The sequence below is a fragment of the Cryobacterium sp. N22 genome, from assembly GCF_002929555.1.
Lineage (GTDB): Bacteria > Actinomycetota > Actinomycetes > Actinomycetales > Microbacteriaceae > Cryobacterium.
The window spans coordinates 1-115,343 of record NZ_PJJP01000037.1 but is presented as its reverse complement, the minus strand read 5'-3'; the positions used below and the strand labels follow the sequence as shown (position 1 = coordinate 115,343).

Below are 115,343 nucleotides of genomic sequence, written 5' to 3'. Positions count from 1 at the left end.
CCGACCGAGTTGATCGGAAAATAGAGCGAGTACGGTTCGTCGACGATCTCGTGGACGGGGCGAAAACGGATGGTGGAGGGCTGACCGACGGTGCGGTATCCGCGAAGCCATTCCGTCCACTGGCGCTCGTTGTCTGGCGTGAGAAGCGAGGCGGCCGACGATGGATCACCGTTCAAGCTCACCTCCCGGTCCACGAGCCCGGCGAGCACTATCGGTCCCTCGACGAACGCGACAGTGGTCGGCTCGTCGGGAATCGGCACAGCGCGCAGGGCAAAGGGGAACGCGATGTCCACGGTCGTCCGAACGCCGGGGTGGGTGATGACAAGGGCGCCGGGTGCGCGCTCCACGCGCTCATCCCCCGCGAGCGCGGGATCGCCGGTGACCCAGTCGGGCACTCTGACACGAACCCTCAGCGCGACTCCCTCGGCCGAGGTGACCTCGACGCGCACCCGAGTTGCGGAAGGCCGGTGGGCGTCACCGGCCTCGCCCGCATTAGAGTCCGGACCGACGTAGCCGGCGTTGTCGAGAACCGTGACCCGGACCGCCACATCGCCCGCAGCCGTGGCGACCCTCGCCCGAGCCGCGATGTGCTGTGCGATCGTGAGCTCGCCATCCTCCCCCAGGTAGAACACCAGCCCTGAGTGCCGGGTGTGAGCCTGCACGAGCGTGCCGTGGCAACACCAGAAGTCCTCTGTCGGGGTTCCCCAGTTCTTGCGGGCCCCGCCCTCGAGCGGCAGGAAGTAGGCGACCATTCCGGTGCGCGGGTTCTGCTGGGCGAGGATTCCGTTGTAAAGGTTTTGCTCGATGTAGTCGGCGTAAGAGAGATCGCCCGTCCACCGAATCAGGGTGTCGGCGAGCCTGATCATGTTGTAGACGCCGCAATGCTCCTGCGTCTTTTCGCCTCGACGAGAGGCGAACTCGAACGGAGGCGTCCAAATCTCACCCGAGGTCTGACCGCCCGTACAGAAGGTGCCGCGGCGGGTGACGGCCTGGTCCCAGTACGCCTCGACGATGCGGCGCCAGCGCTCATCGCCAGTCACTTCGTAGGCACGCGCGGCACCGAGCACCTCGGGAATAGTGGTGTTCGCGTGCATGTTGGTCAGCACGTCCTGACCCGCGAGCAGTCCCTCGAACAGGGAACGGTGGTAATAGCGCTCGAGCAGTTCCCGGTAGATGTCCTCGCCGGTTGCAGCCAGGAGATCAGCCCACACTTCGATCATTCCCCCGGTCTCGACCTCGAGAATCGTTTGGAACGCGTCTTCGCCGATCTCCCGCACCCACTCGAGAATCGGGATGGTCGCGTTCCGGGCCAACTGCAAGGCCCGCTCGTCACCGAGATCACGGTGCACATCGACGAGACCCATGAGTGTCTTGTGCATCGCGTACTGCGGTGCCCACACCGGGCGGCCCTCCGCGAGGCGACGGAGGAAAGCAGGCGGGATTGCCCAGATCCACCCGCCGCCGTTCTCCTGCTGGCAGCGCTCAAGCCCGTCGAGAACCGAGTCGATCCGCGCTCGGAGCAATCGATCTCCGGTGACGGCGACCTCGCGCGCTGCGGCCGAGAGCCAATGTCCGAGAAAGTGGCCGCGCAAGAGCGCGCCAGGGGTCTCCCAGCCCCAATGGCGTTCGAGACCGCGTGCCGCGGCCGAGTCCTGGGACGGCTGGAGGTGCCAGGTCTGGTCGCCGATACCGGCTTCGAGGAAGAAATTCTGCAGGAGCGCATCGTCGTCCAGCGAGAGGAGGTAGGCGCGATTGAGCCGGCGGCGATTGTCGAATACGCCGCCCTCGAGCCGGGTGTCGTTGGGCGCGAGCTGGGACATCGTCATTGGAACTCCTCTTCATTGAGATCGATCTCTTACTTTACTCACATGAGTATTGACGGTATGAATATCCATATGGAAACCCCCCGGGTGATTCACCTTTTCAATGACGATGTGTCCGTTTTGCTCACCCAGAGGGCAAGGACAATGCCGGTGATTGCGCACTGGGGCCCGCGGATCCACGCTAGCGACCATGACCTGTCCGCGTACGCAGGAACCAGCGCGCGAACGGGGATTGGCGGGCTATCTGATGTGCCCTACGAGCCTGGAATACTGCCAGAGCACTCGTACGGATGGGGCGGACTACCCGGAATTCGGGCCCACCGCGCTGGTGCTGCTTGGTCGCCTCGGCTGAATGTGATCTCGGTCACTGTGGACGGTCAAGCGCTCGCTGAGGGTGACGCCGTGCAGCGGCAGAGTGGCTTTGTCAGCATCACCGCGAGCGATGAATGGGCGGCAATTGGGGTCAATCTAGAGATCGATCTCTCCCGCTCGGGGCTGCTTCGGACTCGCGTCAGCATTCGCAATGATGGCGAGGGGCTCGATCACTTCGATGTCATCGGCGTGGACCCGGCCCTGCGTGTGCCGACCGACGCGCGCGAAATACTGGATTTCTCCGGCCGCTGGGGCACAGAGAAGATCCCGCAGCGTCACCCAATCGTCACAGGGACCCATGCGCGCGAGTCGCGCCGCGGGCGCACGGGCCTGGACGCAACGACGGTCGTCGCGATCGGGTCCACTGGATTCGACGCCAGCTCCGGCCGTGTGTGGCTCTGCCATGTCGGCATCGGCGGCAACCATGAACACGCCGTCGAGCGCAGCGACGGGTATCTGGCCTTCCGCGGTGGCGAACTTCTGCTGCCCGGTGAAGTGCGCCTTGCCAATGGCGAAAGCTACCAATCCCCCTGGGTCTACGGCAGCTTCGGGATCGGCCTCGATGCAGCCGCGGCTCGGTACCACGACTTCTTGAGGCAGCGCTCACGTTCAACCCGCCGTCCGCGCCCCGTCACGCTCAACGTGTGGGAGGCCGTGTACTTCGACCAGGACTTCAACACTCTGGCAGAGCTGGCCGCGCGCGCCGCCGACCTCGGAGTCGAGCGCTACGTGCTCGATGACGGCTGGTTCCGAGGGCGCACCGACGACACCGCCGGTTTGGGCGACTGGATCCCCGACCAGGTGTCCTGGCCACACGGTCTCGCCCCCCTCGCCGAGCACGTCCGCGGCCTCGGGATGGAGTTCGGCCTCTGGGTCGAGCCGGAGATGATCAATGAGGACTCCGACCTCGCCCGCGCGCACCCCGACTGGATCCTCCGAGCGCGTGCGGGACTGCCGCCGCGTTTCCGCAATCAGCAGGTGCTCGATCTGACCAACCCCGAGGCCTTTGCGCACATTCTCGCCGTTCTCGACGGCCTGGTCACCGACCTCGACGTGACCTATCTCAAGTGGGACCATAACCGCGACCTGATCGACGCTGGCCATCCTGCGACGGGAGCGCCGGCCGTGCACGAGCAAACCCTCGCTGTCTATGACCTCATCGATCAGCTGCGCCTCCGACACCCCGAGCTCGAGATCGAAAGCTGCGCGTCGGGAGGCGGACGTGTCGACCTCGGGATCCTCGAGCGAACCGACCGGGTGCACACCTCCGACAATCAAGACCCCCTCGACCGCTCCCGGATGCTCCGCTGGACCGGACTCCTCGTGCCGCCCGAGATGCTCGGCTCGCACGTCGCCTCGCCCGTGTCCTCTGTCACCGGGCGCACGAGCGATCTGCACACCCGTTGCGCGATCGCTTTCCTTGGCCATTTCGGCATCGAATGGGACATCCGGGAGCTGACCGAAGAGGACGCGGTCGTCCTGTCCCGCTGGATCTCCGCGTACCAGCAGCATCGGGAGCTCATCAGCACCGGCCGGGTCGTCGCCGACGGCGACTTCGACCAGGATGCGCCAGCCCTGCGCGGTGTCGTCGCCCCCGACGGTTCGGAGGCCATCTACACGATCGTGACGCCGGCGTTGTCCGCGGATTCGCGGCGCAGGGTTCGCCTGCCCGGGCTTCTGGCCGAGGCCAGGTACCGCGTCGAGTCCGCCCGGCCCGGCTCGCTCGGCCCCTGGTGGTTGAGCCCGTCCTGGTTGGACGCGACCGCCCCACTCGACTCCCCCGCCGAGGCGCCGTCCTACTCGGGGAGCCTTCTTGCGGAAGCGGGGCTCGACCTGCTCACCTTCCACCCCGACCGGGCACTCGTACTGCGACTGGTTCGCATCGACGCCTGACCATATGCGGTCCGCCGCACACGCACGCCACCCACCACCACTCTGGAGCCCTCGTGAACACCATCGTCACCGTCGACCTTGACCGGCCCGGCGCCACCATCAACAAGCACCTGTACGGCCACTTCGCCGAGCACCTCGGGCGGTGCATCTACGACGGCTTCTGGGTCGGCGAGGACTCGCCGGTGCCCAACATCGGCGGCATCCGCCTCGACGTCGTCGAGGCCCTGCGTGCCCTGAACATCCCGAACCTGCGGTGGCCCGGCGGCTGTTTCGCCGATCGCTACCACTGGACCAATGGCATTGGACCGCGCGCCGAGCGCCCTGGCCTCATCAACACGCAATGGGGAGGGGTGGCCGAGGACAATTCCTTCGGCACGCCGGAGTTCATGGCCCTGTGTGAGTTGCTCGGGGCCGACGCTTACATCTCAGGCAATATCGGGTCAGGCACGGTGCAGGAGATGGCCGACTGGGTCGAGTACCTCACGGGTGCCGGCAAGTCCCCGATGGCCGACCTGCGCCGCTCCCACGGGCGGGAACAGCCGTGGACCGTGGCGTTCTGGGGCCTCGGCAACGAAACGTGGGGTTGCGGCGGCAACATGCGCGCCGGCGCCTACGCCGACCTCGCCCGCCAATTCGGCACCTTCTGCCAAAGCGGCAGCGACACCCCGCTCCACCGCGTCGCCGCCGGCGCGGACGGTGCAGACACCGCCTGGACGAAGACCCTGATGGAGGTCATCCCCGAGATCGGGGCGCACCCCTTTTCCTCCGTGCCGTGGGAATCGGTCTCGGTGCACTATTACACCATTGGCGGCAGCTGGCACGCGAAGGGCAGCGCGACCGAATTCGACGAGGCGTCCTACTGGAGCACCATCGTCGCAGCGCAAGGTATCGAGGGGCTGCTTCGCTCGCACGCGGACGTCATGGACGTCTACGACCCCGAGAAGAAGTACGGCATGGTCCTGGACGAATGGGGCACCTGGTGGGAAGTCGAGCCGGGAACCCACCCCGGCTTCCTCTTCCAACAGAACACGATCCGCGACGCGATGGTCGCCGCCTGGCATTTCGACGTTTTCCACGGCTTCGCCGACAGGCTGACGATGGCGAACATTGCGCAGACGGTGAATGTGCTTCAGGCGATGTTGCTGACCGACCCCGACGGGGGCGCGATGGTGCGGACGCCCACCTATCACGTGTTCGAGATGAACAAAGGCCACCAGGACGCGACGGTGCTCCCGACAACCATTGCCGGACCAACTCACAGCGTCGACGGCCGGGAGATCCCCGTCGCCTCCGCGTCCGCGAGCACGAAAGACGGCCAAGTCTTGGTTTCGCTCACGAACGTAGACCTCGACACCCCCCTTCGAATCGACCTCGCATTCCGTGGCGGCACGGTCGCAGACGCAACCGGGCGTCTCCTGACCGCTGACCGCCCAGACGCTCACAACCGCCCGGGAGCAGCCGACGTTGTCAGCCCCGTCGTGTTCGACGACTTCGAGGTCACCCCCACAGGGCTGAGCGTCACGCTACCCCCGCACTCATTCGCGACCCTGACATTCCGCACCGATACCGCATGAGTTCGGGGAACCACCGCATGATGCCGGAACGAGTTCAGAGCGCGCTGACGCCGCCGATGGGCTGGAACAGCTGGGACTGCTTCGGCGCCTCCGTCACCGAGGCGGAGGTGCTCGCGAACGCGGAGTACCTGGCGGAGCACCTGCTTCCCTACGGGTGGGATACGGTCGTCGTCGACATCCAGTGGTACGAACCGGACCCCGGCACAAGCGACTACCGCACCGTGTCGGCGCCCGTCCTCGACCACTGGGGTCGACCCCAGCCTGCACTCACGCGATTCCCCTCGGCAGAACACGACGGCTTCACGGAGTTGGCAAAGCGCGTGCATGCCCTCGGCCTCCGCTTCGGCGTGCACCTCATGCGCGGGGTTCCGCGCCGCGCCGCAGACCAGGGCCTGCCGATCCTCGGATCGACCGCCACCTGCGCGGACATCGCCGACCGAACGAACACTTGTCCTTGGAACCCGGACAATTTCGGCGTCGACATGTCCGCGGTGGGCGCACAGGCCTACTACGACTCGGTTCTGGCGCAGCTGGCATCGTGGGGCGTCGACTTCATCAAGCTCGACGATGTGCTGTACCCGCCGATCCAAGCGGACGAGATCGCCGCCATTTCGCGCGCGATTGACACGACGGGTCGACCGATGACCCTGAGCCTCTCTCCCGGCAAACAGCTCTCACTGAAGAATCTTGACCTCCTGCGCGACACCGCGCAGCTGTGGCGGATCTCCGACGATTTCTGGGACGATTGGGCGCACCTCCTCGAGCAGTTCCAGCGGGCCGCGCGTTGGGCTCCGCACCAGCGTCCTGGAGCCTGGGCCGACGCCGACATGCTTCCGCTGGGGCGCATCGGTATCCGTGCGCATGTCGGGGATGACCGCCAGAGCCGGTTCACGGCGGCGGAGCAGCGCACGCTGATGACGCTGTGGTGCCTCCTGCGTTCTCCGCTGATGTTCGGCGGGCACCTTCCCGACACGACCCCGGAAACGTTGGCGTTGCTCTCGAACAACGAGGTGCTTGCCCTCCTCCGGAGCGACTCGAGCCGGGAGATCGTGCGTGACGGCAATTTGGTCATCTGGGAGGCGGAGCGCGACGGGACCCAATGGCGCGCGGTTTTCTGGCTCGGGGCGGAGCCCACCACGTACAGTGCATCCCTGGCCGACCTGGGTTGCCGTGAGTGGGGCGAGGGATGTGACGTGTGGGGCGGTGAGCTGCTGAGCGTCGTCGACGGATCCCTCACGCTCGGGGTGGAGGCCCACGGAGTTCGGCTACTGCGGTTCGATGCCTGACCGCGCACAGTCGGCATGACCGGCACGGTGCTGAACGTCCAGTTCCGCCTGGCACCCAATGGCGCGCGGTGTTCTGGCGCGCACTCCGTTCTCGTCACGGGCGCCCGCCGATGCCGCGCGTAGCATCGTCATCATGAACGCGGCCAAGGACGACGCGACCACCCTCGACATCGACGGACGGGAGGTGCGCGTGAGTCATCCCGGCAAGCTCGTCTTCCCCGAGCCCGGGCTCACGAAGCTCGACCTGCTGAACTACTACCTCGCGGTGGCCGGCGGAGCGCTGGCACGGTCAGAAAGTCATCGAGGGAATGCGATCTCATCCGGGTTACTTCGTGTCAGGCGCAGGGGATGTTTTCGCTCGATGCGCACTGTGGTCTTCGACGTCTGGTTTCGCCCGCAGGACGTCCGCGATCTCTTCCTCCGGACGCGGCGCGATGGTCTGGTCGACCTCGAGTTCGGGGACCGACGACTCATCCGCTCTGGGGATGTGGTTCTGAGGGGGATGCTCGAAGTGGAGAGACACGGCGAATCCTTCGATCGGTGACATCCCCAGCGTATGCGGTTTTACGGCAGAGGAGCCAAGCCAATCGAAGGTCGAACTGGCGGCCTCGATTCTCGAAAGCGGCACTGTGCGCCAGCGATAGCAGCATCCTCTTGGCTGCATTGCGAGAATGTCTCTATGAGCAAAATGCGCAAGCCGCGCCGTCCCGATGTCACGACCGTCGAGCTGGTCGGTGGAGCCGAGGCGCTCGAACTCGGGCTCCACAGCTATGACGAACGCTGGGCCAGCAGTTATCTGGAACACCGGCGGCGGATCAGTGACGCTCCCACGGCAGGGAACGTCGGGATCCAGCACATCGGTTCCACGTCCGTGCCCGGACTGGCAGCAAAGCCGATCATCGACATCCTGGTCACGGTGGACGACATCACCGCCGAAGAGGACTACCTGGATGCGCTATTGGACGCCGGATACGAACTGCGAGTCCGCGAACCGAGACATCGCCTCGTGCGCACGCCAGCGCGCGACGTGCATGTGCACCTGTTCGAACACGACGATCCTGCCGTGGACGACTACCTCCTCCTGCGTGATCATCTCCGCTCCGATGCGGAAGACCGCTCCCTCTACGAGAACACCAAGAGGAACCTGCTCAGCAAGCGGTGGGACGACATGAACGATTACGCCGACGCCAAGACTGACGTCATCACGGCTATCAAAGCGCGAGCTAGGGCAGCGCGCTCTGCCTTCATCCCCGACGACCTCGTGACTTAGCGGCAAACGCTCAGATTCAACGCTTCTTGCCCCCGACACCCGGCACGGACGCAACCTGTTTCATCCACGCCGAGATCCGGAGTTCGTCGATGTCGTCCACCGACTCGAGCTCAACACCCCGGGTCGACTTGCCCATCCCCACCGGCGTCACCGGCGGTACCGGCGCGAGTGCCGCGCCATTGATGAACATCAGCTTCACATGCCCGGCGAAGCCTCCGCAGCTGAAGCACCACCCGTCGCCGACGCCGTAGTACGCCATGCCCCACTTCACGGACCGTTGAAGGTCAGGCAGAGTCTTGGCCGCCAGGGCATCGACTGCTTCTGCAATGCTCCGCTGTGGCTGCGGCAGGCTGGCAATGTAGGCGAAGACCGGCTTATCGCCGACCGCCGCTTTCGCGGGGCTTGCCCGGCCCGTCATGGCTTCCGGGAGCGTCCAGGCGGCGTCGCCTTGTGCCGCGCTGCCCGTGCCCGTCTGTTGGCCTTCGCCCCTACCGATCTCGCTGCTTTCCATGGCGAGATCGTATTCCGCACCCGGCCCGTGCGGGAGTGGGTGCCTCGAAGGGAGGAAGATTGACGTCGTGAAGATTCTCTCGATTCAGTCGGCCGTCGCTCATGGCCATGTTGGCAACTCGGCCGCGGTGTTCCCCCTCCAGCGCATCGGGGTCGAAGTGCTGCCGGTCAACACAGTGAATTTCTCTAACCACACGGGGTATGGCGCGTGGCGCGGATCCCTCATCGCACCCGAGGATGTGCACGATGTGATCCTCGGTATCGAGGAACGTGGTGTGCTCCCCCAGATCGACGTCGTGCTGTCGGGATACCAGGGCGGCACCGGGATCGGCGACGTCATCGTGGATGCAGTGCGGCGGGTGAAGGCGGCGAACCCCTCGGCCATCTACGCGTGTGACCCCGTGATGGGCAACGCGAAGTCCGGGTGCTTTGTGGCGCCCGAGATTCCCGACCTGCTTCGGGATCGAGTGGTCCCCGTGGCCGACATCATCACTCCGAACCAGTTCGAGTTGGGTTTCCTCACCGGAACCGAGCCGACGACGCTGGACTCGACACTCGACTCGGTCGAGCTCGCCCGATCCATGGGCCCGGCCACGGTGCTCGTGACGAGTGTGGAGCGCCCCGACCGCGAGCCCGGCACCATCCAGATGCTGGCAGTGGATGCTGCGGGCGCGTGGATCGTGCAGACTCCCCATCTGCCTTTCAAGGCGAACGGCTCGGGCGACGTCACCGCTGCGCTCTTCTCGGCGCACTACCGCGCGACAGGTGACGCCGCTGTGGCACTGGAACGCACCGCGTCCAGCGTGTTCGACCTCATCGAACTGACGTATCAATCCGGCGAGCGAGAACTGCAGCTCGTGCAGGCTCAAGACTTCTACGCTCATCCGCGCATGCAGTTCTCCGCCCAGCGCGTGCGCTGAGAAATCAGACCTAGCTTGGGTCGCGTCTTAGGACTCTGAGGGCACCAAGGGCAGTTCGGCTCCGTAGTTCCAAGACAAGATGGCCGGCTGCTCACGGTAAAAACTGAGTACGGAGACTGATCCCGCATCCAGGGTGATTTGAGCACCGAATCGAGGGGCAAGTTTCAGGTACACGGCGGTCAGGATGCGCAGAAAATGGCCGTGCGCGATCAGAGCGACATCTCCCTCCGCCAGCGCAGGCAGCACCCGCGTGAGCACCCGCGATGCGCGGGCCGCGACCTCCTCGACCGTCTCACCAGGCGTTTCACCACGAATCACGCCGTGGGTGAATGCGCTCCAGTTGTAGCCGAGCTCGCGGCGGATATCGCGCGTCGTGCGCCCCTCGTACCCGCCGTAGTCCCATTCAACGAGAAACGGGTCGACCTCGGCATGAAGGCCGGCGAGCTCAGCAGTCTGGCGCGCCCGCTGCAGCGGTGAGGTCAGCACAAGCGAGAAATCGTAGTCCGCGACCAACCTGCCCGCGCCGCGGGCAAGTTCCTCTCCACGGGCCGTGAGCGGAATATCCGTAAGCCCAGTGTGTTTGCCCTCCTTCGACCACTGCGTCTCCCCATGGCGCAAGAGAATCAGCTTCCCTGACGGGTTATCCGGAGCGGGATGGTCGGGCAGCGCATCGTTCGTGAACATACGGCAACAGTAGACCCCGGTTTCGATGGAGGTTCTTGATCAACGGACAGGCCAGCGTTCTCCCCTGCGGGCACGTGCAACGATGGTGCGATGACGAATGCTGGACCGTGGAGACGGAATCAAGGCGCGGACCCGGCGGTGGTGATCGACGGCGGCACGAACGCACGACTTTCAGCCGCCAGCATGTGGGCCCGCGCCACGGCCCTCCGCGATGGACTCCCCCAGGCCGCTCCCGCTGGAGACAAGCTGCCGGGCATCGAGGCCGCTCTAGCGTACGAAGGCGCGCAGCTTTTCCTCGCGCAAACAGCGTCGAAGTCAGTGGGCTTCGCGGTCGTGGTGCCGAGGGAAATCACGACAGAGGTCCTGTATCTCGCCGTCGACCCCGAGATGTGGGGGCAGGGTGTCGGGAAGTCTCTTCTCGAGTTCATTCGACGTCAGGCACAGCAGTCGAGTAAGGACCTCGAACTGTGGGTCATAGAGGACAACGATCGCGCGGTGCAGACGTACGAGCGAGCCGGCTGGACCAGGACCCAGGATGTCAAGGTCCGCAATGACTCAGGCCGTGTCGAACGGCGTTACACGCTGTCTCACTAGCCGATCGGCATCGCCATAACCTCCTACCGTCGGGGTCGATGCTTTGCACCCGAAATCGCCAATGAAAATGAGGACGAGCCCGGCCAAAGCTCCATGAGCGCAGTCGATGCCCTTGGAAAGATGCCCTACGACTTCTCCCCGGCTCGCCTTCGTTGCATGGAACTGGCCGAAGAAATCGCCGCCCACTAGTCACCCGCTTGAGCCGACGGTGCGCCACGCGATTCGCATCGGCCGGGCGCCCTCGGACGCGTCTACCAGCGGGCGGCTGCGACTGTCGCGTGAATTGCGGCAACAACTCTTTCGGCCGTCATGCCGCGGGCGCGCTGTGCGTCTTCGGCAGGAGCCGAAAGGCCGAATTCGTCGATCCCTACGATCTCGCCTGTTGCCCCGGCCAGGTCTGCCCAACCAAAGCTGGTTCCTGCTTCAACGATCACCCGGGCCGTGAGAGAAGCAGGGATAACGAATTCGCGGTATTCGGCACTCTGCTGCGCGAACCACTCGCGCGACGGCATGGAGACAACGCGCACGGATAGTTCACTATCGACCAGAAGATCGGCAGCCGACAATGCCAGGGTGACTTCGCTACCGGTTGCGATGACGACCACGTCAGGCAGTTCGGGGTCGCGCACGATATAGGCACCCCGGGGAACACCGGCGTTAACGACGTCCACGGGCGTATTGGCTACGCGCAGCGGCTGGCGGCCGAGCACGAGGCCGACCGGACCGCTCTGGTTGAGGATGCCCAGCCAGGCGGCTGTGGTTTCCGCTGCGTCCGCGGGGCGCACGACTGTGAACCCCGGGATGGCGCGGAGGCTGGCTAGGTGTTCGATTGGCTGGTGAGTGGGTCCGTCGCTGCCGAGGGCCACGGAGTCGTGGGACCACACGTACACGACGGGCAGCTGCATCAAGGAGGCCAACCGGATGGCGGGGCGCTGGTAGTCGCTGAAGACGAGGAATGTGCCCGCGAAGAATCGTGAGCCGTCAACGAGGGAGATACCGTTCATGGCTGCGGCCATGGTGTGTTCCCGCACTCCCCAGTGAACGTTGCGTCCGGCGCGGCCGGAGCTTGCGGTTTCTTCGGGAAGGAAGGAACCCGCATTGGCGATGGCGGTGCGGTTCGGCTCGGCCAGGTCGGCCGAACCTCCCCAGAACTCGGGAAGCAGGGCTGCGACCGCCTGGATAACCTTGCCGGAGGCGTCCCGTGTGGCCAGGTTGTCGCCGGAGGCGAAGACCGGTAGCGCGTCAGCGAACCCGTCGGGAAGCTCGCCGGCCTGCGCCCGGGCCAGGTCCATCGCGGCGTTCGGGTTCGACCGAGCCCACGCGCTGTGCGCGGATTCCCAGTCGCGACGCAGCGAGTCGCCGCGCGACTGCGCCAGGCGGGTGAAGTCGAGGACATCGTCGTTGATCTCGAATGGTTCGGTTGTGACGCCGAGCACCGCGCGAGTCGCCGCGATCTCGGCGGCCCCGAATGGTGAACCGTGTGAGGCGGCAGTGTTCGTGGCATTCGGTGCGGGCCAGGCGATCTGGGATTTCAGCACGACCAAGGACGGCCGGTCCGCACTCTGCACAGCGGAGGCCAGAATGGCGTCGAGCTTGTCCACGTCGACGTCTCCGTCGCCCGCGAGCCCGACCTGTTCCACCCGCCAGCCCTGCGCGGTGAACCGTGCCACCACGTCTTCGGCACCGGCGAGGCTGGTGTCGCCTTCGATCTGGATGTCGTTGTCGTCATAGATGACCACGAGGTTGTCGAGCTTGTGCCGGCCTGCGACAGCGCCGGCTTCGTATGAGATGCCTTCCTGCAGGTCGCCGTCGGAGCAGAGCACCCACACGGTGCGGTCGAAGATGGAAGCTCCTGGTGCGGCGTCCGCGTCGTAGACCGCCCGCTCGTGCTTCATCGCCATAGCCATGCCCACCGCGGTGGCCAGACCCTGTCCGAGGGGTCCCGTTGTGGTTTCGACACCGGGCGTGTGGCCGAACTCGGGGTGTCCAGGGGTGAGGGAGTCGAGGGCACGGAAGGCCTTGAGGTCTTCGAGGGACACACCATAGCCGGTGAGGAAAAGCTGGGTGTAAAGCAGGATGCTGGCGTGCCCGCAGGACAGCACGAACCTGTCGCGGCCAGCCCAGGTCGGCGCCTGGGGGTCGTGTCTGAGGTGCTTCTGGAACAGAAGGTGGGCCACCGGCGCCAGGGCGACGGCCGTGCCCGGGTGCCCGGAGCCGGCCCGGTCGACCGAATCCATGGCCAAAAGCTTGGCGGTGATGATTGCTTGACGGTCATTGTCATTGAGCACTGTGGTCACTCCTTCTGGTGGCGTTCCGTCACGCCGGGTTCGAATGGCCAATGTACATCATTGATCATGTCGTCATAATGAATTATGACGATTGGGTCGCCGCAATCCATCGTTTGCAAAACGCGCGGCGATAACCTACGATCGTCAAAAGTCATCATGACGACCTGACGACTCTCTCACTAAGATCTAGCAACGACGCGGAAGGCCATGAATGACCACCACCAGTGGTTTGAGCAAGTACGTCGCCGTGAGGGAGCATCTCCTCACCCGCATTCAGGACTTGGCGCCGGGAACGAGACTTCCGGCCGAGCCCGTTCTCTGTGACGAATACGGCGTGAGCCGAATCACCCTCAGGCACGCGGTCGACGGGCTGATCGCCGACGGCCACCTCGTGCGCGAACACGGCCGAGGCACTTTTGTTGTCGAACCGCAGTACCGCATGCGATATCGCGAGCGGTTCGCCGATGAAGTCACCGGCTTCTTCACCCAGCAGACCAACGAGGGCTTCACTGTCACCACCCGGGTCCTGTCCCAGAGCGTCGCGCTTGCCGGAGAACCCGCCGCTAGCCAGTTGGGAATCAGTGCGGCCGACAAAGTCGTGCGCCTTGTCCGGCTGCGTTTTGTCAACGGCACACTGCACCACGTCACGTCCACCTACTTGCCGTTCGCACTCTTCCCCGACACCGCCGAGGTGGATTTCACCAATGGGTCGCTCTACAAATACCTCGCCCGACAACATGGCATTTCCCTGGCGCGCAACGATGTGCTGGTCTCACTCGACACCGCCTCGGAGGCCGTCGCCGAGCCGCTCGGTGTGCCCATCGGCGAAAAGCTGCTGAAGCTCGCCTCCACGGTGTACGACGCGGATGATCGTGCGATCGCGTATGGCACGTCTCACTTCACCCCTCAAAACAGTGAGATCGCATTCGGCCTACACGCCTGACCCAGGTCGTCAGTCCACCGCCCCATCAAATTCGGCAGTCCAGGCCGCTATTTTTCGAACCCACAGTCAACCATTGGAACCCCGTGCTCAATGACTACCTCACCTCTGACACCATCAAATTCGCCGAGAACGTCGACGGCTGGCGCGACGCCATCACTCAGGTCACCGCGCCGCTGCTATCTTCCGGGTCGATCACTCCCGCCTACGTCGATGCGGTGACCGCATCGATCGCGGCCGGCGGCGTGTACATCGACCTCGGTTTCGGAATCGCCCTGGCTCATTCCCGGCCCGAACATGGCGTGCTCCAAACCGGTCTCTCCAGCCTCCGGGTCACTCCCGCCGTCCTCCTCAACGACGATCCGGCGCACCCGATCGACCTCTTCTTCTGCCTGGCCGCGACCGACCAGCAGAGCCACCTCAAGACCATGATGGAGCTCGCCAAGCTCCTCTCAGATGACGAGCTCCGCACCCGCCTGCTCGCCGCCACCACACCCGCCGAAACCTCGACGGTCATTGAAGAGAACGGAACCCAGGAATGAAATTCCTCGCAGTGTGCAGCACCGGACTAGGAAGCAGCTTCATGGTGCACATGAACATCGACAAGGTGCTCAAAGAGCTGGGGGTGAGCGGGATCGATGTCGACCACGCTGACCTGGGCTCCGTTGCCCGGGGCGACGCGGATGCCGTCTTCGTCGGCCGCGACATCGCCGAAGCCGCCGAGAACCTTGGCGATCTCGTGGTGCTCAACAGCATCATCGATATCAACGAACTTCGCACCAAGGTGCGCGCGACCCTTGAGCGCAAGGGCGTGACCGTGCCGGAAGTGGGTGTGGGCGCATGACCGGATTCCTCGATGTTCTGCTCGATGTCTTCCGCCAACCGGCAATCATCGTCGCGCTCATCTCCTTGATCGGCCTCTCCGTTCAGAAGAAGAGCTTCAGCGACGTGCTCAAGGGCACAGTGCGCACCCTCGTCGGCTTCCTGGTGCTCGCCGCCGGCGCCGGCGTGGTGGTTGGCGCGCTCAATCCGTTCGGCCAGATGTTCGAGCAGGCGTTCAACGTGCAGGGCGTTGTTCCCAACAACGAGGCCATCGTCGGCCAGGTGCTCCTGGAATACGGCTCCGCTGCCGCACTGATCTTCTTCTTCGGCATGGTCGTCAACATCTTCCTGGCAGCGACCACACGGTTCAAGTACATCTACCTCTCCGGTCACGTGGCCTTCTACATGGCCGCGATGATCGCGGTCATCATGGGCGTCGCCGGCTTCGACACCTGGGCCGTCATCCTGTGGGGCTCGATCGCTCAGGGCCTCGTCATGACCCTCTCCCCCGCGATTGTGCAGCCGTTCATGCGCAAGGTCACCGGAACGGACGATGTAGCGCTCGGCCACACCGGCGGTGCCGGCATCGCACTGAGCGGTCTCGTCGCCACCCTCGTGCGCGGCAAGAACCCGAAGTCCACCGAAGACCTCGTCTTCCCCAAGGGGCTCGGCTTCCTACGCGACACCACCGTGATCGTGGCCCTGTCGATGGCCGTCATCTACGTCATCGTCACGCTGTTCGCCGGTCCTACCTACATCGAAGCCGAACTCAGTCAGGGTCAGAACTACATCCTGTATGCGCTGATGCAGGCGGCGACCTTCTCGGCTGGCGTGTTCATCATCCTCGCCGGTGTGCGCGTTGTGCTCGCCGAGATCGTCCCCGCGTTCAAGGGCATTTCCGAGCGCCTGGTCAAGGGCGCCAAGCCGGCCCTCGACGTGCCGATCGTGTTCACCTTCGCGCCGAACGCCGTGCTGATCGGATTCCTCTCCAGCTTCGTCGGCGGCATCGTAGGCATGGTAGCCATGGTCTTCATGGGCACAGCGATCATCGTTCCCGGTGTCGTGGCGCACTTCATGACCGGTGCCGCGTCCGGTGTCATCGGCAACGCCGCGGGCGGGCGCCGTGGCGCCGTGGTCGGCGCGTTCGCGAACGGCATCGCGATCACATTCCTGCCACTGCTACTGCTGCCGGTGTTGGGCGAGATCGGGTTCTCCAACTCGACCTTCTCCGACTCGGACTACGGCATTGTCGGCCTCTTCCTGGGCTGGCTAAGTGTCGGTGGCGGACAGATCGCCGTGATCGCCGGCATCGTCGTGTCCCTCGTGATGATGTACGTCGCCAGCTTCATCTTCCGTAATCGCGCGGCGAAGAAGGACGCTCTTCCTGCCGAGGCCGGATCTGCTGCCGAGACTCCTGTCACCACGCGGTAGCGGTACTCCGATCCCAACGGAGGGCCTGCGCACGTAACGTGCCCAGGCCCTTCCCTGTTGCTGTTCGACAGCCCACCGAATAATGGGCGACAATTTCTATCAGACCGACACCCGTTCGTTCCTCGGATGAGTCGTACGACAATGCCCATGCCAGCGAGCCCTGGGCATCCAGCAACGGACTCAGCCGCAGATTGCCCAAAGTCGGCAACGTCACCAGGACGATGATGTCAACGCCGAGTCGTTAAAAGCGAGATGAGCATCAGGCATTCCCTGGGTCTCGCTGAGCGTGCTCACCGTATCCGGTGAATTCATCGCCCGTTTGGATGTTCGGGTACTCGGCGATGCTCTGGTGGTAGTCGCCCACGAACTTGAGGGCGACACCCATCATCCAGCCCATGTCCAACTTCGTGGCCATGATGTTGTACAACTCCCCCGGGTCACTGGCGAGGTCGAACAGCATCGGCCACTGTGGCGTCACGATCGGCTGATCAATTCCCTCGCAATAGCGCAAGACCGCCTTCATATTGCGCCACTTGACAGACATCAACGACCCATCCGGACCGAAGAACAGGTAACTCTCCCGACCGGTGGTCGCTCTCTCTCCGAGCAGGAAGTCCGAGGCGTCGATACCGTCGATCGGCCGATCGGCCGGCACGCTGTCCGATGCTCCCGCCAGCGCTGCCAAAGTTGTGTACCAGTCGTGGGCCGAGAGCATCTCCTCGGTAACGACACCGGTCGGTACCTTCCCCGGCCAGCGGACAATCGCCGGGACCCGCATTGACCCTTCCCAGGGCGGTGTCATGAATGACCCACGGAAGGGTCCGTTCGATCCGCCCTGGACCGCCGGGATATCACCGGCGGCGTTGTCGCTGGAGAACACAATCAGCGTATTCTCCGTGATTCCCGCCTGGTCGATGCAGTCGACGATCTGGCCGACACGGAAGTCCATCTCGGCGAGGAGGTCTGCATACTGTCCCAGTCGCTCCGGGGATGTCTGGTCGAAATCCGGATGCACCGCCTCCGGCGGGTGCACGTGAGACAGCCCGACGTAGGTGTAAAACGGCGTATCTGCGGCCGCCTGTCGGGTGATGAATTCAACCGCCTTCTCGACGATCAACTCGTCCAGGAACGGGCGGACCTCCAGGTTCAGCTCGCGCACCGCCGTCTGAGCGCCGCCCTTTTTGCCTTCCCAGAGTTGCGGCGGCTGAATCCCTTTGGCCGCGGCGATGGCGTCGAAGGTCGCGTACGACGTCCAGCCAGCTTCATCGACACTGTTGCGGTAGCCCCACCATTCATCGAAACCCTGGTCGGTCGGCAATCGACCTTCAGTGTCGCCGCAGTGCCATTTGCCGTACAGCGACGTCGCGTAGCCGGCATCCGACAGCAGATCAGCGATCGTGTACTCCCATGGTGCCAACCCCGCCTTGCCTTCGCCTGCGAACGGCACTCTGAACGTTCCCGATCTCACGGACTGTCGGCCCGTCATGAGCGCGGACCTCGTCGGAGTGCACTGCGCCTCGACCGTGTAATTGTTGAACCGGATGCCCTCACCGGCAAGCCTGTCGATGCGCGGCGTCGCCGTGGCCCCTCCGTACACGCCAAAATCACCCCAGCCAACGTTGTCGCAGAGAATGAACACCACGTTAGGTTGAGTCGCCATCACGCCACCTCCGTCTTTATGGGCGCGGCCGACCGCAGCCCTCGAGACGCACAGTGAACAGGACAGAGTCGCACATCCGAATCATGCCTTGTGGGTGATTCTCAAAACCGACGTTCGACACACCCGCGTGGATCTTGCACGGCTCGTCTACGCCGACAGCAGAGTGTTCCTGATGACGTCCAGCCGGACCTCCGCTAACGGGACCGCCGTTAGCGTTCGTACGCTGTGGAGCGGAGCGTGCGTGGCCCGGCAAGGTTCATGGCCCGAACCCGGCCGCGAACCAGGCCCTGGGACTGACGTCCTTCAGCTGCTCTCGCCGGCGTGGACGACGACTCCTTCGACACGGAATACCCGGCCGAGATGCACGTTCTCGGCATTCTTCCTGTCGGTGGCGAAGGCGGAGTACAGCGTTCCGATGCTTGTCATGCGGGTTCCGTTTCGCCGTCTCGGACAGAGGGCAGGGAAGAAGCCAGCGTCTCAAGCATCAACCGGAATTTTTCGCTCTGTTGAGTTCCGAGCAGACCGACGACTTGTTGTTCGATGCGTTCCATGACTGTGTCAGCGTGCTGGAGGGCGTCGCGGCCGGCGCTGGTCAGGTGCAGTTCCTGCACGTGCGGGTGTCGCGGGTGGTGCCGGCGCTCGATGAGTCCGCGCTCGACAAGTCGAGCGACCAGGGAGGCGACCGCCTGGGGCGTCACGTTCAGCCGGCGCGCCAGCGTTGCACCAGCCAAGCCCGGCTCAGAATCGACCGACATGAGGAGGGCGTAATGCGAGGCGGCCATCCCGACCGGTCGGAGTTGGGCGTCCTTCAGGTTCTGAACGGCTAGTTCGGCGCGACGCAAGGCCCAGATGACGCGGTCGCGGGGATCGCTCTGGGCAGTGGGCAGTAAAGGCTCTTTCACATGGTGAGTTTACATGCTTTATGCTTATCAAGCACTTGATATGCATCAATCGTTTGGAGACGCCTTTATGAACCGACCCATCGCCCTCATCACTGGAGCAAGCTCCGGCATCGGCGCCGCCCTTGCCGCCGTATTGGCGAAAGAAGGCTATGACCTCGTTCTCGTCGCCCGGCGGAAGGACCGTCTCGCGACTCTGGCTATCGAAATGGAAGCGTTCGGAGCGAAATCCGAAACCCTGGCGGCCGATCTCTCGGAACGCACCGGGCTTCAGCGTGCAGTTGACCGGGCCGGCGCCGGAGACATCGACCTCCTGGTCTCGAATGCCGGCGTCAGCGCCTACGGCCCATTCGCCGAAATCGATCAGGCCGAACTCGAGCAGGCCTGGACCCTGAACGCCGACGCCACACCCGTACTTACCCGTGCCGTTCTGCCTGCGATGTTGGACCGTGGTCGCGGCGGTGTCATCACGGTTGCGTCGAACCTGGCCTTCAGCGCAGGCGTCTCGGCGACTCCTGCTGTCGCTGGCCGAGCGCTGCCGAAGCGGGCTTTGTACGTCGGCGCTAAGGCCGGGACGATCGCATTCACCCGAGTGCTGGCTACGGAGCTGGCGGACACCGGAGTCGGTGCAACCGTGGTCTGCCCGGGGCTGGTTTCATCCGAGTGGAACGGCGGCGCCTCCCAGGTCCCGAATGCGATGACCCCGCAGAATGTCGCTCGCGCCGCGTGGGCGAGCTTTTCCCGCGGTGAAGTCATGTGCTTCCCGGGGTTGGAAGCGGTCGCACTTCTCGACCAGCTCGCAGAGACGGAACGTCTCATCATGGGCGGCAACCTCGGCTCAGACCTCGCTGCCCGCTACCGGGACTAGACCGTCGACGCCACCGATCGGGCAGGCTGTCGGGCTCGTGGACCCCGGTCGGGCTGGAACGCCAGTGCAGGCCCGACCGGGGTTAACCACATTTGAAGGGCGCACGCTCGGCGGCTTTGGCGGTGGTACCGCTGCTCTGCACTTGGCGCGCGTGGCCGGTCCCAGTCCGGTATGCCGTGGGACCTTTGCCCTACATCTCGAAATTTTCGTGAGCTACGCTAAAAACAGCTTGATGTTAGCGCTCACTTTGGGTCTGAGAGCCCACCTGTGTTGCATCCAAGTCCCATAGCCGGGAAGGGTATGCGTCAGAGTGGACAGCTGCGATAGAGAATAACTCAGCACATCAGAGTGTGCCGCGCTCCATGTCATCGCCGAGGACGCGCTCATGGCACGACGGCATAGGCCCGAGACGACAGTCCCGGCCAGCCATCCTTCCTAGTGATCAACAGGGGCTAAATCTGGTCCCTCACTCGGAGTGAAAAATGCAAAAAGAAAAAAAGATCGACAGCAAATTCATTTACTTCTTCGGATCATTCGGAGGTATCCTTTTCGGCTACGACATCGGAGTCATGACTGGAGCTCTGCCGTTCCTGCAAAGCGACTGGGGCCTTGACGATGCCGCCATCATCGGTTGGGTAACCTCTGGCGTAATGTTCGGCGCCATCTTTGGTGGCGCTCTGGCCGGACAGCTTTCCGATCGATTCGGACGGCGCAAGATGATTCTCGCCGCAGCGGTCGTCTTTGTACTCGGATCAATTCTCTGCGGCCTAGCACCGCAGGATGGTGTCATCTATCTGGTCATCGCCCGGATTTTCTTGGGCCTGGCCGTCGGCGCGGCCTCCGCATCGGTTCCCGCGTACATGTCCGAACTTGCACCCGCGCGGCTGCGTGGACGCTTGTCCGGCCTGAATCAGACAATGATCGTCTCCGGCATGCTGATCTCGTACATCTTGGATTTCTTGCTGAAGGATCTGCCGGAAGCGTGGGCGTGGCGAGTGATGCTCGCGACGGCCGCTGTGCCGGCTGTGATTCTGTATTTGGGCGTGTTGCGGTTGCCTGAATCGCCCCGCTTTCTGGTTAAGGTCGGCAAGGAAAACGAGGCCCTCAAGGTTCTTCACTACATTCGCCGCCCGGACGAGATCGATGCCGAGCTCAGATCGATCAAGGAAACGGCGCAAATCGAGAAGCGGGCGGCTGGCAATACCTCACTTGCAACGTTATTCGACGGCAAGTACCGGTACCTCGTCATCGCAGGTGTCGGTGTCGCCGCGTTCCAGCAGCTCCAAGGTGCCAACGCGATCTTCTATTACATCCCTTTGATCGTGGAAAAGGCCACCGGCAATGCAGCAAGTTCGGCACTGATGTGGCCGATCATCCAGGGCGTGATCCTGGTGCTCGGCTCATTGCTGTTCCTGGTGATCGCGGACAAGTTCAACCGACGCCTGTTGCTGACCGTGGGTGGCACGATCATGGGTGTGTCCTTCCTTCTGCCCGCGATACTCAATACCGTGATCGAGGACGCGAACCCGATGATGATCGTGGTGTTCTTGAGCATCTACGTGGCAGCGTATTCGTTCACGTGGGCCCCACTCACTTGGGTGCTCGTTGGAGAGATCTTCCCGATGGCGATTCGCGGCAGGGCCTCTGGTATCGCATCGTCCTTTAACTGGATCGGATCTTTCGCTGTCGGCCTACTGTTCCCGATCATGACCGCATTGATGAGCCAGGACGCGGTTTTCGCGATCTTCGGTGCCATCTGCATTCTTGGTGTCGTTTTCGTCCGGACTCGTGTCCCCGAGACTCGTGGCCGCACGTTGGAGGACATCGAAACCAAAAGCATTCCGACCCAGGAGGCTTTCGCTTCCCACGAGAGGAACACGGTTCTCACGAGAGGAAGACGGCGAATCAAGTGACACAGGACTAGCGGCACTGCTGCTCGGACTTGCTGGACTGGTCGCCCCGCGTCGGCAAGAAGGTCGGGAAGGCTTCCCCAGCGGCAATACACCGTAGATTTGCCGACACCGGCACGAGCGGCAACCGCTTCCATGCTGATCGCTTTCGTGTCTTGCTCGCTGATCAGATCGAGGGCTGTTTCGAGGATCTTCGTGTCACGCCCGCGATCTCGCGTGCGCCCCACGGTGCCTGCGGGACGCGGCGTAATGATGAGCGACGCGATGGCGAGCGGGGCCGGCCCAAGCGGCGTGATGCCGCGCGCGTGCCCCTCGACGGTGGCAACGAGGCCGGCCCCTCGGACCTTGACTTAGAACACCAGCACGGGCCGGCCGCGCAGCCCGCCCACCTCGACGAGCCGATGCGCTTCGGCGACCTGTTCAAGCGGGTAGGTACCCGCGACGCGGAGCGCGAGGACACCGAACTCAGCCTGGTCGCGCAGTCGCGTCAGAGATGCGGTGTCCCGGATGCGGTCATAGACGAAGACGGGGAACCAGCTCACACCCCGGTCGGTGTCGCCGGCGAACCCCTTAAAGGTTGCGATCGCTCCACCGTCGCGGACCGCGGCGGCAACTCGTGCAGCAGGTAACCGTTGGCGGCGTGCAGTTCGACACCGTCGAATCCGGCATCGACAGCGTTCTGCGAGCCCCGCACGAAGTCTTCGACGATTCCGGGCAGCTCATCGGTCTCGAGCGCATGCGGAACGGGGTAGGCCACCTTTCTGCCTGCAGCGCGAGTTTCGCCGTCAGCCGCGATTGCGCTCGGGGCTTCGACTGGGAAACCCGAGATGTCCGGATGGCCGGCTCGCCCACCGTGCATGACCTGGGCGACGATCAGCCCTCCCCCGGCGTGCACCGCGTCGGTGACCTTCCGCCAGCCCGCGAGCTGTGCGTCGGTGACGAGGCCGGGCTGGCCGTCGAAAGCCTTCCCGGCGAGGCTCGGGAAGGTGCCCGCGCTGATGATGAGACCGACGCTCGAACGCTGCGCATAGTGGTCGACCATGACCTCGGTGGGAACACCGTCAGCACCCGCGCGAGAGCGGGTCAGAGGGGCCATGACAATGCGGTTGGCCAGCGAGAGGTCGCCGGCCACGAGGGGGGAGAAAAGGCGTCAAGGCCCCGCCCCGCCCCGCCCCTGGTGAAGCATTCGCGTACGTCCTGAAGCCACACCCATAAAGCCGGTAACCCCTCATCCGGGGTCACCGGCTCTGCGCACATCCGTGCGCCCCCGTATCAGAGGAAGAAGCGGCCGACCAAGAAGAAAATGAAGTCGAAGATGCCAAGGCACATGCCCGCGATCGCCAGGCCCTTGCCACGCTCACCGGTGCGACGTATGGCCTTCAGAGCTTGGCCAGAGAACGCCGCAGCCAGCGCTCCGAGGAATCCGAAGACAAACAGCGCGACGCAGGCGATGACGAACCCCCAGATGGCCATCTTGTTAAACGCTGGACGTGTCCCCTGGACGCCGTACGCCGCCGGCGCAGTCGCCGGTGTGGCTGCAGATGCAGATGCAGGAGCGACGTAGTCGTCTCGCGGCACGGGTGGCGGGAAATCTGTCATAACGAACCCTTTCTTCGAACGAATCGAGGGCAATCGGTGTCCCCCCAACAACGAACGTACTGCCAGTCCCGCAGTTCACCGGGCATTTCGGGCATTCGGGGGTCAGGCGACCGTCTGCGTGACCCTGAGGCCTCCTCCAACACCTGGATGAAGCGCACGTGGCAGCACAGGCTCGCCGCCGGCACGTCGTCATCTAAACTGGACTGTTGCCCACGGAAGGAACCTCAATGAGCATGGAAGGCGCGGCCTGGAGCTCGCTGTACAAGATCTCGAGCGCCAGGGAGGGGAAGCACGGCATCTCGCGTGAGTCCGTTCGGCGGATCATGACGTTCGCGGTGCCCTACCGGTCCAAGCTGCTGATCTTCATCACCCTCTCCATCGTGGGAGCTTTCCTCGCGGTCGCGACGCCGGTACTCGCCGGCCAGGTGGTCGACGTCATCGTCGCCCAGGGCGAGGTCACCACGATCGTTTGGATCGCCGTCGTCATCGCCCTCGTGGCGTTGGCCGACGCCGGCGTGTCACTCGTGACGCGCTGGTACTCGGCGCGGATCGGCGAAGGCGTGATCCTGGACCTCCGCACCGCCGTCTTCAACCACGTGCAGAAGATGCCGATCGCGTTCTTCACCCGCACACGAACGGGCGCCCTCGTGAGCCGCCTCAACAACGATGTGATCGGCGCTCAGCAGGCCTTCAGCGGCACGCTGTCCGGCGTGGTCACGAACCTCGTGGCGCTGATCCTCACCCTGTTCGTCATGCTCAGCACGTCCTGGCTCGTGACGGTGCTCGCCGTGATCATGCTCCCCATCTTCCTGGTACCCGCGCGCCGCATGGGCGGCCGCCTTGCCGCGCTGCGCCGCGAGGCCGCCGATCACAATTCCGCCATGAGCACGCAGATGACCGAGCGCTTCTCGGCGCCCGGCGCCACCCTCGTCAAGCTGTTCGGCCGACCCGACGAGGAGGCTGAGGAGTTCCGCGTCCGCGCCGCCCGTGTCCGCGACATCGGGGTCCGCACCGCGATGCTGCAGTTCGTCTTCTTCACCGCACTGATGCTCGTCTCCGCTCTCGCCCTCGCGCTCGTGTACGGGCTCGGCGGCTCCCTCGCACTCGCCGGCCAGCTGAATACCGGTGACGTGGTCACCCTGGCGCTCCTCCTCACCCGCCTCTACGCGCCGCTCACCGGCCTCGCAAACGCACGGGTGGAGATCATGAGCGCGGTGGTCAGTTTCGAGCGCGTCTTCGAGGTGCTGGACCTCGACCCGCTCATCAAGGAGAAGCCCGACGCCATCGCCGTCCCCGAAGGCCCGGTGTCCGTCGAGTTCGACAACGTCCGATTCGCCTACCCGTCCGCGGACAAAGTGTCCCTCGCCTCTCTCGAGGAGGTTGCAACGCTGGACACCCGCGGCGGCGAGGAGGTGCTGCACGGCGTGTCCTTCAGGATCGAGCCGGGGCAGACCGTTGCCCTCGTTGGTACGTCCGGTGCCGGCAAGTCCACGATTGCGCAGCTCCTCTCGCGCCTGTATGACGTCGACAGCGGCGCCGTGCGCCTCGCGGGGACGGATGTCCGCGATGTTACTTTCGCCTCCATGCGGCACACCCTGGGCATGGTGACGCAGGACGGCCACCTGTTCCACGAGACCATCCTCTCCAATCTCCGCCTCGCGAGGCCGGAGGCGTCCGACGACGAGGTGTGGGACGCCGTCCGCCGTGCGCGGCTCGAGCCACTCATCCGGTCGCTGCCGGACCAGCTGGACACCATGGTGGGAGAGCGTGGCTACCGACTGTCCGGGGGTGAGCGCCAGCGGATGACCATCGCGAGGCTCCTGCTCGCCCAGCCGCGCGTCGTCATCCTCGACGAGGCGACGGCGGCGCTGGACTCGACGTCTGAGGCCGCCGTGCAGGCGGCGCTCAGCGAGGCGCTCGAGGGACGGACGGCGATGGTGATCGCACACCGCCTCTCCACCATCCGCAGCGCGGACCTCATCCTCGTGGTTGAGGACGGCTCGATCGTGGAGCGCGGTACGCACGAGGATCTGCTGGCGATGGGTGGGCGGTACGAGGAATTGCACCGGACCCAGTTCGCCGTGCAGAAGAATGTTGCGGCGGATGAGGAAGCACTGAGCCGGACCTAGTCGCCACAACGGTGCTCGCAGCGATCGTTTCTGGTTGGCCCCGTTCGCTGACCGCTCTGCCACAATATGCGAGTGCTTACCTCCCCTTGGCCTGCCTCTAGTGGAGCGCTGCTCCTCCGCGACGTTCGATCAAACGACCTCGCGCAGATACTTGCGCTGCGAAACAACCCGGTCGTGAATCATTTCATGCTGCGCACCCGCGTCGAGCCTGAAACGCTTCGACAAGAGTGGCTCACCATTCCGACCAGTGACACAGATTTTTCGTGCGTCGCCCAGTTTGATGGCGAGATCGTCGGAATGGGTTTCCTCGACCTCGTTGACGGCATGGGGCAGCCAGGCATGCCTCAACGCACACAAGGTGTCATGGGCTACATGCTTGAGCCCGACTTCGCGGGAAGGGGATTCGGCACCGACTTGGCCCGTGGCCTTCTGTCCGCAGCATTCGACAGGCTCCATCTTCGGCGGGTCATGGCTAGCTGCAACGCTGACAATATGGCCTCGGTGCGAGTGCTGGAAAAGGCGGGAATGCGCCGAGAGCAACATGGAATCCAAGACTCCTGGCACGCCGAACTTGGGTGGGTCGACGGGTATGAATACGCGCTCCTAGACCACGAGTGGCGCAACAATCATCCCTGAATCGATCAGTTTCGGGCAAGGTCGCGATGTCAGAGGTATTCAACAGTCCTGTACCGAGCAAGACGAGCAGCCTGCCGCCGGCAAACGACGAGCGATAGCGACCGGCTTTCGGGCACGTGGAAGCGGTATCGCTAGCATGGGCCGATGATCGTATGGCTGAATGGCACTCATGGCGTCGGGAAGACGACGACCGCTGCTCTCGTGCAGCAGCTGATCCCCGGTTCCCGTGTGTTTGACGCCGAGAAGGTCGGCGAAACTCTCATGGACGTCCACCCAGGGCTACCTGAGACAGACAATTTCCAGAACTGGCCTCCGTGGCGGCCGCTCGTAGTCGAGACGGCTCGCCGCATCCTCGACTACACCGGTGGCACCCTGGTGATGCCGATGACTGTGCTGGTCGAGTCCTATTGGCGGGAAATCAGCCAGGGCTTGGCCTCCTACGACATTCCAGTGCATCATTTCGTGCTCCACGCCGATCAAGGCACCCTCCGGGGACGAATTCAGGACGACTCCGTGATGGGTCCCTCCTCGTTTCGTTTCAGCTACCTCTCCCCCTACGCCGAGGCCTTCCAGTCCTGGTTGGGCAAAGAAGCGCATGTCATCGATACCGCGGAGCTAACGCCTGCTCAGGCCGCGTCGGAAGTCGCCGAGACCGTCAACATCTCGTCATTCCTGGACGACCCGAAAACGCTGTCAGAACCTCGCAACGACACGAACAGTTTTCGGCACGTTTGATTCCGGGCGTGTGACTTTCAGGCTTGGAGCCCCAAAGCATCGAAGGCGCCTTTTAGTCGATCGTCGACCGGACAGCGCGCGAAAGGCTGAGGAGGAGAAGCTCAGCAGCTGCATGCAGCGCGGAGGGTGACACCCCATCAAGCAGTTGTGTAGAGATCCCCAGCACGAAGGAGTGCACCAGGATCGCTGATGTTGCCGGATCCAGGCCGTCCCGGAGAGCGCCAGCATCGATGCCCCGACGGATGCACGCCTCAATGCCCGCCCGGTCCGCCACCCGTCGTACGGTGACAACTCTGCGCGCTGCGAGGCCATCGTCTCCGCCTGCGCCAACGGTCGCCGACAGCGTGACGAGACATCCGCCCGGGTGTGCCGAGTCGGACTGCATGTTGATCGTCCCGTGAATCATCTGGTCGAGCGCGTCGAGCGGGTCGAGCGTCAGGTCGTTGACGAGTTCGCTTACCCGGCCCGGCCCGGCGATGTAGTGCTCGACCGTGCGCTCGAACAGGCCCTCCTTCGACCCGAAGGCGCCATAGAGGCTCGCCGATGATAGCCCGGTCGCCGCACGCAGCAGCGCGATCGACGACGCCTCGTACCCGTGACGCCAGAAAACCTGCATCGCGGCATCGAGCACTTCGCGCTCAGCGAAGATCCGCGGTCGTCCTTGCTGTGCCATCTCCACCTTTCGGATCGTTCGTTCCAGTTTGACACATGGAGAACCGTTCGTCACTATAGGAACGTTCATTCCATAAATCGAGAAGAGTCGTCAGTGCGCGTTTTATCCCCCGAACCCACCGTTTCGAAACAGCCAGAGAGCGGCAGTCGTCTGCCTGTCCTCGCGCTCACGCTGATGGCCCTCAGCGGGTTCATCATCATCATGACCGAGACGCTTCCGGCCGGGCTCCTTCCCCAGCTCGCCGCCGACTTCCAGGTCAGCAACGGCACTGCGGGCCAGCTCATCACCGTCTATGCACTGGGCACCGTCGTCGCCGCCATCCCGACGATCGCCCTCACACGGGGTGCATCCCGCAAGCCGTTGCTCGTCATCGGGCTACTTGGCTTCTTGGTTGCAAACACGCTGACGGCAATTGCGCCAACGCTGGCGATTGCCCTTGTCGTGCGCTTTGTTGCCGGAGCATTTTCTGGACTGATCTGGGGCATGCTCGCAGGCTACGCTCGTCGCATTGCTGCCCCCGAGCACGCAGGCCGTGCCCTCGCGATCGCGATGGCTGGGACACCGCTCGCGCTCTCGATCGGCACCCCTCTCGGCGCGTGGCTCGGCTCGGCGGTCGGCTGGAGATGGTCCTTCGGCGGCGTCTCCGCACTCGCCATGGTTGTCGTGGTGTTGGTTCTTGCGTGCGTGCCGAACGCACCAGGACAACGATCAGACACCCGGCTTTCCCTCGGGCGTGTGCTGGTCATCCCGGGCGTGGCCGTTGTCCTGGGCGTAGTGTTCGCATGGATGCTCGCCCACAATCTCCTTTACTCGTATATCGCCCCATATCTGCAGAGGGCGGGGGTCGGTCTCCGCCCCGACCTAGCCCTGTTTACTTTCGGCGTAGCCGCACTCGTCGGCATCGGGATCACGGGTACCCTCATTGACCGAGCACTTCGGCGCCTCGCCCTCGCGAGCACGGCGGCGTTCATTGTCGCCGGTGCACTTTTACTCGCTTTCTCTGATTCGCTGCCGGCAACTATCGTCGCTGTCGTTTTGTGGGGCGTCGCATTCGGCGGCTCAGCAACACAGCTGCAGACAGCGATCGGCAATGCAGCCGGTGAGAGCGTCGACGTCGCAAACGCGATGCTGACGACGGCCTTCAACCTCGCAATCTTCGGCGGAGGAGCGATTGGCGCGCTCCTCGTCGACGGCAGCGGCCCAGCTACGCTCCCCATCGCGATGATTTCACTGTCCGCGGTGGCCTTCCTGGCCGTCGCCTTCGGCCGAAAGCAGGCCTTCCCGGCGACAGTAGGCCGCAAGGCGGTGGTGCCCAGTGGCGACTACTTGTCGTAGCAAGCGATTGACCGCGGCCCACGGGTGTTTGAGCGCTCGCCTACCTGTTGTCTTGTATCCCTACGCATCCGAGGCGTCTCATCCCGCGGACGTCAGTGGAGTCACTGCCCCGAGAACTCGCGGGCTGGTTCGTCTCGCAACCCCGTCTCGTGTCCGGACGGCCCGGTTTGCGCACTCATCGCTAGTTCCGAGACACGAGCAACAGCTGCGCTCCCTGCTCAACATGTCCTAAAACGATCGTTGCGGCGGGCTGTGACCAAAGCGGGATTCGAGCGCTGACGCTGCCCTTAAACGGCGGGGCCGATTACGCTCGGCCATGAGCAGTTCAAGCTAAGACGCGGCCTGGCTGACCGTCGATCCAATGCGAACGCGCTGTGCGCATCAAGGGAGGGCAACGAGATGAGACCACTCCGATACTCGATCAACGTCACGCTCGACGGCTGCTGCCATCACGAGGCAGGACTCCCCCCTGACGAGGAGTCGATGCGCTACTGGACCGCTCAGTTGGAGCGAGCCGATGCCCTGCTATTCGGCCGGGTGACCTACGAGATGATGGCGTCAGCGTGGCAGAGGCCGGCCACGGGCACGTGGCCGGACTGGATGGCTGACTGGCAGAAACCGTTCGCCGAGACCATCGACGGGGCGAAGAAGTACGTCGTGTCGAGCACGCTGAACGAGGTCGATTGGAATGCCGAGCTGGTGCGAGGCGAGTTGGCTCGAGCGGTTCAGCAGCTCAAGCAGGAGTCAAGCGATGGCCTCTGGGTCGGTGGCGTGACGCTCCCCCTGGCGTTGGCAAATCTGGGGCTGATCGACGAGTACGAGTTCCTCGTGCAGCCGGTCCTTGCCGGACACGGGCCGACATTGCTTGCCGGTCTGCGTGAACACATCCAGCTCGAACTCGTGGACCGCCATGAGTTCCGGTCGGGGGCAGTCTCAATGCGATATCGGCCCACGCGAGTTCCGGATTGACGAAATCCAGAGAAGTTGTCTCCCCACGGCCTTCCAACTGTGCCCGGAAAACGGATCGTCCCGGAGCAAGTTTTCGAGACGGACGGCCTTTCTAGCCGCCGTGTGCGCTTCCCGAATCAGATCGTTCTCGAATCCGAGCTGGAATGCCTCAGCGTTCGTTCTCGCTGGAGCTGCCGAGAACACCACCGAACAAGTGGCTACCATGGCCCTCGCGGCTTGCGCGCTCGACTTCCATCGGGTCCGGGTCTGGGCCACCGTCGGGTAGCGGAGCCAGTGCTTCCGGCTGTTCGACCACCGTGCGGGATTCTCTGGCTTCTTTCTTCAGCCGTCGCTTCGCTGCCTTTTCGACGAGGACGGGAACGAAGTCACGGACCCGACCCTCATCCAATTGTCCGTGCTCAACTTGGACGACGTCCGCGATATGTTCGCGCTCCAAGCTCGGGAACCGTTGCGACAGCCGGTCAATCACCTGGTCGATGGCTTGAGTTTCGTCTAGCTCGCTCATGAGGACATTCTTCAACACGAGTGCTTCCGCGGCAACGGCATGAATGTGAATTCTGGCCGTGCATAGTGATCGCCCGGATCGGCCCGCACCTAGTTGGACAGGATTTGAACCTGCGACCCCCTGAAGGTTCTGGCCTTAATTTAGTCGTTACCGAATGTCTCCGAAAACCCTCGGATTCCCTTGTGTTTACAGGGAACCAGGCGATTCGCTGCCTCCGATTGTAGCCCATCATTTTGGGTCAAATAGAGATGAATTAGATGGGTAAATGATGGACTTGGGACCCGCTTTGAGCGACACAACGAGCCCGCCAAAACCATCCTCCGCATGCCCGCCGCATGTGATCGAGCACGGCTGGGATGGCGATCGGTCGTCTGCGGATCTGGGACTGATTGACGAGTACGGGTTCCTTGGTGCCACCGTAGCGGTCCCCCACCATCCAGTTCTATGCTGCGACCGTGCCCGAGACAACTCGTGTCGCAGCCCTCAATCAGGTGAACCTCGATCAGCTGCTGCTGGAAACGAAATTGGCGAGTCCGCCACCTCGGGGCGGTTTCGTCAGCCGCAGCGCGCTCATTGCCAAAGGGCGCGGAAGTGGACGCCGTATCGTCGCCATCAGCGCACCGTCCGGCTACGGCAAGTCCATCCTGCTGTCCCAGTGGGCGGCAGCCGAGGACCGACCCGTCGCTTGGGTTTCCTTGGATCGATTCGACGATGACCCTGCAACACTGCTGCTTCTTTTGTCGTCGGCATTCGTGCGGGCAACCGGGGCGGACAGCTCACTGATCGACGACATGGGCGGGCACGGCATCTCGGCGCTCGGCCGTGCGGCGCCGCGACTCGCCACGGCCCTACACGCCAGCCCCGAGCCGTTCGTGTTCATGCTCGACGACCTCCACGCGCTCAGCTCACCGGGGTGCCACGACGTGCTGGAGGTTGTCATCTCCGGCGTTCAGAGCGGCTCACAGTTTGTGGCGGCGAGCCGGATAGCCCAGCCGCACGTCCCGAGACTGCGCGCCGCGGGCGAGACAATCGAGTTCGGCGCCAACGACCTTGCCTTGGATGCCGACGGCGCGCGGAGCATCTTTGCCGAAGCCGACCTCGACCTGGCAAGCGATGACGCCGAGACGCTCGCCCGCACCACCGAAGGGTGGCCGGTGGGCATGTCGCTCGCGGCCGTCATCACCCGCGAAAGCAACGTCCCCGCGGTCACCGTCGCCGGCAATGACCGGTACGTGGCCGATTACCTCTACCGGGAGTCCTTAGCTCCTTTGTCGGAAGAGACGCGGAGCTTCCTTCGCCGCACCGCAGTGCTCGAGCAGTTCTGCGCAGGCCTGTGCGATGCAGTTCTCGACTCTTCAGGGTCACAGGCCATGCTGCGTGAGCTTGAGGCATCCAATGTCTTCCTGATTCCCCTCGACCGTCACCGCGGCTGGTATCGATATCACTCGTTGTTCGGCGAGTTCCTCCAGTCCGAGCTGCGCCAGAACGAACCGGGTGCCATCGCAGAACTGCACCTGCGCGCGGCGGACTGGTACGAAGCGAACGAGTCGCCGGGCATGGCGATTGAACATCTGCTCGACATCCGGGATCGCGACCGCTGCCTGCGCCTGGTCACCGAGAATGCGCTCCCGGCCTACCAGGCCGGCCAGCTGGAAACAGTGCAGCGCTGGATCACCGCGCTCGGCAGCGACACCGTTGCCGACTACCCGCCGCTGGCCGTGCTAGCCGGATGGTTGGCTGTCATGTCCGGACAGTCCGCGGCAGCCGAGCAGTGGATGCATCGGATAGACAAGGCGGTTTTCGACCTGCCACCCGCCGATGGTACTGCGTCGTTTGATTCGGCTCGGGCGATGCTGCGATCAATCATGTGCGCGGGCGGACCGAAGCAGGCTATGGCCGACGCCGCATTGAGCTTGGCGCAGGAACCACCGTGGAGCGTCTGGCGCGACCAAGCCCTGTGCCTGACCGGTGAGGCGCACCTGTTGACCGGCGATGTGGAGCGCGCGGACGCCCTGTTCGGCCAGGCCTCCGAGCTGTCGGCTACCACGGGCAATCACGACGTGCTAGTCCTCTCTGAGGCCGAACGCGCGGTGATCGCAATGGACAGAGGGCGCTGGGTCGAGGCGGCGCGACTTTCGAACGAAGCGCTTGCGGCGATCCAGGAACATCGCTTGATGGACTACGCCATCTCGGTGATCGCATTCGCCGGTGCGGCCAGGCTGGCCTTGCAACGCGGCGATCTGGCCGGGGCGACAAATGAAATCACGAAGGCCATGCGCGCCCGCCAATTCTGTGGATACGCCACTCCGGCGTTGGCGGTTCGCGCGCGCTTGAGTCTCGCCAAGACACATTTTGGGATGAGCGACCATGCGACGGCTCGACACTTGCTGCGCGAAATCGGCGATATCTTGATGCAGCGACCGGCCCTCGGGCGTCTCGTCGATGACGTGACCGAGTTTCAGGCCATCATCGACTCCGGCGGGACATTGGGTACAGGAGCAGCACCCCTGACTCCTGCAGAGCTTCGACTGCTGCCCTATCTGCAAACGCACCTTTCCGTTCCCGAGATCGGGTCGCGTCTGTACGTCTCACGCAACACAGTGAGCACGGAGGTGGGTTCCATTTACCGCAAACTGGGTGTGTCCTCCAGGACCGGCGCTGTAGACCGCGCGCTGGCAATCGGCCTGCTTGGGGCCTGAGGCGAAGGCCGCCTAAGCCGCCCCGGTGTTTGTGTTGGAACAAATGGGTCCCGCCACGGCCTTGGATGTGTCGCTTGCAGCCGCGATCTCGACTGTGGCATCACCGGCCATCATGACGACCACGATCGGGTTGGCGCCCACGCGCTTCACTTCGCCAGGTGCCGTTGCTCGGGGGTCGTGGAGTGCGTCGATGGCGACGAGTTCGTTGCGGAAGAGGAAGGGCGCTTTTGTCCAGACGAGAACGTCACGCACCCACCGTCCGTATCCTCGCGTCCACTTCGAACGAAGTCCTTCAACGGCTCCCCCGGTGACTCGGATGGCACCGTGGAAGCTCCCTTCCTGCTGGGTGACCCACCGCTTGCGGCTCAGGACGAACACCAGCACGGCCACGAGGACAATGAGGTCCACCCCGAGAACGGCGAGTAAGGCTATGACCATGAGATGCTCCATCCTCCGCGCCCACCGACACCGGGGCATGCGCTCGCTCACATAGAGCGGGTTATGCGGTGGCTAACGCCTTCGCCTTGAGCGCGTCGTATTCAGTTGGGGTAACCGCGCCGGAGTCGAGTAGCCTCTTTGCCGATTCAATCTGCGCCGAAGGCGAGTCAGTAGCCGCGACCGAGCGAATGTAGTCGTCGGTTTGGGCCGTCACGGCGCGCGAGGCGGCGGCACTTCGCTCAGCCATGCTGCGCCCGCGTGCGATCAGGTAAATGAAGACGGCAAGGAAGGGGAGAAAAACGAGGAACAGTGTCCACAACGCCTTCGCCCACCCGTTCAGCGTCGGGTCCCGGAACACGTCGATGATGACCGTGATGAAAATCCACAGGCACGAAACTGCGATGTAGAACCAGAAGAACCACACGAAGAAATCCCAGATGCTCATGACGGCCCATTTCGCTCGCGAGCGTGCCAATCACGCTCCAGTGCTCAGACGCTACGGGGGCTGCGATACCGGCACATCACGCGAACTGCATGATTCAGCGTGCAATCACAGGCGCGTCAACCCGTTGCCCATGATGATCACATCGGCGTGCAGACGCGGACTGGACGTGCAGCTGTTCGTCTCCGAGATCGGCGACCAGGGCGAGGTCTGGCACGCCCAACGGTCCTACTACGGTGCACTGCTGCGGGCCGGCGTGGAGATCTGGCTCTACCCGGCCCCGTACATTCTGCATGCCAAGCACCTCTCGATCGACGAGGACGTCGCCGTGATCGGGTCGAGCAACATGGACATCCGCTCCTTTGCCTTGAATGCCGAAAACTCCCTGCTTGTGCGCGGCGCATCCTTCGTCAGCCAGATGCGCGGAGTGGAACAGGCTTACCGCGATGCCGGCCGACGCCTGACGCTCGAGGAGTGGAAGCGGGAACCGGCATCCGCCACGTTCCTCGACGGGGTGGCGCGCCTCACGTCGGCGCTCCAATGATCAGCCCGGGATCATTCCGTTCCATCAAGGTCGTAGCCCAGCGCTAACGCGACCTTCGGCGCTGCTGCGACGATCCGAGGCGCACCGACCACCGCCTTCACGCCGATGAGAACGTCGACGATTTCGTCCGGTGTCGCTCCTGCCCCCACGGCGGCATCCGCCAGGTCGCCGAAGGAAGGCTCGGAAGCCCCGATCGCCACGAGCGCGGCCAGCCGCGTGAGGGCCAGCGTCTTCGGTGACAGGGTCGTCGATTCCCAGCCCGTTTCGGCGATCTTGTCCATGGCTCGTGAGTCGCTGATGGCCAACCGACGCAACCGTCCCACATAGTCCAGTGCCACGATGACCTCCACATCCATTCGCGTGCCTACTGTGTAGCAAAGCAGAGTCCCGGCGGGAGGTCATCACTCACATCACGTGAACCGCGATCGCGCCCCATAGTCGGAGGAGCCTCACCCGCTGAGGGCAGCGATGGCGGCACGATTGGTGTCGAACACTCGCTCCGAGGTCAGGAGCCCGAGGCGCTCGAGGCGAGCGCGAGCAGTCGGCCGGACCCGGCTGAAGCTCAACTCGATATCGTTGGCCCGGAGCCATGCCTTGAGCGCCGCGAAACTCTCCGCTCTGCGAAGGGCGATCCCGCCGCCGCCAGAGAACTGACGCCGACACCGCATATTCAGCGCCCGATGCGCCCCCACCGGATATCCTCCTCCAACCCGGCCGGTTGGATGCCCGACGGCCGATGAGAGACGAGTCTCACCTTGCCTGGATGAACGCGCTGGTTGATAGCACGCCCGTCATGGCCAGCGTCTGCACAGGCGTTGCCCTGCGTCCGATTGTCATTCCTGTTCGGTCGCCGCCCGGCGCGATCGCCGAGTCGACTTTGCCGGATGAACGGATTGCGCTCCGCTCGACGCAAGCTAACTCACCGACTCGACCTCGCCCAGCCTCCACGTCTTGTCGAAAAAGGGTTGCAGAGGGCTGTAAAGGCGCAGAATCACGAACCAGCCTTTGTCCGGGTCGGTCTGGATCCAGTTGGCCCGGGAGACGCCGTCAGGCTGGGTCGGGGAGATGTACACCACGGTGGAACCGTCGGCCTCGGCCTCTGCCGCGGGTGACGGATACTCCTGGCTGCCCGCACGCGGATAGAGCTGGTCGGTCTGGAGCAGGGAGCGGGTCTGGTTGTCGTACAGGTTTAGCGACCAGAACCGGGCCGCCGGGATGTCCTTGGGCAAGCTCACCCGGTACGTCTTCGCACCGTCGAAAGGTTCGCCGGCGGTGTCGACGTTGGCGATCAAATACTGCGACCCGACGCCAGGCAGCCGCATGCACATGGCAGGGGTAATGGCGGTGGCGGTGTAGAACATCGAGGTGCGTGAGTGCAGCCGACGGGCACCCTTGTTCGGATAGGGCTTGGCGCCCTCCTCGGTGATCTCTGGCGGCGGGTTTGTGAACTCGAATCCGCCGACGAACAGCATGTTCCACCACGCGGATTCGCCGTCGTAGTAGCGGAAGCCCTCACCGGGGTAGGCACCCATCCCTACGGTCCGCGAAGCCGCATTGCCGACGGCCACCGCGTCGTCGAGGATCTTCCGCAACCGGGCGTCGGGCGCAAACTTCTCGTCCTTGACGATCCCTATGGCGGCGAACTGTCCGGCCAACTCGGTGTCGAGCGCTTCCGCCGGTTCCAGTTGGACCAGGGCGTCGAGCATCTCGTAATGGCCAAAGTCGTTGGGCGGGACGGTGTTCATCGCCAGACCGGTCCCCTCAACAAATCGGGGACTCTTGGGGACTGCAGGCTGGCCGAGCGGGGCCTTCCCGGACAGGTAGGCGCCAACGCTGCTGCCCACGCCACCTGCGGCATAGGGGTAGACCTTGAGTTCGTCCTTGATACGGGCAACCGTCGGGCCGGGATCGTCGCCGGGGTTCTCGTTGATGAACGCCCGGCCGATCAAGGTCACGTGGTTGGTGCGCGAATGACGCACGTAGTAGCCGCCTTCGGGCAGCGGGCCGTCGTAACCGGGGCCGACAAGCAGGTAGGTTCCTCTACGGCCACGGTCCGCACCGGGCAGGCCGAAGTCGCTGATCCAGCGAAACCAGATGTCGTCGAAGATGCCCAGCGTGTCGGACGGTGTCTCGAACACCAGGGGCCCCTGCGACAGGTCGTGGAAAGACCAGAAGTAGACCGTGTCGGCGTTCGGCGTCAAGAACAGCGACCGGGAATCCATCAGCCCAGAGAAGATCAGCACGTCGCCTTCCTCGACGCCGGCGTCTTGGAACCCTTTTCGAATGGCGAACACAGACACCCCCTGGATGGTGTTCATGAACGCATCGACACAGTGCAGGTACTCCAGCTCGTCACGCAATTTCGCTGCGGTCTGGCCCTTTGGGTAGCCGTCGGTGAATTCCAACGTGCCAATATTTGTCTCGACCTTTGACGGCGTGGTGATCGCTGGTGGCGTGGGCGTCCGGGTGATGTTCTGGTTGGGCATCGCAGTCTCCTCTGGCTCGCTTCTGGCTTTTCCGCAACGTAGTCCAGACCCGAGACTCAGGTCATCATCCAAATCACATGAAGCTCGACTGTACGGAACATGCCGGCGGGCAACCATGCAGTCTCTCCATGATGTGAGTCACCCGCCGCCGGGATGCCACGAGTTCTTCAGCGACGGTGGGCCCCGCCGAATTCGCCCGAGAAAGTTGAGATCGCGCATAGACCAAGGGGCCGGTCCGTCGTGGAGGTCTGGCAGCCACCTTCATTGCAATCGGGTGATGAAGGCCGCCATACGCGGTGGTTCGATCGACGAACAATCCCAATTGGAAGGATCCGAAATGGCTCAATCAGACGGCGTGTTCCTGTTTATTGGCACGTATCCGAGCGAAGAAGCAGCGCGAGCCGACTACGACGTGGTCAAGGAATTGCGCTCAGCGGGAGCGGTCGGGGCGTACGACGCAGCTGTCATCACAAAGGACGACAAGGGCAAGATTCACGTCAACAAGGATGAGACGGCGACCCGCAAAGGTGGATGGGTTGGTGCCGGGATCGGCGCTGCAGTCGGGCTCATCTTCGCCCCCGCCGTGATCGCCACCGCAATCGTTGGCGCGGGCGTCGGCGCCGTCGGCGGACATCTCGCGAAGGGGTTGTCACGCTCCGACCTCAAGGAGCTAGGCGACCTCATCGATGAGGGCGAGGCCGCATTGCTCGTCGTCGGTGAGAGTACGGTTGAGGACGCGATTGACAAGACCGAGTTGAAGGCCGAGAAGCGCGTCGCCAAGCAGCTGGACGTGAGCACCGAGGACGTCGACGAGGCCTTCAAGGATGCCGCCGGCGAGGTCAGCTGACGGATCGCCTCTGTATTGAGTAGGGCGCTGGTAGTGACGGGTTGAGTAGGGCGCTGGTAGTGACGGCGACCAACCCTTTCTCCACGCCGCCCGCTGGACCACCGTCCCGCGCCGCAGCGTTGGCTTGCTTGATCGCCCACCAGTCGCTCCTGGACCGGTACATCTTTCAAATTTCGGCCTTCGCTCGGAACCGATTGGTATCGCTTCGGGTGGGCGGATCCCGAGCGGATACTAATCGCCCGTGTGGATCCTCAGGAGCGATCATCTTGTGCCAAGCCTGAGGAAGTTCACCCGCTGAGGGCAGCGATGGCGGCCCGATTGGTGTCGAACACCCGCTCAGAGGTCAGGAGCCCGAGGCGCTCGAGGCGAGCGCGAGCAGTCGGCCGGACCCGGCTGAAGCTCAACTCAATATCGTTGGCCCGCAGCCATGCCTTGAGCGCCGCGAAGCTCTCCGCCCCGGTCACATCGACGTCATTGATCGCCACCAGATCCACGACAAGGTGCTTGACGGCGCCAGTACCGCCGGGAACAGCCTGAACCGCCCGCTTGACCGCATCATCGAAGACGGCTCCGTTGGCGAAGAACAACGGTGCAGCCATCCGCACCACGATCGTCCCAGGCGCGCTGAAGGTTCCCGCCGGCGCTTCGGACAGAAGGGATTCGAGCGGGTCGTCGTCGGCCGCGAGAATGTCGATGGCGGGCCGGGAGGCTCGACGGACGATATTGACCAGCGCCAGCACGAACGAGACCACGATGCCGGGAATTGCGCCCACGAACAGCGTGACGAGGAAGCACACGGCGCCGATCGCGAACTCGAACCGATCGAGTTTCCAGAGCCGCGCAAAGTCCGTGATGCCGAGCAACGGCACAACCGCTACCGCGACGATCGCGCCGATCGCCGGGGACGGGATCTCCTCGAGCAGAGCAGTGCCGAAAACGAGCAGCAACAGCGTTCCGACGGCGGTGATGATCGACGGGAGTTGGGTGCGGGAACCCAGCTGATCCATCGCCGCGGTGCGTGATGTCGATGAGCCGATCGCGAACCCACCTGTTGCACCGGACGCAATGTTGCCGAGGCCGAATGCCAACAGGTCCCGGTTCGGCTTGGTCGAATAGCCGTGCTGCTCCCCATACGCCCGGGAGACGAGGAGCCCCTCGGCTGTGGTGACCATCGTGAGGGCGATCGCTGACGGGACCAGCAGCAGCCAGGTCGCCCAGTCGATGACCGGCCACGTGAGCGTCGGAGGTCCCGCCTCCACCTTGCCCAGTACGTCGACACCGGCCCCATCCAGGTCGGCGGTCACCACGAGGATGGTTGCGAGGATGAGCACGATCAGTGCCCACGGGACCGCGCGGGCCAGGCGCCGGCCCATCAGCAAGACCACGAGTGCGGCGAGCGAGATCGCGATCGACCACGCGTTCATTGTCCCCAACCCGGCGAACAAGTCTCGGACCTTGTCGATGAACTCCCCACCCGAGTCGATCTTCACGCCAAGCATCTTCGCGAGCTGGCTCACCAGGATGTCCAGCGCCAGACCGCCGACGAATCCGACGAGGATCGGCTTCGAGAGGAACGTGGCGAGGAATCCGAGCTTGAAGAAGGCCATCAGCGCGAACAGCACTCCGCTGATGATGGCCTGCGCGAATGCGAGAGTGAGGTAATCGGCGCTGCCTGCCGCGGCGAGACCACCAACGGACGAGGCGACCAGCGCGGCGGCGGCGGCATCAGGCGATGCAACAACCTGTCGCGATGAGACCACGAGCGCGTAGATGATGGCAGGTACAACGAGCGCGTACAGGCCCGCTGTCGGGGGCAGCCCGGCGATCTGCGCATAACCGATATTGAGGGGAACAGCGATCGCAAGCAGGGTGACGCCGGCAACCGACTCACTCAGAACGTTCCTCGCGGTCAACCCGGTGACGGGCCGCACCCCGGACGAAGGAGTATCCACGGCGGATCCTTTCAGAGCGGCTGGAGCGTCGCGCTGCGAAGCACGTCGCTCCAGCCGCGTCAGGTCCAAGGTCAGACGGGTTCGAACTCGCTTGGTCGCCAGGACTTGTCGAAGAACGGCTGCAGCGGGCTGTACAGCCGGAGAATGACGAAGTAGCCCTTCGACGGGTCCGTCTGCAGCCAGTTGGTGGATTTCCCTTCCGGTGAAGATGGGCCGAAGTAGATATCCGTCGAGCCATCCTGGTTGGCCTCCACCGTCCCGGACTGACTTCCGAGATCAGGTTTGGCCTGGTCGGTTTGCAGCATCGAGCGGGTCTGCCGGTCGTACACCATCACGGACCAGAACCGGCTCTGCGGGATGTTCGGCGGCAACGACAGGCGATAGTCCCGGCCGCCGTCGAGGTACGCGCCCTCCGCATCACGCATGGTGAAGATGTACTGGGACCCGACGCCCGTAAGCCGCATGCACATCGCCGGGGTGATTCCCGTGTACGCGTAGAAGAACGCGGTGCGTGCGTTGAGTTTGCGTGTGCCCTCGTGCGGGCTTTGAACCACACCATCAGGCGTTATCTGAGGAGGCGGGTCGAGGAACTCATATCCACCCGCCCAGAGCGGGTTGAACCACTGGGAACCGGGGTAGAACGCCCAGCCTTCCTCCTCTCGTGGAGACACGGCCACGGTACGGGCGGTGGCGTTGCCGACCACGACGGATTCTTCGAGCGCCTTGCGCATCCGACCGTCAGGATCAAACGGCTGACCCTTCACGATCCCCACCCGAGCCAGGAGGCCCAGCGTTTCCGGTTCCCCTGCATCGGCCGGCTCGGCCTGGACGAGCTCGTTGACAACGTCCCAGTAGCCGGAGTCACTGGGCGGGATGGTGTTGAACGCCAGTCCCGACCCTTCGACGAAAACAATCTCCGCCAGGGTCGAAGCTTGGCCGAGCGGTGCCTTGCCGGCGAGGAAGGTGGCGATCGCAGTGCCGGGACCGCCAGCAACGTAGGGATAGACCCGCAGGCCGTCGCGAAGGACCTGCGACGGAACAGTCGGGTCGTTGTCGATCATGAACGCGCGCAGGAAATAGAGAACCCCATTCGTGCGCGAGTGCGAGACATGGAAGCCACTGTCAGGAAGGGTGCCTTCGTAGTCAGGCCCGGCGAAAAGATACTTGCCTCCGCTGGCACGATCGGGGCCGGGCAGACCAATGTCCGTGATCCAGCGGAACCACATGTCATCCACCGCGCCGAGGATCCCGGAGGGCGCCTCGAGCGCCGGGACCTCGATCACCATCGGTCCATCGCTCAGGTCAAGGAATCCGATTGCGTAGACCGTGTCGCAGTTCGCGGTCAAAAACAGCGAGGACGAGTCCATCAGTTCGGAGAAGATGACCACACCCTTGTTGTCCTCCACCCCGATCGATCGCAGGCCACGGTGCATCGCGGTCGTTGACGCGCCCGGGTAGGAATTAATGAACGCTTCGACGCCGTGGAGAAAATCGAGATGCTCGTAAAGCAGTTCGGCCGTGGCCTCCGACGGGGCGCCGTCGTTGAACTCCAGCGTGCCAAGTCGACTTTCGATGCGGTCCGGCGTCGACAGCGATGCCGTCGTCTCACTGGAAACCCGTGCTTGTGGACTCATCGCTTTCTCCTTTGTCGCATGAGCGGTTCCGATAGTGGGCCGGTAGCCCGTCGATGGGCTCGGGCGAAACACACCATAGATCCAAGATCACCGATTCCTCATCACGCAATGTGGGTGACTCACTCGCTTCATTCACATTGCGTGATGCCGTGACCGGGGCGCGGAGTTAACGTCTCTCGCGTATAACGATCCTCCAGGTTCGGAGAGGACCAGCTGATGACGCAAACCGCGTTCGCCGTTCTGATGCTCGTGATAATTGGCTGGGCCGTGCTCTCGGATCGCCTCGCCCGGTGGAACATCACCGGTCCGTTCGTCTTCACGCTCGCCGGATTCCTCCTGGCCAACCAGGACTGGGGAGCCCTGCCCATCAATGTCGACGCGCCGTCGATCCACCTCCTCGCCGAGCTGACGCTCGCCATGCTCCTGTTCTCGGACGCGGCGCGGGTGAACCTTTCCGTGCTTCGACGAGACATCCGCGTTCCCGCGCGTCTCCTGGGCATCGGTCTTCCACTCACGGTGATCCTCGGAACGCTCTTGGCGGCGTGGCTGTTCAACGACTTCACCTGGGCGCTCGCAGGGTTCGTCGGAGCCGCGCTGGCTCCCACCGACGCGGCGCTCAGCGCCCAGGTAATCAACGATGAGCGCATTCCGATGCGTGTGCGCCGAGCCCTCAACGTGGAAAGCGGCCTGAACGACGGAATTGTAACTCCCATCGTCGTCTTCACCCTCGCGATCGCGGCGGGCGAGCTCGGGGTCGACGGCGGAGAGGAGGCGTCGGCCATCAGGCCACTGCTGGAACTGGCGGTGGGGATTGTCGTCGGTCTCGCGATCGGCTTCGGCAGCGCGAAACTCATCGCGTTCGCGTCGCGCCGGAAATGGATTCTTTCCGGTGGTCGGCGCCTGGCCACGCTGGCCGCCGCCCTCGCCAGCTTCTCGCTGGCCGTGGCGTTCAGCGGCAACGGCTTCATCGCGGCGTTCGTTGCCGGGATCGCGTTCGGAGCGGCGCTGCCTCGTGACGTCGCGCAGCTGGAAGAGGTGGGCGAGCTGCCGGAATTGCTGGGCGAGGTGCTCTCGCTCGGGGTGTGGTTCCTCTTCGGTGCCGCTCTCGTGCCGGTCGCGTTCGAGTATTTTTCGGCATCCACGATCATCTACGCGGTGCTGAGCCTGACCGTGATCCGGATGCTGCCCGTTGCGCTGTCGCTGCCGAAGACCGGGCTGGACAGGGCGACGCTGTTGTTCATGGGGTGGTTCGGGCCTCGCGGGCTGGCCTCCGTCGTCTTCGCGCTCCTGGCGATAGAAGAGCTCGGCGAGTCGGAGGTGGTCGGTCACGCTGTCTCAGCCGTCACCTTCACCGTGTTGCTCAGCGTAATTGTGCATGGCGTCTCGGCGGGCCCGATCGGCCGCCGCTACGCCGCCGGCCACAGTGACAGCGCGCCGGTCGACGACGACTCCGGCCCACGATCCCGGCGCCAGAGCCACCAGGCAGTACCCCCGCCACCGCGCGGGATTTAGGCCGGGTTCGCCCGGGATCGGAGTGGCTAGTGTGGTGGAAAAAGAAGTCGGTTCAGGCCAGCACAGTGGCAGAGCAGGTCCAGGTGAACGCCGATCAGGCCCGGGTGAACGCTGACCAGGCACGGGTGAACGCTGATCAGGCCCGCGTGAAGTCGGTGCTGGGAAACCATCGCAACGCGTTCATCCTGATCGGCCTCGGAGGAGCTGTCCTCGTGGGGATCGGCATCGCCGGACTCGCCCCGATCATCGCCCCAGTATTCCTCGCCGTAATCCTGACAATTTGCATGCATCCGCTCAGGATCTGGCTGGAACGGCACCGTATCCCGAGAGGAATGGCCACCGGGGCGTCGATACTGGCGGTCATCCTGCTGCTGCTCGGCTTCGGCTACGTAGTGCTCGTCGCGTTCGGCCAGTTCACCGCCCTACTTCCGCAATTCGCCGACCAGATCACAGCGTTTGGCCAGGACGTCGTCGCGTGGCTGAACTCAATCGGCATCTCGTCCAGGGAGCTCAGCGCTGTCGCCAACGACTTCGACCCTGCGCAGCTGGCCGACTTCGTGGGCGGCCTGATCGGCGGGCTGGCCGGGATCACCTCTGCCCTGATCATCCTCCTGACAATCGCGCTGCTGATGGGCATGGATGCCGGTTACATACCAGTGGTGCTGGCCCAGACCAGCACGACCCATCCGCTGCTGGTCACCGGACTTACCGCCTACGCCGCCAACGTGCGGCGCTACATGGTCTGGACGACCCTGCTCGGTCTCCTACAGGGTGTCATCGATTTCGTCGCCCTGATCCTGATTGGTGTTCCCGGAGCGTTCATTTGGGGATTGCTTGCGTTTCTGTGCAGCTTCATTCCGAACGTGGGTTACTTCCTCGCGCTCGTCCCGCCGATCGTCTTCGGGGCGCTCGTCGGCGGGCTGCCCACGGTGATCACGGTCATCGTCGTCTACGGGGTTATCAACGCGATCGTGCAATCGGTCATCCAACCGCGGGTGATCGGCAACGCCGTTTCACTCAGCCAAACCATCACTTTCTTCTCCGTCCTCTTCTGGGCCGCCATCCTCGGCCCGATCGGCGCCATCCTGGCGATTCCGCTCACGCTGCTCGTGCGCCTGATGCTCGTTGACACCTACCCTCCCGCAGGTTGGGTGCGCCCTCTGCTCGGCGACCTTACCGGGACCAAGAGCCTCATTGCCGAGGAAGACGCCGAGATCAAGGCCGCCCGGCCGGATCACCCCGTTGAATCGACACCACCGGCCCCACCACCCGCGACGGTGCAACCGTGACCGGACCCCGAGTCCGCCCGCTCTCGCCCGCCCAACGGCGCCGCCTCATCACCCGGGGTCTGCTACGGGCACTGGCATCAACGACGGTACTGGTCGCGCTGTACTTCCTGGTGCCCTTCACCGTGATCAACGCGGTACCCCTCGTGACATGGTTGGGAGTCGCGCTTCTGGTTCTGGTCGGTGTCTCCGTTTGGCAGTTGCGAGCGATCGCGCGGTCGGAGCATCCGAGAGTGCGCGCGATCGTGGCGCTTGCGGTTACCGCACCGCTGTACCTGCTTCTCTTCGCGACCACCTATTTCCTGATGTCGAGTGGAGATCCCGCGGCCTTCACGTCGGGTGCGCTGACCCGGCTAGACGGCCTGTACCTCACCGTCACCGTCTTCGCCACGGTCGGTTTCGGCGACATCTCGCCCGCGACACAGAATGCGCGACTCATCGTGATGATCCAGATGATTCTGAACCTCCTCGTGCTGGGCGCCGGAATCAAGGTGTTCGTCGGCGCCGTCCAACGCCGCCGCAAGGACCAGGAAGAAGATGCGAACACAGCTGCGGATGGTGACGCCTAACCAGGGATCACAGCCGTGGCCCACCGTGCGTCGTACCGTCATATTCATGATGCGGAATTGGCAGGGCAGACGCATTCATGGCCCAGTCGGGACCGTACGCTTCGAAACCGGAGATCACCGGCGGTGGAAAAGTCTGATCCGTGAAGCTGCCGACGGCGGCCCCGAAGAAGTCCGGAGCGATGGCGAGTTCCCAGTACACGGTCGAACCACATCGCGGGCAGAAATGGTAGGTGGCCCCTTCGCTGTCACACGAGCGGAACGTGGCCGGCGTCGCGCCGCCCATGGGGAACGTCCACGTCGAAGACTCACCCGTTATCGTCACGTTCTCCCGTGGCAGGCGCGTCTGCACGCTGAAAACGCTGCCGGTGCGCCGTTGGCACTCGCAGCACTGGCACAGGGAGATGCGCGCCGGGTCCGGTCCGTCATAGGTCAAAGTCAGCTGTCCGCAGTTGCACGCGGCCTGTCGAATGGGCATTGGTACTCCCCTTTAGTGTGTCTTGACGATGTTTCCCACAGGAACCTAAGCCAGCCAGGTACATAGCGCTTCATGCGATCTGCATGAGGGGCAGGGGACTGGGGGCAACCAAGGTGATTCACCTCAATTACGTGACGCGTCCTTGACGGCGCTGTTGTCCAATGCTGATGACGACGATGCGGAGGATGACATGGCCTGCAACCACACCACCCGGTTGGCGTCTCCTCGCCGAGGTGTCGTCGAATCGCTAATGGGTTGGGTTTGAATGATGCCAACTCAGATGCCGGTGGACCGACTGATTCGGGTCAGCGTGAAGTCGCCAGCCGGACGGTTCCTGATGAGATCTCTGCGTGAAATTCGCAATCTTGAACTGTTCGATCGGGCGATGACCCTGGCAGCGCAGGCGTTCACGTCCATACTGCCGATCCTCATAGTGAGCGGCTCCATGCGGCGCAGCATGAATCCCGAAGCGAAGGCCGTGTTCGCTGACAACCTCACCCTCGACGATCACACCGCAGAACTCCTGCAGCAATCGATGCCCGAGCAAATTCAGAGTGTCACGCTCACGCAGATCATTGGTGTGCTGCTACTCATCATCGCCGCCACTGCGTTCGCCCGCGCGCTCGAGCGCTGCTTCCGCCGGATCTGGAATACGCCCAAGGCAAGCATCCGTTTCGCCTGGCGCTGGGTCGCCGCGATCGTCGCGATCGTCGTCGGGTTCGTCCTCGTCGTCACGACCCGCTTCGTCGTGCGCGGATCTGGTGCCATCCCCTTTCTCGAGTTCATTCTCGAGGCGGTGATCTGGTGCGGTCTGTGGTGGATCGCGTCGTGGGTGGTGATCAATCGAAGCGTCAGTCTTCGGGCTCTCCTGCCGGGTTCACTGCTCGCCGGGCTCGGTTTTGCCGCGGCCACAGCGCTGGGTCGAGTGTATCTTCCGGGAGTTCTCGCGTCCTCCGCCGATCAGTTCGGTGTCCTGGGGTTGGCCTTCTCCTACGTCGGGTGGCTGTTCGTACTGATGTCAGTTCTCCTTGCAGCAGTGACCATCGGCCGCGTCATCCACCTGACAATAGTCGGGCACGAGTGGAGGTATTCCGGAAAGACCGCCGCAACGAATACAGCGAGTAAAAGCTCCCCCTGACCCGAATTGTCGATCGTCGTTTTCGGCCGCAACGACCACTCGTAACTGGCAGTCCACCCATGACCGGGAGAAAAATTGCCACAGATTGTTCGAGAATCCGGCTCTGCGCTTGTGATGGCCAGGGGGTCCACGTGAGGGCCTGAGCCCAGAAGCCACCGGTCCCGGCAGGACGTGTCGCGGCAGGCAGTAGTCGGTTGTCGACGCCCTCCGCTTTTTCTTGTCGGAACGGAGCTGTGCCGATGAAGTCGAACTCGACCCTAGTTGGGCGACTGCAACCACGTCATCTGACGCCCAGGTTGGGGTGTGACCGAGCAGGGCGCCTTGCTCCCCCGGGACAACCCATTGGTCGGGCCCGACAAGATTTGATCCGGCGACCGGCTGAAGGTTCTGGCCTTAATTTTATCGTTGCCGAATGTCTCCGAAAACCCTCGGATTCCCTTATGTTTACAGGGAACCAGGCGATTCGCTGCCTCCGATTGTAGCCCATCGCTTTGGGTCAAATAGAGATGAATTAGATGGGTAAATGATGACCTTGGGAACCGTCTTGAGCGTCATCACGAGCCCTCTCGAGCTCTCCCCCATGTGCCGCCGCATGCGACCGAGCATGTCCGCTGATGGCGACCCGGTCGCGCGATCTGTGCGGCCCTGGTTCGCATTGAGACGGCGTTATAGGCTGAGCGCAATTTGTGGCAACGATGAGAAACGGCACCGGCACTCATCTGATGAACGGTCCGATGACCGCGGGCGTCATCGAAGGAGGGCAACGAGATGAAACCACTCCGATACTCGATCAACGTCACCCTCGACGGCTGCTGCCATCACGAGGCAGGACTCCCCCCGGACGAGGAGTCGATGCGCTACTGGACCGCTCAAATGGAGCAGGCCGATGCCCTTCTCTTCGGCCGGGTGACCTACGAAATGATGGCGTCAGCATGGCAGAAGCCAACCACGGGCGCATGGCCCGACCGGATGGAGGAATGGCAGAAACCGTTCGCCGACACCATCGACCAGGCGAAGAAGTATGTCGTGTCGAACACACTGAGCGGGGTCGATTGGAATGCCGAGCTTGTGCGAGGCGACTTGGCGCACGCGGTTCAGCAGCTCAAGCAGGAGCCCGGCGAGGGTCTGTGGGTCGGAGGCGTAACACTCCCACTGGCGCTGGCAGATCTGGGGCTGATCGACGAGTACGAGTTCCTTGTGCACCCGGTCATCGCTGGACACGGGCCCACGTTGCTTGCCGGTCTGCGTGAGCGCATCCAGCTCGAACTCGTGGACCGCCACGAGTTCGGGTCGGGGGTAGTCTCCGTGCGATACCTGCCCAGAGAAGTCGCGGCTTGACGTGTTTTGTTCTGGTACTTGGCCGGACGTCGGGAAGGGCTTCGGCTTGGCAGCGCGCATCGAAGCGGACACAACACTATAAATCAAAATTCCCGCGGAGCTGGCGACTGTGCCCACATATCGGATCGTCCCGTAGCCACCTTTCGAGATGACCGCGTTTTTGGCTGTCGAGATCGGGGCGCCGCACGAACATCACGTCTGTTACGAGATGCTTCTTAGGCACTGGCACGTAGGGAAGGCCCGCATTCGCGGACGATTCGTTCCCTTGCGGCGTACTGGACGTCGGCGGCGCCCAACCGATCGGTACCAGCTCTATCAGGCATCCAGAAGGTCGTCGGTACCTATGCCCTCATCGAGCATCATTTTGCCCCCGACAAAAACCACGCCCAAGGCAAGTGCTGCAACGCCCACCATGCCTACTGTTTTCAGCAGCCCATCCAGGAAATGTTTACTTTCGCTGTCTTTCCTGAAAGCAAGCTTCCCTGTCTCTTGGATCTGCTCAATAAGAAATTTCCGCTCATCCCAGCTCAAGTCATTTCTGTCGAGTTCGCCCTTTAGGATTTCCCTGATTTCTTGGAGCGCCTGGTACACACGATCCTGGCTCTTGTCGTTGGCCGAAAGCGTAGTCGCGTGTGCCTTCTCCATTGACTTCACAGCCTCTAACGCAAACGCCGTAAAGGCTGGAAACTGCTCAATTATCTTGAGCGCCACCTCAGTATCAATATCGGGCATCATAGCGGCGAACCGGAGCATCTTGTCCCTCGAGAGGTTTCTCCAGGTCTCAATTCCGAGCCTTCGCTTGACTTCGTCCTCGTTGTAGCCCATGTCTCACTCCATCCGGTCCAGTCGAGTATGCCCAAAGACTATCGAGTCCACGGAACGGCCGCCCCAACGCGTCAGGCTGGGTGGGCTGAGCCTCAACTGCCTGACAGGGGGTATGTGGCGAGCATCCGGCCCGCCGAGACAGTGGCGACAACGACCATCAGCAAGAGAAATTTGTCGCACTTCTCACATAGTCGCGAGTCAGCATAACCGCAGTCCGGGGATTCAGCCGCTCAAACGGACCGGCCATCGGCCAACGCCCTCAGATTGACGCCAAGTGTCTCTTCAACGAAAGCGATGGTCATGGGCTGGGCATCAAGTGACGCCCGTACGAGCTGCGATGTGAAAAGGCCGCTTCGCGGCAACCATTTGGCGCCCTGTCGGTCGACTGTTGCTGCCCAATCCACTGCAACTAAATACTCACAAATCGAGAGGTCGCTGGCGTTGTGTGCAATATTCGGCTCAGCGAGTTCATATTCAGCAAGCTCGAGCCCTTTGCTCCGATAATCGGCGTACGGAACTGCCGGTGACCGCACGACGCCCACACCCACGTAACCCGCACCTTTGAGGTAGGCGATGACCACATCACCAACTTCGAGCCCTCGAATTGGGTCACTCCACTTTGGATCGCCACCGGCGGCAAGAAACCCGAACTGCCGGCAGTCATCCCAGTTGCGGGTCTCACCCTCTCCAACGTTGATGTAGTAGATACCGTTCTCAAAGTCGAAACGCGCCAGTCTCTTGTGGAACGTATCCCGCGGTCGAAACCGGCCGACGTATCGACCCGACGCAACATTGGTGAGTGTCCGGCCCAACTTCCAAATAAGCGTGGTCTCAACCATCAGCGCTTCCTCCGAAGTGAGCCCTTTGGCGATAATCCGAATAATGGGCTCCAGGCCTTCTTTCTGGATCGCCTTTATACGGGCAACCTTCACAGAGTCACCGACATCTTGAAGGTGCGCGTGGCTCCGAGACCCCGTTCCTTTGCCGTAATAGAACTCTTCGAAGTTGCGCGGGTCGATGTACACGTACACGTAATAGCGATCGGTCACGTTCACAGTATTCACTGTGCCAGCCGCACCGGCCAACGCAAGCGACTCCCGGCGGACCCAACGACATCCTCGACAAGTTGGCGAAGGCGCACCGTAATCAATCCCTGTACGGGCCGCCCGCCCCCTTGAGTTGGAGAGACGTCCGCGATCCGGTTAGCCGAAACCGCGGGGAGATGCCGCCCCCACCGACGGTTCCTCACCACGTACCAGCTGTGGATTCGATGCCCATCACGCGGTCAGGATGGCGAACATGACTTCGCGTTCGATTCGGACATATGTTCTAATTGGGTTGTGGGACCGAACAGGACACCTCCCAGTGACCCCGGCCGGCAATACAGGACGGCACGCGCCGACACCCTCGGGCAGGTTGAGCCCGATCGCGGCGGCGAATTCGTGGTGCGCCCGTCCAGCCTCACGCCCGCGGAGCTGGGCGGCCTGGCGGCGGCAATGGCTGGCGAACCGATGCACGTTCTGGCCTGGGTGAGATACCCCGCCATGGCCAACCGCGTGCGCGGCCTGGCTCTGGCCTGGACGCCTCGCGCCGTCTACGTCGAATGGGAAGATCGCGGCACTCACCGAGCGTGGGTGTGGGCCTCGGCTGTCGAGCGCGCTCCCGGCGACCAGGAGGCCGCCGCCGCCCCGGAGCGGCCTCAGTCGGCCGTGATAACGGGTAGGGGCACGGAACCCCTCGTGCACCTGGTCAACGCTCAATTGGCTCTCATCGGCGCTGAGTTTCGTACCGCCATGGCCAAGCCCACCGGGCCGTTTAGCGCGGTCGTGTTCGGCTCCATCGACGGCCACCACGTGCGGTTGGACTTCTCTACCGACCCCGCGACCGGCATGTGCGTGGTGGTCCTGGTGGGCCCTGAGGAAGCGCTACCCAACCAGAGCGCAGCACCGACATTCGAGAAAGCTATCGCGGCGCACCCCTGGACCGCGGCGATCGGCACACTCGCCCTCGAGGCGTCGAGCGAATGAAAGGAGGAGCCGACCCTTTACGCAGCCGGCCCCTCTCTATTTATAGCGACTGTCCCTCCCCGGACAAAGAGCCTCAGTTCAAAGACTCGGGTTGATGTGGAAAAAACACCCAGAATGTACGGCGCCTACACCCGGAGGTGCTTTACAGCTACCCAAAGAGGGTGGTCTCCGTGGGGTCGAGGGTCGACAAACGCGTCAGGGATATAGCCGAGAAAGCACCAAAATGCCCCGCTCGTCCTCGGACTGGCTGGGCATTTAATACCGGCTGGTTAGCGAACGTCCAGAGCTAGTGACGTGACATGCAGAGCCGAAGACATTCGGGCCGAAGCCGGTCTGCTAACTAGCGCCTGAGCGTGACGACGGACCAAAATCCTACAATCGTGGGCAAGATAATGGCCCACGGTGAGGTTCCAACAGTTGCCACTCCTACGAGCACGAGGACTATGGCCACCACGCAGACAAATAAGACTCCTAGGCTGACGAAGTCGAGCGGGCCTTCACGCCGCTTCGGAGGATGACTCTTCGGATGCGTTGTCGCTATAGCCATCGTCATCTCCCCGTCGCTTAAAAGTCACCTGGGTGATCGACCATTCCTTGGTCGTTCGACCATTCTTTGTGGTTCTGGTCTCGTTAATCAACACAGTGAAGATATCGTTCTTGTGGAGAGCCATCCCGCGATCAAGCCGAAGAAGAAAGTCCTCATCTTCTATTGTAGCCAGTCTGTTCCCCAGAGGCGTCTGAACGCGCCACTTTTCTCCCGGACGGAAGTCGATGCTCCTCAGCTGCGCCTCGGCCTCAAGGACTTCCGTTTCAATCGATTCGTCGTCTACCTCGGCCGCGGCTGTGTAGTAGTCGGAGCGACTCATCACAACCTCAGGTTCCGACTGCAAGACCTCATCCGACGATTCGTCTAGGGCGCCGTCGCGCACCTCTAGGTGGGCAACGTCGTCGCTGAGGGGCGCCATTATCTTGCGTAGAGCCTTACGTGTGGAAGACTTCATGGCGTTGAGTTGCTTCCACGCTGGTTCCGGCACTTCGCTAACGGTGCCATCGCGCCAGTTGAGCTTTACGTTGCCGTTATTGAGGTAGTCGATATCAGTAACGACGTCCCCTCGTAGTCGCTTCACTGCGACGTTGATGCTCTGACCGATGCCACCGGTCACCCCCATTATGGTGCCAACAGTAGCCACGGGGTCGATGCCGTACGACGTGACGATCGCATCTACGATGAACGAACCCTCGACTGGTGGACGGACTCGGACGACCGGAGCCATTCCATCTCCGAAACTGCCAGCCTTCGCTAATTGACTGGTGAACTCGACCAGTCCCTGAAGAACCTCCGCGAACTCAGCGGCGTTAATATCGTTGACCGTATTATCTTCATTCGAGAACCGCAGCTGGACTACGCCGTCCGCTATGCCCTCGAAGTCTTGCGATGATTGCTTGCTCATGGTGCCCCCTTGCTGTCACACAGCTCAAGACTCACCGTAGTAGAGAGAATCGGAGTCCCCCTCTGCGCCTGCAGTTCTGAGCGAAGTGGGGCCACCCCAATTCGGGGCGCGCGGAATCAGACCGCCCTAAGCGCTACAGCTGGACCATCCCGCACTCTGGGCACCGCCACACCATCGTTTCCCGCGTTCTTTGACGGAGCATTCATGACCGAGGCGCAGCATGCCCCACTTCGGGCACTAGACCCAGCAGGTCGCGGTGTAGCTTCGAGCCATGCCTGAAGTAGTCGCTTGGTTCCTGTCCGTCAATTGGTGGGAGGTCACTATGAGTGTCGCCATTCCAGTTGCGGCCATCCTTATCCCCACCGTGATAGCCGTGCGGCTCGCCAGAAACGAGCGTTCGGTGTCCGTACGCAGCCACTACCTTGAGCGTCGGCATGGGGCGGCACGGGGCGTGATAGTCGCCCTGTCCGACATGATCTCGATGGACCCCACGGCTGAAATGGTGGAACCGCTGCTTCGTGGTTTGCGCGGGAGCATTGCTGTCTACCGGGCTTCGTTGACTGCCGACGATGCAGTGTCCGGGCACTGGCTTGTTACAAGACAACTTCAAGGCGCTGAGCTATGGACCGCTGCTCATGGTCGACTTGCATTCGAACTTGCCCGCCGCACTCTAAGCACAGGCGATACGGCTCAAATCCTGCAGCCCGCGCACATGTGGGCGCACGACACGATGGAGACCTTCTCGGAATGGCTGTCCGGTCAGGTCCAAGATGCTGACCTGCAGGCTGATAGCGCGAGGCTTATTGCGGAGCGCGGCTCCAGGGTCTAGTCACTCAGAGCCTCACCATCCCGCACTCAGGACATCGCCAGACGACCGCACCGAATCGGTGGGTCGGATGCATCACATTAAGGCATGTGGGGAAGATTTGGGGCATCCAGATCATCCATTCGCGCCACCATATAGCGATATGCCCAGGACCCTTCCGCGCCGGCATCGTTGCGGGGTCGTTCGGCGGGTTCAAATCCTACCGGTGACGCCATGACGCCCTTCAGTTCCTGTTATGAACGCTGAGTGCTACATGCGGACGCGCACAGGTGTTGGGCGTGCCGTGCGACCCTGACGCCATGTCGCAAAAGCGTCCTCTTGCTCCACGATCCGCTTGGCGGACTCTACTGCGCTACGAGCTTGAGCGGCATCGCGACGTTGAGTCTCTGTCTCCGGTGTGGCACCAAGGGGGCTCGTGCCGACTACTGCGTAGCGGTCTCGGTATGCCGCCACCATACGCGCCTGCAGCCTCCAGGCTGGTGCCTCGCGCCTTCGTGGCGAGACCCCGAGTGCCTGAACCCACCCAGCGCCTCCGCGCAATGCTTCGTCGAGGACGGCGTTCGCTCGTGATTCGATCAGATCGCGGCGCTCATCGAGGGCCTGGCGCATCTCCGCAGCCATCGGTCCGATCGCCTCCGGAATAAGCCCCACGATAAGCCGCGGTGTCCTGCGCGCTTTACCTGCGCGGGCGTCACGCGCGACCGCCGACGTTACCCGGGAGCACAGAACGGCCGCCACGTCCTCGGCATCCTCGAACCCGCGTGCTCCGGCTGCTCGATCAAGCAGCCTCCCGACGTCGATGTGGTGGGCTTCGGCTCGCCGAAGGCCCGCACTCAGGGCCCCGAATGCAGGTGACTTGATGACCTCGGCGGCCCGCCCGGGCAAGAGCCCACTACCGAACACCAATGCCGCCCATCTATCGTGCTGCGCGGCCGCAGCGATGGTCTCATACTCAGCCGCAAGTTGCGCCACAGAACCCCAGACATCCTGCTGCTCCACGAGCGTCTCGTGCGCGGACGGTTCGGCGCCGACGTGCTTCAGAACGCCGCAAAGGACACTGTGAGCCGTCGCATCGTTGTCGTCACCCGATCGCGGCCCCACATGAGCCACATCGGGTCGGTCGACGGCGACGAACGCAGTGTTGGCATCACGGCCTCGCGTCATTGCCACGTAGAGGTTCTCGCGCGTCATGCCAGCGGTCACAACAACGTGTGCGGTGTCGGTCGTGATGCCCTGCGCGCGGTGCGAGGTGACGGCGTAGCCGAGTTCGAGGTGGTGCTTGACATAGTCTGCGGGAAGCCGCACCGCGCTCCCCCACCGGCGGCCGTGCCGGCGGAGATCGACCGAGCCGTTCTGGCGCACCCCGGTCACGGTCCACCGGTCGCCATTGCGCACCCAGCTTCGGGAGGTGCGCATCTGCCGGTCGTTTCGGCGGGTGATCACCGTGTCACCGACGGCTGCACGGTTTCCGTCGTGGAGGGAGACTTCTTGGACCGCGTCGATGCGACGCGCGAGGATGAGTTCTGTGCGGGCACGTGCGTTCATCGCGGCGACCGCCTCGTTCGAGTCGCTGATCAGGACGGCCGCCCTGCCGGCTCGGGTGTCCGCGCGCCAGGCTGCGTAGGCGGCCTCCGTCATCGACTCGGTGTCACCGCCGATCACTCTTGCGTGCGCGATGTAGTGGTCGAGCGAGGCGGGGTCGCCCTGACGCAGTCCGAGGGAGGCTGTCTTCTCCCACTCGTGTGTGAAGCGGTGCACGTCGACGAGCTCTGGGGCATCCGCCCGGCTGTGAACCAGCATTGAGAATGCGCCGCCGGCGTCCACGGAGTGGAGCTGCGCGTAATCGCCAACCAGCAGGACCTTCGCCCCGGCACTCGCGGCAAGCGCGGTGATCCGATCCAGTGACAGGGTACCTGCCAGGGAAGCTTCGTCGACGATGACGAGTTGGCCGGCGTGGAAGGTCTCTCCGTGGTCGAGATGGTTCTGCCACCACTTCGCCAGGTTCTCGGTTGGGATGCCGAGATCTTCTGCCAATACTTGAGCGGCAGCGGCCGACGGAGCGAGCCCCACCACCGAGCCCGTGTGGTGCGCTGCCTCCCACGCGTGCCGAAGCGCGCTCATCGCGGTCGTCTTGCCTGCACCGGCCGGACCCACCAGGACATCGACGGCGCGCCCTGAGCCGGCGATCGCGCTGAGCGCGGCGAGCTGGTCTTCAGCGAGCACGACGCCATTCGGTAGCAGTGCGAGTGACGTTGCACGAAGCATGGCCGGGTCGACTCGGGGGCCGGTCGTGTCCGCTGCGCGCTTCAGTAGCCGAGATTCCGCGTCGAGCAGTTCCGTAGAGGTGAAGAGGGTGGCGTGTTTCGGTCTGAAGACGGACGTGCCGTCCGCTCGCACAAACGACGCAGGCCCCGGCGCGAGTTCGGGTGGAGTGATCCGCAATGAGGCCCGCTCGGCGGCATCCACGACGAGGCCAATGACCGCTTCGCGATCAGATGCCGAGGCGAATCGTTGCTGCGCCAGCTGGCGTGCTGCCTCGGCGGCGAGATTCCAATGCCGCCAGGTCGCACGTTTCTCGCTCACCGCCGTCATAACGCTCGATCCGATCTCGTCGATCGCCTCCCGCGGCACGTCCTCGGCACGCAGCGTAGGTGCCGGAGTGGTCGCGGCTGCTGTGGACGCCCACTTCGTCGCGTCCTCGCCGAGCACTCGCTCCGCTCTGGTGCGCCAGGCCGAGGTGAGGTCGGCAAGCGAGTGCACTTCCTTCGCGGGCCTCGTGGAGAGCGTCGCCTGCGCGCGGAGTTTCGTAATGGTCACTGGGCCGGGTCGGCGTCCGTGCCTGGCATGGTAGGCGTCGATGAGTGCGTCGGTCGCGATATCGATGTGATGCGACCGCGACGAGAACTCTGTCACGAGTGCCTCAGGCACTGAACTGATCGATAGGGCGGGGTGGCGATCTCTCCCCCGCTGTCGCATCTCCCACCGCACGCCAAGTGATCGCGTCAAGGCGTCCGCGAACAAGGACTCGTGTAGTTCGGAGAGTGCGACGACGGCGGCGTGCATCGGTCGTCCGTCGAGTGAGCGCCATTTGCCGTCGAGCACGGTTTGCACCTTGTTGCTGATCACCACGTGCGTGTGCAGGTGCGGGTCGCCGGCTCTGCTGTCGAAGTGGTCGAAAGCCGTGGCGATGACGCCCGTGACATCGACTTGTGAGACGGCTCCGTCGTATGCGGTGGTTCCTGTCCGCGTCGCCGCGACCTCGCGCTCCATGTACGCCACGACGTCGGAGACCGCTGCATGATGCGCCTGCATGATTCGCGATTGTGTTGCTGCGTCTGACACGCCCCAGAGGACGCTCGCCGACTTTGGAATCGAGAACGTGAAGTCATACCCGGCGACCGCACGCCGCCGGGCAACTGTCTCCTGAGCGTTGCCGGGCGCCGGATCAGCTGCCGTCTGATATTCGGGATAGGCGCGACCGAGGGGTGCCCCGTCGACCGGGTCTCGACCCAGTCCGATCAGTTTCTGCAGCTGGGCCTCCGTAACCTCGGCGCCTTCAAGGATGCGGCCCGAGCTGAGGCCCGGAAGCCCGCTTCCTATCCATCGACCCGCCGGTGTTCCCTTGGCACTGTAGTAGCGGGTCAAGGGTGTGGAGAGTGACCGCTGCCCGTCGCCGGCAGCGACGGTGCGCAGCAGGTACTTGTAGCCGTCGCCGGCGCTCATCACCCGCATCGACACCGTCACCGCGGCCTCCTCCGTTGTCACCTAGGAGGTGTGCCGCCTCGATCTGCAAGAGGCGTGGCATTTCGAATGTGGGTTGAGAGGCAGTGGATAGGGACGCCGTTTCTTTGGCGGATCCTGTGGCAGGGTCAGGCTGTCGGCACGTCGAGACCGCGGTCGGTCAACGCTCGATTGATGCTGAGCTCGTCCGGCTCTGGACGAGCTGGCCGGACGGAAACAAAATCTCGGGAAGGCCACGTCCCAATCCGGGCTACTTCGCCCCGACGCTGGCGGCGAAGTAGCTGAGCCTTCGACAGCGAGATGAACCTCGACTCAGGTGCGCGCCAGCTGAGCTTGGACTAGCAACATCCCCGTGTATACAAAACCGGCAGCTGCGAGGGTGGATAGCCGGTCGTGCCTCCCTTAGTTCGCCACGTCCAATTCCTCGCGAATGGCACGGTACAACCCCCGAGCGAAGATCCGCGAGAACGCGTTCTTTGTGTCCGTGCTCTTGAAAATGCCCCCAATGAACTGCTCGTTGTCACTGTGCTTATCAATGGCGAGCGAGGGCCCTCGATCGCCATACGCCAGTTCGAAGTTCTCCCTTGTGTTGTTCAGCGCAAGCTCGCGGACATTGTCGACTTGCATTTCCTGCTCAACGAGCGCGCGGATCAAATCGTTCGCGGTCCACTCAGTGCCGAAGTGCTCATTGAACTCGGCGATGACCACATCCCACACGTCGTGGGGCGGTTCCTGGTCCGGCCCGGTTCCATCGCCAGCGTTTGACGAAACAAGACCTGACCCAGTCTCATCCCCGAGGGAAAGGTCATGGTCTCCGGAGTGCGCAATCCGAAGGTGCGTCATCGACACGTCGCCAATGTCAATCGGCGACGGCAGCTGGCCGGCCTTGAGCGCTGCGATGACGCGCAGCAGGAACTTGGCGAACAGGTACAGGCGTTCGAGGTCAAGATCCACGTACGCCATCACCTGCGCTAGGAACGCGTACTGGCGTCCATACTGTCCCAGCACCTTCACGAATGCATCAGCCTGAGCGGTATCCGCCGCTAGCAGCGACGCAAACCGACCTCGTGCTGGCGATAGCAGCGGATACAGCAAGGCCTGTTCGGCGCCTGGCTTGCTCTCTGACTTCACGGCCAGAAGCTTGACAGCAAACGCGTCCATCTCTGCTTCGACCAGAATCTGATAGCTGCTGAGCTGGGTCTGGAGCGCGTACAGGTGGTTAGGGTCAGCGGGTTCGCCAAGCGTCACTGCGAAGTACGGTTTGAAAGCATCTTGGATGTCCTCCGCATCATTGGCGAAGTCGAGCACGAAGAGGTCGTCTTGTGATTTCTGCGAGTGAGTTCGGTTCAGCCTCGAGAGGGTCTGAACCGCGGCCACGCCGGCGAGCTTCTTGTCAACGTACATGGCAGTGAGCAACGGCTGATCGAAACCGGTCTGATATTTGTCGGCAACGACCAGCAACGAGTACTCGGCCTGATTCGGCGGGAACGCAACGTCATCTGCGGTTGTGTACTTGAATGCGTCGGGCAAACGACTCTCGGCGAAGCCGTTGATCATGGACTCGGAGTAGGTGATTGCGCCTTCCTGCAACGTGCCGCTGAAAGCGACCAGAGTTCTTAGTGGGTGCCCGCTCGATTTGATGTACAGCTCGATCGCCTGATGCATGCGCAGGGCGTGGAGACGCGAGCGCATTACCACCATCGCTTTGGCCCGGCCCCCGATGCGGTGCTGAATGTGCGCGGCGAAATGCTCAACGATAATCTCTGCCCGCTGTGCCATGTTGGTTGGATGAAGCGACGCGTACTTGGCGAGTTCAGTGGCCGCCTTGCGCTTTTCGACGTCGTCGGTCTTAGACGCGTCCTTGTTGAGCCGATAAAAGGTGGAATACGTCACATAGTTAGCGAGCACGTCGAGAATGAACTCTTCTTCGATCGCCTGCCGCATTGAATAGACGTGGAACGGTGAATTGACCGTCTCGTCATCGTCTCCGACTCCGGGTGTACCGAAAAGGTCCAGCGTCTTCGCCTTAGGGGTCGCGGTGAACGCGAAGAACGAAATGTTGCCATGACGACCGCGCGCGGCGGCCGACAGCATGAGGTCTCCAACGGTATCCGCTTTTGCTTCGCCCTCCTGATCGATCTGCTCGGCGGCTGCCATTGCATCCTCTGCCGATCCGCCGATCGACAAGACTTGCTTCAGCTTGGTTTGCCCCTCACCGGAGGCCGACGAGTGCGCCTCGTCGATGATCACGGCATAGCGTCGCCCGTCGAGCGGCCCGATCTTCTCTACGACAAACGGGAACTTCTGCAAGGTCGTAATAATTACCTGCGCGGTCGACCCAGTGATCGCGTTGGCGAGTTGCTGCGAATCCTTGTCTATCTTCTGCACTACGCCAGGTATGTGCTCAAACTGAAAGATCGTGTCCTGCAGCTGCTTGTCCAGCACCACTCTGTCAGTGATTACGATTACCTTGTCGAAAATTTTCTTACTTGCGCCTAAGTCTTTTGCGTCTCCGAATAGTTCGTCAGCATTCGCCAGCGTGTGCTGCTTGGACAAACGATGGGCCAACCAGGCGATAGTGTTCGATTTTCCGGAACCGGCCGAGTGCTGCACCAGGTAGTTGATGCCTGCACCGTGTGATGCGACGTCGGCGGCGATGGCGCGCGCTGCGTGCCATTGGTGAAAGCGCGGGAAGATCGTGGTCTGCTTGCCCCTCGGGCCCTCAACGTGGATGAACCGCTGCAGCAAGTCCAGCCAAGAGTCTTTGGCCCACATGTGCTTCCAGAGGTAGTCCGTGTCATAGCCGTTCGGGTTATCGGGGTTGCCCTTTCCGCCGTCGACGCCAGGCCCGTGTGTGCCAAGATTCAGCGGCAAGAACCGCGTCTTCGGGCCGACCAGTCGCGTGGTGATGAACACCAGGTACGGATCGACGGCGAAGTGAACGAGCGCCCGCTTGGCGAACAATAGCTCTTTGGGTTCACGATCCATCCGGTACTGCTTCTTCGCGTGCTCAACATTCTGCCCACTGAGCGGGTTCTTTAGCTCTACTGTCGCAGTGGCCAACCCGTTCACAAACAGGACTAGGTCGAGCTCTTTACCACCATGGAGCTCGTACGCGACCTGCCGTGTGACGCTGAGCACGTTCGCATTGAATCGAGCAACTAGGGTTTGATTGATGTTGTTCGCTGGTTCAAAAAAGGCGAGGCGGATACTCACGCCGCGATCTTTCACACCATTTCTCAGAACATCAAGGGTTCCGCGTGCGTCAATCTCTTTCGCAATTCGAGCAACGACCTTTTGGGGCGCCGTCGCCCCGTAGGTCTTGCTGAGAAGCTGCCATTCATTCGGCTGCGTCGTCTGGAGGAATTCGAGCAGCCGCACGGTGTCGAGGCCGAGCGCTCGGTCATAGTCGGCTGGGCTCCCCTTCACCCATCCCGCAGCCAGCATTTCCATCTCGATTGCCGATTCAAAAGCAACCTCCTGGTGTATCGCCATTACGCCCCCTCTTGCAGCCAGATCTGGCTTGATCCTCCCACGGGCGTGACTCTCCGCGTGGCCATACCTTGACATCGTGCAAGAATCTTGGGGCGCGTCATGCCGCCGCCGTCCGAGCGGTTGACATGTCAAGCCGACCGGTCACGGCCTCCGTAATCAACGCTAGGCGTTTCTCAGCCAGGAGCGCGTTCATCCGCGTTGACGCGTCCTCTGCCAGGAGAGAGTGCGAACGTGCCGCACGAATGCGGTCTACTATGCGGCGTTGTTCGTCGAGTGGTGGAAGCGGGATCTTCAGGGACTGAGCATCCGGGAAATAGATCGTCTTGTGGGTCGATCCTTGCGCGAGACGACCTAGCAGGTCCCGTCGCATCGCGCGGAGGCACCAGAGAAGGAATGCAGGATCAAGTTCCGGCCCGCAGGTCCACGTCACAAAGTCCTGACTCGTCGCCATGTCCGCACCCATGATCGCCGAGTATCCAGCTGAGGCAGTTCGACACAGCACCACGGTCCCCTTGGGATGCAGCACGGCTGAACTGTTCTCCAGTCCGAGGTCGCTAATATTCTCGCGAGTATCAAAGATCGCTTCCACCTGGTCTCGACGAAACTGCGCTACCTCCCCGGTGGTTATCCACGGGGTTGTCGCATCGACCCACCATTCCGGACGACTTCGACTGGGTGTATGGCCGGTCCCCAGGCGCGCTACGTACGAGATTTTAACGGTGCCCCAATGGCTTGGGAGTGTGTCAGCCCATGGAAGGTCGGAGCTCCGCTGATCGACTTCCTCCGTCCCCGTAATCTGGCTCCAAACGACGGACCGAAACCAATCGTCTCCCACGGATATGAGCCGTTCAGATTTCTGTCGTAGTAGATCGATGAGCGCGGTTTGCTTGTCAAGGAAATCGGCAATCCGGCGCTGTTCGTCCAGCTCGGGTAGCGGTATTTGCAGTTCACGCATGATCTGCCATGAGGATCGGGGCATCTTGGAGCCATAGGACGTGGAAGTCGCCCAATCGAGCCACAAATCGCTCAATGTCACGTAGAGAAAGTAACGCGAATCGAGGGACGCGGTCGGCCGCATCGTGAGAATCTCACCGGTTGCGCTCCCGGGCGCGATCGCGAGGTAGCTCTTCGCGAGGTAGGGACGGAGCTTTGAGAAAAGGACATCGCCAGCACGGTGAATGACCGCCTGAGTTTGCGCTTCGGAGTTCAGGCCAGTATCCAGTAGCCGTCCTGTCCCACTCTCCATATCTTCCAGATCAATGTGGGGCATAGAGGACCCGTCGGACTTTTCACCCACGAGCGTTGCCACACTCGCGATTCGGACCCATTTCCCGGTCAACTCGTCACCTTGCTCAGCAACGCTTGAATCTCTCCTTCGACGGCCCGCAATTCGGCGTTGATGTCATCAATGGGACGCGGAGGCTCGAATTTATAGAAGTATCGGGTGAACGGAATCTCGTAGCCGACCTTGGTCTTCTTCTCGTCGATCCAGCCGTTCACCACATATGGCAGCACTTTGCGAGCGAAGAAGTCGTGAATGTCCTGGGATAGCGGAACATTTTCAAAGTCAGTTAACGATTTGTCGGGCTTTTTCGGCTTGGAACCGTCAATCGGCCTCTCTACCTGAATTCGGTGATAGCCGAAATGCGTAGGGGCGAACACTCTGACCTTGTCAAACTGCTCATGAGTCGGATTTGCCGCGATCTCTAGGGCGTCAGAATAAGTCTGTGTGATGAGTGCGATCTGGCCCGCAGAGAGTTCCTTGCGCTTATCGCCGAGCGATTTCCGCATCTTTTCGAACTGATTACGTGCATCCAGAAGCACCACCTGATTGGTATGCGCGGCGTCCTTGCGGTTGGAAATAATCCAGATGTAAGTGCTGATACCGGTGTTGTAGAAAATCTGGTCCGGGAGGGCCACGATGCCCTCCAGCCAGTCATTCTCGAGAATCCACCTGCGAATTTCGCTCTCGCCGCTACCCGCTGCCCCGGTAAACAGAGGCGAACTGTTGAAGACGATAGCGATTCGGCTCCCTCCCTCCTCGACCGGCTTCATCTTGTTGATCATGTGCTGGAGGAACAGGAAGGAACCATCGTTGATCCGCGGAGTACCGGCATCGAAACGACCGCCGCCCCGCGCAGCCTCCTCCTTGACGACCTTCTCGACCTTCTTCCATTCAACTCCGAACGGGGGGTTGGCCAGCATGTAATCGAAATGGCGGCCAGCGAACTTGTCCTCGCTGAACGAGTTGCCGGGCTGGATATTCTCGGCATCGTTGCCCTTACCCGCTTTGATGAGCAGGTCGGAGCGGCACATAGCGAATGTTTCGTCGTTGAGCTCCTGGCCGAACGTGATCAAATGGGCATCCGGATTGAGCTTGCCGAGGTAGTTCTGCGCGACGCTGAGCATGCCACCAGTGCCGCAGGCCGGGTCGAACAGTGTCTTGGCCACGCCCTTCTTGCTGAGGATGTCATCATCTTCGTGAAGTAACAGATTTACCATCAGTTCGATTACTTCACGCGGCGTGTAGTGCTCGCCGGCAGTTTCGTTGCTCTGCTCGGAGAATCGGCGAATCAGTTCCTCGAACAGATAGCCCATGTCCATTTGTGAGATGTAGCCCGGGTGGAGCTTTGCCTCGGCGAACTTCGCCACGACCTGATAGAGAATGCCCGCTTTCTCCATCCGCTGGATCTGTGGCAGGAAGTCGAAGCGTTCAATTATGTCTTGTGCGCCCTCGGAGAAGTGAACGACGTACTGGCGCAGGTTGTCGGCGAGATTGTCAGGATCATTGGTGAGTTCGGGGAAGCTCAGTGGGTAGGTGTTGTAGAAGCTGAGATCTCCGGCCGCCTTCTTGAGGAACGGGGACCCTAGCAGGTCCTTGCCTTCAAGCTCCTTTGCCTTCGCTACGACTGCCTGCTTCGTTGGCTCGAGTACGGCGTCCAGGCGGCGGATGACAGTCAGGGGCAGGATGACCTTCCCGTATTCGCTCTGCTTGTAGTCACCGCGCAGGAGGTCCGCAATCGACCAGATGAAGTTGGCGAGCGTACTCACGCGGTTTGATGGGCTGGATGTCTCGTTGTTCACGTGTTGCGGCACCTCTCTAGTTGCTTCTCTGAACGTATCAGTGTCGCGGACGTCGTCCGCGGCCTTTGAGTGCAGGGCCAGCTACTGTGGGGCGCTCACCAGACTGCAGCTCAGAGAGCTAACGCATCAGCAAGGAACGGTGGGCAGGCGCCCGCTATCAGGCAGGTACCCCACAGGGTGGCTCGTCCAATGCGGTTGTCTCAGAGTCTGATTCGGTCGCTTATCAAGAAGTCGCTTACTCCGCGGACCTAGGGCAACAACGCCGACAAGCCCTCGGGAGAGGTGTGCGCGAGTTGTCTTGCCGCAAGCGTTGTATGGCCCGACGGTTGGGGGCATGCCCTGTGGCTGTACAGGTCTGACCATCGGTACGATGGCCGGTCGGTAGCCGCGATGCTTCGCCACGGTCATACCGAGCGAGTGATTGCGGATGCGGAGGGCCGTAACGCTCACCCGAGGCAGATCCAGAGATTCCTGCATGTGAGTGCGGATCACTGCGCCGAACGCTGCGGAGCCCGCTCAGTCACCAATCCAATGAGCGCCTCCAGAATGCCGTGGTCAACTGTGGGCAAGCACCGCTGTCATGCACTCAGTGCACAGCCAATATGGGTGTGACATTGTGCCAGCAGGCGTGCACGTGCTCAAGCAACGGGGGCAATGTGGAGGGTCCATCGACGAGAGGTCATCCATGGCGGGAGCGTACTCGCAGTAAGCACCGTTTGCGAATACACCTGAATGGCCTCACGGAAATACCTCTACCTCAACCGTAAGTCAGTCCATACGGCGAGTGCTCAGCTCAGCCCCGCCTCGACGCGAGCAGCGGCTCGACGAGTCGCTCGTGCTCGACACGCGCAGAAGATAAGTCGGTCGTTGCTCGGCGCCGCGCTTGTGATTCCCTGCCGCGCACCCGAAGCAACCGCATCAGAGTGCCGGGTCCGGCGCCGAGGAACTTGAGCGCATTCCATGCGAACAGCAAGGCCAATACATACAGCCAGCCCGAGCCACCGGCTTCTACCAGCCCAACGCACACGGCCATTGCGATCGCGTACGGGACAGCGAGGAGCATCGCTGGCACTCCCCACTTGAGGCCGCGGCGAGTATGGATCGCGTCAAGCAGGAGGGTGGTTGGCATGAACCGCCGCAGCGCGTAGTAGGTGCGGGCAATAAGTCCCAGACTGAGAGCGAACATGTTGCGGCCTTCCATTCTTCGGCGACAAGAACTTGAAAGGGGCCGTAGCAAGACAACCATGCCGTCGCGACGAGCGACGGCGCACTGTAGAGATCGCCTGAAAGAAGTTTAGAACTGGAAGCCCGGAGGCGGAAGACCCGCCAACACACGACGGCCTCGCGCATCAGAAATATGAGCCCTTCGACCAACTGCCCCATTGAGAAGATTGCGGGTCCCGTGGAACGGGCTTACCCGAAAGCTGTGTGCGAGGTCAGCCAGGTTTGGAGAACGGACCTCCAGCGTTCGCGATCCGAGTTCCAGCTCATCGTGTGGTCGGCCTCGAATGCCTCGAGGTCCACGATATCGGGACGTAGTTTTCTGAGTTGAGTCGAGAGGTGGAACGGCGACGAGGTGTCGAGAGAGCCATGGAGAATGAGCGTCGGCAAACTCAACTCGTCCGCACGTGCGATCCAGTCGAAGTTGCTCAAGGCGAGGGGGCTGGTGATACCGGTCAGGCGAGCAAGCCGCCCGACGTTGAGCCACGGCAGCGCCAGCGTTCCCGTCCACGCCGGTAGTCCGGATCGTTCGCAGTTCGCCTTTATTGTCGCGACCCAGTCAAGAACGGGTGACTCGAGTACGAGGCCCGTCACGACGCCTCGAAGCTCGGGATCGGCAGCGAGCTGCAGTGCAATGGATGCGCCCATCGACCACCCAAACAGAATGACATTGCGTGCACCGTTTTCACGGGCAAGGCGCACAGCCGCGCGCACGTCATCCGCCTCGGAAGCACCGAGCTCGGACCTACCGGAACCCACGGTGGGACCCTCCCCGTCATTGCGATAGGTCACGACGAGCGACGTTAACCCAGCTTCAGAAGCGACCTGAACCCCACGAAGCGTTCCCGCGCGCGGGCTTCCCAGACCGTGAATATGAATGGTCCACAAGGTCGACAGGTCCCCTCGACCTGTGACTAGCCATGCGGGCGCGAAACCGACATCCGTTTGCACCTCGATGCCCGTCGCTTCCAGGCCGGCTTTCTCCGGACTTGGGAAGACGATACCGCTCCACGAGACGCGGTCACCGGCCGTCAAGCCTTGGCTCAGATCTCCCACCACCTCGCGGCCGACCAGATGCGGACCTCGATCCATGACGTCGTGGGACAGCTGTACCCAGCCGCCATTCTCTGCAATGAGGCAGTACAGACCGGGCGCGGAGGTACGAGGGGTCCGATCGAGGACGACGATGGGCCGCTCCCCCGAATCGTCCACGTCGCGGATGACGAGGTCGTAGGTTCGACCGCTGGCTGGTGCAGTCAGGCTCTTCGCGATCACAAGTCCGAGCCCAGCGAGCACCCCTCCGGCCGCCGTCACCGCTCCGGCGGATGCCCAACCGGCTTTCATCTCCGCGACTGCCGTTCTCCGGGTGACGTCGGTGAATCGGCAGTTGCCGCGTTGGCTGGCCTTGCGCCGACAAGGTGACGTTCAGCGCGCTCGACGAGTGCTCTGTCTCGTTCGCTGAGCCTGAACTGCACCCGCGTATCGATCATGGCGTCTCGGATCTCGACGACCTGACGATGGAGCAGAGTGTCGAGTTCGTCCGTAGGGAACGCGCTCTGATTGTTCAGGCTGATTCCCGGTCGCGCCGTGGTCGCTTCTGCCCATAGCGGCTTGAGATCATCAACCAGCATTCGGGTCCTTCGCTCGCGAGATCGTGCCTGCAACGTTCGAGCGGCTGGCTGGCCAGCAAAGCCGAGGCAGAGGAACAGGAAGGCGAGCAGTCGTAGGGGTTCATACGTGATTGCGATCTCTGTCATCAGACTCAGATTGTCGAAGACGTGGGCGAGATCCATAGCGATGACGACGACGCTGAGAACCACCCCAAGAAGACTTCCGATGAACAGTGAAGCCGGAGGTAGCACTTGGACGCCCTCGCTGTTTCGGAACTGCCGGGCAGCGACAACTGCCATCGCGGAAAGAACGATTCCGTAGTACACGAATTGGATCATTGAGTAGATGGCAGCCGCGGGCTGATCACCGAGCTTAAGCATGAAATTGGTGGTGGTGCTGCCAAGTTCGATGAGAGAGAACGCAATGACGGCGCCAAGGATTGCGGTTAGGAGGGCGGCCCGCCCGAGTGCGAGACTGACGGCCCTGGGCTGGTGTTGGGACGCCTTCATCACTCCGCGACCCAAAAGAACACGCCGATCATCAACGCAATGTCCGCGACGAGGGTCACGAGGTTGTCGCCGCCGGCCAGCCTGTCGAGTGCCCGATAGACGGGGTCGGTATTGAGCGTCATTGCGATCGCGATTGTGAGCGCCGCATAGGTGATGTTCCGTTCGGCGCGACCGCGCCGCAGAATAAGTAGACTCGCGGCGAGTAGCCACATGGCTGCTGCGACGATGACGACAGTCATCCGAAGATCTCCAGATATCGCGAGCTATGCATCGCCGACCCTCGGATCGCTGCGGCCAGATGGTCGGCAAGCGTCTCCGCTACGACTTCTTCGGCGGTGTTTAGTTCCTGGCGTCTGAGCAGCCGTGCCTTAACCTGTGGCGGGATGTCTGGCAGCAGGAAGTCGGGAGTTTCGGGATCATGATTGGCGTCGTGTCCGAGAATCATGTGTGCCAGTTCGTGGAGCACAAATTGCTGTCGATGGAGCGCTGAGTCGCTGCTGGCGTGCAGGATGAGGTCTTCGCCGTCAGCGACGAGCCAGACTGCACACAAGCCGTCCTGATCCCCAAGGTCTGCAAGTTCAACAATCCGCAGTCGACGTTGCCGGTTTCTCTGCACGGCGTCGACGAGTGCGTCGAATGTGAAGGTGTTCCCAAGAGCGAGTTGATCGACGGCCATCGACACGCTCACTTCCTTGTCCACTGCTTCTTCACCTCAATTCCTCGATTGGTTATGGGCCATCCCCAGCACGATCGTGCGCTTCTGGAGATTCTGGAGAGACCTCCTCATCTAAGAACCTGCTGATCGCCTGCAGCGCTCCAGGGGAAATGTCTCCTAGGGTGCGTGCCGCGTAGGTTTTCACTTTGGCGGAGCGCATCGCGCGCACGAGGTCGAGTTGAGCGCTCACCTTCGCGGGGATGTCCGCATCGGCGGCACCCGCGAGGAATGCGGGATCGACGTCGAAGAATGCGGCCAGGCCGTCGAATAGTGGAAGGTCCTGTACATACCGGTGACCGTTGACCATATACGTCCATCGCGACCGCGAGAGGTTCGTGCCGCGCTCTTCGAGATACGCGGCGATCTGGGCGAAGGTCGGCTCGCTCCCCGTCTCAGCGACCGCAACGTCGAGCAGAAGCCGGAGGCGTTTCGCCAGGTTTTCGGCGGCTGTTTTGCTCTCTTCATCGGTCATACACAGACCCTCTCACCCCTCGGTCTAGTCTGGCCACATTCGGCTGTCGCTCGAGGCCTTAGGAGTGCTCAATTTAGTCTTTGAGCATGACCAACACAATGGTTGCGCATGCTCAAATGTGGTGGTAAACCGTTCCTGAAAGCAATTGAGCATGCTCAACGGAGTCCCGAATGCGCTGGCGTGGCGAGGCGCACCTCTGTGTCAGCCAGACATACCTGTTTGGCACCCACTTGGGAAGGTGATCGATGTGTCAACGGAACCGCAAACACGACAGGGCTGGGATGCGAAAATCGCAGGCCTTCACGAACGCCTGGTTGCCTCGGTCGAGGCCCTGGTCACCGGCAACGAGTGGAAGCGCGCCCTTGAGTTCTCCGCTCACTTTCGATCACGGTCATTCAACAACTCTCTCTTGATCTGGGCGCAACATTCCGAAGCGCACGAGCGTGGATCAGTCCCGACTGCACTCCCGAGCTACGTAGCCGGCTTTCGACACTGGCAAACGCTCGGGCGCCACGTGGCCGCTGGCCAAAAGGGCTACATGATCTTCGCGCCCCTCACCGCACGTTTCGCAAGCTCCTCCCCCGTCGACAGCAGTTCGTGGCGGAGGCTTAGCCCCAACGAACGGCCTCGCGCCGGTGAAGCCGTTCGCCAGCGAATGGTCGGAGCCCGAGCCGCCTACGTCTGGGATATCTCGCAAACCGAGGGGTCGCCGATCCCCGAACGCCCCATACCCATGCTGCTCAACGGCGAGGCGCCCGACGGACTCTGGAGTGGCCTCCGAGCACTCATCCAAGAGTCCGGCTTCACCGTCGTGTTGGTGCCGGATGCCGTGTCGGTTAGTGGAGCAAATGGCCAAACCGACTTCGCAGACCGAACGGTCTCGATCCGTGCCGACATGGATGCCGCCGCCCGAGTGAAGACACTCGGTCACGAACTGGCGCACGTCAGGATGCACGATCCCGACGCTGGCACGCTGTCTCACCGCGGCATAGGCGAGGTAGAAGCGGAGTCGGTCGCCTTGATGATCGGCGCAGCACATGGCATGGATACGAGCGACTACACAATTCCGTACGTGTCTGCGTGGGCAAGCTCCGTACCCGGCAGGACCCCGGTCGAGGTTACCCAGGAAACTGGCGAGCGCGTGCGGCGGGCGGCGGCGGCGATCCTCGACCGGCTCCAGACCGATCAGATCGGGGCCGGCGATTCTCCCGCGTTGGGCTTCTCCCAGCCGGTTCGGGGTTTCGGGGCCACGCTGACGGTCGCGCCAGATCAGCCGCCAGAGCGAATCGACGTCAGGACTCTCTGATGGGTATCGCCGACGTACTTCTCGAGACCGCTCGATCTTCGGCGCAAAGCGCGGCTCTCTCTTTCGCCCGGGCAGCCATCCCGATCTTCCCCTGCGCCAGAGACGGCAAGCGTCCCCTCACCCACGCGGGGTTTCACGAGGCGAGTTCGGACCTTGGTCAGGTGCAAGCTTGGTGGGCGCGATGGCCCGCCGCGAATATCGGGATGCCAACGGGCAGCGCGTCCGGTCTAGATGTTGTTGACATCGACGTCACGGCCACGGGCTCAGGCTTCATCCTGTACGAGCGTGCGATTGTCGCCGGGCTCGTCGACGGTGAACTCGCGCGGGTGCGTACGCCGTCCGGTGGAATGCATGTCTACTTCCCCGCGCTGGCGGCCCACCCCCAGCGCTGCTGGCAAGCAGCGTCCGCGCATATCGACTTTCGTGGAGACGGTGGTTATGTCGTTGTGCCTCCCTCGATGCTGGCGACACCCAACGGCCGAGTCAGCTACAGCCTCGACCGACTGTCAGCGGCAGGCTCGAAGCCGGTTGACGCCACCGCTCTCCGTGAGTTCCTCGCACCGCGACAGCCTCGAGCGGTATCTATGCCGGAGGTGCTCGCCTGGCCTGAGCCGAAGCGGTTGGCGAAGTGGGTGAGCAAGCTCGGGGAGGGCGAGCGAAACAGAGGCCTTTTCTGGGCGGCCTGCCGGCTTGTGGAGGCTGGGATTGCGCCCGCAGATGTGGAAGCTGCACTGGCTCCGGCGGCACAGACAGCGGGACTCCCGGCAACAGAGATCACTTCGACTATCAAGTCGGCGAGCCGACAAGCTACCCCACGCACGCCCGGCGTATCGAAAACGCAGGGGTGCGACCCATCAGCTCCGGGACGGAGGCGAGGTGACGCGCCATGCCTGGGTTGAGTTCGCGTCTGCGGCCAAAACTTGTGTTCCAAGTCGCGCGCCAGGGAGATGCCGGCACTCCTGTTGTTCAGACCATCAAGGTGAGAAAGGACGCAAGTCATGGCTAGGGATGAGTTCGACGAGGCACACGGATCAGCAACCGGCGAGGCCCTGGGCGAAACGCAGACGCAGCATCTCGGGCGCTCAGCGCCCCTTGAAGTTGGACCGGACCGACCGAACACACGAGCGAACAAGGAAAAGCACGCACCAGGTGGAGCCGTCACCTGGGTTCGCGCCTCAGATCTCCTCAGCAGCGGCACCGGGCGTATGGCTGGTCGCGGCATCGACTTTGAGGCGGAACTCGCACGCCGGATGCGGAGGACCCCCGCCACCACCCGCCGCGCCATTCGCGACCGGGCGAGCAAGCTACCCCCGCTCTCCGAATTCGGGCAGCGGAACGACCAGCCCCAGGTTTCACGCCCCGAGCTCGGCCGGCGTTGACCTGAACAGTAACTAGTGCGACGACGCACACCGATCCGAAGGGAGGTGTCGTGATGGAATGGTCCACACACCGGGGGTCAGATTCGAGGGGGTTTCACGACTCCGAGGGGCTGAGAAGGGTGCTCGCCCGATTGCAGGCCGACGGCGGTCTCAGCTGGCGGACCGACCCCGAGGCATCCGAGCTCATGCAATACGCCGCCAAACGCTACGCGGCCCTGGCGCACAGACACGGCCTGGATCCCTGGGAAGCCGCCGCGGCGGCGTACGACGCCATGCGAGCGCCGTCGGCGTTGCGCGCTGATGATCCTTGGGCAATCGTGACCCGGGCCGTGCAAGTGACCTGCATCGCGGAGGAACGGGCGCAGGGGCTGTTGTGCTCGGTGCACCAAGCGCGCCGACGCAAGATCTCGAGTTACCACGACGCCGAACGCTTCAGCGATCGGGATCACCCTCTGCCGGAGTATCACCGTGCATTCCGCACCGATCCGGTCGAACCTCAAAACGATGTGTCACCGCTACCAGAAGTCGAACCGGCCATCGAAGATGCAATTATGCTGTTCACGCTGCTGGGCTGGCCGTCTGACCGAGCACGAAGTTGCGTCGAATACATCTGCAGCCGACTCGCGGACGCTAGTTCACGCCCCTCCGCTTTTGAGTCTCTGCGCCGCGACTACTCCGCCCGAGCGCACTTGGACATCCCACAGCCGGCGTGGATGTCCATGCTTCGAGCACTCCTAGGGAACTGCGATCCGCTGCATGCCCACACCGCCGCCGGCCGCGGCATTCTGCTTCGATTGCTCATCGGCGAGCCATTGCGAGCGCTCCTTCGCGACGACGACCTGGCCTCCGACATCGTGATCAACGCACCGGGAGTGCGGGTATGACCATCTCTCCGGGCCACATCGAGTTGGAGCGATCGATCGACTCCATTCGGATCGGTTCGCGGCATCGGACCGACCTCGGCGATATCGACATGCTCGCAGCCTCGATTGAGCGGCAAGGGCTCCTGCAGCCGATCACGGTCACACCCGACGGCACTCTTGTGTGCGGCGCCCGCCGGCTCGCCGCGCTTCGGCAACTCGGCGTGCGCAGGCTCAACGTCTGGGTCCGCTCCGGAATCTCCGAGCAACTGACTCTGCTGCTTGCGGAGCAGGAGGACAACGCGCTTCACAAATCACTGAGCCCGACTGAGGCAGCCACACTTTATCGGGAGGTCAAGGTGCTTCTAGCTGAGGATGCGAGCCGCCGTCAGGAGGCTTCGCGATTTGGCGCAGAGCAAGAGAAGCCCCGATCAGACGGTGCCGCCACGGTGGCGGCACCGTTCACGGCGCTCAATGGTGATACCCGCGCACAGGCAGCTCTTTTCGTGACCGGTCGACGCTCGTACACGACACTTGAGCGCATCGGCGAATTGCAACGGATCGCGGCCGACGAGAGTGTCGACGAGGCGCTGCGTAGCCGCGCACGTGCTGAACTCGCCTCGATTCAAGACGGAGGCTCCGTCTCGTCCGCACACCACCGGATGAACACTCACGCTGCCGTACTCGAACTTGAACGGATGGCCGCAGACCCGACGCAGCCCGCGGGCATCCGCGAAGCGTCGTCGACGAGTGCGACCCGGGTTCTCGCCGCTGCTCCGCTAACTCCAGATGCCGACCTCGAACGCCTTGCTCAAGAAGCGCTCGCGCGCGCGAAGACCGCAACAAAGTCTAGGAAGACTCGGTTGGCCGCCACGGCTGACACCAAGCTCCCCGTCCGTTCGTTCGTCTACTTGTGGACCGATCTGAGTGAATGGTGGCTGCGCTACGACATCGCCGAGATCTCCGCCCAACTCACGGATGAGCAATGGGAAGAATTCGAAGAGATCCTTGCCGGCACCATCGCTTTCGCTAAGCGACTACGCGCCCTGCGTGACACTTCCCGCGGCATGGCTCCGATATCGGCAAGCAGATGATCTTCTGGATGGCCGACCTGGTCGGATGGAATTGAGGAGCCTGATATGCGCTTCGTCCATCAGCGGCGTTTCATCATCGCGGTCGTCTGCGGCGGCCTCACGCTGATTCTGCTCATGGCCATCGGCGCGTACGGCTTGCTGCGAGGCCCCGAGAAGGAGAGTCATCCGGATCGACCTGCCCTCGAGACATCGGCCCCGTCCTCACCTGAACGCGCCGATGAACCTCGCCCCGTGCTCGTGACGTCCAATCCCGAATTCTTCGCCCGTAGCGTGGCCCATGCGCTCTTCAATTGGGACACCAGGCATGAAGGTGGCCCTGCCGAATGGGCGCAGGTTCCACTCGACTTCGCCGACGCAGATGAAGCGGTGGCTCTGGCATCCGATGTTCGGGGCTACCTGCCGAGCCCCGAGATGTGGGAACGCCTGCGCGCCTACGGGACCCGACAACGGCTCGATGTGGAATCAGTTGCCGCACCCGAGTCTTGGTCCGCGGCGCTGGAACAAGCCGCAGCGGGACAAATTCCGCCGGGCGCAGCTGCTTTCACTGTCGTTGGAACGAGTCATCGAGTGGGTACGTGGAACACAGAAGTCATCCGCACGGAGCGGTCGGTCGCTTTCACTATTTTCATTGCATGCCCAGAAGGGCAGCGATGTGCGCTCCTTAGACTTTCGCAGCTCGGCCGGCCTCTGGAGTGACAGCGAGTGATGAAGAAGCTCATCGGCATCGTCGTTGTTCTCGTACTCCTGGGCCCGGCGGTCGGGCTGGTGAGCGTGGCCACTCTCATGAGTCCTGCGCCAATTTCATGCGGTTCGATATCCCTCGCCGTGGGCAGCGTACCCGACTCGCTGACGGCCCAGACACGCGATGGCCGTTCGATCACTCTGAACAAGAACCAGCTCACCCATGCCGCGACAATCGCCACAGTGGGGGCACAAACACCAGGTGTCGGCCGAGAGGGCGCCGTCATTGCGTTGATGGCCGCGCTCACGGAGTCCACGCTCCGGATGCTAGCCAACACCAGCGCCTATCCGGAGTCAGGGAACTATCCGAATGACGGACTCGGCTCCGATCATGATTCCCTCGGCCTGTTTCAGATGAGATCTGCTTCAGGTTGGGGAACGGTGGCCGAGCTCATGGATCCGGACTACCAGGCACGCGCATTCTTCGGTGGGATTTCCGGGCCGAATGCCGGATCCCCTCGTGGGTTGCTGGACATCCCAGGTTGGCAGTTCTTGGACCCGGGCGAGGCGGCGCAGGCCGTCGAAGTCAGCGCCTATCCGGACCGGTACCAGAACTTCCAGCCCGTCGCAGAGTCGATCCTCTCCGCGCTAACTCGACCGCAGTCGGCGAGCGCCGCAGGGTTCGACCAGAAAGTTCCCGAGACATCGCAGGTGGCGTTCCCTCTCCCCGACGGCACGTACACGAAGACAGACAGCTTCGGAATGCGGACCGACCCCTACAGCGGTGAATCTAGGTTCCACGCCGGAAGTGACCTCGCGGCGCCCGCAGGCACCCCCATCCTCGCGGTCGCCGATGGCATTGTCAGCTTCGCCGGGCAACGCGGTACCTACGGAGGGCTGATCGTCGTCGACCACACTGTCGGCGGCGAGCGCGTCGCCTCGTACTACGCCCACATGTACGACGTGGGCATCCTGGTGACCGAGGGTGACAGCGTTGCAGCCGGCCAACACATCGGCGATGTCGGCTCAGCGGGTAAATCGACCGGCCCCCACCTGCACCTCGAGATCCACCCGGGCGGAGCAGACCATCCTGCTGTTAATGCTGAGGAGTGGCTCGCCGAGAACGGCGCCGCCGGTGTCGCAGGTGCAGCGGTCGCCACAGCAGGATGCACGCCAGAAAGGACGGTATGACATGGACGTCTTCCCCGACTTCGGGGCAGTTGGTGGCGCCGAAGAGTTGCAGAACATCGTCGGAGCCCTGCTCACCTTTGTGCTCATCATCTCGGTGCTCATGACGATCATCACTGGCGTCACCTGGGCGCTCGCTTCGGCGAACGGCAACTTCCAAACAGCCGTCCGTGCCCGCACCGGGCTCTGGGTTGCCTGCGGTGCAGCAGCCCTGGCAGGTGCCGGTGTCGCCTGGGTCAACTTCTTGATCGGCATCGGTTCAACTCTGTAGCCGCCGCCCCCACGGGATGCTGTGCGCTCCTGTCTGTCGTACGTCCATCGACCGAGGGAGCTAATTGTGATCGACATCGATCCAAATGGGACGGGCCTACCTGGCATCGACCAATTGCGCACCATTGTAGGCGCGGTAATGACCATCGGCCTCGTCCTGAGCGTGCTCGCCTTGATCGTCGCTGCCATCGTCTGGGGCTTCGGAGCAAACTCGTCCAACCCGCACCTCGCTTCGCGCGGAAAAACCGGCGTGCTCGTGTCCTGCGGTGCAGCCATCATCTGCGGCGCGGCTGTGACGCTGGTCAACTTCTTTTGGGGCGTCGGCCAAGCCGTCTGACCGTGACTCAGACATGATCAAGGCGAGCCAATGAGCGTGTGCGATGTGCCGATGATCGCGAGCGTGTGCGATGCCGTCGGCGAAGGCACCGCCTCACTGGTCGCGGCACCATTCGATTGGCTCGCCAACGCGATGGGCTCAGCCGCCGCCTGGTTGTTCGAATCGGTGTGGGCCGCCTTCGACACGACCACCCTCGTCGACGTCACCGACCCTGGCTACATCGACGTCTATAACGTGCTCTTCGGCGTCGCGGTCTTCGTCACACTCGTGCTCTTCTGCCTGCAACTCATTACTGGGCTTATCCATCGCGACCCGACGGCCCTTGCCCGGGCCGCAACCGGCCTGGCCAAGTCAGTGCTCGGTGCCTTCGTCCTCATCACCATCACAGCGCTGCTACTCGAGATCACTGATCAACTGACGATCGGAATCGTTCAGGCAAGCGGCAACACCATGGAAGGCATGGGCGCCCGCATTGCACTGCTCCCCGCCGGCCTCACGGCTATAAACGTCGCTGCTCCCGGCGTCGGCGCAATCGTGACGATCTTCCTGTCTGCCCTTGCGATCAGCGCCGCAGCGATCGTTTGGTTCTCACTCCTCATCCGGAAGGCACTGCTGCTCGTGGCGATCGTCTTTGGGCCAATCGCCCTCGCGGGCGCAACCTGGGATGCCGCCAAAGGATGGTTCGCGAAATGGGTCGCCTTTGTAATCGCGCTCATCCTGTCCAAGCTGGTGCTCGTCGTGATCTTCCTGGTGGCAGTCGCGCAGGTCTCGGCCCCGATCGACGCTGATCTGGCCTCTGTTAGCGATCCGATCGCGGGGATCGTGCTGATGTTTATTGCCGCGTTCGCGCCATACATCACCTACAAGTTCATCAGCTTCGTCGGGTTCGACATGTACCACGCCATGTCGAGTGAGCAGGAAGCGAAGTCGGCCCTGAACCGTCCAGTGCCTGTGCCTGCCGCACCCATGGCAGACAGCGCCAAGAGGATTCTTGGCCCGAGCGGAGGCGACGAGAAGGGGGCAACGGCTCCAACCCCTCAGACAGCGAGCGCTTCTCCGTCCGGGCCAGGACCCACCTCCGCTTCACCGACCGGGAGCCCGGGACCTACTGCCGGAGGGTCCAGCCCTGCATCATCCGGCGGAGCCGGTGCTGGAGCCGGAGCTGGCGGTGCGGGAGCAGCGGCCGGGGTAGGCAGCGCAGGAATCGTGGTTGGAGCAGCAGTCGCCGGCGCCGCCGCGGTGGCCGGACCAGGACTCGGCAACGCGCTCGGACAGACTGCTGACACTCACACACAGGCAGTCGGTGAGACCGCCGGACCGAGCGCACCTACGCCGGAACCCGGACCCATGCAGCCAAGAACTCCCACGCCCCTAGCCGAGGCACCCGCCTCAGCATCCGGACTCGGCCGTAAGGACGTTTAGTTATGGACGCCGACGAGAACCGCGCCAAGTACCAGCTGTCCCCCGTTCAATTCTCCCGTCTGACCAAACGCGGCATCGTCCTGAGCCTGTCGCTGCCACAGTTGATTGCACTGTCGATCGGGATGCTCACCCTCGTAACAGCGCTGTACACAGCTGGCGCCTCCGGCCTGGCCTGGACAAGTCCAGTCTGGGTGACCGCCGCGGTCATCGCGGGTGTCTCGATCCGCGGTCGCAAGCTCGTCGAGTGGGTGCCGGTCGGCACACGGTGGATGTGGCGCGTCGCTTACCGCCAGCTGACCTACCGGCGTCGAATCATCCGGCCGCGCCCCGTTGGAACGCTGTCCCTTCCCGGCGACGCGGCCGCCCTTCGCGAATGGAACGATCCCGAGACCGGGGCGGTCATGATCCACGATCCGCACGCGAAGACTCTCACCGCGGTCGTGGCGGTGTCCCACCCGGCCTTCGCGTTGCTCGACCCCGGTGAGCAACACCGAAGGGTTACTGGGTGGGGACGTGTGCTCGCGGGTGCGTGCAGGTCAGGACGTATCGCTCGTCTGCAGGTGTCGGAACGCACATTGCCTGATTCAGGCACCGGGCTCGCCGAGTGGTGGGAGCAACATGGCATCGATGACGGCGGGTGGGCTGCGGTCACGTACCGGGATCTCATCGGGAGGGCCGGCCCGGCTGGCGAACGACACGCGACCACGATTAGTCTCTCTGTCGACCTTGCTTCGGCCACGCGCCAAGTCCGAACTCAAGGCGGCGGCATGCGCGGTGCAGCAGCGGTACTCCGCCAAGAGATGACGGCGTTGACGGCAGCGCTGCGGTCCGCTGACCTCTCCGTTGGAAGCTGGCTCACCGCCGATGATCTCGCCAAGATATTGCGAACCGCGTATGACCCGGCAGTGGGCATCGACCTGGAACGGCATCCTGACGTTGGACGGTCGCTCGCCACGGCCGGCCCCGTCGCCGTCACCGAGAGCTGGGACCGTCTGCGCACAGACAGTGCCTTCCACGCGGTCTTGTGGATCAGCGAATGGCCCCGATCGCAGGTGTTCCCCGGCTTCCTGTCGCCCCTCGTCTTCACCAACGGTGTACTCCGCACGCTTTCGCTGCACTATCTCCCCGTTCGCGCGGATCAGGCCGCACGCGATCTCCGCAAGAAGAAGACCGAGCTAATCAGCGATGCCCACCAACGCAGGCGGATCGGCCAGATCGAAGATGCCAGTTCAACCGCGGAGTACGAAGACGTCCTTCAGCAGGAGGCGGAGCTCACCGCCGGCCACGGCATTGTTCGCGCAACCGGTCTCGTGTGCGTGACAGCATCCACTACCGACGAGCTCGATGCCGCTGTGGCGTCGATCGAGCAGGCCGCCATTCAGAGCTCATGCGAGACACGGCTGCTGGTCGGTCAACAGGCGCAAGCGTTCACTGCCGCTGCGCTGCCCCTCTGTCGAAGTGTGTGAGCAGTGCGCACCTGTCTCGTGAAGCAAACGATCGGAGTTGAGATGTTTGACGAAGGACTGAGGACAGCCGAACCTCGTTGGATCAGTGTCGTCTTCTTACAGGGACATGAGGCGCACGCAGTGCTCGGCATGATCGATCTCAGGGGTGCCATCGCGGCGATCGAGCACCTACAACAGTGGGACTACGGAGACGAGACGATTGACGCTGCTCTCACCAACGGGTACGTCTACGACCGGATCCCTGCCGGGCGGACAGATCGGATCGTCGAAGACGACGGATCGCCCTACGCGCTGACCTACAACGCACGATTCGGCTACGTGTCGCTGTTGCGCCGGTATCCCGATGAACCTGAACCGAACCTTGCCCGAACGTCAAGGGCGGTATCCACCCAGCCGGCCCAGTCCCGCAAGCCCGCCGCAACCTGGGTAAGCGATCGAGCCCAATCGAGCAACAAGGCAGGGACCGCGGTCTCGCTATGAAGGACTCAACGGACGAACACCTGCACACCACTCACCTGCTTGAGCCGCACGGCGAAGTTCGACGCGACCGCCAGGCGCGCAAACGCTCAGCCGCACAGATCGTGGCTGATGCGCGGAGAGCGAGGCATCTCGAGGCGCGCACGCGGTGGCAGGCCGAACGGGACGAGGCTCGATCAGCCGACTTTCTTGCCGCTGGCGGCGAGCCGGGGGTCTCACAGCTCCGAATGCCCGGCCGACTCCGGCTGCCCAAGCACCAGGACACCTCCGCCACTCTGTCGGGTCACTACCCTTTCCTCGCCGAAGCCGGACTGGGCTCGGCCGGTGTCTTCGTCGGGCAAGACCTCTACTCCGGAGGCTCCTTCGTCTACGACCCTTGGGTGCTCTACCAGCGCGGAATGATCACCGCCCCGAACATCGTCCTTGCCGGCATCGTCGGCTCTGGCAAGTCATCTCTCGCGAAGTCTCTCTATACCCGCTCTCTCCCGTTCGGCCGCCGGGTTTATGTGCCTGGCGATCCGAAGGGCGAGCACACCGTCGTGGCCGAAGCCGTCGGTGGCAAAGCCATCATCCTCGGGCACGGGCTGCGCAACCGGTTGAACCCGCTCGACGAAGGTCACCGGGCGGCATCCGCTACAGACGCCGAGTGGGCGGCGCAACTGGCATCGCGGCGTCGTGAGCTCATCGGTGCGCTCGCCGAGACGGTGCTCGATCGAGTGCTGAGTCCGCTTGAGCACACCGCTATTGACCTCGCTCTGGCGGATGCGGTTCGAAGCGCTGAGGTGCCTATCCTGCCGATGGTTGTGGATCGTATCCTGGCCCCGAACCCTGAGGACGACGAGGGCCGCCTCGCGGAGGATGGACGTCTTGTGGGGCATGCGTTGCGGCGGTTGGTGTCCGGCGACTTGGCCGGACTCTTCGACGGACCGTCTACCGTGCGTTTCGATCCTTCCCTCCCAATGGTCTCGCTCGACCTTTCACGTGTCGCAGAGAACACAACGCTCATCTCCGTGCTCATGACATGCTCTTCCGCATGGATGGAAGCCGCGCTTGCCGATCCGGCCGGCGGTCAACGATGGGTCATCTACGACGAAGCCTGGCGGCTCATGGCCTACCCGGCACTCTTACGCCGCATGGACGCCCAGTGGCGCCTAGCCCGACACTTCGGGATCGCCAACATGCTCGTCTTCCACAAACTCAGCGACCTCGACAACGTTGGCGACTCCGGGTCTGCAATGCGCGCACTAGCGTCGTCGCTGCTGGCCAACGCCGAGACTCGCATTGTTTACCGCCAGGAACCGGACCAGCTCGGGTCCACGGCGAGCGCCCTCGGGCTCAGTGGAACAGAGCAGCAGCTGCTCCCCGCGCTCGGGACAGGTCAAGGCCTCTGGCGCGTCAAGGACCGCAGCTTCGTGGTGCAGCACCAGCTGCACCCCAGCGAGCTCGAGGCATTCGACACAACCGCTCGGATGTCCGCAGGTCGGTAACAGTGCGTCACCTCAGCCGATCTTCCACCCAGAACAAGGAGTCATTTCGATGGTCAAGAATGTGAGCGAAGAGCGAGAAGCCAGGATGTTGCTTGCGGCGCTCTCCGAGCCGAGTGACGTCATTACGGGGACACTAGTGGCCCGTCTCGGCGCAGCGGCGACCATGCAGCTCATCACTTCCGGCGATCGGCTTCCGAATGGCGTCGAACCTGCCGAAGGCGAACTCTGGCGACGGCGACTGGCTCCCCGCATCGACCCCGGTCAGATCGACCGCATCAATGTCGACATGGAGCTCCACGACATTCGGCTTCTGACTCCGGAAGATGTCGACTGGCCCGGCGAACTGCAGCAGCTGGGCGCCACCGCGCCCATCGCTCTCTGGCTCAAAGGCGACCCGAGTCAACTCTCGGCACCCCTCCCTGGCCGCGTGACCATCGTGGGTTCCCGGGCCGCAACGGCGTACGGCAGCCAGGTGGCGACCGAACTCGCTTCAGAGCTCGCCTCGCAGGGCAGAGTGATCCTTTCCGGCGGTGCGTATGGCATCGATGGATCAGCCCATCGAGCAGCCACGGTGTCCTATCCCGGGTCCACGGTCGCCGTACTGGCCGGCGGGCTCGACCGGCTCTACCCAGCGGGCCACGAGCAACTCTTCGAGCGCATCGAACAAAGCGGCGGCCTGCTCCTGAGCGAACTTCCGCCCGGCTCCGCTCCGACGCGGTGGCGTTTCCTCCAACGGAATCGGATCCTCGCAGCGCTCTCGGGCGCGACTGTCGTCGTTGAGGCTGGGCATCGATCTGGTTCGCTGAACGTGGCTGCGCAAGCCCATTCCCTGGGTCGACCGGTCGGCGCCGTCCCTGGCCCCGTCACCAGCCCGGCGAGCGCAGGCTGCCACCGGCTCATCCAGGAGGGAGTCGCAAGTCTTGTGGTTGACGCACAAGACGTGACGGACTTGCTGGATGCCTCGGCCGGCTTCTCAGGAGACCGAACGTTCACCTACTCGCCCACGCGACGATTCAGTCGAACCGATAATGGTCTCCGCCTCTAGGCGATCTCTAGATGAAGGGAGAGCGCCGGTGAGCACACCCCGAACTCAGGGCTCGCTCGGCGACGAGCTCGCAAACCTCGGCATCGGACTCCTGATGTGTTCAGCTGTACTTGCGCTACTCCTCCGGCTGTCGGGAACCATCGCGGCCTGGGCGACAGGTATCGCGCAACCGGCTGGCGGGCCCGAAACCGGACTCTCTGTTCTCCTTGACCCGGGCAACCCATCAGTCGCCATGCAGGCTCCTGGGCTGCACCCGCTTGCCTACTGGCTGACGGCTAGCATCATGGTCGTTGTCGTTTGTGCAGCCGGGACCTGGCTGTGGCGGATGCTTCACGATCCGCAGCGGGCAGCACGGATCGATCCGTACCGCATCCCCGGAATCGCGACACGGAACGATGTCCTGCGAGCGGCATCCAGCAAAGCGCTCATGCGCCGTGCTGCGCATCTTCGTCCAGCCTTATCGAACGCGAAGCCTGCGGACGTTGGCTACCGCATCGGACGGTCACGAGGTATCGACGTCTGGGCCAGCGTCGAGGATTCCGTTCTCGTCATCGGACCACCGCGCTCCGGGAAAGGCGCACACGTCGTCATCAACGCCATCCTCGACTCCCCCGGGCCAGTTGTGACCACGTCCACCCGCCCTGACAACCTGACCGCCACACTGCGAGCACGCCAGAGAACTGGGCTGGTCGCAGTGTTCGATCCCCAACAGCTCGCCCTCGGAGTGCCCGCGGGCCTGCGCTGGTCGCCGATCCGCGGCTGCGAAGACCCTCTCACAGCGATGATCCGCGCAACGGGATTGGCAGCGGGCACTGGTCTCGCGGCCGGCGGTGTCGATGGAGGCGGGTTCTGGGAGGCCAAGACACGAACTGCACTGCAAGCGTTGCTACACGCCGCCGCCCTCGAGCACCGCACGCCCGCCGAACTCTTCCGGTGGACCCTTGACCCGGCTGCAGCTCACGACGCGGTCGCCATCCTCCTCAGCACTCCCTCAGCCGCCACTGGATGGGGCGACTCCCTGCAGGCAATGCTGGAAGCCGACCCACGGACACGCGACTCCATCTGGCAGGGCGTTTCCCTCTCGCTCGGCGCCCTGGCCGACCCACGAGTACTGGATGCCGTCTCACCGGGAGAGGGCGAGAGCTTCGACCCTGAGGAATTCCTGCGCAGCAACAGCACCCTGTACTTGCTCGCAACAGGTGCAGGCTCAAACAACTCCGCCGCCCTTGTCTCGGCCTTCGTGGAGGACCTCGTCGAGACCGCCCGCCGCCTGGCCGCTCGCAGCGCGGGCGCGCGACTCGACCCGCCCCTGCTGCTCGCACTCGACGAAATCGGCAACCTGGCGCCACTCCCCTCGCTCCCCAACCTGATGGCGGAAGGCGGCGGCACAGGCATCACCACTATGCCCGTGCTGCAGTCGCTGTCACAGGCACGCACGAAGTGGAGCGAGAACGCAGCCGGCACAATCTGGGACTCGTCGATCGTCAAGGTCGTGCTCGGTGGAGCATCCAACTCCCGAGACCTCCACGATCTCTCGACACTAATCGGCGAGCGCGATGAGTCGACTGACTCGACCACCGTCGGCGATCGGGGTTCACGCTCAGCGCAGCGGTCCATCCGCCGCGTCCCTGTCATGCCTCCCGACACCATCAGAACTCTCCCGTTCGGAACCGGCCTAATCATGCTCCGCGCGGCGCCGCCCGTCATCGCGAGCTTGCAGATGTGGACCGCCCGTCGTGATGCGAAAACTCTGCTCGCGAACCGAGCGGACATCGAAGCATTGATGCGAAGGCCTCCTGCGGAGTCTCCCGCGCAGCCATCGGCCAGCCAATCGGAGTGACAGCGTCGCCCCACATCGCGTCGCAGCAAAAGGTCCTGTGGTTGAAGGTGGTTTACGCAGTCACTTTCGTCGTGAAGGCGGTGGCACACCTAGTAGTGAGCACGGATCAGCCCGGTCCGCCCAGTTACAGGAGGTTGAGTCCCATGACACTTCACACGCAGCAGTCGCTGTCAGGTTTCATCGCGTCGGAGCCACAACAGTCGGTCACGGAGAATGGCGACACTCGCTTCTACGTGCGCGTCGGCCAGCCCCACTTCCGTCGCGAGGAAGGAGGCTTCACCCCACTCGAGCCAAGCTTCCACGATCTCGTCGCGTACCGGGCTACCGCTGACCGGGCACTCACACGGTTTGCCAAGGGCGACAGTTTTGTAGCCGAGGGTTACGTCCGCACATTCCAAGTGGAGCGCGACGGTGAAGTCATCGACCGGGAGGAGTTCGTCGCGAAGAAGATCGGCCATGACCTCGCTCGCACGACCTATGAGGTGGACCGTGCCCGCCGCTCAGCGCCCTCAGAGGAGTTGAACGCACCCGCTGCACACATGGTCATGCGGCGAGCGCCCCGGCTCCCCCAGGGCCACTCGGCCGCGCTCGGGACGTGAAGGCGACCATGTCAGCTCCACTGGACGAGTGGGTCCCCGACGATCAAAACGCCTCGTTCGCTGAGGACTCATTCGGTGATCTCGACACCCCGCTCACGCCTGAGCCACCGCATCCCGTCAACTGGAACTTACTCACCGCCGACGAAGCCGAGGTCGAGTGGATCGAGCTCAACCGGTGGGTGAATTGGCTACGCCGGACGTACGGACTCCCGGCCTCCGTCGTGCCGCCCTTCTGGCATCGCCACCCGGAACTCGTCTGGGAGTTCTCCGCGCTGCACTTGCATTGGCTCTGCGCCTACGACCCCGACCAACACGGTTCGGCACCATTCGGTTGGCACCGTGACTTCGCCGACGCCCGCCAACGGCTCCACGACTGGGTAACTACATCGGGGACGCGACTCGAGCGCGACCGCCCCACACGGCAGACAGCCTGGCCAGGCGAACCCCCTCCCGACGCCGTCGAAGACATCCTGATAGGCAATCGCGACGAGGACTTCGCGCGTTTCGTCCTTGCAGACGTCGCAAGTCGCCGCCAGGCAGAGGTTGACTTTGCGATACGCCCTGACCCTGCCTGAGCCCAGTCGGCCGTGCGAAGTCAGGTTAGGCTGCGGGTGCGGTGCCGGATCCGATTATGCGTAATCTCGCAGAAGCAAGCACTTGCGCAGCAGCGTTGTGGGCCACAACGCACGGGTGCGAAGAAGGCAACTCTGTACCTAGCATCTTAAGGACGTCGCGGCCCACGAACGTTGACGCTGAAAGTGCCCATTGGGTGCCCATGAGGCCCCACCGTGCGCTCAATCCCACTCGGTACGCAGCTGCGTCATCGTCGGCTTCCACGAAGGAATGAATCCCGAGTGATTCACCGTGCGCTACGCCGGATAGATCGGAGTAGACAACGCGCCCGTTGGCCTTCCACTGGTCTGCCAGCGATGCCGCCAAAGCGGTGTAGCTCAACTTCCTGGGGGTGCGACTGCCGGTCAGGCGCTCGATGTCATCGAGCACTCCGACATGTTGGGTCGCCGCATTAGAATTGCGCCCACGCATCTCGTGCAGTACTGCATTAGGCCTGATGCGCGCAAACGTCTCTAGCTCTGATGCGAGCGCTGAGAGCCAGCGGACCACCAATTCCTCATCTTCTTTGGGCTCCAACATCCACCAGGCGCGCGCATACGCCTCAACGGCGCCCCGAGCAAGAGTCGCAATGGAGAACGCCGCGTCTTCATGCAAAAGAGATCGTGCCAGAAGACGAGAATGGTCTATGCCGGCCAGGGTCGCGAAAAGAACGGTTTCAAGTGCATTGCGTCCTGGGTAGGGTCCCTGCGATTCGGACGGGAAGACCCCCTTCGCTAGTCGTTCGGCTCTCGACCCAGCGAGCTCTTCCCCGAACCCCCTGCGAATTAAGGGTTCTAGCTGGTCGAGAAAGGTGAGCAGCGCTGACGAGAATGCCGTCCGATCAGCCTGGGACAAAGCCCGAAGGCTGGCTTCCTCACTGGCCATATGCGCACCGCTCATCTGGTTGTCCACTTCTCAAAGTCATATTCAGTACTGGGCTCTCAATGCTTGACTGACGAATTACCCGCCCGGGTTGGGAATGTCGTTCTCGGTTGAGCACTCAAGGCGGGGAGTCACGATGATCCCTCGGTTTGCGCCATCACAGCGTATGCGGTCTCAGAGTCGGAAGCGTTGAACACGTGTACCCAACTCGCTTTAGTAGTTAATTAGGTATTGCCGCGTCTCGACCGGCGCTACATCGCATCAACAGTGAGAATCGATCGCCACCACAATCGATTCGACGGTTGCAATTGATGCAAGGGCGTCAGCGCTCAGAAGCGGTGTGAGTGCACCGGGTGTCAGCGGGTCAGAGTCAGATTGATGAACGATACGGTTCCTGCGTGTGACGATCAGACCTAGGGCGACAGTGGTCGATCCGGCCGCACCACCGAAAACCGAACTCCAAACCTTGGGTATCCCCACCATCGCCAGGGCGGCCCCGATATCGTCCGATCGTTGATAGGTTTCGAGTGAAAGTCGTGCTGATACCTGGGTCCGCGCCGCGAGTTCCTTGTCCGCCGGTGTGGATGCAGATAGCACTTGGCCCACAGCGCTAAAGGACATGCCGACTTTTCCCGCAGATCCCGTTGTGGTCGAGCGCCCAAGGACGATGTCCGTTGCCCGGTCCAAGACCACTCCATGGACGTAGTGATCCAACGCGGAGACCGCCTGCGTCAAAGCTGCCCGGTACATGTCGGAACCATCCACGCGTCCGACGGTCAAGGTCTCAATACTTTGCCCTAGCGCCACAATATCGCGCGCGCGCGCAACGTCACTCATGAAGTGTGGCAATCGTGCAGTCATCAGGTAGTGAGCGTCTCAATCCGTTCCGCCAGAGACTCAAACAACGCTCGAAACGAGTCAATGCTCGCTTTTTGCGTGTCCCACACAAATCCTCGACTTTCTGTGTCTTCCTTGGTGAGAGCGAATACCGGTTTACGCGCCTGTTGGGAATTTGTAATCAAGGAATTGAAATCAGGGATGCTGACCAGACGAAGCGAAGCATCCATTCCCGCGCTCTGGTACTTTTCCGCCTCTAAGACCAGACCAGCTTGGGCGAGTGCTGGAGTCAAGATGTTTTCCACCGCCCTATCCAATTCATCGAAGTACCCACGAAATCCCTCTGTCGCAGTGCCGCCCTTCAGGCGGTACCGCTGAATCACAGTGCCAAGGAATTTCAGGTCCGGCTTCGGGAACGGGTAGTCGGCTCCGGACAGGGCGTCGAGTTGTGCGGCATTCGTCGCCCAACGATGCCACCGGGGAAGTACCCTCGAGAGCGACTCCAGCGCCATCACCGAGAAAACGTCCGGACTGGCCGGGACAATAAAGTAATCCGACGTAGCGACGAGATTTTGGTTGATTGCGCCGAGTCCCGGGCTCAGGTCAAGCAGGACGAAGTCGGCATTGTACGCTTCAGCTGTCTTGTCAAAGAGATACCGAAAACTTCCAGGCAGATTCTTCAGGGCTTGAACTGATTCAGAGAGCTGCTGCGCAATTCCCAAGGACACTTCATCCTCAGCCAGCCCCACATGCCCTGGGATCAAGAAGAGATTGTCTACACCCTCTACTGGAACACAATTCATAGCCTCAATCGGCTTGGGCCGAGAGGCGAAGGCAGGCTCTAAGGCATCTCTCAAATTGCGTCCTGGGTTGTTCTTATAGAACGTCGCAAGGGCGTCTTCTTCTTTTACGTCAATGACCATGCCAGTGAGATTGCACTGAGGGTCAGCGTCGACTAAAACGACCGTGTGACCGCGCTCCGCAAGCATCCAACCAAGGTTGAATGTGGTCGTCGTCTTGCTCACGCCACCCTTGTTATTAAACATCGCAATCGTAGTTGCCACGGCTTATCCCCCTTCGGACTCCCGCAACCATATCGTGCACCAAGAAACATCCACACGCAGATGGACTCAGGTGGCTGGGGTGCTAGGACTCACTCTGTCTTCCGACCAAGTCATGTCGCCGTAGCGGAAACGGCCAGTTGTCCTGGCCCCACCATGCCAATTGTCCCGACGTTGATACCCGGCACGTCGGTCACTGGATCAGCCCTTGACGCCGAAGAGGTGAGCCCAGCAGCGCCGATTGCAGCGCGTTTGCGCATCAATTGCGTCAGCGATCCCGCGCTGGGGCCGCGGCAGGCTGTCGATATAGGCGAACCGGCGTGTCGCTCACCGCTACTTTTCGCGGGGCTTGCTCGATCTGTCATAGCGTCCGGGACCGTGCAGTCGGCATCGCCCTGGTCCGCTCCCGTGGCGGGTTTTAGGATTTCGCTATTGCCGAGACCATGCCGTTCACGGCGAGAGAGCAGTCCTTCCACATCGGTTCGGAAGCTAACCGGCGCTCAACAGAGGGCCCTGTGCGTTGACCCACCATGGCGAGGCCCAGCGTGATCACATGATTCGACGGAGCCGCGGAGATCACGGTGCTACCTCCGTGGCGGCACCGTGCTCAGTCTTCGTCCTTGGCGAACGCCCGGTCGAGAAGCGCTGCGGTGGCCGGGTTCACGAGTTCGCTGCGTTGGATATAGTGCATCACCGTGACCCTGGTGTCCGTGTGACCGAGCAGTTCTGCGGCGAGTTCGATGCTGGCGTTGGTGTTGACCGCGGTCGCTACCGTGCGGCGGAACATGTGCGGGGTCACTCCCTTGATCCCGGCTCCCTCGAGCACCTGTCGCAGTTGTCGGCGCACGTTCCCCGTCGTCAGCGGCGTGCCATCCCGGGATTGGAACAGCAGGTCATCCAGGCCCATACTCCCGACCTTGGCGAGCCGCCGGCGGACCGCGTCGGACGTGAAGGTCGGGATGGCGACAACACGGGTGGACTTGGCGGTCTTGGGGTGGTCCTGCCGGAAGGTCTGCTCACCCTTGCGGCTGACGATGGTGCCGGCCAATCGGATGGACGGCACGGGGCTGGTGATGTCGACGTCTCGGCGGCGGATGGCCAGGACCTCACCGATCCGGGCCGAGGTGCCCAGCATCACCTCGATGATGGCGCCAAGCTGGCCGTCGGGCTTGGGGCCGGACGTGTGGTCGACGGCGCTCTCCCACTGGGCAATCGCCGCACGGATCACATTCACCTCCGGGGCCATGAGCGCGGCGGGGACGTGCGGCTCGCGGTGCAGGCGGGCGACGTGGTCCATGGGGTTCCGCGGCAGGACCTCGTGCCGCACTGCCAGCTCGAGGGCGAGCCGCAGCACCACCCGAGCCTGCTTGGCGCGGTTGTAGGAGATCTTCGCCAGCTGCTTGATGAACTTGTCGCACCGGGCCACGCCGATCTCGCGCAGGGCGAGGTGGTCGAAGGCGGGAGAGACGAGAGTGCGCATGTTGCGCTCATACAAGTTCCGGGTGGTCCGGGAGATCCGGTCCTCCAGGTCGATGTCCTCCAACCAGTAGGTCGCCAGGTCCCTGAACAGGCTGTCCGGGGACAAGCTCGTGTCGGCGGGTTGGAACAGGTCCCGGTCGGCGAGCTTGGCCTTCAGTGTCCGTTCCGCGGCCTTGGCCGTGGCACCGGTGCCTTGCACCAGGCGCGCGTGGCCGTCCCAGTCGCGGTAGCGAGTTCGCGCCTCGTAGCGTCCGTTCGGCGTCTGGCGGGTGCTGATGTCGCCGAAGGTGCCGATCGTCAACCGCTGCCGGGGCATCTCAACTCACCGCCGATCGGGATGCCTCGGCGAGCTGGAGGTGGGTTCCCGCTGTTGGGCGATCCAGGCCCGCACATCGGAGATGGCGAACTTGAGGTGCTTGCCGAACCGGTACGCGGCGGGGCCTTTGCCGCGAACCCGCCAGTCGTAGACCGTGGAGATCGGAATGCCCAGGTAGGCCGCCAGCTCGGCAACGTCCATCAGGGGCTCCAGACCCCAGTCGTCGATGGAAGGAGAGGGTGGGTTCTCGTTGTGAATACTCATACCCAGAAGGTGTGCCGGGCGATCCCGGACGATCGGGAGGAACCGAAACCGACCTCAGCGCCCCGCACGACAGGGCCGGCACAGCGGCGGAAATGGGCTGAAAGTGATGGGGTAGTGATGGGAACATCAAATCTCTTAACCAAAAAAGTCCCGGAAACCCTTGAGTTTCCGGGACATTTGGTCGGGCTGACAGGATTTGAACCTGCGACCCCCTGACCCCCAGTCAGGTGCGCTACCAAGCTGCGCTACAGCCCGCCGTTTCCCGGTGGATTCCCGCGAGGGCATCTACCGGAGACAACTGGACTAGCTTACCGCGTCGGGAGAGTGCTCGCGTTCACTTTTGGGGGCTATCTGGACGCTGAGTGCTCAGAAAGGCGGTTGACAATGCTGCAGAGCGACGTACTGTCTACCGGAGACAGGTCACCGGATCTCGACAAGCTCGATCAACGTCGGGGTGCGGGATCTCGACAAGCTCGATCAACGACGGGGTACAGGACGCGTCGCGACGATTCCCTGCTCGCACATAGGTTTTCCATAGGAATGGTGCGTAGCGTGACGCGAGGTCGTCACCGGCCGCTCAACCAACGAAGGAAGTTATGTCCCAGAACAGCTCACGTCCCCTGTCCAAGTTCAACCTCGTCCTGGCCCTGCTGTGGCTGGTCGACGTGGTCGTGACCGTCGCGGGGTACCTGATCCTGACCTCCTCCAACGCCACCCAGGCCGAGTTCTACACCTCGCAGTCCGCGGACTACGGGGCGTACTTCACCGCCCAGTCCGGCAGCGGCCTCGGTGCCACCCTGATCGGCACCGGCATCCTGGGCTTCATCGTCACCCTCGCGGCCATGGTCGTGTCCCGGTCGATCGCCAAGAACGCCGTCGCGGCAGCGGCGGTCATCGGTGACGAGCCGGACTTCGGCTTCGACGACACCGACTTCGACACCGACGAGAAGGCTGCCGTGCAGGCGCCGGCAACCGTGGCACCCACCACAGCGGCACCGACCTCTGCAGCACCGACTGCCGCGGCCCCGACCGTCGAGCACACCACGGGCGACGAGCCCACCGACGAGCCCAAGACCGCTCGCTAGCTCCTCCGCGCGCAAGCGCAGACGTGGGAATGCCCGGGGCGGTGCCCTAACAACCGCCCCGGGCATATCTATGTTTGGGCCTCCCCCGCCCAAAAACCTGTTAGGGAAGAGCCTCGAGGAGCTTCTGCACCTCGGCGTCGGGCAGCACCGACCACGGTGAACCGTCCGGGTCCGCGGCCGCGGCATCGGGGCTCTCGCCCTGATTCCACCACTTGCTCTCGTAGGGAACCCCGTCGAAGAGGATCAGGGCGCCCTTCTCGTAGATGGCGGTGCCGTCCCAGGTGGGGTACGTGCCGGCGGGCAGGGTGGGCTTGGGGATCGGGGTCTCCCCCGGCATCACCGGGCCGATCAGCACCCACGGTGTCTCCCACTCGTTGAGCACCGGGTTGTCGGGCAGGTCGCCGCGCGTCCACCACTTGGTCTGGTACACGTTCTTGTGCCAGACCACCTTGGTGCCCTCGAGGTAGGAGGATTCCTCCGCCCAGATCGAGTACGGGCTGGTGTCGGGGTCGTCGACGATCGACTCGATCTCCTTGGCCTCGTCGGTGGTCACCGACGCCGCCGCGGTCACGGGGCGGCCGTTGAAGCCCGTGCCCAGCACATCCACGAACTTCTCATCGCCCTGGTCGATCCCGCTGCAGGAGTCCGACACCCGGGTGAGGTCGGCGTAGTTCGACCCGCAGGTGGTGTCCCGGTTCAGCGACCACAACGACATCCGGCCGATCTTCTGTTCCCGCGCGAACGTGTTCACGGCGCGGGCGTCGTCGAGGTCGAAGACCTCGTCGGGCACGTCATTCTGACCGGCCATGGGCGTCATGCCGATCTTCGACCACACCGTGGCATCCGTCAGCTCGGTGCCGGCCCGGCTGTACAGGGTGCCGATCTGCCGGTGCGCGGCCGTGACGGCGCGAATGGATGCCTCGGCCATGGTCTCGTCGGCGTCCTTGCTGCTGCCGTAGTCCATGGTCATCAGGTTCACCCCGGCCAGGTCCACCTTGGCGTCGAGCATGGCGGTGACCGCGTCGGTGCCGTCTTCGGTGAGGCCGAAGGTGCCCACGGGCAGGGTCAGCCACACCGCAAGGTCGTCACCGTCGGCGCGGCGGTCGGCCTGCAGGTCGGCGATCGCGGTGGCCCGGCGTTTGGCTGCAGCACTGTCGGTGAGGTTGTCGCCCTCAAGGTCGAGGTCGATGGTGGTCACGTCGTACCGGTCGAGCACCGCCGCGTAGGCGGCGGTGAGCTTCTTGGTGTCGGTGCAGCCGGTGCCGAGTTCGGTGTTGAGCAGGCCGCCGAAGGAGACGATGACCTGACCGTCGAGCTGGGTCACCCGGGCCAGCCGGCGGTCGAGGTCCAGCTCGTCCGCAGCCTCGTCGAGGGTGTAGTAGGTGCCCCAGCTGGGCGTGCAGGGCTCCTCCTTGTCGGCGACGATGAACGAGAGCACCACATCGCTGCCGGCCCGGTCGGCCGACGCCTCGAAATCGTAGGTGGGGGTGGCGGTCACGTCGACGTAGCCGGCGAACCAGGGGTCGTAGGCCTCGGCGGCCTGCGCCGAACCCCACCACTGCCAGCCCAGGTAACCGCCGCTGGACAACGCCACGACGAGCACCACACCGAGGAAGACCCGCACCACCGAGAGGCGGCGGCGTGGCTTGGCGACCGCGGTGACGGTCTCGGGGGCGGTGGGCGCTGCTGCGCCAGGTTCTACGGCGCTCATTTGAGTGCTCCCTGCTTGGTGCTCTTGGCCACGGGCTGGCTCACGAACGGTCCGGTGATCACTTCAACGTCGCTAGGCAGCTCGCCGACGGCGTGGCCGTGATAGATCACCGCACGCCAGTCCAGGACGGGCTCCACCGGTAGCGCTGCCGCCACGGCGGTGCTGCGGCGGGGGGCGCGTTCGATGTACATCCACTGGGTCAGGCCCAGCCAGACGTCCACGATCGAGTTCCACGGGCCGATGTAGGCAACGATCGCGAAGATGGCCAGCAGGGCGTTGAACCCGGCGAACACGGCGTTGCCCCAGTTCTGGTTCGACACATCCCGCCACAGGGTGAGCGCGGAGAACGCGACGATCAGGTACGGCACCACCACGAACAGCAGCGGAGCGGCCGTGCGGTTGCGCACCTTGGGGGTGCGGGCGAACGGGATCTTCTTGCTGGTCACGGCCTGCTGCATCGACTTGAGCACTCCGGCGAGGTTCACCGGCAGCAGGATCAGGTTGAAGCCGTAGATGCGCAGGATGTCGCTGAACTTGTAGCCGCAGGAGCGCAGGTCGCTGCCCATCGCGAGGAAGTACGGCACAGCGGCGAGCACCACGACGGGGCTGAGCAGCCGGCTGTCGTAGGGATAGGCGAGCAGGAAGATCAGGCCGAAACTGGCCCAGGCGATGCTGGCCATGTAGTTCACGCGCAGCGCCAGTTCGATCACGCTGATCGGGTGGCCCTGGCGGCGGCGCTCACGCATCTGGCGCCAGAGCTTGGGCAGGATCAGCAGACCACCGTTGGCCCAGCGGCGACGCTGCACGATGAGCGAACCGAAGTCGGGCGGGGTGGCGCTGTAGCTGAGCCGTTCGGGGTAGTTCGTCAGCGACCAGCCGTGGGTGCCCAGGTCGATGCTCGACTCGGTGTCCTCGATCACGGTGCGGTCTTGCACGTAGCGGCGAACCTCGAAGCCGCCCACTGTTTCCACTTCGACGATGTCTTCCAGAGCCACCTTGCGGATCACCGCGTTGGCACCCACCCAGAAGGTGGCGCCGTAGTGCGACAGGCCCTGGTGCAGGATGTGCTGGATGTCGGTGGTGGCGCCGGCGAGCCGCTCGATGCGGGTGGGGGCACCGCGGAACGACGAGTACGGCGTCTGGGTGACGGCGACTCGAGCGTTGTCGGGCTGTTCGAGGAAGTAGACCAGGCGCAAGCAGTAATCGCGCAGCAGCAGCGAGTCGGCGTCGAGGGTGAGCAGGTACTCGGAGTCGCGCACCACATAGTCGGCCGGCGCATCGTCGGCGACCGGGCGCAGGATGGTGCCATCCGGCCCCTCTTCGCGCTGGAACCGGCGACCCATCAGACCGATGTAGGCGTTGAGGTTCATCGCCTTGTTGGCCTCGTGGGAGAGCGACGAGAACAGCTTGCGCTCGAAGGTGTCCAGCTCGGCGGAGAAGGTCCAGAGCAGCCGGCGGTGCAGTTCCAGCATCCGGGCGGCGGTGGGGGCGGTGCCTTCCCGGGCGGCCGCGGTCAGCGCGGCGCCGGTGAGGGAGAGTTCCGCGGCGAGGCCGCCGAGCACCTGCTCCACGAAGAAGGTGTCAACGTGGTCGTCGATGCTCTCGGCGGAGGCCATCGCCTGCAGCCAGCGGGCGGCCCACTGGTAGCTGTCGGCGAGGCGGTGCACGGCCCGTGTGGTGGGCTGCGGGTCATCGGTGAGTTCGATCTCGCAGATCAGCAGCTCTTCGGCGAACCGGTTCTTGGGTTCGGCCAGGGCCAGCTCGATGTCGCGGGCGATGGTGCGGGAGGCCTGCAGCTGGGCGGCGACGGCTGGGTCGCTGGGGTGCGGCGGGTCGTCCAGCAGCAGCACGATGCGCAGGTCGGGATACTCCTGCAACGCTGCCGACCACAGGGTGGCCCGCACCACACCGGGCTCCTCGCTGTAGGAGGGCACCAGCACGGTGAGCGAGCCCTGGTGGGTAGCGAAGTGGCTGTCGAGTTCGGCGCGGGGCACCCGCACGTGGTCGCGGAAGCGCTGCAGCGCCCCCTGGCGGGCGATCAGGTACAGCAGCGCGGAGAAGGTGAGGAAGGTCACTACGATCACGTAGGAGATGGCCTCGGTGGTGAACCGGAAGCTCTCGGTGCCGTTGTTGAGGAACTGGCGCAGGATCGTGTAGATGACGTAGGCAAGCCAGGCCAGCACGGTGGTGATGATGGCGAGGCGACCCCAGATGATCTTGGCGTCGCTGGGGATGTCGTGAACGGTGGGAAGGGGCTGGGTGTTACGTTCGGCGCCGAGTTGGCGTTTGCGGGCAGGCGAAGCTAGGGACTTCGAAGGCACAGTAATTCATCCTTGGAGTAGGGCCAGGGATCTCGCTGGATCAACGGTCGAGAGTTTCGGGTTCTCGTTTAGACCAGGTATCAACGAAATGCAGGGACACGGAAATGTCGGAAGGGCTACGTCGTGCGCCCAGCGCCGCTCTAGGGAAGCGGACGGCTGAGGAGGAACAGGGGCGGTAGCGCACCGTTCGGGCGGTGCGGCGGCAATCAGACGGGTATCCCGCGGGCTTCGGGGCCGGCGGGTGTTGCGGATGATGCGGGTGGATGACGGGCCGGGTGCGGCCCGTGAAGGTGCGGGTGCCGGTAGAGCCGGGTGGATTCTGCCTGCAGGAAAAACTTAGAACACTCGCACCATCGAATGAAGACCCCCGGATGGGGGTACCTTCAACCTCAGCTTGGAGGTTCAGGCAGCAGTTCCGCACCAGCACTGGGATCGGCTCATGGGGCTTGCGCTGCGCTGGGGAGCCTCTTGAGCCAACCTTGAGCCAACCTTGCGGCGCGATTTGGCGTTTCGCCCGCGCTCACAGACAAAAAAGCCGTGCGCCGGCATCCGAAGATGGCGGCACACGGCCTGGTCGTACCGGCCGATGGGCCGGCGGTGGGGTTAGCGCTTGCGCTTCTCGCGCACCCGCATGCTGATGTTGATCGGGCTGCCGGCGAAGCCGTAGACCTCGCGCAGGCGACGCTGGATGAACCGGCGGTAGCCCGGGTCGAGGAACCCGGTGGTGAAGATCACGAAGGTCGGCGGGCGGCTGGAGGCCTGGGTGCCGAACAGGATGCGCGGCTGCTTGCCACTGCGCACCGGGTGCGGGTGCTCCGCGGCCAGTTCGGCGAGGAACGCGTTGAACTTGCCGGTGGCGACGCGGGTGTCCCACGACTCGAGCGCGAGCTCGAGGGCCGGAACCAGCTTCTCCATGTGACGGCCGGTCTTGGCCGAGATGTTCACGCGCGGGGCCCAGGCCACGTGGGCCAGGTCCTGCTCGATCTCACGCTCCAGGTAGCGGCGACGGTCGTCGTCGATCTGGTCCCACTTGTTGAACGCGAGCACCAGCGCACGGCCGGACTCCAGAACCAGGTCGATGACGCGCACGTCCTGCTCGCTGATGACCTCGGTGACGTCGATGAGCACCACGGCCACCTCGGCCTTTTCCAGGGCCGCACTTGTGCGCAGCGACGCGTAGAAGTCGGCGCCCTGGGACAGGTGCACGCGACGACGGATGCCGGCGGTGTCGACGAAACGCCAGACCTTGCCGCCGAGCTCAACCTGCTCGTCGACCGGGTCACGGGTGGTGCCGGCCAGCTCGTTGACGACAACCCGCTCTTCGCCGACGACCTTGTTCAGCAGGCTGGACTTGCCCACGTTCGGGCGTCCCAGGATCGCGACGCGGCGCGGGCCGCCCACTTCCTGCTTGGCGACGTTGGAGATCTCGGGGAGCTTTTCGAGGATCGCGTCGAGCAGGTCGGCGACGCCGCGACCGTGCAGCGCGGAGACCGGCCAGGGCTGGCCGAGGCCGAGCGCCCACAGGCTGGCCGCTTCGGGCTCCTGGCGGATGTCGTCGACCTTGTTGGCGATGAGGAAGACGGGCTTGCCGCTGCGACGCAGCAGCTTGACGACGGCCTCGTCGGTGGAGGTCGGGCCCACGTTGGAGTCGACGACGAACATGACGACGTCGCACAGCTCGATGGCCAGTTCGGCCTGCATGGCCACGGACGCGTCGATGCCCCTGGCGTCGGGCTCCCAGCCGCCGGTGTCAACGAGGCTGAAGCGGCGTTCGTGCCACTCGCCCTTGTAGGTGACCCGGTCCCGGGTAACGCCGGGGGTGTCCTCCACGACGGCCTCGCGGCGGCCGAGGATACGGTTCACGAGCGCGGACTTGCCCACGTTGGGGCGGCCGACGATCGCGATCACCGGCAGGGCCGGCAGGTACTGGATCGCGTCGGGGTCGTCGCTGACGTGGTCGAGGACGTCGAAGTCCTCGTCGTCCAGGTCGTATTCGTTCAGGCCGGTGCGCAGCGCGGTGGCGCGCTGAGTGATCAGGGCGTCGTCCTCGTCGAGGTCGGTCAGGCGCGAAGCGATTTCCGGGTCGAGTTCGGGGATCGTCGTGTCGTCGAATTGGTTAGTCATGCGAGTTCCTCGCGGTATTGATGACCTCTACAACCGCGTCAATGGTCTGGTCGAAGTCGAGATGGGTGGAGTCGACGGTGGTCACACCGTCTGCAGCGCTCATGAATTCCACTACCTGGGAGTCGGCGCGATCCCTCGATCGCAGCTGTTCCGCCACGGTGTGGGCCGATTGGGTTGATATTTCCGCAGAGCGCCTCGCCATTCTAGCCTCTTCGGTTGCTGTGAGTAGAATGCGGACCTCGGCCTCGGGGGCCACGACGGTGGTGATGTCGCGTCCCTCGACCACCACGCCGGGCTGCGGAACCGCCCGGGCGATGCTGCGGAACAGTTCGGTCAGGTGGGTGCGCACCGCGGGGACCCGGGCGATTGCGCTGACCGCGGCCGAGATCTGCGGTTCACGGATAGCGTCGGTGACGTCGGTCTCCCCCACCCGCACGAAGTAGGCATCCGGTTCGGTGCCGATCGTGTAATCGAAGGTGGGCAGCAGAGCGCTGACCGCTGTGGAATTCTGCGGGTCGACCTCCTGGTCGATGACCAGCCAGGCCAGCGCCCGGTAGGCGGCGCCGGTGTCGAGGTAGCCGTAGCCGAGGCGGCGGGCCACGGCACGACTGACGCTGGACTTGCCGCTGCCGGCAGGCCCGTCGATCGCGACGAACAGGGGGTAGGAATGCTTACTCAAACGTCTAACCGACAATCCGCCAGCCGCGTGCGGCCAGCTCAATGGTGAGGCGGCTGACCGCCTCGGGGAGGATGCTGATCTCGGCGAGCCCGATCTGGGCTCCCGGGGAGTGCTCGAGGCGCAGGTCTTCGAGGTTGACGCCCGCCTCGCCGATTTCGTTGAACAGGCGGGCGAGCTGGCCGGGGGTGTCGTCGACCATCACGGTGAGGCTGGCGTAGCGGCGGTCCTGGCCGTGCTTGCCGGGCAGCCGGGCCACACCGGTGTTGCCGCCGGCGATCTCCTCAGCCACCTGGCGGCGGGCGCCGGGGGCGGCCGGGTCGGCGAGGGCGCCGATGAACCGGTCGAGGTCTTCGCGCAGCGCGAGCAGGATCTGGCGCACCGGCGCCGGGTTGGCGCCGAGGATCTGCACCCACAGCTCGGGGTCGCTCGCGGCGACGCGAGTGACGTCGCGCAGGCCCTGCCCGGCGAGGTTCAGCGCGGAGGCGGGCGCGTCGGTGAGACGGCGGGCCATCAGGGTGGCCACCACCTGCGGCACGTGGGAGACCAGGGCCACACCCTTGTCGTGCTCTTCCGGGGTCATCTCCACCAGGGTGGCGCCGAGGTCGAGGATCAGGTCGTCGATCGCGGTGGCGCGCTGGTAGCTGATGTCGTCGTGCGCGGCGACCACCCAGGGCCGGCCGATGAACAGGTCGGCGCGGCCGGCGAGCGGTCCGCCGCGTTCCCGGCCGGCGAGCGGGTGCGAGCCGATGTACCGGGACACGTCGGCGCCGCGTTCGCGCAGCTCGGTCAGCGGAGCCAGCTTGACGCTGGCCACATCCGTCACGATCGCGTCGGGGAAGGCCTCGAGTTCACGGGCGACGATGTCGGCGGTCACGTCCGGCGGCACGCACACCACAATCAGCTGCGGGGCGTCGCCGGGGGTGGCGGCGCGGCCGGCGCCGTAGTCGATGGCCAGCGACAGGTTCGTCGGTGAGGCGTCGGCGAGGATCACGTCGATGCCCCGGGCGCTCAGGCCCAGACCGATGCTGGTTCCCAGGAGCCCGGCGCCGACGACGCGCACCGGCCCGATCAGGCGAGACTCGACCACGTTCGGCTCCAAACTTGCGCGGTTGACAGGGGTGAAACGGATGCTGCGGGTTACTTCTGCACTTCGGCGCGGGACACCGTGAGCAGCTGACCGAGTTCCACCTTAGTGAGGTCGCGCACGGCGCCGGAGCGGAGGGTGCCCAGCTGCAGCGGGCCGAACTGGCGGCGCACCAGGTCCACGACGGGGTGGCCGACGGCGTCCATCATCCGGCGCACGATGCGGTTGCGGCCGGAGTGCAGGGTGAGCTCGACGAGGGTGAAGCCGTCGCCGGGAGGGCTGGTGAGGATGCGGGCCTTGTCGGCGGCGATGGGGCCGTCCTCCAGCTCGATGCCGCTCTGCAGCTTGCCGATGGTCTGCGCCGAGACGCGGCCCTCGACCTTGGCGATGTAGGTCTTGGCGACGCCGAAGGAGGGGTGCGCGAGCACGTGGGCGAGGTCGCCGTCGTTGGTGAGGATCAGCAGGCCGCTGGTGGCGGCGTCGAGGCGGCCCACGTTGAACAGGCGTTCTTCGTAGCCGTCGGTGAACTGGCGGAGGTCGGGCCGGCCGCTTTCGTCCTGCATGGAGGAGACGACGCCGACGGGCTTGTTGAGCATCACGTAGCGGCGGCTGGTGTCCAGCTGCACGGCGACGTTGTCCACGGCGATCTTGTCGGTCTCGGGGTGCACGCGGCGGCCGAGTTCGGTGACGACCGTGCCGTTGACCCGCACCCGGCCGGAGCTGATCATCTCTTCGCTGACCCGGCGGGAGGCGACGCCAGCGGCGGAGAGCACCTTCTGCAGGCGGATGCCGTCGGCGGCGGCCTCGGGGTTGGTGGCGAAGTCGGGGTTGGTGCTGCTGGTGTCGGTGTAGCCGTCGTTGTGGTCGGTCATGGTAGATCCTCGAATCCGTTCGCACCGTCGGCGAGCAACGGCGAAATTAGTGGCAACTCGTCGAGCGAGTTGATTCCCAGCTGGGTGAGCAGCAGGTCGGTGGTGGCGTAATTGATCGCGCCGGTCTCGCTATCGGTGAAGGCCTCGGTGATCAATCCGCGTCCCAGGAGGGTGCGCACGACAGAGTCGACGTTAACGGCCCGAATCGAGGCTACCGCGCCGCGGCTGATCGGTTGCTTGTAAGCGATCACCGCGAGGGTCTCCAGGGCGGCTTGGGAGAGCCGGCTGGGGTTCTGGGTGAGCACAAAATCGGCCACGACCGGGTCGTGTTCTGGGCGCACGTAGATGCGCCAGCCGCCGGCCACTTCGCGCAGTTCGAAGCCGCGCCGCACGGTGCCGGCTTTCCCGTCGAAGTCGGCGACGAGCCGCAGGATGGCTTCGCGCACGTCCACGAGCGGATGCGCGACCGCGGTGGCCAGGTGCACCAGGCTCTGCGGCTCATCCGCCACCATCAGGATCGCCTCGAGCCGCCGCTCAATGGGCTGGCCGTTGGTCGAGACCCCACCGTTGGTCGAGCTTGTCGAGACCCCGCGACCCAATCGCTCGGTCGCACCCATCTCGTTGGTCGAGCTTGTCGAGACCCCACCGTTGGTCGAGCTTGTCGAGACCTCGTCGACGGCGGTCATGCTGGCATCAGGCGTCATAGTCGGCTCCGAGGTTCGCGAGATTGTCATCCGACCAGCCGTCGGCGTCCCAGTGCAAACTGAGCTCGCCGAGCGGTTCGAGCTGGTCGAAGGTGAGGGCGCCGTGCCGGTACAGCTCCAGCACGGCCAGGAAACGGGCGATCACGTGGCCTTTCTCGGCGCAGTCCACGATCAGCTCCCGAAAGGTGAGGCTCTGGTTGGCCCGCAGCATCGCCACCACGATCGCCGCCTGTTCGCGGATGCTGACCAGCGGCGCGTGCAGATGCTCCAGCCCCACGGTCGGCAGCTCCCGCGGTGTGAGCGCCAGCGCCGCCAGCGCGCCGAAGTCACCCAGTGACAGCGTCCAGACCAGCTCTGGAGTCGTGGTGCGGTACTTCTCCTCGAGCCGCACCGACCGCACATGCCGGGTCGCTTCGTGTTCGAGGTGCTCGAGGAACCACTCCGACGCCGTCTTGAACGCGCGGTACTGCAGCAGCCGGGCGAACAGGAGATCGCGGGCCTCGAGCAGCGCCACGTCCTCGGCATCCACCAGCTCACCCTGCGGCAGCAGGCCCACCAATTTGAGGTCGAGCAGGGTGGCGGCCACCACGAGGAACTCGGTGGCCTGGTCGAGTTCCTCGGCGGCGTCGAGCCCGCGCAGGTAGGAGATGAATTCGTCGGTGACCCGGCTCAGGGAGATCTCGGTGATGTCGAGTTCGTGCTTGCCGATCAGGGAGAGCAGCAGGTCGAACGGTCCCTCGAAGTTCTGCAGGGCCACGGAGAAACCGGGCGCGGGCGTGCCGGACTCGCCGGTCGTGCCCGTGCCCGTGCCGCTGCCGGCCGTGCGGGTGTTGGTCGTGGCGGTGGTCGCCGCGACGCGGGCCGGAGCGGCCGAGGTGCGCTTAGGCGACCGCGCCACGCTGGATCAGTTCCCGCGCCGCCTGCTTGTAGGCCTTGGCGGCGGCGTGTTCCGGAGCGAACTCGGTGATCGGCACCCCCGCGACACTGGCATCCGGGAATTTGACGGTACGGCCGATGACGGTGTCGAGCACCCGGTCGCCGAACGCGTCGACGACCCGTTCGAGGACCTCACGCGAGTGCAGGGTGCGCGAGTCGTACATGGTGGCCAGGATGCCGTCGAGTTCGATGGCCGGGTTGAGCCGGTCGCGCACCTTGTGGATGGTTTCGATGAGCAGTGCCACTCCGCGCAGGGCGAAGAACTCGCACTCCAGCGGGATCAGCACGCCGTGGCTGGCGGTGAGGGCGTTGACGGTGAGGATGCCCAGCGACGGCTGGCAGTCGATGAGGATCACGTCGTAGTCGTTGGAGACCTTGCGCAGCACCCGGGCGAGGATCTGCTCACGGGCGACCTCGTTGACGAGGTGCACCTCCGCGGCGGAGAGGTCGATGTTGGCCGGGATGATGTCCAGGCCCACGACGGAGGTCTGCTGGATGGCTTCCTTGGGGTCCTTGGAGCCGCTCAGGAGCAGGTCGTAGATGGTGGTGACGTCGTGCGTGGGCACGCCGAGGCCGGCCGACAGGGCGCCCTGCGGGTCGAAGTCGATGGCGAGAACCCGGCGGCCGTAGCCGGCCAGCGCCGCTCCCAGGTTGATGGTGGTCGTCGTCTTGCCGACGCCGCCCTTCTGGTTGCACAGCGAAACGATGCGCGCCGGGCCGTGGCTTTTCAGCGGCGCGGGTTCATCAAACACCTGCAGGGGGCGACCGGTTGCACCGGTGGGTGGTTCCTCGAGTCCGGGAAGCTGCGTCCGGCTATCCGTTCTACGCGCCACTGGGCTGTCCTCGATCCGTCATGCAGTTCACTTGGTAGATTCTACCGAGCCGACAGGCCCAGCCCGGCCAGATTCGCCGGTGCGCCGCCAGCTGCCTCATCATCTGCTCGCCAACTGTTGCCCGTGCGGACAAGTGCGCCCGGTGCGCCGGGACCATTTGTCCGGTTCGGCAACAGTTGCCGGTGGATGCGCCGGCGCGGTCAGCCGGCCTTCTTGTCGTCGGTGCCCCGGCGCACCCGCACCACGGTCTCCCAGCCGGCCACGAGCACGAGCACCCCGGTGGTCACCGAGCCCAGCTGCAGCGGGGTGAGCACGAATGCGCCGCCGAACGCCGCCAGCAGCGCCCCGATGCCCACCAGGTACGACACGAGCAGCTCCCGCGCCACGACGAGCCTGAACAACAGCATCCCCACCACGTAGAGCGCCGGACCACCCACCAGGACCACCGCGGTCGACAGGGTCATCTCCGCGTGCGGATGCGTGAGCACCTCCTTGTCGGCCACCGAGGTGAGCACGATGCCGGCGATGATCACGGCGTGTACGTAGGTGTACGCGAGCCGGGCAATGCGGCCGGGCTCCGCGGCGGCGGCGATGGCCTTGGCGCCGGCGCGTTCGCTGTGGTCGAAGTACAGCCACCACATGGCCACGCTCGCGCCGAACGCGAGCAGCATGCCCAGGATGCTCGCCGCCGAGGATTCCTTCGCGACGAACGCGAACCCGGTGACCAGCAGCGATTCGCCCAGGGCGATGATCACGAACAGGGCGCTGCGCTCGGCGATGTGCGGGCCGGAGAGGTCCCACTGGTCGATGCCGGACGCGCCGAGTCCCGGCACCCAGAAGCCCACCCCGGCGGAGAGGTACTCGATGGCCAGGGCGATCAGCCAGAGCGGCAGCCGGTACTGCAGCGGTAGCAGCGCCCCGACGATCCAGAACACGCTGGAGAGGGCCAGCCAGACCAGGATGCGTACGAAGGTGCGACGCAGCTCGGCGTCGTGCCGGGCCACGGCGAGCACCATGAAGGCCGTGCGGCCCAGTTGCAGCACCGAGTAGGCCAGCGCGAAGACGATGCCGCGGTCGCCGAACGACTCGTAGATCGAGACGCTCACCACGAAGCCCACCAGCGAGAGTCCCAGCACCACGCCGCGCACGGGCAGTTTGGCCGGGTCGAGCCAGTTGGTCACCCAGGTCGTGTACACCCACACCCACCAGAGGGCGAGCACCAGCATCGCCGACTCGAGGGCGCCCTCCCAGGACTGGTTCTCGTAGAGGTAGCGGGAGAGCTGGGTGAGCGCGAAGACGAAGATCAGGTCGAAGAACAGCTCAACGTAGGTGACCCGGTCGGCGCCGTCGGAGTCCTCGGGCCGCAGCAGATTGCGGCGGATGCCGAAGCGGCCGGCCGGCGTCGGTGCGGGCAGTGGCGGAGAGGTGCGGGTCACTCCCCCATTGTGGTCGAGCTTGCCTGCGAAACGCACCCATTCCGTCGGTCGAGCTTGTCGAGACCCGGCGGGCCATCCTCGGGTCGCGCCCATTCCGTTGGTCGAGCTTGTCGAGACCCGGCGGGCCGACCTTGGGTCGCGCCCGACAGACACGCTCACGAGGTCTCGACAAGCTCGACCAACGCGAGGGGCGCGACACACACGCACGTCACGAGGTCTCGACAAGCTCGACCAACGCGAGGGGCGCGACACACATCACGTCACGAGGTCTCGACAAGCTCGACCAACGACGGGGCGAGAACCGCAGACGATCGAGGCGCGTTTCAGCGAGCTCGGGGGTGCGCCGTGGTGTACACGTCGCGGAGGGTGTCGATGGTGACGAGGGTGTAGATCTGGGTGGTGGCCACCGACGAGTGGCCGAGCAGCTCCTGCACCACACGCACGTCGGCGCCGCCCGAGAGCAGGTGGGTGGCGAACGAGTGCCGCAGCGTGTGCGGCGACACCTCGATGCCCAGCTGGGCCCGTTCGGCGGCGGCCCGGATGATCAACCATGCGTTCTGCCGGCTCACCCGGTGCCCGCGCACCCCGAGGAACAGCGCCGGGGTGGCCTTGCCCCGGGTGGACAGCACCGGCCGGGCCCGCACCAGGTACGCGTCCACGGCGGCCCGGGCGAAGCTGCCGACGGGCACGATGCGCTGCTTGTTGCCCTTGCCGGTGAGCCGCACCACGTCTTCCTCGAGCATGTCGTCCACGTTGAGGTTCACCACCTCGGACACCCGCGCCCCGGTGGCGTAGAGCAGCTCGAGCAGCGCCTTGTCGCGCAGCTGCTGCAGCTCCTCACCGTCGGTCGCGGCCAGCAGCGCGGTCACCTGCTCGATCGAGATGGCCTTGGGCAGCCGCAGGCCGAGCTTGGGCGGTTTGGTCTCGTGCGCAACATCCACGTCCACCAGGGATTCCTCGAGCAGGAACCGGTGGAAGCCGCGCACGGTGCTCAGGATCCGCGCGACGGAGGCCGCGGTCAACGGCGACTCGGCGCGACTGCCCAGGTGTTGCACGAACGCGCTCACCTGCGGTCCGGTCACGGTGCGCAGATCGGTGATCTCGGCATCCGCGAGCCAGCCGGCGTAGATGACCAGGTCGCGGCGGTAGGCGGCGACGGTGTTGGCCGAGAGCCCGCGTTCAATCGAGACATGCCGCAGAAACGAGTGCACGGCCGCCTCGACGAGCGCGGGGCCGGTCACACCGTGTGGTCCCAGTTCTGCGGATGCCGCGGCCAGGGCAGGTCGGCCGGCGCCAGGCTCGCCCAGCCGCGTGAGCGGGAGGCGACGGCGGCCAGCACACCCACGACCAGCGACGGGTTCTGCACCCGGCGGGCGAGCGCGGCGTCGACGGCGTCGTCCAGGGACACCCAACGGGTGACCATGTCGGCTTCCTCGTCGGTGCGGTCGAAGGCCTCGGTGGCCGGCGACAGGCCACGGGCCAGGTAGATGCGGATCACTTCGTTGCTGCCGCCCGGGGACGTGTAGAACTCGGTGAGCACGTTCCACTCGGCCGCGACGACGTCGGTCTCCTCGGCCAGCTCGCGCTGGGCGCCGATGAGGGCGTGTTCGCCGTCGACGTCGAGCAGCCCGGCGGGCAGCTCCCACTCCCGCATCCGCACCGGGTGCCGGTACTGCTGGATCAAGAGCACCCGGTCCTGGTCGTCGAGGGCCAGGATCGCGACGGCGCCGGGGTGGTCGACGTACTCGCGTACGATTTCGGCACCGTTGTAGTCGAACGCGTCCTGGCGGATGTTCCACACGTGACCGTCGAACCGCACGGCGCTGGAGGTCAGCGCCGTGGGCGCCGGCTCATCCTCGATGCGGGGCAGCAACGCGTCGGCGTCGGCGCGGGCAGCGAGGGTCTCAGGCATCTTCCTTGACCTCGAACAGGCGACTGGCCTGCTGGCGGTCCAGCGCCGCACCGATCAGGCCGACGAACAGCGGGTGCGCGTGGCTGGGGCGTGAGCGCAGTTCGGGGTGGGCCTGGGTGCCCACGTAGAACGGGTGCTCGGCGCGGGGCAGCTCCACGTACTCGACGAGGTGGCCGTCGGGCGAGGTGCCGGAGAACCACAGGCCGGCCTCGGCGATCTGGGCGCGGTAGTTGTTGTTCACCTCGTAGCGGTGACGGTGGCGCTCGGAGGCGACCGGGGCGCCGTAGAGCTCGGCGACGATGGATCCGTCGGCGAGGTCGGCCGGGTACAGGCCGAGGCGCATGGTGCCGCCCAGGTCGCCGCCGGCGATGATCTCGACCTGCTCTTCCATGGTCGCGATCACGGGGAACTCGGTTTCGGGCTCGAACTCGCTCGACGAGGCGCCCTCGAGGCCGGCCTTGTTGCGGGCGTATTCGATGACCATGCACTGCAGGCCCAGGCACAGGCCGAGCACGGGGATGGCGTTCTCGCGGGCGAACTTGAGGGCGCCGAGCTTGCCCTCGATGCCGCGCACGCCGAAGCCGCCAGGCACGCAGATGCCGTCGAGCTCGGCGAGCATCGCAGCGGCGCCTTCCGGGGTCTCGCAGGTGTCGGAGGCGATCCACTCGAGCTTGACCTTGGTCTGCTGGGCGAATCCGCCGGCGCGCAGGGCTTCGGTCACCGAGAGGTACGCGTCGGGCAGGTCGATGTACTTGCCGACCAGGCCGATGGTGACCTCGTGCTTGGGCTCGCGCACGGCGTCCAGCACCCGCTGCCAGGCGGTCCAGTCCACGTCCTTGACCGGCAGGCTCAGGGCGTCGGTGATGTACTTGTCCAGACCCTGTTCGTGCAGCACGGCGGGGATCTCGTAAATACTGGGCACGTCGACGCAGTTGACGACGGCGTCCTCTTCGACGTCGCACATCAGCGCGATCTTGCGCTTGTTGGACTCGGAGACGGGGCGGTCGCTGCGCAGCACCAGGGCATCCGGCTGGATGCCGAGGGAGCGGAGCGCGGCGACGGAGTGCTGGGTGGGCTTGGTCTTCTGCTCTCCGGAGGCTGCCATGAACGGCACCAGGGAGACGTGCACGAAGAAGACGTTCTTGCGGCCGAGTTCGTGGCGCACCTGGCGGGCGGCCTCGATGAAGGGCTGCGACTCGATGTCGCCGACGGTGCCGCCGACCTCGGTGATGATCACGTCGGGGCGCGGCTCGTCGCTGGCCTGCAGGCGCATCCGTCGCTTGATCTCGTCGGTGATGTGCGGGATGACCTGCACGGTGTCGCCGAGGTACTCACCGCGACGTTCGCGGGCGATGACCTGCGAGTACACCTGACCGGTGGTGACGTTCGCCGCCTGGGTGAGGTTGATGTCGAGGAAGCGCTCGTAGTGGCCGATGTCGAGGTCGGTCTCTGAGCCGTCGTCGGTGACAAAGACTTCACCGTGCTGGAACGGGTTCATCGTGCCAGGGTCGACGTTGAGGTAGGGGTCCAGCTTCTGCATCACGACGCGCACGCCGCGAGCAGTCAGGAGGTTGCCGAGGCTTGCCGCCGTCAGGCCTTTACCCAATGAAGAAACGACACCACCGGTCACGAAAATGTGCTTGGTAATGCCGTCTGAATTGTCCGCGTTTGTAATGTTCACCACGGGCTTCGATCCTATCACTTAGCGGGGGCCTATCTGTTGGAGCGAGTTGTGTGGGCAAGTTCAATGAGCTCGCGAGCGTGCTCGAGGCCGCTGGCGGAGTCGGGCAGTCCGGAAAGCAACCGGGCCATCTCGGCGGCCCTGTCGTCGCCGGTGAGCTGGCGTACGCTGCTCGCGGTGACCGATCCGTGGCTGTCCTTGACGACGCTGAGATGGTTGCCGGCGAACGCCGCCACCTGGGCGAGGTGGGTGACCACGATCACCTGGGCGGTTTCGGCGAGCCGGGCGAGTCGCCGGCCGATCTCGATCGCGGCCGCGCCGCCCACGCCGGCGTCGACCTCGTCGAAGACGAAGGTGGGCACCGGGTCGGTGGCGTTGATGACGACCTCGATGGCCAGCATCACCCGAGACAGCTCTCCCCCGGATGCCCCGCGTGCCAGCGCCCGCGGCTCGGCGCCCGCGTGGGGCTGCAGCATGATGCGCACGAGGTCGAGGCCGGTCATGGAGACCTCGTCGAGCCTGTCGATCTCCACCACGAGGCGGGCGTCGGGCATGGCCAGCGCGGCCAGTTCGGTGGTGACGGCGGCGCCAAGAGCGGCAGCGGCTGTGGTGCGGATGCCGGTGAGCGCCTCGGCGAGCCGCTGCACGAGGTCGCGGTCGGCGACGGTCTCGGTGCGCAGGGCGTCGATCCGGTCGGAGTCGCTGTCGAGCTCGACCAGGCGGCTGCTGCCGGTGTCGAGAAAGTCGATGGCCTCGTCGAGGCCGCCGACGAACTTGCGGGAGAGCACGCTGAGCTCGGCGCGGCGCTCCTGCACCAGCTCGAGTTCCCTGGCGCCGTCGGCGTCCAGGCCGGCGAGGTAGCTGGAGAGTTGGGCGGCGATGTCGGCGACGACGAAGCCGGCGTTGGCAAGGGCCTCGGCCAGCGGCGGCAGCACCGGGTCGTGTTCGGCGGCCCGGTCCAGCTGGCGGCGGGCGGATTCGAGCAGGGCGACGACATCGGGCGTGTCGTCGGTAGATTCCTCGGCCGAGAGCAGTTCGCGGGACGAGGCGGCGGCGAGCCGGAGTTCTTCGAGGTTGCCGAGCCGTTCGGCACGATTGGCGAGTTCGTCGTCTTCGCCGCGCTGCGGGGCGGCGAGCTCGATCTCGGCGATCCGTAGGCGCAGGTCCTCGGCTTCCCGGGCCCGGCGGTCCTGCTCGGCGATGAGCAGGTCCAGTTCGGCCTGGTTGGCGTGCCAGCGGTGGTAGACGTGTTGGAACGCCGTGAGGGCGTCCGTGAGCTCGGGGCCGGCGAACCGGTCCAGCGCCCCGCGCTGCGCGGAACTGGACCGCAGACGCACCTGGTCGGACTGGCCGTGCACGACGACGAGGTCGCCGCCGAGGTCGCCGAGAACCCCGGCGGGGGCGCTGCGGCCGCCGACGACGGCGCGGCTGCGGCCCTCGGCCGACACGGAGCGGCTGAGCAGCAGCTCGGGGCCGTCAAGGTCTCCCCCTGCGTCCCGCACCCGCTGCGCGACGGCGCCGTCGGGCGCGATCAGCCAGCGGCCCTCCACCCAGCTCTGCGGCTGGCCGGCCCGCACGGTGCCCGGGTCGGCACGCTCGCCCAGCAGCAGGCCGAGCGCGGTGACGACCATGGTCTTGCCCGCGCCGGTCTCGCCGGTGATGGCGGTGAAGCCGGGACCGAGCGGGAGGGTGGCCTCCTTGATCACGCCGAGGTCACGGATGACGAGTTCTTCGATCATGCGGTCACCTCACTCACGTCCGACCGGGCCCCGCCAGCCCGTGATGGGCAGGTTGAACTTGTTCACCAGCCGGTCGGTGAACGGGCCGCTGTGCAGCCGGGCGAGACGCACCGGAACCGGTGAGCGTCGCACGACCACGCGGGCGCCGGGCGGCAGGTCGTGCACGCGGCGGCCGTCGGCGCAGAGCACCGCGGTGCTGTCGCCGCGGGCGAGGATCTCCACGGCGAGGGAGGAGTCCGGCCCGACGACGAGGGGGCGGGCGAAGAGGGCGTGGGCGCTCAGCGGCACGAGCAGCAGGGCGTCCAGACTCGGCCAGACGATGGGTCCGCCGGCGGAGAACGAATAGGCGGTGGACCCGGTGGGAGTGGACAGCACCACGCCGTCGCAGCCGAAGGCGGACAGCGGGCGGCCGTCGACCTCGATGATGACCTCGATCATCCGCTGCCGGCTGGCCTTTTCGACGGTGGCCTCGTTGAGCGCCCAGGTTTCGTAGACGACTTCGTGGTCTACCTTCACCCGCACCGAGAGCGTCATACGCTCCTCCACGAGGTAGTCGCGCAGCAGGGCGCGGCGCACGGCCTCGCCGAGGTCGTCGCGTTCGCTTTCGGCCAGGAACCCCACGTGGCCCAGGTTGATGCCGAGCAGCGGTGCGGAGCAGCCGCGCACGATCTCGGCGGCGCGAAGGATGGTGCCGTCGCCGCCGAGCACGATCACGAGTTCAAGGTCGGTGGCGTGCACGGTCTCGCCGAGCACGGCGGTGCTGCCGTTCAGTTGCGGGCAGGACGCCAGCAGGTCGGCGCGTTCCTCGGCGGCCAGCACGGGCACGGCGCCGGCGGCGATCAACTGTTCGCACACCGTGGCCGCGGCTTCGAGGGAGTCCTGCCGGCCGGTGTGGGCGACGACGAGGATGTGCCTGGGCGTTGCGGTCATGCGCGTCACGCTCCCACCAGGATGGTTATCCGATCGATCCATTCTGTCGGATTTGTGCCGGTTCCACGTCTCAGCCACACGAGATATTCGTGGTTGCCCGCGGCTCCGGCGATCGGAGACGCGATCAGGCCGTTCACGCCCAGCCCCAGATCCCAGGCGGCCCAGAGCACACCGGACACGGCGTCGGCACGGAGGCCGGCATTGTGCACGACGCCCTCACGGATGCCGCCGCGACCGACCTCGAATTGCGGTTTGATCAGCAGCACGAAGTCGGCGCCCTTCGCCGCGGTGGCGACCAGAGCCGGCAGCACCGTGGTGAGGGAGATGAACGAGAGGTCGCCAACGACGAGGTCGGGGCGGTCGGCAATGCCGGAGGCGCCCGCGATGGACTCCGCGGTGGCGTAGCGCAGGTTGAAGCCCTCCACGAGCACCACCCGCGGGTCGGCCTTGATGGTCGGCGACAGCTGGCCGTGGCCCACGTCGACGGCGATGACCCGGCCGACGCCGCGTTCGAGCAGCACCTGGCTGAAGCCGCCGGTGGAGGCGCCGGCATCCATCGCGGTGCGACCGGTGACCGGCAAGGCGAACGCGTCGAGCGCGGCGACGAGCTTGTGCGCTCCGCGGCTCACGTAGTGGTCGGTGGGGGCCACGGCGATGACCTGGGCGTCGCGCACCTTGGCTGAGGCCTTCACGACCGGGCTGCCGTCCACGGTGACCAGACCCTCGGAGATGAGCCGGGCGGCGACGGTGCGCGAGCGCACCAGGCCGCGTTCGAACAGCGCCGAATCCAGGCGCTGCTCCCCCGTCGGCGGATCCGCGGGTTCAGCGGCGGGGGCTGCCGGCGTTGTGATCGGCACGCTGGTGGGCTGTGGCGCCGACCGCCTCGGCGCCGGAGCGTCCTCGTGCGTGGTCCCCGTCTCGGGGTCGGGCTCTGGCGTGCTGGAGGTGGTCATTCGGCCTTCGATCGGGGCACGTCGCCACCTTCGAGGTGGTCGCGCAGACTGTCGTGCAGCTGGAGATACGCCGCGGCCCGGTCCTCGAGCGGCAGCGCCTCGGCGGCCGTGATGCGGGCCTCGAGTTCGCCGTCCAGCACGGGCGGCGCTGGTGCGTCGCCGATAGGCGCGGGCGCTGGTGCAGACGGCGTCGGCCGGGGCCCCGGGCGACCCGGGGTCGGCGCACTGGGCGGCACGGCCGCATCCACTCCGTCTGCACTCACGCTTCCTAGGCTACCGTCCGAGATAGAGACTCTCCGGAACGTTGAGGCCGTAGATCGGTCGTCCGGACGCCCAGATCACGGCGCAGGCGGCCCGCAACAGGTTGATTCCGTCGTCGCCGACGGCCATGATCTCCACGTCGGCACCGTGGATGCGCACGCTGGCGCCCTCGACGGTGGCCTGGGACTTGTCCTTGGAGAAGACCGTCACCGGGTAGGGCTCGTGCAGCTGGCGCAGGTCCTCGAGGATGAACGTCGGGCGTTCCGCGGGGCCGGCGGCCAGGGCCTGCTTGGCCTTGTCGATGCCGGTCAGCACGAGCACCGACGGCATCCCGGCGCGGTTGGCGCCGAGGATGTCGGTGTCGAGCCGGTCGCCGATGAACAGCGGTGCGGTGGCATCGAAGCGCTTGATGGCTTCGAGGAAGATCGGGATCTCCGGCTTGCCGGCCACCAGCGGCAGACGACCCACCGCGGTGTGCACCGCGGACACCAGGGTGCCGTTGCCCGGCGCGATGCCGCGGGCCTGCGGAATGGTCCAGTCGGTGTTCGTCGCGATCCACGGGATGCCGGGATAGTCGCCGTCCTGGGTCACGCCGGCGTTCAACGCGAAGCTGGCCTCGGCCAGCTGGGTCCAGCCCACGTCGGGAGCGAAGCCCTGCACCACGGCGGCCGGGGAATCCTCAGCGGATCGGGTCACCCCGAAGCCGTGCTTCTGCAGTTCGTCGACGAGCCCGTCGCCGCCCACCACCATGATGAGGGATCCGGCCGGTACCTGCTCCACGAGCAGCCGCATGGCGGCCTGCGGCGAGGTGACGACGTCGGACGGCGCCACGGTGAGGCCGAGGTCGGTGAGGTGGCCGGCCACGGACGCATCCGTGCGTGACGCGTTGTTGGTGATGTAGCCCACCCGGATGCTCTCGGCTGCCTTGTTGAGACCGTCGATCGCGTACGGGATGGCGTGCGGTCCGGCGTAGACGACGCCGTCGAGGTCGGCCAGGACCACGTCGATACCGGCCAGGGGTGTGGCCGGCTCAGTCAACGGGCGTCGTTTCAGGATCTTCGTCCACGCCCTCAGCGCCGTCGTGTGATTCGTCATCGGATGAAGCAGCGTCCTCGGTGTCGGTGATGGTGATCGTGGCGTCGGCGGTCTCGAGTTCGTCGGGCGAGTCGGCGTTGTCCTCATCGGACTCGTCCTCGTCCTGATCGGCGTCCTCGTCTTCATCGAATTCTTCTTCGTCGAGTTCGACGATCTCGATGGTCTCGTCGACGTCGCCGTTCAGGGCGGCGTCCGCACGGGAAGCACGTTCGTTCCAGACGTCAGCCTCGTCGGTGCGGCCGAGTTCTTCGAGAACCTCGGCGTAGGCGGCGAACAGCTCGGAGCTGTAGGAGAACGCGGTCTTGGGGTCGAGCTGGGCGATCTCGAGCTCGCTCAGCGCGGCCTCGGTCTCCCCCAGGTCAAGACGGGCGCCGGACATGGCGATGGCCAGGGCCACCTGCACGCCGGCGGGCAGGGTGGAGCGGTCCACCGAACGGCCGAGCTCGAGAGCGCGGTCGGGGCGGCCCACGCCGCGTTCGCTGTCCACCATCAGCGGCAGCTGGGCGTTGGAGCCCGAGATGCGGCGGTAGGTGCGCAGTTCCCGCAGCGCCAGGGCGAAGTCGCCCGTGGCGTAGGCCGTGATGGCCAGGCTCTCGCGCACCACAGCGATGCGGCCGGCGCGACGGGCGGCGCTCATCACGTGGCGGTGAGCCAGCTCGGGGTCTTCCTCGATGACCCGGGCGGCCATGGCCAGGTGACGGCCCACGGCTTCCGCGTTGTCCTTGGTGAGGGTCTTGAGCTCGTTGCGGGCGATGCGGTCGAGGTCCTCGGACGTGATGTCGTCGGGCAGCTCGGGGTCGTCGTGACGCGGGCGCACCGAACGCAGCTCGCGCTGCATGCGCTGCTCTTCGGTCATCTCCTCTTCCACGACGCGGGCGTCGCGGTCATTGCGAGCGGGGGCACCGTCGCGGGTCCACAGCTTCTTGCCGGAGTCGCGGGGAGCTCCAGCGCGGGTCGGCGAGCCGCCGCGGGCGCTGTCCTTCAGCCACGGCTTGTTCTCGGTGTCGCGCTGGGGACGGTCGGAGTTGCCCTTGTACGCGGGGCGGTCGCTGTTGCCCTTGTAGGCCGGACGGTCGCCGTCGCGCTGCGGGCGGTCGGAGTTGCCCTTGTACGCGGGGCGGTCGCTGTTGCCCTTGTAGGCCGGACGGTCACCGTCACGCTGGGGACGGTCGGAGTTGCCCTTGTACGCGGGGCGGTCACTGTTGCCCTTGTACGCGGGACGGTCGCCGTCACGCTGGGGGCGATCGGAGTTGCCCTTGTACGCCGGGCGGTCCGAGTTGTACGCCGGACGATCGCTGTTGCCCTTGTATGCGGGGCGGTCGCCGTCACGCTGGGGGCGGTCAGAGTTGTAGGCCGGACGGTCGCTGTTGCCACGGTACGGAGGGCGGTCGCCGTCGCGCTGCGGACGGTCGGAGTTGCCCTTGTAGGCCGGACGGTCGCTGTTGCCACGGTAAGGAGGACGATCACCATCACGCTGCGGGCGATCGGAGTTGCCCTGGTACGCGGGACGGTCGCTGTTCCCACGGTAGGGAGGGCGGTCGCCGTCGCGCTGCGGACGGTCGGAGTTGCCCTTGTAGGCCGGACGGTCGCTGTTGCCCCGGTACGGTGCACGCTCCCCGCCCTGCGGACGGTCAGAGTTGCCCCGGTAGGGAGGACGATCGCCATCACGCTGGGGACGGTCGGAGTTGCCCTGGTACGCCGGACGGTCGGAGTTGCCACGGTAGGGCGGGCGATCGCCGTCACGCTGCGGACGGTCGGAGTTACCGCGGTAGGGAGGACGCTCACCATCGCGCTGCGGGCGATCGGAGTTGCCCCGGTACGGCGGACGGTCCCCGTCGCGCTGCGGACGGTCGTTGCCGCCGGTGTTGCCCCGGTACGGCGGTCGAGCGCCGTCCTGGCTGGGTCGGTCCGACCCTCCGCGACCACCCTGGTAGCCGCCGGTGCGACGATCGCCGCTCCCGTTGTCGCGTGCGTCGTTCCCGTTGCGTTCCGTGGGGGTCACTGTTTATCTCCTGTAGGTGTGGCTATACGTACCGGACTACTTCTCCAGCGTACGTTAACGGCAAAATGGCCACCCGAATGGGTGGCCATTTTGACTAAGTTAAGTCCGGCGGTGTCCTACTCTCCCACAGGGTCCCCCCTGCAGTACCATCGGCGCAAAGAGTCTTAGCTTCCGGGTTCGGAATGTGACCGGGCGTTTCCCTCTTGCTATGGCCGCCGAAACAGTGTGCGATGCGCCGCCACCAAGGTGCCGGCCATCAAGTCGTTTCGAACCATCAAGCTTCGATTGCTTTAGTCTACAGGCAACCGCCGCGAGCCGTGACCTCCGTGCACCTGAAGGTGTGGACGGATACGGTTGAAAAGCCGCAACACACACAAGACTCATAGAGTCACCCAAACTCACAAGATACACAGTCGCTCACAAGAGGAATCGTCATGGAGAACCCTTTCCGGCCCTCAGCCGGCGCGACCCCGCCGGACATCATTGGCCGGGCCGGCCTTCTGAACGAGTTCGCCTACGGCTTGCGCCTCGGTTCGGGAGCGCCTGGACTGCTCACCATCTTTACCGGCGCTCGAGGTATCGGTAAGACCGTCATGCTGGGTGCTGCCCACGACATGGCCAGGGAGCACGGCTGGGCAGTGGTCTCCGAGACGGCCACCCGCGGCTTCATGGGCAGGATCGGTGAATCCATGCGCCAGCTCTCCGAAGAGCTCGGTGAGGGGCCGCAGGGGCGCAAGGTCATCGCGGTGACCGCTGCCGGCTTCGGCCTCACGACAGCGCTCCCACCGGAACGCCAGGTCGCGTGGCGGAACCTCGCCGAAGTGCTCCTCCGGCTCCTCCAGAGTCGCGGCACCGGCCTGGTCATCACCGTGGACGAAATCCATGCCGCCGACCGGACTGAACTGGCTCAGCTGGCCGCAAGCGTGCAGCACATGATTCAGGACCGACTTCCTATCGGGCTTGTCTTCGCCGGGCTGCCGGCCGCAGTGTCCGACTTGCTCAACGAAGGCGTAGCCACCTTCCTTCGCCGCGCCGACAAGATCGACCTGCATGCAGCCACGGTCCGGGACGTCGAGGCGTCATTCGCCGATACGTTCGCGGCGGCGGGATTCAACATCGAACCGGCCCTGATCCGGCAAGCATCCGAAGCGACGGGGGGATACCCATTCCTCATCCAGCTTGTCGGCTACTTCCTCTGGCGGGAAGCCGAGAACCACGAGGGCACGCTCGACGCCGAGTCGGTCGCTCGGGCCATCGAAGGCGCCCACCGCCGCAACGCCCGCACGGTGATCGAGGCTGCCCTCTCGACGGCCTCTGCCAAAGACATGGCTTTCCTCAACGCCATGGCCAAGGATGACGGGCCGTCGACCAGCGGCGACATCGGGCACCGCCTGGGTGCCAGGTCAAACCTTGTCGCCAACTACCGCACCCGGCTCATGGCCGCCGGACTCATCGAGTCGGTGGGCCACGGCAAAGTCGACTTCGCCATTCCCGGGCTGCGCCGCTATCTCACTGCGCAGACCCCCGACTGAAATCGCGCCCCACGACTTCCCCGAGCGCTGCCCCCCCTCCCCCGCGAACTGTGAGCAAAGCCTCACAACCGTGGGTTTTTAGGTGCTCAGCTCACAGTTCGCGGATCGTTGGTCGAGCGTGTCGAGACCCGGCGAGGTGCTCCCCGGCCCCGCGGTGGGTAGGCCGTCGTGCGGGGTCTCGGCAGGCTCGACCGACGGGATGGGCGCGTTCCGTGGGCCGTCCTGCGGCGCCGAGCGGCCCGCCATATCCGCGACCTGTGAGTTAAGCCCCGAAAACTCGCGCATCCTGGTGCTTTTCTCACGGTTCGCGGATGCGTTGCGGCTCGCGCCCGCCCTCGCTCTCGTTGGTCGAGAGCGTGTCGAGGCCCGGTGACCCGGTCCCGGGACGCGTCCGCCTCGCTGGTCGAGCCTGTCGAGACCTGGNACGCGTCCGCCTCGCTGGTCGAGCCTGTCGAGACCTGGTGACCCAGTCCCGGGGACGCGCCCGCCTCGTTGGTCGAGCGTGTCGAGACCTGGTGACCCAGTCCCGGGGACGCGCCCGCCTCGTTGGTCGAGCGTGTCGAGACCCGGTGACGTGCGTGGATGTCGATTGCGTGGCCGAGGGCGTCGTGCGGGGTCTCGACAAGCTCGACCGACGGGATGGTGGCGTTCTTGAGATCGACGCCCGTGAGCCGGTCCCGGGTGCGTGCCAGCCTCGGTGGTCGAGCCTGTCGAGACCTGGTGAGGTACTCCCCCGGCCCCGCGGTGCGTGGGCCGTCGTGCGGGGTCTCGACAGGCTCGACCGACGGGATGGGCGCGTTCTGAGGGTGGGGTTAAACGCAGAAAAGCCACCCCGTGGGGTGGCTTTCCTGTTTTTTCTAAGTTAAGTCCGGCGGTGTCCTACTCTCCC

At 64.3% G+C, this 115,343-nt stretch carries 99 protein-coding genes, 1 tRNA gene, 1 rRNA gene and 4 pseudogenes (1 of these 105 running past the window's edge); 46 read left to right on the top strand and 59 right to left on the bottom strand.

The features are described from left to right. Positions 1–1,826: the 5' portion of a beta-L-arabinofuranosidase domain-containing protein gene (locus tag CXY76_RS13160; RefSeq protein WP_104165202.1), read on the bottom strand. 7 nt of this gene lie to the left of the window's left edge; the window shows 1,826 of its 1,833 coding nt (coding positions 1–1,826); the start codon lies at positions 1,824–1,826; its stop codon lies off the left edge, out of view. Positions 1,827–1,868: 42 nt separating this feature from the next. On the opposite strand from CXY76_RS13160, the gene CXY76_RS13155 reads away from it, so the two are divergent. From CXY76_RS13155 to CXY76_RS13135, 5 genes and pseudogenes are all read left to right on the top strand, one after another. Further along, entirely contained in the window at positions 1,869–4,088 is a 2,220-nt protein-coding gene (locus tag CXY76_RS13155; protein ID WP_104165200.1) for an alpha-galactosidase, read from the top strand. A 53-nt stretch (positions 4,089–4,141) separates the two neighbouring features. Then, positions 4,142–5,662 carry an alpha-N-arabinofuranosidase gene (locus CXY76_RS13150; RefSeq protein ID WP_104165198.1) on the top strand — a complete coding sequence of 507 codons (1,521 nt, stop codon included), beginning with the start codon at positions 4,142–4,144 and terminating at the stop codon, positions 5,660–5,662. A gap of 56 nt (positions 5,663–5,718) precedes the next feature. Then, a complete protein-coding gene (locus tag CXY76_RS13145; RefSeq protein ID WP_104165523.1) occupies positions 5,719–6,948 on the top strand; it encodes a glycoside hydrolase family 27 protein in 1,230 nt (409 codons plus the stop codon). 133 nt (positions 6,949–7,081) lie between these two features. Further along, a pseudogene (locus CXY76_RS13140) lies at positions 7,082–7,231 on the top strand (DNA polymerase domain-containing protein); the annotation flags it as partial. 396 nt (positions 7,232–7,627) lie between these two features. After that, on the top strand, positions 7,628–8,218 hold the full coding sequence (locus tag CXY76_RS13135) for a GrpB family protein (RefSeq protein WP_199190301.1): 591 nt from the start codon (positions 7,628–7,630) through the stop codon (positions 8,216–8,218). A 16-nt stretch (positions 8,219–8,234) separates the two neighbouring features. Here the strand turns inward: CXY76_RS13135 and CXY76_RS13130 are convergent, their stop codons facing one another. Then, the gene (locus CXY76_RS13130) at positions 8,235–8,729 is read right to left on the bottom strand and encodes a DUF1801 domain-containing protein (RefSeq protein WP_233199829.1); all 495 of its coding nucleotides are present in this window, start codon (positions 8,727–8,729) and stop codon (positions 8,235–8,237) included. 67 nt (positions 8,730–8,796) lie between these two features. Between CXY76_RS13130 and pdxY the strand changes: the two genes are divergently transcribed. Then, entirely contained in the window at positions 8,797–9,648 is an 852-nt protein-coding gene (gene pdxY, locus CXY76_RS13125; RefSeq protein ID WP_104165196.1) for a pyridoxal kinase PdxY, read from the top strand. A gap of 27 nt (positions 9,649–9,675) precedes the next feature. On the opposite strand, the gene CXY76_RS13120 is transcribed toward pdxY, so the two are convergent. Next, positions 9,676–10,332 carry a histidine phosphatase family protein gene (locus CXY76_RS13120; RefSeq protein WP_104165193.1) on the bottom strand — a complete coding sequence of 219 codons (657 nt, stop codon included), beginning with the start codon at positions 10,330–10,332 and terminating at the stop codon, positions 9,676–9,678. Between the two features lie 90 nt (positions 10,333–10,422). Here CXY76_RS13120 and CXY76_RS13115 point away from each other — a divergent pair, with 90 nt between their 5' ends. Beyond that, the gene (locus CXY76_RS13115) at positions 10,423–10,926 is read left to right on the top strand and encodes a GNAT family N-acetyltransferase (RefSeq protein WP_104165191.1); all 504 of its coding nucleotides are present in this window, start codon (positions 10,423–10,425) and stop codon (positions 10,924–10,926) included. A gap of 251 nt (positions 10,927–11,177) precedes the next feature. Here CXY76_RS13115 and tkt read toward each other — a convergent pair whose 3' ends face one another. After that, on the bottom strand, positions 11,178–13,214 hold the full coding sequence (gene tkt / locus CXY76_RS13105; protein WP_255408476.1) for a transketolase: 2,037 nt from the start codon (positions 13,212–13,214) through the stop codon (positions 11,178–11,180). A 211-nt stretch (positions 13,215–13,425) separates the two neighbouring features. Between tkt and CXY76_RS13100 the strand changes: the two genes are divergently transcribed. From CXY76_RS13100 to CXY76_RS13085, 4 genes are all read left to right on the top strand, one after another. Then, complete coding sequence (locus CXY76_RS13100) at positions 13,426–14,157, top strand: GntR family transcriptional regulator (RefSeq protein ID WP_104165189.1); 732 nt, start codon at positions 13,426–13,428, stop codon at positions 14,155–14,157. A gap of 83 nt (positions 14,158–14,240) precedes the next feature. Continuing rightward, a complete protein-coding gene (locus CXY76_RS13095; RefSeq protein WP_158253903.1) occupies positions 14,241–14,696 on the top strand; it encodes a PTS sugar transporter subunit IIA in 456 nt (151 codons plus the stop codon). Then, positions 14,693–14,998: a PTS sugar transporter subunit IIB gene (locus CXY76_RS13090; RefSeq protein ID WP_104165184.1), complete on the top strand. Its 306-nt coding sequence runs from the start codon at positions 14,693–14,695 to the stop codon at positions 14,996–14,998. Before CXY76_RS13095 ends, CXY76_RS13090 begins: the two co-directional genes overlap by 4 nt. After that, the gene (locus tag CXY76_RS13085; protein WP_104165181.1) at positions 14,995–16,407 is read left to right on the top strand and encodes a PTS ascorbate transporter subunit IIC; all 1,413 of its coding nucleotides are present in this window, start codon (positions 14,995–14,997) and stop codon (positions 16,405–16,407) included. The genes CXY76_RS13090 and CXY76_RS13085 overlap by 4 nt, the downstream gene beginning before the upstream one ends. Before the next feature lie 259 nt (positions 16,408–16,666). Here CXY76_RS13085 and CXY76_RS13080 read toward each other — a convergent pair whose 3' ends face one another. The 3 genes from CXY76_RS13080 to CXY76_RS13075 all read right to left on the bottom strand — a co-directional run bounded on the left by CXY76_RS13080 (position 16,667) and on the right by CXY76_RS13075 (position 18,969). After that, positions 16,667–18,067: an arylsulfatase gene (locus tag CXY76_RS13080; RefSeq protein WP_104165179.1), complete on the bottom strand. Its 1,401-nt coding sequence runs from the start codon at positions 18,065–18,067 to the stop codon at positions 16,667–16,669. Positions 18,068–18,370: 303 nt separating this feature from the next. Beyond that, the gene (locus CXY76_RS19755) at positions 18,371–18,493 is read right to left on the bottom strand and encodes a hypothetical protein (RefSeq protein ID WP_255408475.1); all 123 of its coding nucleotides are present in this window, start codon (positions 18,491–18,493) and stop codon (positions 18,371–18,373) included. After that, entirely contained in the window at positions 18,490–18,969 is a 480-nt protein-coding gene (locus tag CXY76_RS13075; protein ID WP_199190300.1) for a MarR family winged helix-turn-helix transcriptional regulator, read from the bottom strand. Before CXY76_RS13075 ends, CXY76_RS19755 begins: the two co-directional genes overlap by 4 nt. A gap of 13 nt (positions 18,970–18,982) precedes the next feature. Between CXY76_RS13075 and CXY76_RS13070 the strand changes: the two genes are divergently transcribed. Both CXY76_RS13070 and CXY76_RS13065 read left to right on the top strand, forming a co-directional pair. Next, a complete protein-coding gene (locus CXY76_RS13070; RefSeq protein ID WP_199190299.1) occupies positions 18,983–19,834 on the top strand; it encodes an SDR family oxidoreductase in 852 nt (283 codons plus the stop codon). Between the two features lie 482 nt (positions 19,835–20,316). Next, positions 20,317–21,747: a sugar porter family MFS transporter gene (locus CXY76_RS13065; RefSeq protein WP_104165174.1), complete on the top strand. Its 1,431-nt coding sequence runs from the start codon at positions 20,317–20,319 to the stop codon at positions 21,745–21,747. Positions 21,748–21,815: 68 nt separating this feature from the next. On the opposite strand, the pseudogene CXY76_RS19840 reads toward CXY76_RS13065, so the two are convergent. From CXY76_RS19840 to CXY76_RS13045, 4 genes and pseudogenes are all read right to left on the bottom strand, one after another. Then, positions 21,816–21,971: pseudogene (locus tag CXY76_RS19840) on the bottom strand (helix-turn-helix domain-containing protein); the annotation flags it as partial. A 123-nt stretch (positions 21,972–22,094) separates the two neighbouring features. After that, positions 22,095–22,286 (bottom strand): zinc-binding dehydrogenase, encoded by a 192-nt coding sequence (locus CXY76_RS19420; RefSeq protein ID WP_158253902.1) that lies wholly within the window; start codon positions 22,284–22,286, stop codon positions 22,095–22,097. After that, positions 22,283–22,879, bottom strand: a pseudogene (locus CXY76_RS13050) (alkene reductase); the annotation flags it as partial. The gene CXY76_RS19420 and the pseudogene CXY76_RS13050, both read right to left, overlap by 4 nt. A gap of 137 nt (positions 22,880–23,016) precedes the next feature. Then, positions 23,017–23,343, bottom strand: coding sequence for a DUF4190 domain-containing protein (locus CXY76_RS13045; protein ID WP_104165168.1), 327 nt, complete (start codon positions 23,341–23,343; stop codon positions 23,017–23,019). Positions 23,344–23,570: 227 nt separating this feature from the next. Here CXY76_RS13045 and CXY76_RS13040 point away from each other — a divergent pair, with 227 nt between their 5' ends. The 3 genes from CXY76_RS13040 (at position 23,571) to CXY76_RS13030 (ending at position 26,843) form a co-directional block, all read left to right on the top strand. Further along, positions 23,571–25,472 carry an ABC transporter ATP-binding protein gene (locus CXY76_RS13040; protein ID WP_104165166.1) on the top strand — a complete coding sequence of 634 codons (1,902 nt, stop codon included), beginning with the start codon at positions 23,571–23,573 and terminating at the stop codon, positions 25,470–25,472. 66 nt (positions 25,473–25,538) lie between these two features. After that, positions 25,539–26,108, top strand: a complete 570-nt coding sequence (locus CXY76_RS13035) for a GNAT family N-acetyltransferase (RefSeq protein ID WP_233199825.1) — start codon at positions 25,539–25,541, stop codon at positions 26,106–26,108. 144 nt (positions 26,109–26,252) lie between these two features. Further along, complete coding sequence (locus tag CXY76_RS13030; protein WP_233199823.1) at positions 26,253–26,843, top strand: AAA family ATPase; 591 nt, start codon at positions 26,253–26,255, stop codon at positions 26,841–26,843. Between the two features lie 52 nt (positions 26,844–26,895). On the opposite strand, the gene CXY76_RS13025 is transcribed toward CXY76_RS13030, so the two are convergent. Then, on the bottom strand, positions 26,896–27,570 hold the full coding sequence (locus CXY76_RS13025) for a TetR/AcrR family transcriptional regulator (RefSeq protein ID WP_233199821.1): 675 nt from the start codon (positions 27,568–27,570) through the stop codon (positions 26,896–26,898). Positions 27,571–27,609: 39 nt separating this feature from the next. On the opposite strand from CXY76_RS13025, the gene CXY76_RS13020 reads away from it, so the two are divergent. Beyond that, on the top strand, positions 27,610–28,851 hold the full coding sequence (locus CXY76_RS13020) for an MFS transporter (RefSeq protein ID WP_104165162.1): 1,242 nt from the start codon (positions 27,610–27,612) through the stop codon (positions 28,849–28,851). Between the two features lie 399 nt (positions 28,852–29,250). Then, a complete protein-coding gene (locus CXY76_RS13015; protein ID WP_104165160.1) occupies positions 29,251–29,820 on the top strand; it encodes a dihydrofolate reductase family protein in 570 nt (189 codons plus the stop codon). Between the two features lie 148 nt (positions 29,821–29,968). On the opposite strand, the gene CXY76_RS19545 is transcribed toward CXY76_RS13015, so the two are convergent. Then, positions 29,969–30,325 (bottom strand): three-helix bundle dimerization domain-containing protein, encoded by a 357-nt coding sequence (locus tag CXY76_RS19545; protein ID WP_199190298.1) that lies wholly within the window; start codon positions 30,323–30,325, stop codon positions 29,969–29,971. A 455-nt stretch (positions 30,326–30,780) separates the two neighbouring features. Between CXY76_RS19545 and CXY76_RS13005 the strand changes: the two genes are divergently transcribed. Then, positions 30,781–33,024 carry a LuxR family transcriptional regulator gene (locus CXY76_RS13005; RefSeq protein ID WP_104165158.1) on the top strand — a complete coding sequence of 748 codons (2,244 nt, stop codon included), beginning with the start codon at positions 30,781–30,783 and terminating at the stop codon, positions 33,022–33,024. 12 nt (positions 33,025–33,036) lie between these two features. On the opposite strand, the gene CXY76_RS13000 is transcribed toward CXY76_RS13005, so the two are convergent. Together CXY76_RS13000 and CXY76_RS12995 are read right to left on the bottom strand one after the other, a co-directional pair. Then, positions 33,037–33,462: a DUF2550 family protein gene (locus CXY76_RS13000; RefSeq protein ID WP_104165156.1), complete on the bottom strand. Its 426-nt coding sequence runs from the start codon at positions 33,460–33,462 to the stop codon at positions 33,037–33,039. A gap of 61 nt (positions 33,463–33,523) precedes the next feature. Continuing rightward, entirely contained in the window at positions 33,524–33,907 is a 384-nt protein-coding gene (locus tag CXY76_RS12995; protein ID WP_104165154.1) for a PLDc N-terminal domain-containing protein, read from the bottom strand. Between the two features lie 136 nt (positions 33,908–34,043). Between CXY76_RS12995 and CXY76_RS12990 the strand changes: the two are divergent. Continuing rightward, positions 34,044–34,448 (top strand): annotated as a pseudogene (locus tag CXY76_RS12990) (phospholipase D-like domain-containing protein); the annotation flags it as partial. Positions 34,449–34,459: 11 nt separating this feature from the next. On the opposite strand, the gene CXY76_RS12985 reads toward CXY76_RS12990, so the two are convergent. Continuing rightward, entirely contained in the window at positions 34,460–34,804 is a 345-nt protein-coding gene (locus tag CXY76_RS12985) for a carboxymuconolactone decarboxylase family protein (protein ID WP_104165152.1), read from the bottom strand. Between the two features lie 558 nt (positions 34,805–35,362). Further along, entirely contained in the window at positions 35,363–36,934 is a 1,572-nt protein-coding gene (locus CXY76_RS12975; RefSeq protein WP_104165148.1) for a DUF1254 domain-containing protein, read from the bottom strand. Between the two features lie 337 nt (positions 36,935–37,271). Between CXY76_RS12975 and CXY76_RS12970 the strand changes: the two genes are divergently transcribed. Continuing rightward, positions 37,272–37,781, top strand: a complete 510-nt coding sequence (locus CXY76_RS12970) for a DUF1269 domain-containing protein (RefSeq protein ID WP_104165146.1) — start codon at positions 37,272–37,274, stop codon at positions 37,779–37,781. Between the two features lie 287 nt (positions 37,782–38,068). Here the strand turns inward: CXY76_RS12970 and CXY76_RS12965 are convergent, their stop codons facing one another. Beyond that, positions 38,069–39,733, bottom strand: coding sequence for a SulP family inorganic anion transporter (locus CXY76_RS12965; RefSeq protein WP_233199820.1), 1,665 nt, complete (start codon positions 39,731–39,733; stop codon positions 38,069–38,071). A gap of 71 nt (positions 39,734–39,804) precedes the next feature. Beyond that, positions 39,805–41,367, bottom strand: coding sequence for a DUF1254 domain-containing protein (locus CXY76_RS12960; RefSeq protein ID WP_104165142.1), 1,563 nt, complete (start codon positions 41,365–41,367; stop codon positions 39,805–39,807). A 216-nt stretch (positions 41,368–41,583) separates the two neighbouring features. On the opposite strand from CXY76_RS12960, the gene CXY76_RS12955 reads away from it, so the two are divergent. The 3 genes from CXY76_RS12955 to CXY76_RS12945 all read left to right on the top strand — a co-directional run bounded on the left by CXY76_RS12955 (position 41,584) and on the right by CXY76_RS12945 (position 44,734). After that, positions 41,584–42,879: a sodium:proton antiporter gene (locus CXY76_RS12955; RefSeq protein ID WP_104165139.1), complete on the top strand. Its 1,296-nt coding sequence runs from the start codon at positions 41,584–41,586 to the stop codon at positions 42,877–42,879. Positions 42,880–42,944: 65 nt separating this feature from the next. After that, complete coding sequence (locus tag CXY76_RS12950) at positions 42,945–44,168, top strand: AI-2E family transporter (RefSeq protein WP_158253901.1); 1,224 nt, start codon at positions 42,945–42,947, stop codon at positions 44,166–44,168. After that, positions 44,165–44,734, top strand: a complete 570-nt coding sequence (locus tag CXY76_RS12945; RefSeq protein WP_199190297.1) for a potassium channel family protein — start codon at positions 44,165–44,167, stop codon at positions 44,732–44,734. Before CXY76_RS12950 ends, CXY76_RS12945 begins: the two co-directional genes overlap by 4 nt. A gap of 7 nt (positions 44,735–44,741) precedes the next feature. Here CXY76_RS12945 and CXY76_RS12940 read toward each other — a convergent pair whose 3' ends face one another. Further along, on the bottom strand, positions 44,742–45,209 hold the full coding sequence (locus tag CXY76_RS12940; RefSeq protein ID WP_104165134.1) for a GFA family protein: 468 nt from the start codon (positions 45,207–45,209) through the stop codon (positions 44,742–44,744). Positions 45,210–45,474: 265 nt separating this feature from the next. Here CXY76_RS12940 and CXY76_RS12935 point away from each other — a divergent pair, with 265 nt between their 5' ends. Together CXY76_RS12935 and CXY76_RS12930 are read left to right on the top strand one after the other, a co-directional pair. Then, entirely contained in the window at positions 45,475–46,347 is an 873-nt protein-coding gene (locus tag CXY76_RS12935) for a YihY/virulence factor BrkB family protein (RefSeq protein WP_104165131.1), read from the top strand. A gap of 768 nt (positions 46,348–47,115) precedes the next feature. Beyond that, a complete protein-coding gene (locus CXY76_RS12930) occupies positions 47,116–47,685 on the top strand; it encodes a dihydrofolate reductase family protein (RefSeq protein ID WP_104165128.1) in 570 nt (189 codons plus the stop codon). A 315-nt stretch (positions 47,686–48,000) separates the two neighbouring features. Here CXY76_RS12930 and CXY76_RS12925 read toward each other — a convergent pair whose 3' ends face one another. Both CXY76_RS12925 and CXY76_RS12920 read right to left on the bottom strand, forming a co-directional pair. Further along, positions 48,001–48,510, bottom strand: coding sequence for a hypothetical protein (locus tag CXY76_RS12925; protein WP_104165126.1), 510 nt, complete (start codon positions 48,508–48,510; stop codon positions 48,001–48,003). Positions 48,511–48,740: 230 nt separating this feature from the next. Then, on the bottom strand, positions 48,741–49,559 hold the full coding sequence (locus tag CXY76_RS12920; RefSeq protein ID WP_104165124.1) for a GIY-YIG nuclease family protein: 819 nt from the start codon (positions 49,557–49,559) through the stop codon (positions 48,741–48,743). 291 nt (positions 49,560–49,850) lie between these two features. On the opposite strand from CXY76_RS12920, the gene CXY76_RS12915 reads away from it, so the two are divergent. Next, positions 49,851–50,537, top strand: a complete 687-nt coding sequence (locus CXY76_RS12915) for a hypothetical protein (RefSeq protein WP_146073459.1) — start codon at positions 49,851–49,853, stop codon at positions 50,535–50,537. Positions 50,538–51,034: 497 nt separating this feature from the next. Here CXY76_RS12915 and CXY76_RS12910 read toward each other — a convergent pair whose 3' ends face one another. Continuing rightward, the gene (locus CXY76_RS12910; protein ID WP_104165120.1) at positions 51,035–51,988 is read right to left on the bottom strand and encodes a hypothetical protein; all 954 of its coding nucleotides are present in this window, start codon (positions 51,986–51,988) and stop codon (positions 51,035–51,037) included. 271 nt (positions 51,989–52,259) lie between these two features. Here CXY76_RS12910 and CXY76_RS12905 point away from each other — a divergent pair, with 271 nt between their 5' ends. Then, complete coding sequence (locus tag CXY76_RS12905; protein WP_104165117.1) at positions 52,260–52,817, top strand: hypothetical protein; 558 nt, start codon at positions 52,260–52,262, stop codon at positions 52,815–52,817. Positions 52,818–53,063: 246 nt separating this feature from the next. Here CXY76_RS12905 and mobF read toward each other — a convergent pair whose 3' ends face one another. The 10 genes from mobF to CXY76_RS12860 form a co-directional block, all read right to left on the bottom strand. Further along, entirely contained in the window at positions 53,064–56,546 is a 3,483-nt protein-coding gene (gene mobF / locus CXY76_RS12900) for a MobF family relaxase (protein ID WP_104165507.1), read from the bottom strand. 411 nt (positions 56,547–56,957) lie between these two features. Next, complete coding sequence (locus CXY76_RS12895; protein WP_158253900.1) at positions 56,958–60,050, bottom strand: type I restriction endonuclease subunit R; 3,093 nt, start codon at positions 60,048–60,050, stop codon at positions 56,958–56,960. A gap of 97 nt (positions 60,051–60,147) precedes the next feature. Then, entirely contained in the window at positions 60,148–61,320 is a 1,173-nt protein-coding gene (locus CXY76_RS12890; protein ID WP_146073458.1) for a restriction endonuclease subunit S, read from the bottom strand. Between the two features lie 65 nt (positions 61,321–61,385). After that, entirely contained in the window at positions 61,386–63,134 is a 1,749-nt protein-coding gene (locus CXY76_RS12885; protein WP_233199818.1) for a class I SAM-dependent DNA methyltransferase, read from the bottom strand. Between the two features lie 793 nt (positions 63,135–63,927). Next, positions 63,928–64,320, bottom strand: coding sequence for a sulfate permease (locus tag CXY76_RS12880; protein WP_104165109.1), 393 nt, complete (start codon positions 64,318–64,320; stop codon positions 63,928–63,930). 227 nt (positions 64,321–64,547) lie between these two features. Next, positions 64,548–65,630: a S9 family peptidase gene (locus CXY76_RS12875; protein WP_233199816.1), complete on the bottom strand. Its 1,083-nt coding sequence runs from the start codon at positions 65,628–65,630 to the stop codon at positions 64,548–64,550. A 65-nt stretch (positions 65,631–65,695) separates the two neighbouring features. Continuing rightward, on the bottom strand, positions 65,696–66,475 hold the full coding sequence (locus CXY76_RS12870; RefSeq protein ID WP_369826150.1) for a DUF6545 domain-containing protein: 780 nt from the start codon (positions 66,473–66,475) through the stop codon (positions 65,696–65,698). Next, on the bottom strand, positions 66,475–66,714 hold the full coding sequence (locus CXY76_RS19690) for a hypothetical protein (protein ID WP_233199812.1): 240 nt from the start codon (positions 66,712–66,714) through the stop codon (positions 66,475–66,477). The genes CXY76_RS12870 and CXY76_RS19690 overlap by 1 nt, the downstream gene beginning before the upstream one ends. Beyond that, a complete protein-coding gene (locus CXY76_RS12865; protein ID WP_104165104.1) occupies positions 66,711–67,175 on the bottom strand; it encodes an ImmA/IrrE family metallo-endopeptidase in 465 nt (154 codons plus the stop codon). The genes CXY76_RS19690 and CXY76_RS12865 overlap by 4 nt, the downstream gene beginning before the upstream one ends. A gap of 28 nt (positions 67,176–67,203) precedes the next feature. Next, entirely contained in the window at positions 67,204–67,662 is a 459-nt protein-coding gene (locus tag CXY76_RS12860) for a hypothetical protein (protein WP_104165102.1), read from the bottom strand. 247 nt (positions 67,663–67,909) lie between these two features. Between CXY76_RS12860 and CXY76_RS19270 the strand changes: the two genes are divergently transcribed. The 16 genes from CXY76_RS19270 to CXY76_RS12785 all read left to right on the top strand — a co-directional run bounded on the left by CXY76_RS19270 (position 67,910) and on the right by CXY76_RS12785 (position 83,688). Further along, positions 67,910–68,968: an ArdC family protein gene (locus CXY76_RS19270; protein WP_146073457.1), complete on the top strand. Its 1,059-nt coding sequence runs from the start codon at positions 67,910–67,912 to the stop codon at positions 68,966–68,968. Beyond that, positions 68,968–69,867, top strand: coding sequence for a bifunctional DNA primase/polymerase (locus tag CXY76_RS19835; RefSeq protein ID WP_104165098.1), 900 nt, complete (start codon positions 68,968–68,970; stop codon positions 69,865–69,867). The genes CXY76_RS19270 and CXY76_RS19835 overlap by 1 nt, the downstream gene beginning before the upstream one ends. Positions 69,868–70,466: 599 nt before the next feature. Further along, positions 70,467–71,231 (top strand): hypothetical protein, encoded by a 765-nt coding sequence (locus tag CXY76_RS12845; protein WP_233199810.1) that lies wholly within the window; start codon positions 70,467–70,469, stop codon positions 71,229–71,231. Beyond that, positions 71,228–72,301: a ParB N-terminal domain-containing protein gene (locus tag CXY76_RS12840; RefSeq protein ID WP_104165094.1), complete on the top strand. Its 1,074-nt coding sequence runs from the start codon at positions 71,228–71,230 to the stop codon at positions 72,299–72,301. Before CXY76_RS12845 ends, CXY76_RS12840 begins: the two co-directional genes overlap by 4 nt. Positions 72,302–72,346: 45 nt before the next feature. Beyond that, positions 72,347–72,997, top strand: coding sequence for a hypothetical protein (locus CXY76_RS19265; RefSeq protein WP_146073456.1), 651 nt, complete (start codon positions 72,347–72,349; stop codon positions 72,995–72,997). A gap of 9 nt (positions 72,998–73,006) precedes the next feature. Beyond that, the gene (locus tag CXY76_RS12835) at positions 73,007–74,173 is read left to right on the top strand and encodes a M23 family metallopeptidase (RefSeq protein WP_104165505.1); all 1,167 of its coding nucleotides are present in this window, start codon (positions 73,007–73,009) and stop codon (positions 74,171–74,173) included. A gap of 1 nt (position 74,174) precedes the next feature. Beyond that, positions 74,175–74,441, top strand: coding sequence for a DUF6112 family protein (locus tag CXY76_RS12830; protein WP_104165092.1), 267 nt, complete (start codon positions 74,175–74,177; stop codon positions 74,439–74,441). 66 nt (positions 74,442–74,507) lie between these two features. Continuing rightward, entirely contained in the window at positions 74,508–74,777 is a 270-nt protein-coding gene (locus CXY76_RS12825) for a DUF6112 family protein (protein WP_103432436.1), read from the top strand. Positions 74,778–74,807: 30 nt separating this feature from the next. Continuing rightward, entirely contained in the window at positions 74,808–76,199 is a 1,392-nt protein-coding gene (locus CXY76_RS12820; RefSeq protein WP_104165090.1) for a conjugal transfer protein TrbL, read from the top strand. 2 nt (positions 76,200–76,201) lie between these two features. Next, positions 76,202–77,665, top strand: coding sequence for an SCO6880 family protein (locus CXY76_RS12815; RefSeq protein ID WP_104165088.1), 1,464 nt, complete (start codon positions 76,202–76,204; stop codon positions 77,663–77,665). A 120-nt stretch (positions 77,666–77,785) separates the two neighbouring features. Next, a complete protein-coding gene (locus tag CXY76_RS12810; RefSeq protein ID WP_146073455.1) occupies positions 77,786–78,145 on the top strand; it encodes a hypothetical protein in 360 nt (119 codons plus the stop codon). After that, positions 78,142–79,629 carry an ATP-binding protein gene (locus CXY76_RS12805; RefSeq protein WP_104165084.1) on the top strand — a complete coding sequence of 496 codons (1,488 nt, stop codon included), beginning with the start codon at positions 78,142–78,144 and terminating at the stop codon, positions 79,627–79,629. Before CXY76_RS12810 ends, CXY76_RS12805 begins: the two co-directional genes overlap by 4 nt. A 49-nt stretch (positions 79,630–79,678) precedes the next feature. Next, complete coding sequence (gene dprA, locus CXY76_RS12800; protein WP_104165082.1) at positions 79,679–80,674, top strand: DNA-processing protein DprA; 996 nt, start codon at positions 79,679–79,681, stop codon at positions 80,672–80,674. A 28-nt stretch (positions 80,675–80,702) separates the two neighbouring features. Continuing rightward, positions 80,703–82,514 carry a TraM recognition domain-containing protein gene (locus tag CXY76_RS12795; RefSeq protein ID WP_104165080.1) on the top strand — a complete coding sequence of 604 codons (1,812 nt, stop codon included), beginning with the start codon at positions 80,703–80,705 and terminating at the stop codon, positions 82,512–82,514. A 143-nt stretch (positions 82,515–82,657) separates the two neighbouring features. After that, positions 82,658–83,113 (top strand): single-stranded DNA-binding protein, encoded by a 456-nt coding sequence (locus tag CXY76_RS12790; protein ID WP_104165502.1) that lies wholly within the window; start codon positions 82,658–82,660, stop codon positions 83,111–83,113. Between the two features lie 8 nt (positions 83,114–83,121). Next, on the top strand, positions 83,122–83,688 hold the full coding sequence (locus CXY76_RS12785) for a hypothetical protein (RefSeq protein WP_104165078.1): 567 nt from the start codon (positions 83,122–83,124) through the stop codon (positions 83,686–83,688). 25 nt (positions 83,689–83,713) lie between these two features. Here the strand turns inward: CXY76_RS12785 and CXY76_RS19260 are convergent, their stop codons facing one another. From CXY76_RS19260 to CXY76_RS12765, 6 genes are all read right to left on the bottom strand, one after another. After that, positions 83,714–84,637, bottom strand: coding sequence for a hypothetical protein (locus CXY76_RS19260; protein ID WP_146073454.1), 924 nt, complete (start codon positions 84,635–84,637; stop codon positions 83,714–83,716). A 231-nt stretch (positions 84,638–84,868) separates the two neighbouring features. Further along, positions 84,869–85,444, bottom strand: coding sequence for a hypothetical protein (locus tag CXY76_RS19255; RefSeq protein ID WP_146073453.1), 576 nt, complete (start codon positions 85,442–85,444; stop codon positions 84,869–84,871). A gap of 23 nt (positions 85,445–85,467) precedes the next feature. Next, a complete protein-coding gene (locus tag CXY76_RS12780) occupies positions 85,468–86,508 on the bottom strand; it encodes a ParA family protein (RefSeq protein ID WP_104165076.1) in 1,041 nt (346 codons plus the stop codon). A 604-nt stretch (positions 86,509–87,112) separates the two neighbouring features. Beyond that, complete coding sequence (locus CXY76_RS12775; protein ID WP_104165074.1) at positions 87,113–88,300, bottom strand: tyrosine-type recombinase/integrase; 1,188 nt, start codon at positions 88,298–88,300, stop codon at positions 87,113–87,115. A 6-nt stretch (positions 88,301–88,306) separates the two neighbouring features. Beyond that, positions 88,307–88,564, bottom strand: coding sequence for a helix-turn-helix domain-containing protein (locus tag CXY76_RS12770; protein WP_233199808.1), 258 nt, complete (start codon positions 88,562–88,564; stop codon positions 88,307–88,309). Positions 88,565–88,742: 178 nt separating this feature from the next. Next, positions 88,743–88,819, bottom strand: a tRNA-Pro gene (locus tag CXY76_RS12765). 341 nt (positions 88,820–89,160) lie between these two features. Between CXY76_RS12765 and CXY76_RS12760 the strand changes: the two genes are divergently transcribed. Further along, on the top strand, positions 89,161–89,649 hold the full coding sequence (locus CXY76_RS12760) for a hypothetical protein (protein WP_104165070.1): 489 nt from the start codon (positions 89,161–89,163) through the stop codon (positions 89,647–89,649). A 100-nt stretch (positions 89,650–89,749) separates the two neighbouring features. Here CXY76_RS12760 and CXY76_RS12755 read toward each other — a convergent pair whose 3' ends face one another. The 20 genes from CXY76_RS12755 to rrf all read right to left on the bottom strand — a co-directional run bounded on the left by CXY76_RS12755 (position 89,750) and on the right by rrf (position 113,142). Further along, on the bottom strand, positions 89,750–91,360 hold the full coding sequence (locus tag CXY76_RS12755; RefSeq protein ID WP_104165068.1) for a chitinase: 1,611 nt from the start codon (positions 91,358–91,360) through the stop codon (positions 89,750–89,752). Further along, complete coding sequence (locus CXY76_RS12750; RefSeq protein ID WP_104165066.1) at positions 91,357–93,681, bottom strand: glycosyltransferase family 2 protein; 2,325 nt, start codon at positions 93,679–93,681, stop codon at positions 91,357–91,359. The genes CXY76_RS12755 and CXY76_RS12750 overlap by 4 nt, the downstream gene beginning before the upstream one ends. Positions 93,682–94,284: 603 nt before the next feature. Beyond that, the gene (der, locus tag CXY76_RS12745) at positions 94,285–95,805 is read right to left on the bottom strand and encodes a ribosome biogenesis GTPase Der (protein ID WP_104165064.1); all 1,521 of its coding nucleotides are present in this window, start codon (positions 95,803–95,805) and stop codon (positions 94,285–94,287) included. Further along, complete coding sequence (gene cmk, locus CXY76_RS12740; protein ID WP_104165062.1) at positions 95,798–96,484, bottom strand: (d)CMP kinase; 687 nt, start codon at positions 96,482–96,484, stop codon at positions 95,798–95,800. Before cmk ends, der begins: the two co-directional genes overlap by 8 nt. A gap of 4 nt (positions 96,485–96,488) precedes the next feature. Further along, entirely contained in the window at positions 96,489–97,571 is a 1,083-nt protein-coding gene (locus tag CXY76_RS12735; RefSeq protein WP_233199806.1) for a prephenate dehydrogenase, read from the bottom strand. Positions 97,572–97,621: 50 nt separating this feature from the next. Then, complete coding sequence (locus tag CXY76_RS12730) at positions 97,622–98,440, bottom strand: pseudouridine synthase (RefSeq protein ID WP_104165060.1); 819 nt, start codon at positions 98,438–98,440, stop codon at positions 97,622–97,624. Further along, on the bottom strand, positions 98,437–99,144 hold the full coding sequence (locus tag CXY76_RS12725) for an SMC-Scp complex subunit ScpB (RefSeq protein ID WP_233199804.1): 708 nt from the start codon (positions 99,142–99,144) through the stop codon (positions 98,437–98,439). The genes CXY76_RS12730 and CXY76_RS12725 overlap by 4 nt, the downstream gene beginning before the upstream one ends. Beyond that, a complete protein-coding gene (locus CXY76_RS12720; RefSeq protein ID WP_104165496.1) occupies positions 99,134–99,901 on the bottom strand; it encodes a ScpA family protein in 768 nt (255 codons plus the stop codon). The genes CXY76_RS12725 and CXY76_RS12720 overlap by 11 nt, the downstream gene beginning before the upstream one ends. A gap of 124 nt (positions 99,902–100,025) precedes the next feature. Further along, positions 100,026–100,913, bottom strand: a complete 888-nt coding sequence (locus CXY76_RS12715) for a ParA family protein (RefSeq protein WP_104165058.1) — start codon at positions 100,911–100,913, stop codon at positions 100,026–100,028. Positions 100,914–101,113: 200 nt separating this feature from the next. Further along, on the bottom strand, positions 101,114–102,349 hold the full coding sequence (locus tag CXY76_RS12710; RefSeq protein WP_158253899.1) for a low temperature requirement protein A: 1,236 nt from the start codon (positions 102,347–102,349) through the stop codon (positions 101,114–101,116). A gap of 323 nt (positions 102,350–102,672) precedes the next feature. After that, the gene (xerD, locus tag CXY76_RS12705) at positions 102,673–103,590 is read right to left on the bottom strand and encodes a site-specific tyrosine recombinase XerD (RefSeq protein WP_233199802.1); all 918 of its coding nucleotides are present in this window, start codon (positions 103,588–103,590) and stop codon (positions 102,673–102,675) included. Next, positions 103,587–104,261: an NUDIX hydrolase gene (locus tag CXY76_RS12700; protein WP_104165053.1), complete on the bottom strand. Its 675-nt coding sequence runs from the start codon at positions 104,259–104,261 to the stop codon at positions 103,587–103,589. The genes xerD and CXY76_RS12700 overlap by 4 nt, the downstream gene beginning before the upstream one ends. Continuing rightward, entirely contained in the window at positions 104,254–105,942 is a 1,689-nt protein-coding gene (locus tag CXY76_RS12695; RefSeq protein WP_104165492.1) for a CTP synthase, read from the bottom strand. Before CXY76_RS12695 ends, CXY76_RS12700 begins: the two co-directional genes overlap by 8 nt. Positions 105,943–105,974: 32 nt before the next feature. Next, positions 105,975–107,681, bottom strand: coding sequence for a DNA repair protein RecN (gene recN, locus CXY76_RS12690; RefSeq protein WP_104165051.1), 1,707 nt, complete (start codon positions 107,679–107,681; stop codon positions 105,975–105,977). Between the two features lie 9 nt (positions 107,682–107,690). After that, positions 107,691–108,611, bottom strand: coding sequence for an NAD kinase (locus CXY76_RS12685; protein ID WP_104165049.1), 921 nt, complete (start codon positions 108,609–108,611; stop codon positions 107,691–107,693). A 5-nt stretch (positions 108,612–108,616) separates the two neighbouring features. Beyond that, entirely contained in the window at positions 108,617–109,564 is a 948-nt protein-coding gene (locus CXY76_RS12680) for a TlyA family RNA methyltransferase (RefSeq protein WP_104165047.1), read from the bottom strand. Beyond that, the gene (locus CXY76_RS19250; RefSeq protein ID WP_146073452.1) at positions 109,561–109,827 is read right to left on the bottom strand and encodes a hypothetical protein; all 267 of its coding nucleotides are present in this window, start codon (positions 109,825–109,827) and stop codon (positions 109,561–109,563) included. The genes CXY76_RS12680 and CXY76_RS19250 overlap by 4 nt, the downstream gene beginning before the upstream one ends. A 10-nt stretch (positions 109,828–109,837) precedes the next feature. After that, positions 109,838–110,920 (bottom strand): HAD-IIA family hydrolase, encoded by a 1,083-nt coding sequence (locus CXY76_RS12675; protein ID WP_104165045.1) that lies wholly within the window; start codon positions 110,918–110,920, stop codon positions 109,838–109,840. Then, the gene (locus CXY76_RS19685) at positions 110,856–112,922 is read right to left on the bottom strand and encodes a primosomal protein (protein ID WP_233199800.1); all 2,067 of its coding nucleotides are present in this window, start codon (positions 112,920–112,922) and stop codon (positions 110,856–110,858) included. Before CXY76_RS19685 ends, CXY76_RS12675 begins: the two co-directional genes overlap by 65 nt. A 103-nt stretch (positions 112,923–113,025) precedes the next feature. Further along, positions 113,026–113,142 (bottom strand): 5S ribosomal RNA (gene rrf, locus CXY76_RS12665). 214 nt (positions 113,143–113,356) lie between these two features. On the opposite strand from rrf, the gene CXY76_RS12660 reads away from it, so the two are divergent. Then, complete coding sequence (locus tag CXY76_RS12660) at positions 113,357–114,454, top strand: ATP-binding protein (RefSeq protein WP_104165043.1); 1,098 nt, start codon at positions 113,357–113,359, stop codon at positions 114,452–114,454. Positions 114,455–115,343 lie beyond the last annotated feature (889 nt).

What these genes read in the sequence shown, in the direction of transcription:
- CXY76_RS13015 (WP_104165160.1), top strand. Translation starts at nt 29,251, where the DNA reads ATGAGACCACTCCGATACTCGATCAACGTCACGCTCGACGGCTGCTGC.
- CXY76_RS12880 (WP_104165109.1), bottom strand. Translation starts at nt 64,320, where the DNA reads ATGTTCGCTCTCAGTCTGGGACTTATTGCCCGCACCTACTACGCGCTG.
- CXY76_RS12790 (WP_104165502.1), top strand. Translation starts at nt 82,658, where the DNA reads ATGACACTTCACACGCAGCAGTCGCTGTCAGGTTTCATCGCGTCGGAG.
- CXY76_RS12680 (WP_104165047.1), bottom strand. Translation starts at nt 109,564, where the DNA reads ATGACCACCTCCAGCACGCCAGAGCCCGACCCCGAGACGGGGACCACG.
- CXY76_RS12700 (WP_104165053.1), bottom strand. Translation starts at nt 104,261, where the DNA reads ATGCCTGAGACCCTCGCTGCCCGCGCCGACGCCGACGCGTTGCTGCCC.
- CXY76_RS12935 (WP_104165131.1), top strand. Translation starts at nt 45,475, where the DNA reads ATGATGCCAACTCAGATGCCGGTGGACCGACTGATTCGGGTCAGCGTG.
- CXY76_RS12905 (WP_104165117.1), top strand. Translation starts at nt 52,260, where the DNA reads ATGCCTGAAGTAGTCGCTTGGTTCCTGTCCGTCAATTGGTGGGAGGTC.
- CXY76_RS19690 (WP_233199812.1), bottom strand. Translation starts at nt 66,714, where the DNA reads ATGACTGTCGTCATCGTCGCAGCAGCCATGTGGCTACTCGCCGCGAGT.
- CXY76_RS12660 (WP_104165043.1), top strand. Translation starts at nt 113,357, where the DNA reads ATGGAGAACCCTTTCCGGCCCTCAGCCGGCGCGACCCCGCCGGACATC.
- CXY76_RS13155 (WP_104165200.1), top strand. Translation starts at nt 1,869, where the DNA reads ATGAGTATTGACGGTATGAATATCCATATGGAAACCCCCCGGGTGATT.
- CXY76_RS13145 (WP_104165523.1), top strand. Translation starts at nt 5,719, where the DNA reads ATGGGCTGGAACAGCTGGGACTGCTTCGGCGCCTCCGTCACCGAGGCG.
- CXY76_RS13090 (WP_104165184.1), top strand. Translation starts at nt 14,693, where the DNA reads ATGAAATTCCTCGCAGTGTGCAGCACCGGACTAGGAAGCAGCTTCATG.
- CXY76_RS12725 (WP_233199804.1), bottom strand. Translation starts at nt 99,144, where the DNA reads ATGACGCCTGATGCCAGCATGACCGCCGTCGACGAGGTCTCGACAAGC.
- CXY76_RS13000 (WP_104165156.1), bottom strand. Translation starts at nt 33,462, where the DNA reads ATGGTCATAGCCTTACTCGCCGTTCTCGGGGTGGACCTCATTGTCCTC.
- CXY76_RS12970 (WP_104165146.1), top strand. Translation starts at nt 37,272, where the DNA reads ATGGCTCAATCAGACGGCGTGTTCCTGTTTATTGGCACGTATCCGAGC.
- CXY76_RS12820 (WP_104165090.1), top strand. Translation starts at nt 74,808, where the DNA reads ATGAGCGTGTGCGATGTGCCGATGATCGCGAGCGTGTGCGATGCCGTC.
- CXY76_RS12755 (WP_104165068.1), bottom strand. Translation starts at nt 91,360, where the DNA reads ATGAGCGCCGTAGAACCTGGCGCAGCAGCGCCCACCGCCCCCGAGACC.
- CXY76_RS13045 (WP_104165168.1), bottom strand. Translation starts at nt 23,343, where the DNA reads ATGACAGATTTCCCGCCACCCGTGCCGCGAGACGACTACGTCGCTCCT.
- CXY76_RS13135 (WP_199190301.1), top strand. Translation starts at nt 7,628, where the DNA reads ATGAGCAAAATGCGCAAGCCGCGCCGTCCCGATGTCACGACCGTCGAG.
- CXY76_RS12730 (WP_104165060.1), bottom strand. Translation starts at nt 98,440, where the DNA reads ATGACCGACCACAACGACGGCTACACCGACACCAGCAGCACCAACCCC.
- CXY76_RS13030 (WP_233199823.1), top strand. Translation starts at nt 26,253, where the DNA reads ATGATCGTATGGCTGAATGGCACTCATGGCGTCGGGAAGACGACGACC.
- CXY76_RS12830 (WP_104165092.1), top strand. Translation starts at nt 74,175, where the DNA reads ATGGACGTCTTCCCCGACTTCGGGGCAGTTGGTGGCGCCGAAGAGTTG.
- CXY76_RS12805 (WP_104165084.1), top strand. Translation starts at nt 78,142, where the DNA reads ATGAAGGACTCAACGGACGAACACCTGCACACCACTCACCTGCTTGAG.
- CXY76_RS12840 (WP_104165094.1), top strand. Translation starts at nt 71,228, where the DNA reads ATGACCATCTCTCCGGGCCACATCGAGTTGGAGCGATCGATCGACTCC.
- CXY76_RS13080 (WP_104165179.1), bottom strand. Translation starts at nt 18,067, where the DNA reads ATGGCGACTCAACCTAACGTGGTGTTCATTCTCTGCGACAACGTTGGC.
- CXY76_RS12785 (WP_104165078.1), top strand. Translation starts at nt 83,122, where the DNA reads ATGTCAGCTCCACTGGACGAGTGGGTCCCCGACGATCAAAACGCCTCG.
- mobF (WP_104165507.1), bottom strand. Translation starts at nt 56,546, where the DNA reads ATGCGGGTGATGAGCGCCGGCGACGGCTACAAGTACCTGCTGCGCACC.
- CXY76_RS12870 (WP_369826150.1), bottom strand. Translation starts at nt 66,475, where the DNA reads ATGAAGGCGTCCCAACACCAGCCCAGGGCCGTCAGTCTCGCACTCGGG.
- CXY76_RS13130 (WP_233199829.1), bottom strand. Translation starts at nt 8,729, where the DNA reads ATGGAAAGCAGCGAGATCGGTAGGGGCGAAGGCCAACAGACGGGCACG.
- CXY76_RS12930 (WP_104165128.1), top strand. Translation starts at nt 47,116, where the DNA reads ATGAAACCACTCCGATACTCGATCAACGTCACCCTCGACGGCTGCTGC.
- recN (WP_104165051.1), bottom strand. Translation starts at nt 107,681, where the DNA reads ATGATCGAAGAACTCGTCATCCGTGACCTCGGCGTGATCAAGGAGGCC.
- CXY76_RS12975 (WP_104165148.1), bottom strand. Translation starts at nt 36,934, where the DNA reads ATGCCCAACCAGAACATCACCCGGACGCCCACGCCACCAGCGATCACC.
- CXY76_RS12960 (WP_104165142.1), bottom strand. Translation starts at nt 41,367, where the DNA reads ATGAGTCCACAAGCACGGGTTTCCAGTGAGACGACGGCATCGCTGTCG.
- CXY76_RS12940 (WP_104165134.1), bottom strand. Translation starts at nt 45,209, where the DNA reads ATGCCCATTCGACAGGCCGCGTGCAACTGCGGACAGCTGACTTTGACC.
- CXY76_RS13085 (WP_104165181.1), top strand. Translation starts at nt 14,995, where the DNA reads ATGACCGGATTCCTCGATGTTCTGCTCGATGTCTTCCGCCAACCGGCA.
- CXY76_RS13115 (WP_104165191.1), top strand. Translation starts at nt 10,423, where the DNA reads ATGACGAATGCTGGACCGTGGAGACGGAATCAAGGCGCGGACCCGGCG.
- CXY76_RS12685 (WP_104165049.1), bottom strand. Translation starts at nt 108,611, where the DNA reads ATGACCGCAACGCCCAGGCACATCCTCGTCGTCGCCCACACCGGCCGG.
- CXY76_RS13065 (WP_104165174.1), top strand. Translation starts at nt 20,317, where the DNA reads ATGCAAAAAGAAAAAAAGATCGACAGCAAATTCATTTACTTCTTCGGA.
- CXY76_RS12995 (WP_104165154.1), bottom strand. Translation starts at nt 33,907, where the DNA reads ATGAGCATCTGGGATTTCTTCGTGTGGTTCTTCTGGTTCTACATCGCA.
- der (WP_104165064.1), bottom strand. Translation starts at nt 95,805, where the DNA reads ATGACTAACCAATTCGACGACACGACGATCCCCGAACTCGACCCGGAA.
- CXY76_RS12890 (WP_146073458.1), bottom strand. Translation starts at nt 61,320, where the DNA reads ATGCCCCACATTGATCTGGAAGATATGGAGAGTGGGACAGGACGGCTA.
- CXY76_RS19835 (WP_104165098.1), top strand. Translation starts at nt 68,968, where the DNA reads ATGGGTATCGCCGACGTACTTCTCGAGACCGCTCGATCTTCGGCGCAA.
- CXY76_RS13035 (WP_233199825.1), top strand. Translation starts at nt 25,539, where the DNA reads ATGCGAGTGCTTACCTCCCCTTGGCCTGCCTCTAGTGGAGCGCTGCTC.
- CXY76_RS12860 (WP_104165102.1), bottom strand. Translation starts at nt 67,662, where the DNA reads ATGACCGATGAAGAGAGCAAAACAGCCGCCGAAAACCTGGCGAAACGC.
- CXY76_RS12985 (WP_104165152.1), bottom strand. Translation starts at nt 34,804, where the DNA reads ATGGATGTGGAGGTCATCGTGGCACTGGACTATGTGGGACGGTTGCGT.
- CXY76_RS12675 (WP_104165045.1), bottom strand. Translation starts at nt 110,920, where the DNA reads ATGACGAATCACACGACGGCGCTGAGGGCGTGGACGAAGATCCTGAAA.
- CXY76_RS13100 (WP_104165189.1), top strand. Translation starts at nt 13,426, where the DNA reads ATGACCACCACCAGTGGTTTGAGCAAGTACGTCGCCGTGAGGGAGCAT.
- CXY76_RS12925 (WP_104165126.1), bottom strand. Translation starts at nt 48,510, where the DNA reads ATGGGCTACAACGAGGACGAAGTCAAGCGAAGGCTCGGAATTGAGACC.
- CXY76_RS13120 (WP_104165193.1), bottom strand. Translation starts at nt 10,332, where the DNA reads ATGTTCACGAACGATGCGCTGCCCGACCATCCCGCTCCGGATAACCCG.
- CXY76_RS19545 (WP_199190298.1), bottom strand. Translation starts at nt 30,325, where the DNA reads ATGAGCGAGCTAGACGAAACTCAAGCCATCGACCAGGTGATTGACCGG.
- CXY76_RS13040 (WP_104165166.1), top strand. Translation starts at nt 23,571, where the DNA reads ATGAGCATGGAAGGCGCGGCCTGGAGCTCGCTGTACAAGATCTCGAGC.
- CXY76_RS19255 (WP_146073453.1), bottom strand. Translation starts at nt 85,444, where the DNA reads ATGAGTGACGTTGCGCGCGCGCGCGATATTGTGGCGCTAGGGCAAAGT.
- CXY76_RS12895 (WP_158253900.1), bottom strand. Translation starts at nt 60,050, where the DNA reads ATGGCGATACACCAGGAGGTTGCTTTTGAATCGGCAATCGAGATGGAA.
- CXY76_RS12835 (WP_104165505.1), top strand. Translation starts at nt 73,007, where the DNA reads ATGAAGAAGCTCATCGGCATCGTCGTTGTTCTCGTACTCCTGGGCCCG.
- CXY76_RS19755 (WP_255408475.1), bottom strand. Translation starts at nt 18,493, where the DNA reads ATGACAAGCATCGGAACGCTGTACTCCGCCTTCGCCACCGACAGGAAG.
- CXY76_RS12770 (WP_233199808.1), bottom strand. Translation starts at nt 88,564, where the DNA reads ATGAGTATTCACAACGAGAACCCACCCTCTCCTTCCATCGACGACTGG.
- CXY76_RS12775 (WP_104165074.1), bottom strand. Translation starts at nt 88,300, where the DNA reads ATGCCCCGGCAGCGGTTGACGATCGGCACCTTCGGCGACATCAGCACC.
- CXY76_RS13070 (WP_199190299.1), top strand. Translation starts at nt 18,983, where the DNA reads ATGCTTTATGCTTATCAAGCACTTGATATGCATCAATCGTTTGGAGAC.
- CXY76_RS12910 (WP_104165120.1), bottom strand. Translation starts at nt 51,988, where the DNA reads ATGAGCAAGCAATCATCGCAAGACTTCGAGGGCATAGCGGACGGCGTA.
- CXY76_RS19265 (WP_146073456.1), top strand. Translation starts at nt 72,347, where the DNA reads ATGCGCTTCGTCCATCAGCGGCGTTTCATCATCGCGGTCGTCTGCGGC.
- CXY76_RS12955 (WP_104165139.1), top strand. Translation starts at nt 41,584, where the DNA reads ATGACGCAAACCGCGTTCGCCGTTCTGATGCTCGTGATAATTGGCTGG.
- CXY76_RS12815 (WP_104165088.1), top strand. Translation starts at nt 76,202, where the DNA reads ATGGACGCCGACGAGAACCGCGCCAAGTACCAGCTGTCCCCCGTTCAA.
- dprA (WP_104165082.1), top strand. Translation starts at nt 79,679, where the DNA reads ATGGTCAAGAATGTGAGCGAAGAGCGAGAAGCCAGGATGTTGCTTGCG.
- CXY76_RS12760 (WP_104165070.1), top strand. Translation starts at nt 89,161, where the DNA reads ATGTCCCAGAACAGCTCACGTCCCCTGTCCAAGTTCAACCTCGTCCTG.